The sequence below is a fragment of the Clostridium tetanomorphum genome, from assembly GCF_017873215.1.
In the GTDB taxonomy this organism is placed as follows: domain Bacteria; phylum Bacillota; class Clostridia; order Clostridiales; family Clostridiaceae; genus Clostridium_AO; species Clostridium_AO tetanomorphum.
The window spans coordinates 57672-173014 of sequence record NZ_JAGGKA010000004.1; the positions used below are offsets into that span (position 1 = coordinate 57672).

The 115343-nt window shown below is 28.9% G+C and carries 101 protein-coding genes, 1 pseudogene and 1 riboswitch (2 of these 103 cut by a window edge); of the genes and pseudogenes, 84 read left to right on the top strand and 18 right to left on the bottom strand.

What is annotated here, in order from left to right; all coding sequences use genetic code 11:
* From ilvN to aroQ, 19 genes are all read left to right on the top strand, one after another.
* A protein-coding gene (gene ilvN, locus J2Z24_RS05030; RefSeq protein ID WP_035148768.1) for an acetolactate synthase small subunit crosses the window boundary here: on the top strand, nt 1–247 show its 3' portion. The gene continues 245 nt to the left of window position 1, outside the view; only the last 247 of its 492 coding nucleotides appear in the window; its start codon lies beyond the left edge, outside the window; its stop codon occupies nt 245–247.
* Between the two features lie 76 nt (nt 248–323).
* Nucleotides 324–1316 (top strand): ketol-acid reductoisomerase, encoded by a 993-nt coding sequence (gene ilvC, locus J2Z24_RS05035; RefSeq protein ID WP_035148769.1) that lies wholly within the window; start codon nt 324–326, stop codon nt 1314–1316.
* A 132-nt stretch (nt 1317–1448) separates the two neighbouring features.
* The gene (locus J2Z24_RS05040) at nt 1449–2960 is read left to right on the top strand and encodes a 2-isopropylmalate synthase (protein ID WP_035148770.1); all 1512 of its coding nucleotides are present in this window, start codon (nt 1449–1451) and stop codon (nt 2958–2960) included.
* An 11-nt stretch (nt 2961–2971) separates the two neighbouring features.
* On the top strand, nt 2972–4252 hold the full coding sequence (gene leuC / locus J2Z24_RS05045) for a 3-isopropylmalate dehydratase large subunit (RefSeq protein WP_173680056.1): 1281 nt from the start codon (nt 2972–2974) through the stop codon (nt 4250–4252).
* A gap of 1 nt (nt 4253) precedes the next feature.
* On the top strand, nt 4254–4745 hold the full coding sequence (gene leuD, locus J2Z24_RS05050) for a 3-isopropylmalate dehydratase small subunit (protein ID WP_035148771.1): 492 nt from the start codon (nt 4254–4256) through the stop codon (nt 4743–4745).
* Between the two features lie 126 nt (nt 4746–4871).
* Nucleotides 4872–5000, top strand: coding sequence for a hypothetical protein (locus J2Z24_RS21590; protein ID WP_276512138.1), 129 nt, complete (start codon nt 4872–4874; stop codon nt 4998–5000).
* 7 nt (nt 5001–5007) lie between these two features.
* On the top strand, nt 5008–6081 hold the full coding sequence (gene leuB / locus J2Z24_RS05055; RefSeq protein WP_111947761.1) for a 3-isopropylmalate dehydrogenase: 1074 nt from the start codon (nt 5008–5010) through the stop codon (nt 6079–6081).
* A 12-nt stretch (nt 6082–6093) separates the two neighbouring features.
* Nucleotides 6094–7755, top strand: coding sequence for a dihydroxy-acid dehydratase (gene ilvD / locus J2Z24_RS05060; protein ID WP_035148773.1), 1662 nt, complete (start codon nt 6094–6096; stop codon nt 7753–7755).
* Nucleotides 7756–7760: 5 nt separating this feature from the next.
* Nucleotides 7761–9425: a biosynthetic-type acetolactate synthase large subunit gene (ilvB, locus tag J2Z24_RS05065; RefSeq protein ID WP_035148774.1), complete on the top strand. Its 1665-nt coding sequence runs from the start codon at nt 7761–7763 to the stop codon at nt 9423–9425.
* 23 nt (nt 9426–9448) lie between these two features.
* Complete coding sequence (locus tag J2Z24_RS05070; RefSeq protein WP_173680057.1) at nt 9449–9598, top strand: hypothetical protein; 150 nt, start codon at nt 9449–9451, stop codon at nt 9596–9598.
* Nucleotides 9599–9768: 170 nt separating this feature from the next.
* Complete coding sequence (gene aroF / locus J2Z24_RS05075; protein ID WP_035149595.1) at nt 9769–10782, top strand: 3-deoxy-7-phosphoheptulonate synthase; 1014 nt, start codon at nt 9769–9771, stop codon at nt 10780–10782.
* A gap of 12 nt (nt 10783–10794) precedes the next feature.
* Nucleotides 10795–11661, top strand: a complete 867-nt coding sequence (locus J2Z24_RS05080) for a prephenate dehydrogenase (RefSeq protein WP_051593354.1) — start codon at nt 10795–10797, stop codon at nt 11659–11661.
* Nucleotides 11662–12726: a 3-dehydroquinate synthase gene (aroB, locus tag J2Z24_RS05085; RefSeq protein ID WP_035149592.1), complete on the top strand. Its 1065-nt coding sequence runs from the start codon at nt 11662–11664 to the stop codon at nt 12724–12726.
* Between the two features lie 126 nt (nt 12727–12852).
* Complete coding sequence (aroA, locus tag J2Z24_RS05090) at nt 12853–14136, top strand: 3-phosphoshikimate 1-carboxyvinyltransferase (protein WP_035149590.1); 1284 nt, start codon at nt 12853–12855, stop codon at nt 14134–14136.
* Nucleotides 14114–15202, top strand: coding sequence for a chorismate synthase (gene aroC / locus J2Z24_RS05095; protein ID WP_035149588.1), 1089 nt, complete (start codon nt 14114–14116; stop codon nt 15200–15202). Before aroA ends, aroC begins: the two co-directional genes overlap by 23 nt.
* Entirely contained in the window at nt 15202–16317 is a 1116-nt protein-coding gene (pheA, locus tag J2Z24_RS05100; RefSeq protein ID WP_035149587.1) for a prephenate dehydratase, read from the top strand. Before aroC ends, pheA begins: the two co-directional genes overlap by 1 nt.
* Nucleotides 16318–16336: 19 nt before the next feature.
* Nucleotides 16337–17158, top strand: a complete 822-nt coding sequence (aroE, locus tag J2Z24_RS05105) for a shikimate dehydrogenase (RefSeq protein WP_035149585.1) — start codon at nt 16337–16339, stop codon at nt 17156–17158.
* Nucleotides 17155–17664, top strand: a complete 510-nt coding sequence (locus J2Z24_RS05110) for a shikimate kinase (RefSeq protein ID WP_241392944.1) — start codon at nt 17155–17157, stop codon at nt 17662–17664. Before aroE ends, J2Z24_RS05110 begins: the two co-directional genes overlap by 4 nt.
* Nucleotides 17661–18092, top strand: coding sequence for a type II 3-dehydroquinate dehydratase (gene aroQ, locus J2Z24_RS05115; protein ID WP_035149584.1), 432 nt, complete (start codon nt 17661–17663; stop codon nt 18090–18092). The genes J2Z24_RS05110 and aroQ overlap by 4 nt, the downstream gene beginning before the upstream one ends.
* Nucleotides 18093–18208: 116 nt before the next feature.
* Here the strand turns inward: aroQ and J2Z24_RS05120 are convergent, their stop codons facing one another.
* Together J2Z24_RS05120 and J2Z24_RS05125 are read right to left on the bottom strand one after the other, a co-directional pair.
* Nucleotides 18209–19090, bottom strand: coding sequence for a cation diffusion facilitator family transporter (locus J2Z24_RS05120; protein WP_035149582.1), 882 nt, complete (start codon nt 19088–19090; stop codon nt 18209–18211).
* 414 nt (nt 19091–19504) lie between these two features.
* Nucleotides 19505–20641, bottom strand: a complete 1137-nt coding sequence (locus tag J2Z24_RS05125) for an amidase domain-containing protein (protein ID WP_035149580.1) — start codon at nt 20639–20641, stop codon at nt 19505–19507.
* A gap of 694 nt (nt 20642–21335) precedes the next feature.
* Between J2Z24_RS05125 and J2Z24_RS05130 the strand changes: the two genes are divergently transcribed.
* From J2Z24_RS05130 to J2Z24_RS05155, 6 genes are all read left to right on the top strand, one after another.
* The gene (locus tag J2Z24_RS05130) at nt 21336–21674 is read left to right on the top strand and encodes an arsenate reductase family protein (protein ID WP_035149579.1); all 339 of its coding nucleotides are present in this window, start codon (nt 21336–21338) and stop codon (nt 21672–21674) included.
* A gap of 128 nt (nt 21675–21802) precedes the next feature.
* Nucleotides 21803–25117, top strand: a complete 3315-nt coding sequence (locus J2Z24_RS05135; protein WP_035149578.1) for a cell wall-binding repeat-containing protein — start codon at nt 21803–21805, stop codon at nt 25115–25117.
* 164 nt (nt 25118–25281) lie between these two features.
* Nucleotides 25282–25521: a heavy-metal-associated domain-containing protein gene (locus J2Z24_RS05140; RefSeq protein WP_035149619.1), complete on the top strand. Its 240-nt coding sequence runs from the start codon at nt 25282–25284 to the stop codon at nt 25519–25521.
* Nucleotides 25522–25820: 299 nt separating this feature from the next.
* Entirely contained in the window at nt 25821–26036 is a 216-nt protein-coding gene (locus tag J2Z24_RS05145) for a hypothetical protein (protein WP_035149575.1), read from the top strand.
* Nucleotides 26037–26040: 4 nt separating this feature from the next.
* A complete protein-coding gene (locus J2Z24_RS05150) occupies nt 26041–26346 on the top strand; it encodes a spore coat protein (RefSeq protein WP_035149572.1) in 306 nt (101 codons plus the stop codon).
* Between the two features lie 167 nt (nt 26347–26513).
* Nucleotides 26514–27323 (top strand): DUF2935 domain-containing protein, encoded by an 810-nt coding sequence (locus J2Z24_RS05155; protein ID WP_035149571.1) that lies wholly within the window; start codon nt 26514–26516, stop codon nt 27321–27323.
* Nucleotides 27324–27552: 229 nt separating this feature from the next.
* Here J2Z24_RS05155 and J2Z24_RS05160 read toward each other — a convergent pair whose 3' ends face one another.
* From J2Z24_RS05160 to J2Z24_RS05190, 7 genes are all read right to left on the bottom strand, one after another.
* Nucleotides 27553–28323, bottom strand: coding sequence for an ABC transporter ATP-binding protein (locus J2Z24_RS05160; protein ID WP_035149569.1), 771 nt, complete (start codon nt 28321–28323; stop codon nt 27553–27555).
* Nucleotides 28307–29248, bottom strand: a complete 942-nt coding sequence (locus J2Z24_RS05165; RefSeq protein ID WP_035149567.1) for an ABC transporter ATP-binding protein — start codon at nt 29246–29248, stop codon at nt 28307–28309. Before J2Z24_RS05165 ends, J2Z24_RS05160 begins: the two co-directional genes overlap by 17 nt.
* Before the next feature lie 14 nt (nt 29249–29262).
* Nucleotides 29263–30078 carry an ABC transporter permease gene (locus J2Z24_RS05170; RefSeq protein ID WP_035149564.1) on the bottom strand — a complete coding sequence of 272 codons (816 nt, stop codon included), beginning with the start codon at nt 30076–30078 and terminating at the stop codon, nt 29263–29265.
* 1 nt (nt 30079) lies between these two features.
* Nucleotides 30080–31030: a nickel ABC transporter permease gene (gene nikB / locus J2Z24_RS05175; protein ID WP_035149562.1), complete on the bottom strand. Its 951-nt coding sequence runs from the start codon at nt 31028–31030 to the stop codon at nt 30080–30082.
* Entirely contained in the window at nt 31030–32616 is a 1587-nt protein-coding gene (locus J2Z24_RS05180) for an ABC transporter substrate-binding protein (protein WP_051593353.1), read from the bottom strand. The genes nikB and J2Z24_RS05180 overlap by 1 nt, the downstream gene beginning before the upstream one ends.
* A gap of 125 nt (nt 32617–32741) precedes the next feature.
* A riboswitch (cobalamin riboswitch) is annotated at nt 32742–32925 on the bottom strand.
* 69 nt (nt 32926–32994) lie between these two features.
* Nucleotides 32995–33726 (bottom strand): YybI family spore inner coat protein, encoded by a 732-nt coding sequence (locus tag J2Z24_RS05185; protein WP_035149560.1) that lies wholly within the window; start codon nt 33724–33726, stop codon nt 32995–32997.
* 428 nt (nt 33727–34154) lie between these two features.
* Nucleotides 34155–35735: an N-acyl-D-amino-acid deacylase family protein gene (locus J2Z24_RS05190; protein ID WP_035149558.1), complete on the bottom strand. Its 1581-nt coding sequence runs from the start codon at nt 35733–35735 to the stop codon at nt 34155–34157.
* 241 nt (nt 35736–35976) lie between these two features.
* On the opposite strand from J2Z24_RS05190, the gene J2Z24_RS05195 reads away from it, so the two are divergent.
* The 19 genes from J2Z24_RS05195 (at nt 35977) to abc-f (ending at nt 56311) form a co-directional block, all read left to right on the top strand.
* Nucleotides 35977–37161: a M20 metallopeptidase family protein gene (locus J2Z24_RS05195; protein WP_035149555.1), complete on the top strand. Its 1185-nt coding sequence runs from the start codon at nt 35977–35979 to the stop codon at nt 37159–37161.
* A gap of 74 nt (nt 37162–37235) precedes the next feature.
* Nucleotides 37236–38540: a GntT/GntP/DsdX family permease gene (locus J2Z24_RS05200; RefSeq protein ID WP_035149553.1), complete on the top strand. Its 1305-nt coding sequence runs from the start codon at nt 37236–37238 to the stop codon at nt 38538–38540.
* Nucleotides 38541–38561: 21 nt separating this feature from the next.
* Nucleotides 38562–39371: a carbon-nitrogen family hydrolase gene (locus tag J2Z24_RS05205; RefSeq protein WP_035149551.1), complete on the top strand. Its 810-nt coding sequence runs from the start codon at nt 38562–38564 to the stop codon at nt 39369–39371.
* Between the two features lie 36 nt (nt 39372–39407).
* Complete coding sequence (locus J2Z24_RS05210; RefSeq protein WP_051593352.1) at nt 39408–40202, top strand: serine hydrolase; 795 nt, start codon at nt 39408–39410, stop codon at nt 40200–40202.
* A gap of 149 nt (nt 40203–40351) precedes the next feature.
* The gene (locus tag J2Z24_RS05215) at nt 40352–41197 is read left to right on the top strand and encodes a MurR/RpiR family transcriptional regulator (protein WP_035149548.1); all 846 of its coding nucleotides are present in this window, start codon (nt 40352–40354) and stop codon (nt 41195–41197) included.
* Between the two features lie 264 nt (nt 41198–41461).
* Nucleotides 41462–42019, top strand: coding sequence for a GTP cyclohydrolase I FolE (gene folE, locus J2Z24_RS05220; protein WP_035149546.1), 558 nt, complete (start codon nt 41462–41464; stop codon nt 42017–42019).
* Nucleotides 42020–42032: 13 nt separating this feature from the next.
* Nucleotides 42033–42518 carry an HD domain-containing protein gene (locus tag J2Z24_RS05225; protein WP_035149545.1) on the top strand — a complete coding sequence of 162 codons (486 nt, stop codon included), beginning with the start codon at nt 42033–42035 and terminating at the stop codon, nt 42516–42518.
* Between the two features lie 15 nt (nt 42519–42533).
* Nucleotides 42534–43343 carry a dihydropteroate synthase gene (gene folP, locus J2Z24_RS05230; RefSeq protein WP_035149542.1) on the top strand — a complete coding sequence of 270 codons (810 nt, stop codon included), beginning with the start codon at nt 42534–42536 and terminating at the stop codon, nt 43341–43343.
* Nucleotides 43344–43352: 9 nt separating this feature from the next.
* Nucleotides 43353–44180: a 2-amino-4-hydroxy-6-hydroxymethyldihydropteridine diphosphokinase gene (gene folK, locus J2Z24_RS05235; protein ID WP_035149610.1), complete on the top strand. Its 828-nt coding sequence runs from the start codon at nt 43353–43355 to the stop codon at nt 44178–44180.
* Nucleotides 44181–44182: 2 nt separating this feature from the next.
* The gene (locus J2Z24_RS05240; protein ID WP_035149540.1) at nt 44183–44440 is read left to right on the top strand and encodes a DUF1653 domain-containing protein; all 258 of its coding nucleotides are present in this window, start codon (nt 44183–44185) and stop codon (nt 44438–44440) included.
* A 60-nt stretch (nt 44441–44500) separates the two neighbouring features.
* Nucleotides 44501–45976, top strand: a complete 1476-nt coding sequence (locus J2Z24_RS05245; RefSeq protein ID WP_051593351.1) for a flotillin family protein — start codon at nt 44501–44503, stop codon at nt 45974–45976.
* A 239-nt stretch (nt 45977–46215) separates the two neighbouring features.
* Nucleotides 46216–46923 (top strand): response regulator transcription factor, encoded by a 708-nt coding sequence (locus J2Z24_RS05250; protein ID WP_035149537.1) that lies wholly within the window; start codon nt 46216–46218, stop codon nt 46921–46923.
* On the top strand, nt 46920–47831 hold the full coding sequence (locus tag J2Z24_RS05255; RefSeq protein ID WP_035149536.1) for a sensor histidine kinase: 912 nt from the start codon (nt 46920–46922) through the stop codon (nt 47829–47831). Before J2Z24_RS05250 ends, J2Z24_RS05255 begins: the two co-directional genes overlap by 4 nt.
* A gap of 97 nt (nt 47832–47928) precedes the next feature.
* Entirely contained in the window at nt 47929–48843 is a 915-nt protein-coding gene (locus tag J2Z24_RS05260; protein WP_035149534.1) for an ABC transporter ATP-binding protein, read from the top strand.
* The gene (locus J2Z24_RS05265; RefSeq protein WP_035149532.1) at nt 48836–49567 is read left to right on the top strand and encodes an ABC transporter permease; all 732 of its coding nucleotides are present in this window, start codon (nt 48836–48838) and stop codon (nt 49565–49567) included. Before J2Z24_RS05260 ends, J2Z24_RS05265 begins: the two co-directional genes overlap by 8 nt.
* A 41-nt stretch (nt 49568–49608) precedes the next feature.
* Entirely contained in the window at nt 49609–50856 is a 1248-nt protein-coding gene (locus J2Z24_RS05270; RefSeq protein WP_035149529.1) for a S41 family peptidase, read from the top strand.
* A 342-nt stretch (nt 50857–51198) separates the two neighbouring features.
* On the top strand, nt 51199–52884 hold the full coding sequence (locus J2Z24_RS05275) for a PD-(D/E)XK nuclease domain-containing ATP-binding protein (protein ID WP_035149527.1): 1686 nt from the start codon (nt 51199–51201) through the stop codon (nt 52882–52884).
* A gap of 279 nt (nt 52885–53163) precedes the next feature.
* Complete coding sequence (locus J2Z24_RS05280; RefSeq protein ID WP_035149525.1) at nt 53164–54258, top strand: RtcB family protein; 1095 nt, start codon at nt 53164–53166, stop codon at nt 54256–54258.
* Between the two features lie 445 nt (nt 54259–54703).
* On the top strand, nt 54704–56311 hold the full coding sequence (gene abc-f, locus J2Z24_RS05285; protein WP_035149523.1) for a ribosomal protection-like ABC-F family protein: 1608 nt from the start codon (nt 54704–54706) through the stop codon (nt 56309–56311).
* Nucleotides 56312–56486: 175 nt separating this feature from the next.
* Here abc-f and J2Z24_RS05290 read toward each other — a convergent pair whose 3' ends face one another.
* Nucleotides 56487–57368 (bottom strand): phosphatase PAP2 family protein, encoded by an 882-nt coding sequence (locus J2Z24_RS05290; protein ID WP_051593350.1) that lies wholly within the window; start codon nt 57366–57368, stop codon nt 56487–56489.
* A 310-nt stretch (nt 57369–57678) separates the two neighbouring features.
* Here J2Z24_RS05290 and J2Z24_RS05295 point away from each other — a divergent pair, with 310 nt between their 5' ends.
* From J2Z24_RS05295 to J2Z24_RS05345, 11 genes are all read left to right on the top strand, one after another.
* Entirely contained in the window at nt 57679–59007 is a 1329-nt protein-coding gene (locus tag J2Z24_RS05295) for a cell wall-binding repeat-containing protein (protein WP_051593349.1), read from the top strand.
* 12 nt (nt 59008–59019) lie between these two features.
* Nucleotides 59020–62544, top strand: coding sequence for an FMN-binding protein (locus J2Z24_RS05300; protein WP_035149522.1), 3525 nt, complete (start codon nt 59020–59022; stop codon nt 62542–62544).
* The gene (locus tag J2Z24_RS05305; protein ID WP_035149520.1) at nt 62480–63856 is read left to right on the top strand and encodes a hypothetical protein; all 1377 of its coding nucleotides are present in this window, start codon (nt 62480–62482) and stop codon (nt 63854–63856) included. The genes J2Z24_RS05300 and J2Z24_RS05305 overlap by 65 nt, the downstream gene beginning before the upstream one ends.
* Nucleotides 63857–64065: 209 nt before the next feature.
* Nucleotides 64066–64443, top strand: a complete 378-nt coding sequence (locus J2Z24_RS05310; RefSeq protein ID WP_035149518.1) for a LysM peptidoglycan-binding domain-containing protein — start codon at nt 64066–64068, stop codon at nt 64441–64443.
* Nucleotides 64444–64660: 217 nt separating this feature from the next.
* Nucleotides 64661–65362 carry a response regulator transcription factor gene (locus J2Z24_RS05315; protein WP_035149516.1) on the top strand — a complete coding sequence of 234 codons (702 nt, stop codon included), beginning with the start codon at nt 64661–64663 and terminating at the stop codon, nt 65360–65362.
* Nucleotides 65363–66304, top strand: coding sequence for a sensor histidine kinase (locus J2Z24_RS05320; RefSeq protein WP_035149515.1), 942 nt, complete (start codon nt 65363–65365; stop codon nt 66302–66304).
* Nucleotides 66305–66540: 236 nt separating this feature from the next.
* Nucleotides 66541–67443: an ABC transporter ATP-binding protein gene (locus J2Z24_RS05325; RefSeq protein ID WP_035149513.1), complete on the top strand. Its 903-nt coding sequence runs from the start codon at nt 66541–66543 to the stop codon at nt 67441–67443.
* The gene (locus J2Z24_RS05330) at nt 67436–68179 is read left to right on the top strand and encodes an ABC transporter permease (protein ID WP_035149511.1); all 744 of its coding nucleotides are present in this window, start codon (nt 67436–67438) and stop codon (nt 68177–68179) included. Before J2Z24_RS05325 ends, J2Z24_RS05330 begins: the two co-directional genes overlap by 8 nt.
* A 4-nt stretch (nt 68180–68183) precedes the next feature.
* The gene (locus J2Z24_RS05335) at nt 68184–69665 is read left to right on the top strand and encodes an ABC transporter permease (protein WP_035149509.1); all 1482 of its coding nucleotides are present in this window, start codon (nt 68184–68186) and stop codon (nt 69663–69665) included.
* Between the two features lie 36 nt (nt 69666–69701).
* The gene (locus J2Z24_RS05340; protein ID WP_035149507.1) at nt 69702–70622 is read left to right on the top strand and encodes an ABC transporter ATP-binding protein; all 921 of its coding nucleotides are present in this window, start codon (nt 69702–69704) and stop codon (nt 70620–70622) included.
* Nucleotides 70615–71361: a DUF2705 family protein gene (locus tag J2Z24_RS05345; RefSeq protein ID WP_035149505.1), complete on the top strand. Its 747-nt coding sequence runs from the start codon at nt 70615–70617 to the stop codon at nt 71359–71361. Before J2Z24_RS05340 ends, J2Z24_RS05345 begins: the two co-directional genes overlap by 8 nt.
* 141 nt (nt 71362–71502) lie before the next feature.
* Here the strand turns inward: J2Z24_RS05345 and J2Z24_RS05350 are convergent, their stop codons facing one another.
* Together J2Z24_RS05350 and J2Z24_RS05355 are read right to left on the bottom strand one after the other, a co-directional pair.
* A complete protein-coding gene (locus tag J2Z24_RS05350) occupies nt 71503–71850 on the bottom strand; it encodes a hypothetical protein (RefSeq protein ID WP_035149503.1) in 348 nt (115 codons plus the stop codon).
* 2 nt (nt 71851–71852) lie between these two features.
* Nucleotides 71853–73091, bottom strand: a complete 1239-nt coding sequence (locus J2Z24_RS05355; protein WP_035149500.1) for a DUF1576 domain-containing protein — start codon at nt 73089–73091, stop codon at nt 71853–71855.
* A 155-nt stretch (nt 73092–73246) separates the two neighbouring features.
* Between J2Z24_RS05355 and trhA the strand changes: the two genes are divergently transcribed.
* Nucleotides 73247–73885, top strand: a complete 639-nt coding sequence (trhA, locus tag J2Z24_RS05360) for a PAQR family membrane homeostasis protein TrhA (RefSeq protein WP_035149498.1) — start codon at nt 73247–73249, stop codon at nt 73883–73885.
* Nucleotides 73886–74170: 285 nt separating this feature from the next.
* Complete coding sequence (locus J2Z24_RS05365) at nt 74171–77044, top strand: HD domain-containing phosphohydrolase (RefSeq protein WP_051593348.1); 2874 nt, start codon at nt 74171–74173, stop codon at nt 77042–77044.
* Nucleotides 77045–77080: 36 nt separating this feature from the next.
* Here the strand turns inward: J2Z24_RS05365 and J2Z24_RS05370 are convergent, their stop codons facing one another.
* Complete coding sequence (locus J2Z24_RS05370) at nt 77081–79141, bottom strand: methyl-accepting chemotaxis protein (protein WP_035149497.1); 2061 nt, start codon at nt 79139–79141, stop codon at nt 77081–77083.
* 180 nt (nt 79142–79321) lie between these two features.
* Between J2Z24_RS05370 and J2Z24_RS21885 the strand changes: the two are divergent.
* Nucleotides 79322–79381: pseudogene (locus tag J2Z24_RS21885) on the top strand (hypothetical protein); the annotation flags it as partial.
* 33 nt (nt 79382–79414) lie between these two features.
* Here J2Z24_RS21885 and J2Z24_RS05375 read toward each other — a convergent pair.
* On the bottom strand, nt 79415–81475 hold the full coding sequence (locus tag J2Z24_RS05375; protein WP_035149494.1) for a methyl-accepting chemotaxis protein: 2061 nt from the start codon (nt 81473–81475) through the stop codon (nt 79415–79417).
* 335 nt (nt 81476–81810) lie between these two features.
* Here J2Z24_RS05375 and J2Z24_RS21890 point away from each other — a divergent pair, with 335 nt between their 5' ends.
* From J2Z24_RS21890 to J2Z24_RS05405, 6 genes are all read left to right on the top strand, one after another.
* Complete coding sequence (locus tag J2Z24_RS21890; protein ID WP_085059019.1) at nt 81811–81888, top strand: Spo0E family sporulation regulatory protein-aspartic acid phosphatase; 78 nt, start codon at nt 81811–81813, stop codon at nt 81886–81888.
* A gap of 28 nt (nt 81889–81916) precedes the next feature.
* Complete coding sequence (locus J2Z24_RS05385) at nt 81917–82879, top strand: YbgA family protein (RefSeq protein ID WP_035146649.1); 963 nt, start codon at nt 81917–81919, stop codon at nt 82877–82879.
* Nucleotides 82880–83275: 396 nt separating this feature from the next.
* Nucleotides 83276–85855 carry a polysaccharide deacetylase family protein gene (locus J2Z24_RS05390; protein WP_035146650.1) on the top strand — a complete coding sequence of 860 codons (2580 nt, stop codon included), beginning with the start codon at nt 83276–83278 and terminating at the stop codon, nt 85853–85855.
* Nucleotides 85856–85884: 29 nt separating this feature from the next.
* Nucleotides 85885–87771 (top strand): glycosyltransferase family 2 protein, encoded by a 1887-nt coding sequence (locus J2Z24_RS05395; protein WP_035146653.1) that lies wholly within the window; start codon nt 85885–85887, stop codon nt 87769–87771.
* The gene (locus tag J2Z24_RS05400; protein WP_035146655.1) at nt 87761–89446 is read left to right on the top strand and encodes a polysaccharide deacetylase family protein; all 1686 of its coding nucleotides are present in this window, start codon (nt 87761–87763) and stop codon (nt 89444–89446) included. The genes J2Z24_RS05395 and J2Z24_RS05400 overlap by 11 nt, the downstream gene beginning before the upstream one ends.
* A gap of 15 nt (nt 89447–89461) precedes the next feature.
* Nucleotides 89462–90526: a glycosyl hydrolase family 18 protein gene (locus tag J2Z24_RS05405; RefSeq protein ID WP_035146656.1), complete on the top strand. Its 1065-nt coding sequence runs from the start codon at nt 89462–89464 to the stop codon at nt 90524–90526.
* A 173-nt stretch (nt 90527–90699) separates the two neighbouring features.
* On the opposite strand, the gene J2Z24_RS05410 is transcribed toward J2Z24_RS05405, so the two are convergent.
* Nucleotides 90700–92043, bottom strand: a complete 1344-nt coding sequence (locus J2Z24_RS05410; RefSeq protein ID WP_035146658.1) for a M14 family zinc carboxypeptidase — start codon at nt 92041–92043, stop codon at nt 90700–90702.
* Nucleotides 92044–92485: 442 nt separating this feature from the next.
* Here J2Z24_RS05410 and sstT point away from each other — a divergent pair, with 442 nt between their 5' ends.
* The 18 genes from sstT to J2Z24_RS05500 all read left to right on the top strand — a co-directional run bounded on the left by sstT (nt 92486) and on the right by J2Z24_RS05500 (nt 110600).
* Nucleotides 92486–93718 carry a serine/threonine transporter SstT gene (gene sstT, locus J2Z24_RS05415; protein ID WP_035146661.1) on the top strand — a complete coding sequence of 411 codons (1233 nt, stop codon included), beginning with the start codon at nt 92486–92488 and terminating at the stop codon, nt 93716–93718.
* Between the two features lie 385 nt (nt 93719–94103).
* Nucleotides 94104–94403 carry a hypothetical protein gene (locus tag J2Z24_RS05420; protein ID WP_035146663.1) on the top strand — a complete coding sequence of 100 codons (300 nt, stop codon included), beginning with the start codon at nt 94104–94106 and terminating at the stop codon, nt 94401–94403.
* Between the two features lie 101 nt (nt 94404–94504).
* Complete coding sequence (locus J2Z24_RS05425; protein WP_035146665.1) at nt 94505–94819, top strand: hypothetical protein; 315 nt, start codon at nt 94505–94507, stop codon at nt 94817–94819.
* Nucleotides 94816–95115: a hypothetical protein gene (locus J2Z24_RS05430; RefSeq protein WP_051593193.1), complete on the top strand. Its 300-nt coding sequence runs from the start codon at nt 94816–94818 to the stop codon at nt 95113–95115. Before J2Z24_RS05425 ends, J2Z24_RS05430 begins: the two co-directional genes overlap by 4 nt.
* Nucleotides 95116–95276: 161 nt before the next feature.
* Nucleotides 95277–95969: a response regulator transcription factor gene (locus J2Z24_RS05435; protein ID WP_035146667.1), complete on the top strand. Its 693-nt coding sequence runs from the start codon at nt 95277–95279 to the stop codon at nt 95967–95969.
* Nucleotides 95970–96019: 50 nt separating this feature from the next.
* Nucleotides 96020–97273 carry a HAMP domain-containing sensor histidine kinase gene (locus tag J2Z24_RS05440; RefSeq protein ID WP_035146669.1) on the top strand — a complete coding sequence of 418 codons (1254 nt, stop codon included), beginning with the start codon at nt 96020–96022 and terminating at the stop codon, nt 97271–97273.
* 199 nt (nt 97274–97472) lie between these two features.
* Nucleotides 97473–97856, top strand: coding sequence for a hypothetical protein (locus J2Z24_RS05445; protein ID WP_111947734.1), 384 nt, complete (start codon nt 97473–97475; stop codon nt 97854–97856).
* A 194-nt stretch (nt 97857–98050) separates the two neighbouring features.
* A complete protein-coding gene (locus J2Z24_RS05450; protein WP_035146671.1) occupies nt 98051–98284 on the top strand; it encodes a hypothetical protein in 234 nt (77 codons plus the stop codon).
* Between the two features lie 318 nt (nt 98285–98602).
* On the top strand, nt 98603–99058 hold the full coding sequence (locus J2Z24_RS05455; protein WP_035146674.1) for a hypothetical protein: 456 nt from the start codon (nt 98603–98605) through the stop codon (nt 99056–99058).
* A gap of 440 nt (nt 99059–99498) precedes the next feature.
* A complete protein-coding gene (locus J2Z24_RS05460) occupies nt 99499–100182 on the top strand; it encodes an ABC transporter ATP-binding protein (protein ID WP_035146675.1) in 684 nt (227 codons plus the stop codon).
* The gene (locus J2Z24_RS05465) at nt 100179–102794 is read left to right on the top strand and encodes an ABC transporter permease (RefSeq protein ID WP_035146677.1); all 2616 of its coding nucleotides are present in this window, start codon (nt 100179–100181) and stop codon (nt 102792–102794) included. Before J2Z24_RS05460 ends, J2Z24_RS05465 begins: the two co-directional genes overlap by 4 nt.
* Before the next feature lie 234 nt (nt 102795–103028).
* On the top strand, nt 103029–103940 hold the full coding sequence (locus J2Z24_RS05470; RefSeq protein WP_051593195.1) for a cobalamin-dependent protein: 912 nt from the start codon (nt 103029–103031) through the stop codon (nt 103938–103940).
* 119 nt (nt 103941–104059) lie between these two features.
* The gene (locus tag J2Z24_RS05475; protein WP_035146680.1) at nt 104060–104341 is read left to right on the top strand and encodes a metal-sensing transcriptional repressor; all 282 of its coding nucleotides are present in this window, start codon (nt 104060–104062) and stop codon (nt 104339–104341) included.
* A 19-nt stretch (nt 104342–104360) separates the two neighbouring features.
* Entirely contained in the window at nt 104361–105230 is an 870-nt protein-coding gene (locus tag J2Z24_RS05480) for a DMT family transporter (protein WP_035146682.1), read from the top strand.
* Between the two features lie 246 nt (nt 105231–105476).
* Entirely contained in the window at nt 105477–106613 is a 1137-nt protein-coding gene (locus J2Z24_RS05485; RefSeq protein ID WP_035146685.1) for an aldo/keto reductase, read from the top strand.
* 97 nt (nt 106614–106710) lie between these two features.
* Complete coding sequence (gene corA, locus J2Z24_RS05490; RefSeq protein ID WP_035146688.1) at nt 106711–107775, top strand: magnesium/cobalt transporter CorA; 1065 nt, start codon at nt 106711–106713, stop codon at nt 107773–107775.
* A 41-nt stretch (nt 107776–107816) separates the two neighbouring features.
* Complete coding sequence (locus J2Z24_RS05495; protein ID WP_035146690.1) at nt 107817–108260, top strand: GNAT family N-acetyltransferase; 444 nt, start codon at nt 107817–107819, stop codon at nt 108258–108260.
* A gap of 300 nt (nt 108261–108560) precedes the next feature.
* Nucleotides 108561–110600 (top strand): methyl-accepting chemotaxis protein, encoded by a 2040-nt coding sequence (locus tag J2Z24_RS05500; protein WP_035146693.1) that lies wholly within the window; start codon nt 108561–108563, stop codon nt 110598–110600.
* A gap of 110 nt (nt 110601–110710) precedes the next feature.
* Here J2Z24_RS05500 and J2Z24_RS05505 read toward each other — a convergent pair whose 3' ends face one another.
* Together J2Z24_RS05505 and J2Z24_RS05510 are read right to left on the bottom strand one after the other, a co-directional pair.
* A complete protein-coding gene (locus J2Z24_RS05505; protein ID WP_035146694.1) occupies nt 110711–112045 on the bottom strand; it encodes a YjiH family protein in 1335 nt (444 codons plus the stop codon).
* A 123-nt stretch (nt 112046–112168) separates the two neighbouring features.
* Complete coding sequence (locus J2Z24_RS05510; protein WP_051593196.1) at nt 112169–112846, bottom strand: nuclease-related domain-containing protein; 678 nt, start codon at nt 112844–112846, stop codon at nt 112169–112171.
* A 460-nt stretch (nt 112847–113306) separates the two neighbouring features.
* Between J2Z24_RS05510 and J2Z24_RS05515 the strand changes: the two genes are divergently transcribed.
* On the top strand, nt 113307–114500 hold the full coding sequence (locus J2Z24_RS05515) for a hypothetical protein (RefSeq protein ID WP_035146697.1): 1194 nt from the start codon (nt 113307–113309) through the stop codon (nt 114498–114500).
* A 111-nt stretch (nt 114501–114611) separates the two neighbouring features.
* Here J2Z24_RS05515 and J2Z24_RS05520 read toward each other — a convergent pair whose 3' ends face one another.
* Nucleotides 114612–115028, bottom strand: coding sequence for a transposase (locus J2Z24_RS05520; protein ID WP_035146700.1), 417 nt, complete (start codon nt 115026–115028; stop codon nt 114612–114614).
* A gap of 134 nt (nt 115029–115162) precedes the next feature.
* Between J2Z24_RS05520 and J2Z24_RS21270 the strand changes: the two genes are divergently transcribed.
* Nucleotides 115163–115343: the beginning of an EndoU domain-containing protein gene (locus tag J2Z24_RS21270; protein WP_241392946.1), read on the top strand. 1325 nt of this gene lie beyond the right edge of the window; the window shows 181 of its 1506 coding nt (coding positions 1–181); the start codon lies at nt 115163–115165; the stop codon falls past the right edge of the window.

A 115343-nucleotide genomic window follows, 5' to 3' on the forward strand; every position in this document is an offset into this window, starting at 1 on the left:
TTCCATATGTAGACAAATGATGTTTATAAAGGTTAAAGCTGAAGGAGAAAAAAAGCAGGAAGTTGTTAATATAGTTAATATTTTTAGAGGCTCAATAACTGATGTTGCAGCGGATAGCTTAACCATAGAAATTACAGGTGATGAGAACAAATTAGAAGGATTTAAAAATGTGCTATTACCTTTTGGTATTTTAGAAATAGCCAGTAGTGGTTTTATTGCTATTGAAAGGGGCGTTCCAGCTTTATAAAGTATCAAAGGATAAATATATAAAGATTTAAATTTACGAATTTAAACACTAAAAATAATTAAGGGGGCTTTTAGCTATGGCAAAAGTATATTATGAAAAAGATTGTAATTTAGAAATCTTAAAAGGAAAAAAGGTTGCAGTAATTGGCTATGGAAGTCAAGGACATGCACATGCACTGAATTTAAAGGAAAGTGGAGTGGATGTTGTAGTTGGACTTTATAAGGGAAGTAAATCTTGGGGCAAGGCTGAAGAAGCTGGTTTAAAAGTTATGCTTACAGCAGAAGCTGTTAAAAATAGTGACATAATAATGATACTTGTTAATGATGAAAAACAATCTAAACTTTATAAAGAAGATATAGAACCTAATCTTACTCCAGGCAAAGCTTTAGTATTTGCTCATGGATTTGCAATACATTTTGGACAAATAGTGCCTCCAAAGGATGTAGACGTATTTTTAATAGCACCAAAGGGACCTGGACATACTGTAAGAAGTCAGTATCTAGAAGGAAGAGGGGTACCATCACTTATAGCTGTTTATCAAGATACTACAGGAAATGCGAAAGAATTAGCATTAGCTTATGCTTCTGGTATAGGGGGAGCAAGAGCTGGAGTTATTGAGACTTCATTTAAAGAAGAAACAGAAACAGATCTTTTTGGTGAACAAGCTGTATTATGTGGAGGACTAACTGCCCTTATTAAAGCAGGATTTGAAACTTTAGTAGAGGCAGGTTACCAACCAGAAATGGCATACTTTGAATGTTTGCATGAAATGAAGCTTATTGTAGATTTAATCAATGAGGGAGGATTAAATCTAATGAGATATTCTATAAGTGATACAGCAGAATTTGGAGATTATACAGCGGGACCTAAGGTGGTAACAGAAGAAACTAAAAAAGCTATGAAAAATATTCTAACAGATATTCAGCAAGGAGTGTTTGCAAAAGATTGGCTACTTGAAAATCAAGTAGGAAGACCTGGATTTAATGCTGTAAGAAGAAAGGAATCAGAACATCAAATTGAAAAAGTTGGAGATGAACTTAGAAAGATGATGAGCTGGACAAAAAAATAAACTTTCTTTTTACACATTGATTCTGCAAATTAGAAGATGAATAATTTGCAGAATCATTTTTTATACAAAAATTAGTGTGAAATTTAATAAAAACTATGAAGTTAGATTTGATTAATAGAAAGGAGGCACAAAATGAGTAGAGCTATAAAAATATTTGATACTACATTGAGGGATGGAGAACAGACTCCGGGAGTTAATTTGAATATAAAAGAAAAAGTAATGATTGCAAAGCAATTAGAAGCTTTAAATGTAGATGTTATTGAAGCTGGTTTTCCATTTTCTTCAAAAGGAGACCTCCTAGCAGTAAAAGCTATATCAAAGGAAATAAAAAAGTCTACAGTAGCAGCTTTATGTAGAGCTAATAAAAGTGATATAGACTGTGCGTGGGAGGCAATAAAAGAAGCTGTAAATCCTAGAATACATACCTTTATAGCTACTTCAGATATTCATATGAAGTATAAACTTGAAATGAGTAAAGAAGAAGTTTTAGAAAAAGCAGTACAAATGGTATCTTATGCAAAAGGTTTATGCAAAGATGTAGAATTTTCAGCAGAGGATGCTTATAGAAGTGATCCAGACTTTTTATGTAATATTTTTTCAAAGGTTATTAAAGCAGGAGCAACTGTAATTAACATACCAGATACAGTGGGCTATGCTTTGCCTGAGGATTATTATAAATTTATTAAATATATAATGGAAAATACAGAGGGAATAGAAAATGTAGAAATAAGTGTACATTGTCATGATGATCTAGGTATGGCAGTGGCAAATAGTTTATATGGTGTTATGGCAGGAGCAACCCAGATAGAATGTGCTATAAACGGTCTTGGGGAAAGAGCTGGAAATGCAGCCTTAGAAGAAATAGCTATGACTATTGATGTAAAAAAAGATTCCTTAGGAGTTCATACAAATTTAAATACTAAACAGCTATATAGAACAAGTAAGTTGGTAAGTTCACTTACAGGAATAAATGTGCAGCCTAATAAATCTATTGTAGGAGCTAATGCTTTTGCACATGAATCAGGCATACATCAAGATGGAATTTTAAAAGAAAAAAGTACTTATGAAATAATTTTACCAGAGTCAATTGGAATAAGTAATAATTCAGGAATTGTGCTTGGAAAACATTCAGGAAGACATGCTTTTAATAATTATTTAGAAGATATGGGAATAGAGCTTGAAAAGGAAGAATTAGAAGAAGCATTCAAAAAATTTAAAGAGCTAACAGATAAGAAAAAAAACATAACATCTAAGGATATAGAAGCAATTGTACATTTTAAAAAGTATTTTAATGAAACATATAAACTTAAATCCTTTCAAATTAATAGTGGAAATCATATAGTTTCTACAGCGGCAGTGGAAATATTAAAAGGAGATGAATTGTTTACTGAAGTTGCTGTAGGAGATGGATCTATAGATGCAGCCTTTAAAGCTGTAGAAAGAGCCATAGGCATGAATATAAAGCTTAAAGACTATTCTATAGCATCAGTTACAGATGGAAAAGATGCCCTAGGAGAAGTAACTGTAAAGATAATGAATGGAAAAGGAGAAATTTTTATAGGTAAGGACATTTCAGAGGATGTTATGGAAGCTAGTATTAATTCTTATATAAATGCTATAAATAAGATGATTGATGAGAGTTAGGTGATTAATAAATGAGTAATACAAAAAAATCTATGACCATGACGCAAAAGATATTGGCAGAACATGCAGGGGTTGAATATGTAGAAGCAGGACAACTTATTACAGCTAATTTAGATTTAGTTCTTGGAAATGATGTAACAACACCTGTTGCTGTTAAAGCATTTAATAATATGAATATGAATAATGTTTTTCATAAAGATAAAATAGCTATAGTTCCTGATCATTTTACACCTAATAAAGATATAAAATCAGCAGAACACTGCAAATTTGTCAGAGAATTTGTATGTGATAAGGAAATAACCAATTATTTTGAAGTAGGTGAAATGGGAATAGAGCATGCTTTGATACCGGAGAAAGGGTTAGCAGTTCCTGGAGATGTAATAATAGGAGCAGATTCACATACATGTACTTATGGAGCTTTAGGAGTTTTTTCTACAGGAGTAGGAAGTACGGATATGGCAGTAGGAATGGCAACAGGAAAGACTTGGTTTAAAGTTCCAGAGGGTATAAAGTTTGTTTTAAAGAGTAAGCTTTCCAAATGGGTATCAGGAAAGGATGTAATACTACACATTATAGGAATGATAGGGGTAGATGGAGCACTATATAAATCAATGGAGTTTACAGGAGAGGGAGTAAAAGAACTTTCTATGGATGATAGATTTACCATAGCTAATATGGCCATAGAAGCAGGAGCAAAGAATGGAATATTTCCTGTAGATGAAAAGACTTTAGAATATATGAAAGGCCGTTCTCAAAGAGAGGCTAAAATTTTTCAAGCGGATGAAGATGCAGAATATAGCGAAGTTTATGAAATAAATTTAAGCCTTATAAAGCCTACAGTGGCATTTCCACATCTTCCAGAAAACACTAGAACCATAGATGAAGTTGGAGAAGTAAAGATAGATCAAGTAGTAATTGGATCTTGTACTAATGGAAGAATGGATGATTTGAGGATTGCAGCATCTATTTTGAAAGGAAACAAGGTAAAAAAAGGAGTTAGGTTAATAGTGTTTCCAGGAACTCAAAATATTTATTTGCAGGCAATAGAGGAAGGGTTAGTAAAAATATTTGTAGAAGCAGGTGCAGTATTTAGTACACCAACTTGTGGACCGTGTCTTGGAGGACATATGGGAATTTTAGCAGCAGGAGAAAGAGCTGTAGCTACTACAAATAGAAATTTTGTAGGAAGAATGGGACATCCAGAAAGTGAAGTGTATTTAGCTAGTCCAGCAGTAGCAGCAGCATCTGCTATATTAGGTAAAATTGCATCACCAGAGGAGGTTGGTTTGTAAGATGAAGGCTTTAGGTAAGGTTTTAAAATATGGAGATAATATAGACACAGACGTTATAATACCGGCTAGATATTTAAATACATCAGTGCCAGAAGAATTAGCAAAGTATTGTATGGAAGATTTGGACAAGGAGTTTTTAAACAAATTAAATAAAGGGGACATTTTAGTTGCTGGGAAAAATTTTGGATGCGGCTCCTCTAGAGAACATGCTCCTATAGCTATAAAAGCAGCTGGAGTTTCCTGCGTAATAGCAAAAAGCTTTGCAAGAATATTTTATAGAAACTCTATAAATATAGGTTTTCCAATACTTGAATGTGAAGAAGCAGTAAATGATGTGGAAAATGGACATCAATTAGAAGTGGATTTTGAAAAAGGTTTAATAAAAAATATCACTTTAAATAAAGAATATAAAGCACAAGCTTTCCCAGAATTTATGATAAACATAATGAAAAATAATGGACTAATAAACTGTGTAAAGAATGGATTGTTTTAATTAGAATAAGAAAACTTATTGTAAAACTGTTTGGGACAGTCATTATATTATAACAGTAAAGTTATGGATTTATAGCTATTAAGAACAAGCATTGTAGAGAATTTATATGTTATATGAGGACAGTTATTGAAAAGTTCATTTAAAGTATGTGGGGACAGTCATTTAAAATTGATGAAAGTAATTGTAAAAATTATTGATGATTATTGGGGACAGTCATCAATAATAATTGAAAGAAATGTAGAAGGGGGCGACTAATATGAGTTTGAAAGAGTTTAAAATAGCGGTAGTGCCAGGAGATGGAATTGGGGTAGAAATAACAGAGCAGGCATTGAAAATTTTAAACAAAATATCAGAAAAATATAATACAAAGTTTAACTGTATAGAATTAAAAGCGGGAGGATGTGCAATAGATGCTTATGGGGAAGCACTTCCTAAAGAAACTATAGAAAAGTGCAAACAGTGTAATGCATTATTTTTAGGAGCCATAGGAGGACCTAAGTGGGATACTCTTCCAGGTGAGAGAAGACCAGAGAAAGCACTTTTAAAATTAAGATCGGAGCTAGGATTATATGCTAACTTAAGACCAGCTAAGGTTTTTGATGAACTAAAATCAGCATCTCCTCTTAAAGATTCATTAGTAGAAAAGGGCATAGATCTTTTAGTAGTAAGAGAATTAATAGGTGGAATTTACTTTGGAAAAAGAGGGACAGTCATTGAAAATGGAACAGAAAAAGCGTATGATACGGAAGCCTATACTTTAGAAGAAGTTAAAAGAATTGCCCATGTAGCATTTAGATCAGCAATGAATAGAAGAAAGAAAGTTACATCTATAGATAAAGCAAATGTATTGGATTCTTCAAGGCTTTGGAGAAAAGTTGTAACAGAAGTTTCAAAAGAATATCCAGAAGTTAAGCTAAACCATATGTATGTAGATAATGCAGCTATGCAGCTTGTAAAAGAACCTTCACAATTTGATGTAATACTTACAAATAACATATTTGGAGATATATTATCAGATGAAGCTTCAATGCTTACAGGATCCATAGGTATGCTGGCTTCATGGAGTGTTGGACAAGGTGCTTATGGCATGTATGAACCTATTCACGGTTCTGCGCCAGATATAGCAGGTAAAAACATAGCAAATCCACTAGCTCAAATACTTTCAGCTGCTATGATGTTAGATTATTCTTTTAACATGACTGAAGCGGCAAAAGACATAGAAAATGCAGTTAAAAATGTTTTAAATAAGGGTTATAGAACACCAGATATATGGACAGAGGGCATGATAAAGGTTGGAACAAAAGAAATGGGAGAATTGGTTTTACAAGAAATTTAAGGAGGAATGCACATGAAATCAGATGATTGCAGAAAAGGCTTAGAAAAAGCACCTCATCGAGCATTATTTAAAGCTTTAGGTTTTATAGATGAAGAAATGGATAGACCACTTATAGGTATTGCTAACTCCTATAGCGAAATAGTGCCAGGACATATGAACTTAGATAAAATCGCTCAAGCAGTTAAAGATGGTATAAGATTGGCAGGTGGAGTACCTGTTGAATTTAGTACTATAGCGGTATGTGATGGAATAGCTATGAATCACAAAGGAATGAGTTATTCTCTCCCATCAAGACAAATAATTGCAGATAGTGTTGAAGTAGTTGCCAATGCTCACGCCTTTGATGGATTAGTTTTACTTCCTAATTGTGATAAGGTTGTCCCAGGCATGCTTATGGCAGCTGCTAGAGTAAATATACCAGCAATACTTGTAAGCGGAGGGCCAATGCTGGCTGGAAAAACTAATGGAAAAGTAACAGATTTAAGTTCTGTGTTTGAAGCAGTGGGAGCAGTTAAAGCTGGCAAAATGACAGAAGAGGAACTTCTGGAAATGGAAAATACAGCTTGTCCTGGATGTGGTTCTTGTTCTGGAATGTTTACAGCAAATTCTATGAACTGTCTATCTGAGGTTTTAGGTATGGCACTTCCTTATAATGGAACCACACCAGCAGTTTTTGCAGAAAGACTAAGACTTGCAAAAAAAACTGGAATGAAAATTGTGGAGCTTGTTAAAAAAGGCATTAAGCCTTCAGACATATTGACAGAAGATACATTTATGAATGCTATAACTGCGGATATGGCACTTGGATGTTCTACAAATTCTTTACTTCATCTTCCAGCTATAGCAAGAGAAGTGGGAGTGGACATAAGCTTTGATAAGGTTAATGAAATAAGTGCTAAAACCCCTAATCTATGTAGACTTAGTCCAGCAGGCAAGGATCATATAGAAGATTTGCATATGGCAGGAGGAATACCTGCGTTACTTAATTTACTTGCTAGACAAAATCTTTTAAATAAAAACTGTTTAACTGTTACGGGAAAAAATATTTATGAAAATGTAAAAGAGACTGAAGTTAAAAATAAAGAAGTTATAAGAGATATAAATAATCCATATAGCAGTACCGGTGGACTTGTGGTGCTAAAAGGAAGTTTAGCACCAGAAGGAGCAGTAGTAAAAAAATCTGCTGTGGCTCCTGAAATGATGAAACATATTGGAAAAGCTAGAGTATTTGACAGCGAAGAAGAAGTGGCAGAATCCATACTAGGTGGAAAAATAAATCATGGAGATGTAGTAGTAATAAGATATGAAGGCCCAAAAGGAGGCCCAGGAATGAAAGAAATGCTCTCTCCTACAGCACTTTTAGCGGGTATGGGATATGACAAAACAGTGGCACTTATAACAGATGGAAGATTTTCTGGAGCCACAAGAGGAGCTTCTATAGGTCATGTTTCACCAGAAGCAGCAGAAGCAGGTCCTATTGCATTAGTTAAAGAAGGAGATTTAATAGAAATAGATATAGAAAATAGAACACTTAATTTATTGGTTGATAAAGAAGAATTAGATAAAAGAAAACCAGAAGTTAAGATGAAATCTGTAGAAGGATATTTAAAATTTTATAGAAAGTTAGTATCCTCAGCTTGTAAAGGAGCAGTTTTTGAAGATATAAAGGAGTGATTCAAATGAAATATACAGGTGCCAGAATTATATTAGAATGTTTGAAAGAACAGGGCGTTGATACTATTTTTGGGTATCCAGGAGGAGCAGTGCTAAATATATATGATGAATTATATTCATTTGAAGGCATAACACATATACGTACAGCTCATGAACAAGCTGCAGCACATGCGGCAGATGGTTACGCCAGAGCTACAGGAAAAGTCGGAGTCTGTATTGCTACTTCAGGACCTGGGGCAACAAATCTTGTAACAGGTATTGCTAATGCTTATATGGATTCTGTGCCTATGGTAGCTATAACAGGACAAGTTCCTACAAGCTTAATTGGAAAGGATTCTTTTCAAGAAGTTGATATAGTAGATATTACTATGCCCATAACTAAACATAATTTTATAGTAAAAAGAATAGAAGATTTAGCACCTGTAATAAGAAAGGCCTTTTATATAGCTAAGAAGGGAAGACCGGGTCCAGTTTTAGTGGATATACCTAAAGATATAACAGCGGCGGTATATGAATTTTATAATGAAGAAGTAAAGGCTATCCCTATAACCCCTATTAAGCAAGAAGAAATAGATAGGGCTTTAGGTGTAATAAATGAAAGTAAAAAGCCAGTTATTGTTGTAGGTGGAGGATGTAATATTTCCAATACTCAAGAAGAACTTTTAAAATTTCAAGATAAATTAAAATGTCCAATTTGTTCCACAATGATGGGATTAGGGTCTTTTGATGGAACCCATCCTATGTTCACAGGAATGGTTGGTATGCATGGAACTTTAGCATCTAATAAATGTATTTGTGAAAGTGATCTTATTATAGCTGTTGGAGCTAGATTTAGTGATAGAGTGATAAGCAATGCTAATACCTTTGCAAAAAACACAAAGGTAATTCATATAGATATAGATGAAGCAGAAGTTTGTAAGAATATAAAGGCTAACTCATGGATTATAGGAAATGTGTGTGATGTTTTAAAAGAATTAAGTAGTAAATTAGAAAAAAGAGAAGAAAATCCATGGACAGAATTTGCTCTTAATTTAATTAAAGAAGAGAGAGCAAGAAGTTTAAAAGTAAATCCCAAGGATTCAGTAAATCCAATTTATCTTATAAGGAAATTATATGAATTTACAAGGGGAGAAGCTATTATAACCACAGAAGTTGGACAAAATCAAATATGGGCAACTCAAGGATATACATTCAAAACCCCGAAAACCTTCATATCTTCTGGAGGATTAGGAACTATGGGTTATGGATTTGGCGCAGCAATAGGTGCTAGTATAGCTAAAAATATACAAGTATTCAATATAGCTGGGGATGGAAGTTTTAAAATGAATTGTAATGAACTAGCCACAGTAGTTGAGTACAATATACCTGTTAAGATTATTGTACTTAATAATGGGGTTTTAGGTATGGTAAGACAGTGGCAGAACCTTTTTTATAAAAAGAGATTTTCTGAAACAACATCCAAAAGAGAAATAGATTTTGCTAAAATAGGAGAAGCTTATGGAGTACTAGGAATTAGTATAAATAGAAATGAAGAAATAGAAGATGCTTTAAAAAAAGCTGTAGAACATAATGGACCAGTTGTTGTAGATTGTTTTGTAGATAAAGGTGCTATGGCTGTACCTATAGTACCGCCTGGAGCTAATATAGAAGAAATGTTGATATTGGATTAAAAATATATTAGGAGGTAAGTATTATGAAAAAGCTTGTTAGAAAAGAGTTAAATAGAGAATTTAATTATTACTTTTTTAGCCTTAGTTATTACTTTTTTAGCTATGGTTATTTTGCATACAAAAAAATAAATAATTCTTTTTCTAATGAGTTTTGGAAAGTATATAATACATGAACAATTATTGGAGTAACACATATTTAAGTGTAACTATTTTTAAAACAAGGCTCGTTAGCGAGCCTTGTTTTTTTATATATAAATATTATAAAATTTCAAATTTATAGATAAGTAAAAAGATTGCATAGCAATTTTTTATAAAAAATTTAATTAATAAGGAGGATATTATTATGATAGTTATTATGACACCAGAAGCAACAAAAGAAAGTATTGAGGCTCTAAAAGTGCAATTAGAAGGTATGGGGGTTGAAGTGCATGAGTCATGTGGACAAAATCACCATATATTAGGATTGGTAGGAGATACAACTAGAATTAGTGCTGATGAAATTGAGAGGAATAGAGATGTTAAAAAAGTAGTATATGTGCAGGAACCTTACAAAAAGGCCAATAGACTTTTTCATCCACAAAATACTGTAGTAGCTGTAAAAGATAGATTAATTGGAGGAAAGGAAATAGCAATAATTGCAGGGCCTTGTTCTGTAGAAAGCCATGAACAAATTTTAACAATAGCAGAAAGCGTTAAAGGTTCAGGAGCTGGATTTTTAAGAGGGGGAGCTTTTAAGCCAAGAACTTCACCCTATAGCTTTCAAGGATTAAAAGAAGATGGACTTGAAATATTAAAATATGCAAGAGAAAAGACAGGACTGCCTATTGTTACAGAACTTATGTCACCATATTTGATAGAAAGATTTGTGGAAGATGTAGATGTAATACAAATTGGTGCAAGGAATATGCAAAATTTTGATCTATTAAGAGAAGTAGGAAGAACTAATAAGCCTATACTTTTAAAGAGAGGACTTAGTGCTACTATAGAAGAATTCCTAATGTCTGCTGAATATATAATGGCTGAAGGGAATGAAAATGTAATACTTTGTGAAAGAGGTATAAGAACTTTTGAAACATACACAAGAAATACATTAGATTTAAGTGCTATACCTGCAATTAAAAAACTAAGCCACCTTCCAGTAATAGTGGACCCTAGTCATGCTGCAGGAATGTGGTGGATGGTAGAACCATTATCAAAAGCAGCTTTAGCTGTAGGAGCTGATGGCTTAATAATAGAAGTTCACAATGATCCAGGTAATGCTAAATGTGATGGGCAACAATCAATTAAACCAGAAAGATTTGAATCATTAATGCAGTCATTAAAACAAATAGCACAAATAGTAGATAGAGAAATATAGAGGAGGATTATAATGAAAGAAGATGATTTTAATATAAATAGATTTAACATAACTATTGTAGGATTGGGACTAGTGGGGGGTTCATATGCTATGGCTTTAGGAAAATTAAAGCCTAAAAGCATATGGGCAGTAGATATAGATAATAAAGCATTGAGAACAGCAGAAGAACTAAATATTATAGATAAAGGGTATACGGATGGGAAAATTCCTTTAAATAATTCAGATTTAGTTATAATATGTTTATATCCAGCATTAGTTAAAAAATTTATTGAAGATAATATTAACAATTTTAAAGCAGGAGCAATTATAACAGATGTAACTGGAATTAAGACTGGTGTTATAGAGGAAATAAATAATTTATTACCGAAAAATGTGGATTTTGTATTTGGACATCCTATGGCTGGAAGAGAGAAGAAAGGATTAGAATATGCATCAGCGGAAGTGTTTAAAGGAGCAAATTACATTATAACCCCTAATAGAAGAAACAAGGAAAAAAGTATTAAAATCATTGAAACTATAGCTAAGGAAGTTGGTTTTAAAAGTGTTACTAAGATTAGTCCAGAAATTCATGATAATGCTATAGCCTTTACCAGCCAGCTTCCTCATGTTATAGCAGTAGCTTTAATAAATAGCGATAATTTGGGTATAAATACAGGTCTATTTATTGGGGACAGTTATAAAGAACTTACAAGAATAGCTCAAATAAATGGCGATTTGTGGACAGAATTATTTATAGGGAATAAGGAAAATCTAGTTAAACATATTGAAATATTTGAAAAGAATATTAAAGTATTAAAAAAGGCTATAATAAATGAAGAAAGAGAAATCCTTCAAAAAGAATTTGATGAATCTAGCAGGAGAAGAAGGGAGATTTCATAGTTGAAAGAATTAAATATAAATCTTATAGATAAAAGCTACAATATATATATTGAAAATGGATTAATTAATTCTATAGGAGATAAAATAAAAAACATATATAATGGAAAAAATATAGTTATAATAACAGATGAAAATGTAGATTACTTTTATGGAGAAAAGGTGAAAAATAATCTGAAGCATAGCAATTTTAAAGTGGAAAAAATAGTAATTAAACCAGGAGAAAAAAGCAAGAGCTTTGAAGTGCTTTTGCAGGTTTATGACAAGATGCTAGACTTAGGAATAAAAAGAGGAGATTTAATAATTGCTTTAGGTGGGGGAGTAGTTGGAGATTTAGGAGGATTTGCAGCGGCTACTTTTCTAAGAGGAGTACCATTTATTCAAATTCCTACATCACTTCTAGCGCAGATAGACAGCAGCATAGGAGGAAAGGTTGCTGTAGATTTACCTAGAGGGAAAAATCTTATAGGAAATTTCTATCACCCTAAAGCTGTATTCATTGATCCACATCTTTTAAAAACTTTAGATAAAAGATTTTTATATGATGGGATGGGTGAAGTAATAAAGTATGCGTGTATAAGGAATAAAAATTTATTTTATAAGTTATTAAATATGGAACATAAAGAAGATCTTCTTTATGATATTGAAGAAATAATCTATACCTGCTGTAATATTAAAAAGCAGGTAGTAGAAAGAGATGAGAAAGATACAGGGGAAAGAATGATTTTAAACTTTGGACATACTATAGGACACAGTTTAGAGAAATATTTTAATTTTGAAAAATATACTCATGGTGAGGCTGTGGCAATAGGTATGTATACCATAACAAAACATAGTGAAGATATGGGGCTAACTGAAAAGGGAACTTCAGATTCAATAAAGAAAGTGTTAAATAAATATAATCTTCCTTATGAAGAAAACAATATTGACAAGGAAAAAATAATAGAAGCTATATCATTAGATAAAAAGGGTGAAGGAGATTTTATTAATTTAGTTTTGCTTAATAATATTGGAGAAGTGTTTATTAATAAAGTAGAGAAAAGTAACATTTATAAATATATTATATGATTTATGGAGTGATTGTTATTTTCAGGTGAAGGTTACTTAAATAAAATTAAAACCTAAAAGGACTTATTTAGGAGCGTACCTACTGGATAAAGCCAATATTCCTACTTATATAAAGGAGATGATAGAATGAATTCTGTAAGAATAGAGCCTTGTAAACTTAAGGGAAAAATAAAAATACCTGCATCAAAAAGTTTATGTCATAGGGCGGTAATTTGTGCAGCTTTGGCCCAGGGGGAAAGTAATATAGAAAATGTAATATTATCTGATGATATTCATGCCACTTGTAAAGGTATGGAAAGCTTTGGAGCAAAAATAGAAAACAAAAGTGAGCAAAGTCTAATAATCAAAGGTAACTTTCCTTTAAACTTACAAAAAGAAACAATAGATTGCATAGAGTCAGGATCCACTCTTAGGTTTTTAATTCCTATAGCATTACTTTCAAATAAAAAAGTAGTGTTTAAGGGGAGAGGTAAACTAGTGAGTCGTCCACTTAATACTTATTATGAAATATTTCAGCGTGAAAATATAAAGTATATAAATGACAATGGTAATTTACCACTACAAATTGAAGGAACATTAAAATCTGGAACTTTTAAAGTTAAGGGAAATATAAGTTCACAGTTTATAACAGGGCTTATGTTTGTCCTTCCATTATTACAGGGGGATTCAAAAATAATAATAACCACTGAACTAGAATCAAAGGGATATGTGGATTTAACTATAGATATGCTAAATAAATTTGGAATTAAAATAGAAAATAATAATTATAAAGAATTTTTAATAAAGGGTGATCAAAGATATATCAATAGAAATTATAAAGTAGAGGGGGATTTTTCACAGGCAGCTTTTTGGCTTGTAGCAGGAATATTAGGAGAAGAAATTCAGGGAGAGGATTTAAATATAAATTCTTTGCAAGGAGATAAAGTTATCATAGATTTAATAGAAAAAATGGGTGGAAATATACTAATAGATAATGATTTAGTTAAAACGAAGGCTTCAAAAACAAAAGGAGTAATAATAGATGCCTCTCAATGTCCAGATTTGGTTCCTATACTTACAGTGCTAGCAGCATTAAGTGAAGGGGAAACAAGAATTGGTAATGCAGAAAGACTTAGAATAAAAGAATCGGATAGATTAAAGGCAATATCTACAGAATTAAATAAATTAGGAGCAGATGTACAAGAATTAGAGGATGGTTTAATAATTAATGGTAAACAAAAGCTAAAAGGCGGCATTGTAGATAGTTGGAATGACCATAGAATAGCTATGGCACTGGCTATTGCTTCAATAAAATGTACAGAGACAGTTACCATAACAAATAGCAATGCAGTGAATAAATCCTATCCTCACTTTTGGGAAGATTTTAAAAAACTAGGAGGAAAACTTTATGAGTGCAGTATGGGGAAATAATATTAAGCTTTCTATATTTGGAGAATCCCATGGAAAAGCTATTGGTATAAATATAGATGGATTACCTTCTGGAGTGGAATTAGATTTGGAAAATATTAAAATGGAAATGAGTAGAAGAGCACCTGGGAAAGATAAAATATCCACTGCAAGAAATGAAAAAGATGAATTTCAAATATTAAGTGGATATTTTAATAATAGAACCACAGGTACTCCTCTATGTGTGATTATTCCTAATAGTGATCAACACTCGAAGGATTATGAAAAAATGAAGAATATAGTTAGGCCATCCCATGGGGATTTCCCGGGAAACGTAAAGTATAGTGGATATAACGATTATAGAGGGGGAGGGCATTTTTCAGGAAGAATAACAGCTCCTATAGTTTTTGCAGGAGCAATAGCTAAACAGATTTTAAAAGATAAAAATATAATAGTTGGAAGCCATATAAAAAGTATAGGCAATATAAATGATGATTTCTTTAATAAAATAGATATAAAATCTGAGATTTTAGAAGAACTGAGAAATAAAAAGTTCCCTGTTATAAAGGATGAAAAAGCTGAGGAAATGCAGGGGGTAATACTAAAAGCAAAAGAAGAGTTAGATTCTGTTGGCGGAACAATAGAAACGGCTGTAATAAATATACCTGCGGGTATTGGAGAACCTTTCTTCCATTCAGTAGAAAGTAGTATAGCTCATATGATATTTTCTATTCCTGGTGTAAAGGGAATAGAGTTTGGAGAAGGCTTTAATATAGCAAAATTCACGGCATCTCAGGCTAATGATGAATATTATATAAAGAATAATGAAGTTAAAACCTATACAAATAATAATGGAGGTATACTAGGAGGAATTACAAATGGAATGCCTATAATATTTACCACAGCTATGAAACCTACTCCATCCATCGGTAAGATACAGAACACAATAGATATAGAAAAAAAGAAAAATATACAAATTAAAATAGAAGGTCGTCACGACCCTTGCATAGTTCCTAGAGCAGTGCCTGTAATTGAGGGGGCTACAGCACTGGTAATATTAGATTTATTAATGGAAAGGAAGAGTATATAATGGGGTATTTAGAAGAACTACGAAATGAAATTGATAATGTAGATAAAGAGTTGGTGGAATTATTTGAGAAGAGAATGGAAATTGTATTAAATGTAGCTAAGTATAAAAAAGAAAATAATATTCCTATATTAAACAATTCAAGAGAACAAGAAGTAATAAAAAAGAATGTTAATTATTTAAAAAATAAAAATCTCCAAAGGTATCTTACAGATTTTTTTATTAAATTAATGGATGCGAGCAAGGAGTATCAAGGAGAACAAATAAATAATAAAGAGCAGATTTATTGTACAAAACAGTGTAAACTTAAGGTTGGATTTCAAGGAACTGTAGGCTCATTTAGTGAACAAGCACTTGTTGAGTATTTTGGAGAACAGGTAGATGTTTATCCAGTTAATCAATTTAAAGATGTATTTAATGATTTGAAAAATGGTAAAATCCATTATGGAGTATTACCTATTGAAAACTCATCTACTGGTGCCATAACAGAGGTTTATGATCTTTTACGAGAATATGGATTATATATAGTAGGAAGTACATGTGTAAAGGTTGACCATAATTTATTAGGTGTAAAAGGAACGAAAATTGAAGATATAAAAGAAGTATATTCTCATTCTCAAGCTTTTAAACAAAGTAGTGGATTTTTAAATAAAAATAACAATTGGACATTAATTCCTTATTATAATACAGCAATAAGTGCAGAATTGATCAAAAATGAAAATTGTAAATATAAGGCTGCCATAGGCAGCAAGAAGGCATCAGAAGTATATGGGTTAGATATAATAAAGGCTAACATAAATAATAGTAATAATAACTATACCAGATTTATAATAATAGGAAAAAATTTAGAAATAAAGAATGATAATGATACAATAAGTATTGTAATTTCAAGTCCACATAAGGCAGGTGCATTGTATAATAGCCTAAGAGTTTTTAAGGAAAATAATTTGAATATGATAAGAATAGAATCAAGGCCTGTTATAAAAAGACCTTGGGAATATTTTTTCTATATAGATTTTCAAGGGAATTTAGATGATAACACTGTGAAAGAAGCTATAAATTACATCCAAAGCAATAGTAGTTATTTTAAAATACTTGGAAATTATAAAAACAGTTAGAAGGTGAATAAATTTGAGTATGTTATTTGGACTTTTAGGAGAAAAATTAGGCCATAGTTTTTCTCCACAAATACATCTATCAATATTTAAAGAATTGAATATTGATGGTATTTATAAGTTGTTTGAGGTTAAAAAAGAAGATTTACAGAAAGCAATAAAAGGCTTTAAAGATTTGCAAGTTAAGGGGATTAATGTTACTATACCTTATAAAGTTCAAGTGAAAAAATATTTAGATTACATATCAGAAGAAGCAGAGAAAATAGGAGCTGTAAATACTATAACTTTTAAAGACAATAAAATAGTGGGATATAATACTGATTATTATGGATTTAAAATGATGTTAGACAAATTTAATGTAGAAGTAAAGAATAAAAAAGTTGTTATATTGGGTACAGGAGGAGCAGCAAATTCAATAATTCAATATGTTTTGGATGAAGATGCTAAAGATATTGCTTTGGTAACTAGAAATTTAAATAAAGTAAAAGATAATTTTAAGAAATTCAATTTGATAAATTATGATGAATTAAATTATTTAAAACAAGGAGATATTATTATAAATACTACTCCAGTAGGCATGTACCCAAATGTAGATAACTCTGCTGTGAAAAAAGAAGTTATTTCAAATTTTAACATTGCAATTGATTTAATATATAATCCAAGAAAGACTAAGTTTTTAAAATATGCAGAAGAGAGTGGATTAAAGATTTTAGATGGATTATATATGCTTGTAGGGCAAGCTGTTAAGGCGGAGGAGATATGGAACAATGTTAACATTAGTGATAGTTCCATAGAAAAAATTTATAAAAATATAGAAATTATGCTAAGTGGTGAGGAAAATTGAAAGGAAAAAATAATATAGTTTTAATTGGAATGCCTGGCTCTGGTAAATCCACCATAGGATTTGAGCTATCTAAAAGACTTAATAAAAATTTTTATGATGTTGATAAATATATAGAAGAAATAGAGAAAAGAAGTATAAATGAAATCTTTAAAATGGGGGAAGAGTATTTTAGAGAAATAGAAAGCAAAGCAATAGAAGAGATAAGTAAAAAAAATTTATCTGTTATAGCTACTGGAGGAGGAGCAATCAAACTTAAGCGTAATATGGATATACTAAGGGAAAATGGTATTGTTATATTTATAAATAGATCTTTAAAAAATATATTTGAAGATATAGATATAGAAGGCAGACCTCTTTTAAAAAATGACAAAGAAAGACTTTATAAATTATATGAGGAGAGATATTCTTTATATAAAAAATTTTGTGATTATGAAGTGATAAATGATGATAATTTAGAAAATGTAATAAATAACATTGTAAATATTTTAAATGAGGTGATTAGGTGAAAATTTTAATAATAAATGGCCCTAATATTAATCTTTTAGGTATAAGAGAAAAACATATATATGGTAGTGAAACCTATGAAAGTATGTGCAATTATCTATATAAAGAAAGTAAAAAACTGGGATTAAATATTAATATAGTTCAAAGCAATATAGAAGGAGAAATAATAAATTATATACAAAGGGCTTATGGAGAGTTTGATGGAATAATAATAAATCCAGGAGCATATACTCATTACAGTATTGCCATATATGATGCTTTAAAGGCTGTGGATATTCCTACAGTAGAAGTGCATATAAGTAATATCCACACTAGAGAGGAATATAGAAAGAAATCTGTTACTGCTGGGGCTTGTATTGGGCAGGTATGCGGATTTAAAAAATACGGATATGTAATGGCAATGATGGCACTACAAGAATTTATAAAATAAATCTAGCCTAGTTTAAAATAATGAAGACTAATATAGAATGGAAAAAATTAGGTGAAGGATGTGTGTTTTTATAAACTTCATCTGAAGCTAAGAATTACTTAATCCTCCACCTATGACTACAGTATAGTTTGTTCAGAATAAAAAGGTTCTACATGAACCATGCAATGCTTTATATTTTCAATTTTGTTTTCTAAATTATCATGAACGGCTGTGGCAATTCTATGACTTTCTTCCACAGTCATTTTACTGTCTACATATATTTCTATGTCTACATACACCTTACTTCCAAAAGTTCTAGTTTTTAAATTATATATATTTTCTACACCATTTATTTTTAATGTCTCTTCTTTTATTGTAGCTATAGTTTCTTTGTCAGCAGAGGTATCCACTAATTCTTTTACAGATTTTAAATAAAATTCTATAGCAACTTTTATTATAAAGAAACTTACGATTATACTAGTTAAGGGATCTAATATTTTTAAACCTGCTCTTGCACCAAATATACCTATAAAAGTTCCAATAGATGAAAGTGCATCGGATCTATGATGCCAAGCATCAGCTTCCATAGAAATACTTTTTATTTTTTTAGCGGTATATATGGTATATCTATACATAAATTCTTTAGCTATTATAGATACTACTGCTGCAATAAGTGCAATAGTTCCAGGAGTATTGTAATTCCCAGAAAGAAGTACTTTTACTCCTTCATAAGCTATAAAGATACCTGTTATAAGCAATAAAGTACTTATTATTTTAGCATATACAGGTTCGAATTTTTCATGTCCATAAGGATGTTCTTCATCTTCTTTTTTACTAGAAATTTTTAATCCTAAAATAACCATTATTGTTGTAATAACATCTGATAAAGTGTGAATGCCATCAGCAATCATAGCACTACTTTTTCCAAATATTCCTGCCATAACTTTAAATAAGCATAAAAACACATTCATTAATATAGTTAATAAAGATACTTTTTTGCCTTCTTCATAAACATTCATAAAAGCTCCTCCTATTTTCAACTGATAATTATATTATATTCTAAAAAACCTTTAATGTGAATAGTTTTTAGTAAAATTAATCTATGATATTTATTATCAATTGATAATAAAATTCTTTATCTGTCAAGGATAATATAATTTTTAATAGTGGCTTTATTATTGTATTATTGTATATAATTTTTTGTGACATTTTGATCATATAAATTTAAATACTTCTTTAATTAATGGGTAAAGAAGTATACCATCATAAAAAACGCAAAAGTCTCTGCAAGTAAATTTAGAAAACCGGTAGGTTGGTTAATAATTATTTTGAGATAACCCCAAAAAAAGCTGTCGTATTAGCGATTTTTCAAATCGTTAATACGACAGTACCTTGTTTTTTAACAATATAACTTAGCTAATTAACTCAGTTATTTAATAAGTTATATGCAATAATCTCACTTTGTCACACGAATAATTTTCTAAAATCTTTATTCTATAGCTTCCAGTTCGTACATCTCCTGAATGTGCACAATAGTATATATCTCCATTGGATATTTGATTTATAATAATAGAATGATAATATATATGCTTGTCATTATTACGTAATTGCAATACATCTCCTACTTTAGCCATTTTAATTAAACCGTCTAGATTATTCCTTGAATAAACAGTGGTGCTAGCTAATCCATTTTCGGTTAAATATTTATGCAAACCATTTACCCTAATCCAATTAACTCCGTAATTCCAACCACCTGAACTATTTTTTCTACAATACCACTCTCCAGAAGTAGAACTTGGAATATTAGCATTTGCTAAACATTGAGATACAAAGTTAGTGCAATCTCCACCCTGATTACCATCAAACTTAGGATATCTTGGATTACGTGAATGTGCATATGTTTCTGCATATCTTGCAGCTGCACTACGATCATAATGTTGAGCAGAACGTTTTTCTCTAGTAGAAATATTTTTCATAGAATTTATTGCTTTTACTCTATTATCTATGTCTTGAATGGCATCTTTTAAAGTATTAATTTCATTTTTAATATAATTAGAATCTTTAACAATGCTTTCATCCAAATTAATTAAAGGATCAAATGCATCTGATTCTATAAACCAACGATTATTAAATTTCTTTAATAACAAAATATGGTTTTGATCATCTGTATCTACTATTTTTTGTGAATTTTTTGTATATTCTTTTTTAGTATCTAAATGGAGATTAACAATACATTCATTATTATTTATGTTAATATTATTATAATCAATATTATAAACAATAGATTCTACATTTCTATTAAGTTTATTATTTAAAGTCAAAGCAAATTGAGTTCTTAAATCTACAACTTTTTTAAAATTTGAATTGTTTATTATGTCATCATAATTTACATCTTTATTTCCTTCTAATAATTTAAAATTATTGTCAAAGTATTTTCCAATTGTTTGTTTTATATTCTTAGTATTTTCTTGTGTCATATCTAGCGCCAATGCTTGTCCTGATGAAATAAAGCAACAAAATACTGTTAATAGTAACGAAATAACTATTTTTTTATTTAATATTTTTTTCATTAGATAAATCCTCCTCGTAGAATATAATTATATTATTTGTTACAAAACATATTCATAGAATGTATTTCTATAAATAATCCTATTAAAAAGCTTAATACAATACAACTATTTGTAAATCACATCACTCCTAATAATCAATTGTTTATAGATCTATTTTAAATACTAAAAACCTTCTTATATACTTTATTGCGTTATCAATAAAAGTAATTATTATTATAATTATTGGGAATTTCAACATACAAGTATAACTAATATTAAAAGATAAAAATTTTTATTAACTTTTAATATTATAGAAATATTCGAATATTTTTAATTAAACTACTTATTTTTACATGGATGTAATATATAATATAAAGCTTTATATTAATGGCAAATTGAATTTTACTACACGATATACTATTAATTCCAAAAAGTCAAATATTTGTATTTATATCAAGAATTTTAAACTTAAAAATTTTTAGGTGGATAGACTTATGTTTTATATACATACTGCTGATTGTAATTAAAATTTGCATAATAAAAGCATTTTTCTTATAATAGTTTTGTTACAAACTTAAAAGAAAAAATTGATGGAAGTGTAATATAATTGACGGACACAGAGTCATTAAAACAAGAATTTTGATATATGGAGAATCAATGCTTGTAGAATTTTGTAAGCGCCTAATTTAAAAGGAACAAGTAAGGAGAGAAATCAATGAATATACAAATTTTTGGTACTAAAAAATGTTTTGATACAAAAAAAGCAGAGAGATATTTTAAAGAAAGAAAAATTAAATATCAGTTTATAGATTTAAAGGAAAAAGGATTAAGTAAAGGAGAGCTTCAAAGTGTTAAGGCAGCAGTAGGACTTAATAATTTAATAAATGTTAATTCAAAAGAATATAAAAAGCTAAATATGGATAAGATTAGAGGAGATAGTATTAAGGAAGAAAATATTTTAAATAATCCCATACTATGTAAAACTCCTATTGTTAGAAATGGAAAGCAAGCTACAGTAGGATATGAACCGGATATTTGGAAGCAGTGGGAATAATTAATTAACATAAAGTTTCTTCAAAATAAAATTATTTTACAAAAATTACATAAAAAACAGGACTTGTTTATGGTATTTTGTAGGGGGTATAATTAATTTAAAATACTTACTACAGGAGGAAACTATTTATGCATATAAATGTTGGAAAAATTTCTATTATACTTATAGCTATAATGGTTATTTTTATTGGTCCAACAGCAAAAGCTGCACCAGCGCAAGTTACAAGAATTGGAGAAGAGGATAGATATGCAACAGCATCAAAAATTGCTACAACAAATTGGACTAGCTCAAAGGATGTAATATTAGTATCTGGAGAAGGATATGCAGATGCGGTAAGTGCATCTACATTAGCTAAGCAATTAAACGCACCAATACTCTTAACTAAAGCTAAAGAGCTTAATTCAAACACTCAGGAAGCATTAAACATATTAAAGCCTAAAAATATATACATAATAGGTGGCGAAGCTTCTGTATCCACACAGGTAAGAAAAGATTTAAGAAACAATTATAATTTAATAGAACTTAAAGGAAGAAATAGATATGAGACTAATATAGCTGTTGCTAGACAGTTATTAGATTTAGAGGTAAAGTCTGATAATGTTTTATTAGTTGGAGGAAATGGCTTTTCAGATGCTCTGTCTGTAGCTCCAATAGCTGCAGCTAAAGGACAAATACTTTTATTAGGAAACAATGATATGGATATAATGGAGCCAATTTTTCAGTTTATAAAGGAAAAAAATTGTCAAGTTATAGTAATTGGAACAGAGTATGTTATAAATAGCAATATGTATGAAGCGCTACAGGCTGTTTATAGAATACAAGGTGGAAAAGATAGATTTGAAACAAATTTAAATATATTACACCAGTTTAAAGATGATTTAAAAAGCGATAAATTATTTATTGCTAATGCCAGTGGACAAGGGTATGCGGATGCCTTAGTTGGAGGAGCTTTAGCAGGAAATACATCATCGCCACTGGTACTAGTCCATGATGATGATTCTTTGTCTACTGAAAAAGCTATAGATTATATTAAAGATACAGCAATTATAACAACAGATTTAAGTGCTATAGGGGGAAAAGGTGTTATTTCAGATAATACTATTTCACAAATAAATAATATTATGGCAAGTTCAAAAAATGGTACTCCTACAGTTAAGTCTATAGAAACTAATGGACTTAATCAAATAAAAATTGTATTCAATACAGAAATTAACAAAGATATGGCAGAACGTATAGAGAATTATCAAATTAATGGTGTGAATTTGGGAGAAAATGATAGTTTTAAAGCTTCAGCTAATCTTCAGGAAGATAATAAAACAGTACTTATTAATTTAACTAATCCATTTTCTCAACATAGAGATGTGATTGTCACGGTAAAGAGCAGCATATTGGACAAAGAATTAAATAGTAATATATCAAAGTTTGAAAAAAAAGTTATATTTGAAGATACTAATGAACCTAATTTAAAATCTATAATAGCAATTGGAAATAAAAAGTTAATAATTAAGTTTTCACAACCTATAAGAATGAAAATGAATGACTTGGATAAGATGAAAATCAATGGAGAAAGTATAACTGAGCTATCTTTAAATACTACATTAACTAATTTTAATAATAGTTCTGACAATTGGACTGATACATTAGAACTTTATTTTCATAATGAAATTAAAGCAGGAGTAAATATTTTTGAAATTCCGAAAGGTATTTCAGGAGTGCAATTTGATAATGCAGCAGGATTTCCTATACAAAAAACAGAGGCTAGTTTTAATGTAAAAGAAATAGATAAAAACATTAGGATAATAGATATAAAAGGGGATACTACTACAGGAACTATTTATGTAACTTATAACAGAGCAATGGATAGAGAAACAGCCCTTAATGGAAGTAATTATAATATAAATGGTGCTGTATGTAACTTAGGAGAAATAAGTTTTAAAGAAGGATCAAAGGATAGAGTAATTAAAATAGAGGAAGTGGGTTCTTTACTTTTAAATGGTGGAGATGAGATATTAATAATAAATAATATTAAAGATGCTTATGGTAATAAGGTGGAGGAAAATATGGGTACAACCTTCACTATTCCAAAGGATAGAACTAAACCTAAAATTATAGCTACAAAAATGATAGATAGTAGAACCATGCGTATTAAATTTAATAAAAATGTTTTAAGTACATATGCAACTAATAAATCTAATTATACATTAATTGATAGTGATGGTATCGACATTACGTATAAAATTCATGAAATTAAAGAAGCTAATGGTGTAGCTTTAGATAATATAAGTACATATGATATTAAGTTTACAAAGGATAATGCTTTAACAGAACCTGAATATATATTAAGGGTTAAGGATATTATTGATATTAATTCAATGCCAAATGTAATGGAAGAGTATAATGGAATAGTATATGGGGTAGATGATATAGCACCAATGATTACAGCAATAGTTAAAAAATTGGATAACCCTCAAAAAGTAGTTGTGTTTTTTAGTGAAAACATGGATAAAGAGTCTATTTCAAATGCATCAAATTATTATTATGTAAATGGTGTTGGGGATACAAAGGTTCTACCTAATAATGCAGAAATTTTTATCACTGAAGATTGTAAGAGCGTAGTTATTTGTTTTCCATCAAATTATATATTGGACAAAGGAAAATATGAAAATTATATTATAAAAATAGGTGTTGCTAATGTTAAAGATAGAAGTGGAAATAGTTTACCAGATATAGCTCATTTTGATAATATAAGTACAATTTACACTGGTGGTCCAAGTATTGTACAAAATACACTAAAAGTTTATTATGATGGAGATGATATAAAAGCTGAAATATTATTAAAGGATGCTTTAAATACATTAAACATAAATGATTTTAAGATAGCAGGACAAAGGCCAGATAAGGGAAGCATATTAGGTAGAAATATAATTTTAACCTTTGCCGATGGAAAAGAAGAAAATGTAAAAATCAATGCTATAAAAAAAGCTGGGGTAAATGTTACTTTAGAAATAGTTAATCCTAATTCTGCAGATATAGCAGGACGTAAATTAGAAGAAGCATGTGAGCAAGCATATAATGTACAACTTGAACCAAAAACTATTTTCCACTTATGGACAGTAGATAGTTCTTTTGAAAATAATTCTGTAACAGTAGTTTTTGATAAAAACATAGATAGCAGTATACAGAGTTTGTATGAGGATGACTTTATATTTACTAATGAAAGAACTGGGGGTAAATTAAAGGTACAAGCTGTAACAGTTAAGGAAAACAAGATCATATATAAATTTGAAGATGCTTCAATAAATTCGGGAGATATTATTAATGTTTATGCTAATTCAAATAATTTTAATGTGAATATAAGAAGTGAGAAAGATCTATCAGGAAATTTTTCCAAATATAGTCCATCATTAGATGATTTAAAGGTTAGAAAATTGATTGTAAAATAGATAAACTAGAGAGGACGGTTATTAACTTTTTGATTAAAGTTAATAACCGTCCCCATATTCTCATAGGATTTTAGAAAGTTATTCATAAAATGAAGAATCAATGTTATAATGTTATTGATAATGAATTTTATTATCAATAACATTATTAAGGAAGTGTAGCAATGTTGTTTTTTAATAAAAAGTCTAAAGGAAAAGAAATAGAATTAAAAGTAGATGGAATGATGTGCACTCATTGTGAGCTTGCAGTTAAACAAGCTCTTCAAAAAGTAGATGGAGTAAAGAAAGCTAAGGTAAGTCATTTTAAGAAAAGAGCCTTTATTACATTAGAAGAAGGAAAAGATGTACCAATTTTTGAACTAATACATGCTGTAAAGACTACAGGATATGATGCTTGTGAAGTTTAAAATATTTAACCCTAAGTGTTTACATTCACTCAGGGTTTATTTTTAACTTAAAGTATTCCAATATATATATGCAACCTTTAATTTAGTCTTAAAGGTTATACTGTATAATAGTAGTATAAAAATAATAAGAATATCTTACAGATCAAATAAAAATTGAAAGTATTTATATAGGTGCTTTTATTTATGAATGTTTGTCTATGCTGAGATATTTATTATCTGGATGAATTTAACATGGTTATTATCAATGTAAAATCAAATAATATAATTATATAAAAATTATATTAAATGGAGGTAACAGTATGAGAAAGCTTTCAGAAGTAGAAGTACTATCTTTAACGTCATTATTGAAGATGGAAAAGGATGGATTAATTGTACAAAAAGCAGTGAATACATTAATAACAGATGATAACTTAAAGAGACAAGGAGAAGCTAGCGTATTGGCATCAGAGGGCAGAATAAAAGGATTGCAACAATTTATTAATGAAAATGAAATAACAATTCCAAGAGAGGTGTAATAGAATGGCAAAGATAATTGAAAATATGATTAAAAATAATGTTAATATTAATGATAAAGTTATATCCGCAAATATGCTTTCTGCTGGAAAAGCTGCGGCTGATGCATATCTTAATGCTACGCTAACAAGTAGTACTCCAGAATTAAGATCTATATATTCTGCTAGTTTAAATCAAATAGTTGGAGGACATAGTGCTCTTACAGAATTAGCTGTAAATGAAGGTTGGGATAAACCTTATGATTCACCTAAGCAACAATTAACTGATACTTATAATGAATTAAAAACTGTAATCAATAAAGTTGAACAATAGTGTAAAGTAAAATCTATTGTAAGTATAAAAAATATACCTCCAAATGTTAGTTTCTTATAAAACATATATAACATATGTTCTACTATTGTAATTTGATAGTAACATAATTTTGTTTATAAACATATTATATTAAGTGATATAAGTTAGCAATATTTTGGAGGATATCTTTGAAGATTAGCAATATTAAAGAAATGACATTGTTTGAGCATCATTTTTGGTTACAGATTTTGGGGGATCATTCCAGATTTCTTTTAAACTCACTTTCACCAAAAGAAGTACCTTTTATTGAACAAGCAAATAAATTTAAAAACTTATTTGATAATTTATTAAAAAAATCGAGGCAATCACTTTTAGAAGAAGAGTTGTTTACCTTAAATAATCATGCTTATGATGCAGCTATGAGAATTAGAGAGTTTAAGCTAGATATAATTGATAGGCAGATTACTGATCAAATTACCATTTCATTACCACCTACATTTATTAATCATATGGTTAACGAAGTTAATGAATATATATTTATATTAACTGAATTAATGAGGAACAATATACCACCCATAAGAGATATTCATCTTCATCTTCTATGGCTTCCTGATGGATCAGGTCATGCATCTAATATAGCTAGTAGTCTTGATGTGACAGAAAAAGAATTGATTAAAAAGAGTAAGCAATATTCTAAGGAATTCGATAACTTATACTTGAGAACTATAGAGTACAATGGTTATACGAGAACAGGTATTTGTCATTTTCCTGCACTTGATAGTCTTAATAATAATGCTGACAAGACAATGAATTGCTTTAAAGAATTTTTAAATGAATTAAAAAAAGGTATTATAGAAAAGAAAATACTTGGAACTCTTGTACCATTGATACCTGATCATATGTTTAGAGAAGAATGCTATTATCTAACCAAACTTTCAATGGTTTCGAACATAAAAAAACCTGAATGTGATCCTACAAAACCAAGAGTAGAGAGCTAAGTTTAGCGTATAAGAAAATCCTAGTTTTATTATCTAGGGATCTTTTAATGTATAAATGTATTTTTATTCATATTTAACACCACCTATATTGTGGGACAGTTATTAAGTTTTTCAATAAATTTAATAACTGTTCCACAATATTGTAAAAGAATAACACAAATATTAAATTACTGTCCCCACGATTTTAACAAGTTTTAAATTTTAATAACCGTCCCCATTATTCATTATTTTAATCCCTGAATTTTTTAAAGGTATGAATTAATTTTTTAGTGTAGTTATGTTGAGGATTGTTGTAGATATCGTAGTTTTTACCTACTTCTATGATTTTTCCTTTGTTCATTACTGCTATTTCATGGCAAAAGGCTGTAACTAAATCTAAATCATGAGATATAAATAAATAGGTTATACCAAATTCCTTTTGAACCTTTTTCAATAGCTGTATAATCTGGGCTTGTACGGAAACATCTAGCATGGAAGTTGCTTCATCTAAAACTATAAATTTGGGTTTTAATAGTAAAGCTCTAGCAAGGGCAACTCTTTGAATTTGTCCTCCACTTATTTGATGAGGATATCTACTTAAAATTTCCTCTTTTAAATGAACATAATTTAAAAATTCTTTAATCTTTTCTATTGCCTCATTTTTACTCATTAAATTGTGAATCAAAATAGGTTCTAGTAAGCTAAACAATATAGTTTTGCTAGTATTTAAGGAGGTATCAGGATGTTGAAATATTATTTGCATATCTTTTCTTAAATTTATCATGTGTTTTGGGGAATATTTTGTTATGTCATAGCCATTAAAATATATTTCTCCGCTATCACAGGGAATAAGTTTAAGAATTGCTCTGCCTAAAGTAGATTTACCGCAACCACTTTCACCTATAAGTCCAAGAGTAATTCCTTTTTTTATATGTAAAGATACATTATCTAAAGCTACGGATTTGGTTTTTATGAAACCATTTCCCTTAAAAGTTTTAGTTAAGTTATTTACTTTTATCAAACAAAAAGCACCTCACTTTAGAGCCATTTCCCATTGTATAAAAATCAGGTTTTACTAATGAACATATAGACATTTTATTAGGACATCTTGGTGAAAATTTGCATCCTGTGGGAGGATTAATAAGGCTAGGAGAAGAACCTTCCATAGGTTTTAATCCTTTATGGGGCTGAGAAAATACAAGCCCCTTTGTATAAGGATGATTAGAATTTTCTAAAACATTATAAGCCTTTCCCATTTCAACTATATCACCGGCGTACATAACAGCTATATCGTCACATAAATTTTTAGAAAGAATTAAATCGTGGGTAATTAAAAGCATACCGCAATTATGAGCATTAGTTATTTTATTTAAGGTTTCATAGACTTGTTCACGAACTATAGCATCAAGTCCTTTGGTAGGTTCATCTGCAATAATCCAATTTGGATTGCAATATATACCCATGGAGGCTAAAACTCTTTGCTTCATACCACCACTAAGTTCAAAAGGATAGGACTGTGAAACCTTATAAGGATTAGGAAGAAATAATTCTTTTAATAAGTTAAGTACTTTAAGTTTACGAGTTTTTTTATTATCATCTGTTCCTTCACTTATTTGTTTTCCTACCTTCATTATTGGATTTAAAGCAGTACCAGGATTTTGAGGGATTAAAGCTATATCTTTTCCTCTTAAATTTCTCATGCTATTTATATCTAATGATAATAAATTAGTGTCCTTATAGAATATTTCCCCAGAAATAACAGCATTGCTAGATAATAAACCTAATATGGATAGGCCTAATACAGATTTACCACTGCCTGTTTCACCTATAAGACCTAATACTTTTCCCATAGGAATTTCTAGAGAAACATGGTCTACAGCTCGAACATTTCCTTCTTTAGTTGGGAACTCTACTTTTAAATTTTTTATACATATATCCATATTCATGAAAATTACCTCATTTATATATATTGATTGTAAATATTTTTTCCTTTGTCCAAATAATCTCTTATATAATCGCCAATTATATTAATGCTTAAACTTAGAAGCATAATAGCAACGCCAGGAGCTATTATTAATGTAGGATGACTAAGATAATAGGTTTTAGCATCACTTATCATTATTCCCCAATCAGCAGTAGGAGGTTGTAATCCTAATCCTAAAAAGCTAAGACTTGCTATAGATAATATGACTTTGCCTATTCTCACTGTAAATAAAACTACAAAAGGACCTAGTATATTTGGAATTATATGATGAATTATTATATAGAAATCCATAGCACCAATAGATTTAGCACCTTCAATGTAGTCTTCTTCACGTATACTTAAAACTTCACTTCTAACTATTCTAGAAAAACCAGCCCAAGATGTAATAACAACAGATAATAGTATACTTTTTATACCAGGACCCATTATACCTATTATGGCAATCATAAAACTCATTGAAGGTATGGATTGTAATATATTTACTATTATCTGTATAAAGGAATCTAATTTTCCTCCATAGTAACCGGATAATATTCCAATTATAAAGCCCAAAAACATAGTTATTATTGAAGCTATAACAGATAAAAAGATGGAACTTCGTCCACCATAAAGTAATCTACTAAGTACATCTCTTCCTAAAGCATCTGTCCCCAGTAAATGTTTCTTACAAGCAGGGGATAGAGTATTTGTCATATCAACTTCTATAGGATCATAAGGAGAAATTAATGGAGCAAATATACTTAGAAGTAGAATTATAGCTAAGGTAATAACAGCAAATTTATATATTTTCATATTAAGATTCACCTCCAAGTCTTATTTTAGGATTTAAAATAAGATAGGATAGATCTATAAGTAAATTAAAAACTATATAAACAATACCTGCAAATAGAACATAACCTTGAATTACAGGATAATCTCTATTAAATATTCCTTCTATGGCAAAGCTGCCCATGCCAGGAATAGCAAATATACTTTCAATTACAGCAGTTCCTCCTAATATGCCTGCAAAATAGTTACCTATAAGTGTTATTATTGGCAATAGAGAATTTAAAAAGGCATGTTTTACAACTATAATTTTATAAGAAAGACCCTTTGATTCTGCAGTTATAATATAGTTTTTATTAAGCTCCTTTAAAACATTAGCTCTTGTAAGTCGCATTATTACCCCAATGGTTCCAGAAGCTAATATAAAAGAAGGCATAATAAGACTTTTAAAACTTTCTATACCGTTGGTTGGAAGTAGTTTAAGTTTCTCTGAAAATATAGTTATTAAAACAAATGCAAACCAAAATCCTGGAATTGAAATAAAGATCAAAGCTATAATTCTTCCTACATTATCAATATAACTATTATTTTTTACTGCCATAATAACTCCTAATGGTATACCAAGTAATATAGCAATAATTACTGCAAATATAGATATGGAAAAGGTTATAGGGATTCTTTTAACTAATTCATCAAATACAGGCTGGTCTGTTATGTAAGATTTTCCTAGATCGCATTTTATAGCTTTTTTAACCCATCGTACATATTGAGTTAATATTGGATCATTTAATCCCATATCCTCTCTCATAGCGTAGACTTCTTCTTTAGTAGGTTGACTTATACCATCTCTAGTGAGAATTTCACGCGCCGGATCTCCCGGCGCTAGTATCCCTAACATAAAAGATATAAGTGAAATTCCTATAAGTATTGGTATAGTACACAATATTCTTTTAAATAAATATTTAAATATTTGTGCCATTATTTACTCCATTGAAGCTCTGGAAGAGTAGTTCCATATATAAATGCATTGTGTCCAGTAACTTTTTTATTAGATACAACTAAATTCATTTCACTAAAAAGAGGTATTGTAGGAAGATCCTTAGATGATATAGATTGAATTTCATCATATATAGCAGCTCTTTCATCTATATTTAAAGTTTTATCTAACTTATTCATAAGATTATCAACCTTATCATTTTTATATCCAAAATGATAACTTTTATTTGTAGAACCAGTACTTCTCATATAATTATCAAACATAGTGTATGGCTCCATGTTTGGTAAACCTTGAATATGCATTTGTAAATTAAAGTTTCCCTTATCTCTTATTTGGTTGAAAGTAGCAAAATCATATATACTTATGTTTACATTTAAACCTAATTCTTTTAATACAGACTGTATGTATTGAGCTTCTTCTTTATAAGGATATTTTTTTGTAAATTCAGAAGGAATAATCATAGTAACATCTGCTGTTTTACCTTTTAATACTTCGGAAGCTAGTTTCTTTGCTTTTTCTAAATCATGTTCAGGCTTTATTTCTTTATAAAATGGTGAAACATGGTTTAAAAGATTTTGTGTAGGGTTACCAAAACCTTTATAGAATTTATCAACTATTAGTTTTCTATCTATAGCTAAGCTCACAGCTTCTTTCATCTTTGGATCATTGAAAGGAAATTTAGTTCCGTTAAGAGAAAGAAAATGATTAATACTAGATTTTTCAACGGAGCTTTCAAAGTTAGAATCTTTTAATAGTTCTTCAGCTAAGTTTGGAGTTATTGCACCTAAGTCTAAAACTCCCATAATTTCTTCGGCTTTTAATGCAGAATATCTTGTCTGCCCTTCTGGAATAGTTTTAATTCTTACTTTGTTAGCCTTTGCTTTTTCACCCCAATAATTATCATTAGCTTCTAATACACAATAAGAATTCTTTTTAGATTCTACCAATTTAAAAGGACCTGTTGCATTAGGCTTATCCACTATGAAGTTTCCATCTTTACCAAAGTCATTTGGATGGAATATAGGGCTTCCGAAGTTAACCATATTGTATGGTAGTGTAGGTACTGGGTTTTTAAAGTTTAATCTTACTGTAAAGTCATCTACCTTAACACAATCAATTAACCCTGGATATATTTTATCTACTTTAAAAGTATAGAAGTTAGATTTACCATTTTTAAGCTTTTTATATCTATCAAAGTTAGCAACTACTGCGTCTGCATTAAGTTTTTCTCCATTATGGAAAGTTACTCCTTGTTGGAGCTTAAAGGTCCATTGTTTTGCATCCTTTGACATTTCCCAAGACTTAGCTAATTTAGGAGCAGGTTTGCCGTTTTTATCCATAGTTACAAGTGGTTCCCACACATAGGATATAACATTGGCGAAATGTACATTTTCTTTTCCTGGAGCTATATCTCTAGGAGCAGCTAGTACGATTTCTTTATTATTATCAACTTTAGTATTTACTTTTTCAGCTTTATTGCCACAACCTGATAGGGCAATGGATGATACCATTACAAGAGCTAATAGTTTACTGAATATAGTTTTTTTACTAGATAGTGATTTAAACATAATCAATCCTCCAATTTAATCTTTAAAATAAAAAAATCTTCTCTACAAAGAGAAGACAGCTATAAATTAATAAATATTAATATTTACTAATAAAAAAACAAACACCTCCTCATCCGCGTGAGCAAATCTTATAAGTTTTCATGGCAGGTCTCCTGACTTGAGATCATAGCACTATCATTACCTTCCCATTGATAAACAACAGTGGTATACAATGATATGCTCACTCTTACAGTGGCGGGACCGTGTTGGATTTACACCAAGCTTCCCTTTTAAGCAATTCAATATTGCACCATAAAAATTCATATTATTACATTATTCTAGGTAATTATAGCACAATGTGAAAAATAAGACAATTTTTTAATAGTAATATTTTATTTATTACATATTTACAACAAGTCGTGTTACCACAGGAGTAAATTTATCTTTATCCCATTGCAAAATAGATTCCACAGCACCTAAAATATCAGAATTGTAAAGTCCTATAATTCTTTGATTTGTGAGAAGACTAAAGATTTCAGAACCATTTAAACTCAAAGGGGATAAATATGATAGAGAGAGTACTCCTCCAATTTCAGGTTTCTTTAGCTTTCCATTTGAATCATAAATATTAGATAAATATTCTTTATCTCTTATAGCTGTAAGATCTATTAAACCTTCTAGTTTTCCATTAATTGATTTAACTCGTACTTTATAATAATTTTCATATATTGCACTATATTCATTTTCATCATTGAATTTATCAAAGTCAAAAATAAGTTTTGATATATTATTTTTAAAAGAATAAATATAATTAAAATAGTAGTTAGCGCTACCACCTGAGGCTATGGATAAGAATACTTGAGGGGTTGTATTTTTTTGAAATCGGCCTACAAATAGATTTGGGTCAAATCCGGAATTTTCTTTTGGTTTAACAATTATATTAACTCCTGTTTTTTTATTTTCTATAGTAAGAGTTAAATCCTCAACAAAACCATTTTCGCCATAGGGTTTTTTCCCTGTAAGTATTAAAGTTTCATCAACGCCATCACCATTTACATCTGCAACTTTAGTTTGGAGAATATATACTTTATCTGAAGTGTTAACTAATCCATCTGGTATTCTAAAAAACATATACACACCTTAAATTATTATTATCACATTATTATATTAAAGAAAATTAAAAAAGGTACATAATATAAAGGGACATTATCAATTTTTAAGTTTTTAGCAAGCAATACTTAAAGAATTTAATAGTATCAGTGATTATTATGATATTTTTATTCTAGCCATGAAAAAATTAATTACATCATACTTAAAATATTATAAGAAGCTTCAAATTGCAAATAAAAAGTTATTGCTACAATATCCGGAAATTGAAAATTTAAACAAATAAAGCTAATAAGCGTGAACTTTAGTATATACTATTCTAAAGGTATGTAATTCATTTTTCATAAAACATGAATTAAGGGAAGTAAATGGACTTCCCTTAAATATTTATATAATTTTAACACTACTTTAAAACATAACCTTAATTAGAGTTTTCTTTGAAAAGAAAGGTTCTACTTTGTTAATATCTTTCCATTATAAATTTTATGTTGAATGCCATTTTCCAAGGCTATTTTTCCAGATACTACAACGTATTCTATACCTTTTGGCTTAGCAAATGGTTCAGTGAAGGCGGACATATCTTGTATATTATCTAAATCAAATATAACTAAATCCGCAATTTTACCAACTTCTATAACTCCTCTATCTTTAAGTCCTAAAAGCTTAGCAGGAAGACCTGTGGCTTTACAAATTACTTTTTCCAAGGGAAGGAGTTTTTTATCTAAGCATGTCCTAATAAACTTTGGAAAAGTTCCAAAATTTCTTGGGTGAGGGGTACCAAATTCAAAGTCATGAAATCCTAAGGCAGCACCATCGCTTCCAACAGCAATTCTTTCATGTTTCATAATGTATTCCACATCTTCTTCATTCATACTATAGTAGATTACTGAGGCAGCACCCTCAGTTTGAAGGAGTAATAATTTAACTACTTCAGCTAAGGATATATTAAGTTTGTTTGAAATTTGAAGCAAACTTAAGCCTTGATAATTTTCTTTGGTACCTTCAGAAGAAGATATTACTATTTTATCTCCACCACCTCTAGCATAAATGTTTTTTTTAATAATTTTTGAAATATCCTGCCACTGATAGCTATTAAATCTATTTCTTATTGATTCTATGCCACCTTCTTGAGCATCTTTAGGAATAAGAGGATAAAGTGAAGTACAAGAAGCTATATATGGATACTGATCACAGGATATATTAAGCCCTTTAGAAATAGCATCATTTATAAGATTAAGTAGTTCTTTTCCACGTCCCCATTGATTTCTTCCCATAAGTTTTAAATGAGATATATGACAATGAACGCCGCTTTTTCTAGTAATATCTATCATTTCTTTTACAGCCTTAAATACCATATCTCCCTCATTACGCATATGAACAGTTAATATGGCATCATATTTTTTCAATACTTTAGCTAATTCTACTAATTCCTCTTTTTCTGTGAAGCTTCCTGGTGGGTAAACCAAACCTAAGGACATACCCCATGCTCCTGCTTTAAGTTCTCTTTCTAATAAATATTTCATTTTATCTAATTCTTTAATAGTAGGTTTTCTATTTTCAAAACCCATAACTGTCATTCTTAGAGTACCGTGACCTATTTGAGGAAGACCGTTTATAGCAGGAGGATTTTTGTTAACTCTTTCTACATATTCTTTTAAAGTTGAAAAATTTAAATCTATTTTATGTGTATTATAGCAAAGGGTTTTACAATAATTTAATATGTTGTTTTTTATAGCTTTATTGTTAGGAACTAAAGATATACCACAGCTACCTATTAATTCTGTAGTTATTCCCTGAAATATTTTACTTTCCAAATCTTTATAAACTAGAAAAGAACTATCTGAATGAGAATGTATATCTATAAATCCTGGAGATAATATATGTGCTTTACCGTCTATGATTTTTAATCCATTTAACATATTATTTTTACTAACAGCTTCTATTTTATCCTTTATTATTCCTATAGAACCTTTGAAAGGTTTGCCACCTTTACCATCTATTATTAGTACATTATTTATAACTAAATCAAACATAGGCATTCTCCTTTTTTTAAAATATTATGGAAGTTATGATGAGAAATTAATTACATTTCATTGATTAAATTATATCACAAATCTTTCAAAAATGAAAAAATATTTTCAAATATATTTCAAAATGAAAATTTTTTTATTATTTTATTGCAAAAATAAAAAATACATGTTAAAATTATATATAAATAATAATAAATTTTCAATTGTATATAAAATTTTAAAAAATTGATAGGAGGTGATTGTTTTGAATTTAGATAATGTAGATAAATTAATTGAGAAAAATTTGAAAGAGATAATTGACATAAGAAAAGATATTCATGCACATCCAGAGCTTGGAATGAACGAGCATAGAACTTCTAGGATTATATATGAAAATCTTCAAGGACTAGGATTAAAGATACAACAAGGGATAGGAAATACTGGTGTTGTTGCTCTTTTAGAAGGAACGCAACAGGGAAAAACTATTTTATTAAGAGCAGATATGGATGCTCTTCCTATAAATGAGTTAACTAACCTACCATTTAAATCACAAAATGAAAATATAATGCATGCTTGTGGTCATGACGTACATACTTCAATACTATTAGGAGTAGCAAAGGTATTATCAAATTTTAAAGATGAAATTAAAGGCAATGTAAAGTTTGTATTTCAACCTGCGGAGGAATGTAATCCAACAGGTGGTGCAAATTATATGATTCAGCAAGGAGTTTTAGAAAATCCTAAGGTGGATGCTGCTGTAGCTCTGCATGTATGGGACATGCCGCTAGGGAAAATAGGAATAAAAAAGGGAGCTATGATGGCTCAATCCGATAGAATATATATTAAAGTAAAAGGTAAAAGTGCACATGGTTCAGAGCCTCATGAAGGAGCAGATGCTATTGTAGCAGCAGCTTATGTTACAACAGCATTGCAAACTATAGTAAGTAGAAACATTGATCCTTTAGATAGTGCAGTTGTTACTTTAGGAGTTATAAACGGTGGATATAGATACAATGTAATAGCAGATGAAGTTAAGCTAGAAGGTACTGTAAGAAGTTTTTCACCTGATATAGCCAATTTAATGCCAAGGAAAATTGAAGCTATAATAAAAAATATATGTGCAGCTTTAGATTGTCATTATGAATTTAAATATATAAAGGGATATCCACTTACTTATAATGATGAAAACTTAACTGAAAACGTTATAGAAATTTTAAAACATTCATTAGGAGAAAAAAATATTATTATACCAAGAAAGCCTGCTACTATTGGAGAAGATTTTTCTTTCTTTAATAAATATGTACCCTGTACTTTTATGTGGTTAGGATGCAGAACAGAAATAAATAAAGATTGTTGTATACTTCATAGTCCAAATTTTATATGTGACGAAAAAGCTATTCCTATAGGAATAAAAGCATTATGTAATGTAGCGTTAGAAATTTTAATATAGTAATAGATAACAATTTAAAGAGCAATATTAAAAAAATAAAATATTATAAAAAATATTTAAAGGGGGCAGTTAAAATGATATTAGGTTTACCAGCTATTTTCGGATTTCTACCATTATTAATTTACATTATTATCTCCTTTAAGGGTGCAGATATGCTATGGGTTGTGTTGCTATGTGTTATTATTGGGGCAGTATTGACAGGGCAAACTCCTATAACTTTTGGTAATGCAATAGCTTCAGGAATTGGCTCTTTCTTAGGATTAATTGGATTTATAATCCTTTTAGGAGCAGGACTTGGAGAATTGCTAACTCAAACAGGAGTAGCTCAGAATATAGTTTATCTTGTAATGAAAAAAACTGGAGTTAAAAGCAAAAAACAAGTTATGTTAGCTACTATGTTTGCTTCTACATTGTTGGTAAGTTTATTAGGATCTATGGCAGGAGGTAATGCAATACTTGCACCAATAATTATTCCTATAGTTGCTAGCTTTGGAATAACACCTAGTGCTTTAGGAGTACTTCTACATGGTGCTGGTGCTTCAGGGCTATATATAGGACCATTTGTACCAACGGTTGTAACAACTTTAGGATTAACTGGACTAAGCTATGGACAGTATATGAAATACGCAGGAATACCTGTTTCTTTAATAGTTTTAGTCTCTACTTATTTTGTTGCATTAAAGGTTCAAAAGAATACAGAAGGCAAAGAATCATATGGTAAGGAAGATATGGTTGATACAAGTAATTTTGAACCAGATGCTAGAACTAAAAAAGCCACATTTACATTTGCTGCAATAATGATTTTATCAATTGTATATGGTATTTATGCAAAGGCAGGAGCATCATTTGTTATAACTGTTATGGGAATAACTTCTTTAGCAGTAGGATATATAGCTGGACTAAAACCAGATGAAACTTTAAAAGCTATTGTTAAAGGAAGTTCTAGAATGTACTGGCTGTTTATATTATTTGTTTTATATGATCCGTTCTTAAACTTTGTAACACAATCAGGAGCTTTTGATGCTATAGCTTCATATATAAAGCCGTTAATAAATGCTGGTGGAAAACCTATTTTCATGATACTTACTACATTAATAGGTATATTTGGTGTTTCAGGAGCAGCTGTTGCTCAAGAAAAAGTTGTGCATACAATGTTTTTTCCACTAGTTCAACAACTTAATTTTCCAATGACATTATGGGCTATTGTTTTACTTGTTGGTTCTCAAATCACTTTCTTTGCTTATCCAACTGGAGATATGGTAGGACAGATGGGACTTGCCAGGTCAAAGGACTTAAAGTCTATGGTTAAGAATGGATTGGTAATAACTGTACTTAATCTTTTGTATGTGGCCATAGTAGCATTTCTTTATAGATGGTAACTAGATATAAGGAGGATTGTCATGGATATAAATATATCAATATTACAATTTGATTTAGCTTATGCAAATAAAGAAAAAAACATTGAAATTGTGGAAAGGATATTTAATGAACAACTAAGTGGAAATGAAGATATAGTTGTACTACCAGAAACATGGAATACAGCTTACTCTACAGAAATATTTCATAATATAAATAAATTTGCCGAAGAAAAAGATGGTCACACTATAACAAAAATGAAGGAATGGGCAAAAAAACACAATATTTGGTTAGTAGGTGGATCTATACCAGTAAAACACGGAGAAAAGATATATAATAAATCATTGCTTATAAATAGAGCTAGTGAAATAGTTGGAGAATATGACAAAATGCATTTATATAGTGCTATGGATGAAGATATAGCTTTTCACAATGGTGAAAATATGCCTGTTTTCAATACGGAATTTGGGAATATATCTACCATAACCTGTTATGACATAAGGTATCCGGAGCTTATAAGAACTATATCTTTAAGAGGGGCTAAGGTAATATTTGTTGTAGCTAATTTTCCAAATCCAAAATTAAATCATTGGAGAATATTATTACAGGCTAGAGCTATAGAAAACCAATGCTATATTGTGGCATGTAATAGAGTAGGGTGTGCAAAAGAGAGTTCATATTTTGGTCACTCTATGATAATTAGTCCTTGGGGAGAAGTGGTTTCAGAAGGAGATGACAAAGAAGGTTTTGTAAAAGGAGTCATCAACTTTGAAGAGGTAGACAAGGTTAGAAAAATAATACCTGTTTATAGTGATAGAATACCAAAATATTATCCAGATGATATGTTAAGATAAATATTTTAATAATCGTTATTTAAAGGGGCGAGGGCAATGAGTGATTTTAATAAAATGATAGATAAAATAAAAGAAGAAATAGATAAATTTAAAGGGGTCTGTGGAGTTGTTATTAAAAATGAAAACACAAAAGAATACTATGCATACAATGAAGAAATAGTTTTTCCATCTGCCAGCATTATAAAACTGTCCATACTACTAGAGTTGTTTAAAAGAATTGAAAAGGGAGAATTTAATCTTGAAGATAGTGTGACTATAAGAGAAGAGGACAAAACTGGTGGATTTGGAGTATTAAAAGAGTTAGATTGTAATGTTAATCTAACAATAAAAGATATAGCTACTCTTATGATAATATTAAGTGATAATGTAGCTACAAATAAATTAATAAACATTTTAAACATGGAGTCAATAAATAGTACGGCAAAAGAGTTAGGAATGAAGAGTACTATACTTGGAAGAAAAATGATGGATGGAGATGCTAAAAAAAGAGGATTAGATAATTATACATCCCCTAAAGATACTTTAACAATATTAGAAGCTTATTTAAATCCATCAAAGGTGATAGAGTTATCTCCTGAAAATAGAGAAACTATATTAGATATATTGAAAAAACAACAATGTAACAATAAGCTTCCATTTTTAATGCCAAAGAATGTTTCTTTTGCACATAAAACTGGAGATCTTCCTGGAGTGGAACATGATGCTGGAATACTCTTTTCGCAAGCTGGAACTATTGTCATTGTAGTTTTAACTAAGGATCTAGAGGATAATGCCCATGGAGTACAATTTAATAATAGTATAGGGAAGATAGTTACAAAATATTGCTGTTAATCATGTGGTAAAACAATTATTGCTAGTACATAATATATTATGAATTGGCAATAATTGTTTTGCTATATTATGCAATTTAACATGAATTTAGATATTTTATGGTAACAGCATTTATGATAAAATATATAGAAAGAAAGAGAGGATATTCCATGGAAAATAATATTTTTAATATAATAGAAGAAAAATATTCTTCATTTACAAAGACCTTTAAGTTAATAAGTGATTATATTAAGAAAAATTATTCTAATATTGTATTTTTGTCTATTCAAGAATTAGCAGAAAGTATGGGGGTAAGTACTTCAAGTATAACAAGATATTGTAAAGAATTGGGATATGAAGGTTATTCAGAATTTCAAAAAGCTATCCAACTATTAGTTCAAAAGGACATTACCCCTATGAGAGAAATAAAAAAATCCATTACTGATTTGAGAGACGAAGAAGATATACTAAAAAAGACAATAGAGTTAAACATAGTTGGACTTCAAAATATGTATTCAGAAAACTTAAAAATAGCTTTTCAAAAAGCAGTGGAATTAGTAAGCCAGGGAAAAAGAATATATATAGTAGGAACTAGGTCAACTTTTACAGTTGCATATTATCTTGATTTTATGCTAAGTAGATTTATGGATAATATTATATTGTTGTCACCAGGACAGATGGATGTATATGATAGGATATATGACATAGATGAAAAAGATGTTCTTATCTCTATTAGTTTTTCAAGATATACTAAATTTACTGCAGAAGTAACGGACTTTTTCAAAGATAAAGGATGTCAAATAATTGCTGTAACGGATAGCCATAGTTCACCTGTGGCAGTTAAGGGGAATTGTGTACTGATTTTACAAAATAGTTCAAGCACTTATTCATACGCAGCAGCTATGACTGCTTTGAATGCTTTAGTTACAGCGGTAGGAGCTAAGAATAAAGAAAAAACTCTTATTAAAATGAATGAAAAAGAAAAAAATTGTTTTGAAAATGGCATATATGTTTAAATTAATTAATAGGGACGGTTATCAACTTTTTAGTTTTTATGCAAATGTTTTAAGGGAAAGTTGAACCGTCCTTTGTGTTACCTAATATTATTTTATAATTAGTATTAAGTGATGTATAATAGACGGTAGTAGTATATAATATAAAAGAATATTGTGAGTAATATAAAAATTTTAATTAATTATATAAAATAGCTGTCTTATGCAGATATTATGATTGTAGGGGAAAATTATATGTTTTTATTTAAGGTGTAGGAGGAGATATTAATGGTAGATGAGGGAAAAGTAAAAGAAGCAGTAAGGATGATTTTAGAAGCTATAGGGGAAGATCCAAGTAGAGAGGGACTTTTAGAAACCCCTGACAGAATAGCTAGGATGTATAGTGAAATATTTTCAGGCATAGGGAAAGACGCATCAGAGCATTTAAAAAAGAATTTTACAATAGAGAGAGATGATTTAGTAATAGAAAAGGATATAATATTTTATTCTATGTGTGAGCACCATCTTGTACCTTTCTATGGTAAGGTTAATATAGCATATGTTCCAAATGGGAAAGTAGCAGGACTTTCAAAACTAGCGAGATGCGTTGAAGTGTATGCAAGAAAGCCTCAATTACAAGAAAGATTAACTAGTGAAATAGCGGATGCTCTTTATGAACACTTAGGAGCACAGGGAGTTATGGTAGTTATAGAAGCAGAACATATGTGTATGACTATGAGAGGAGTTAGAAAGCCAGGCACAAAAACAGTAACTTCAACCTATAGAGGAATTTTTAAAGAAGATAATGACTTAAGAGATGAGGTATTAAGATTCATAGGTAAGTGATAAGGAGCAAAGTATGGAAAGTAATTTATATAAGGTAAATAAAATACTTAATAACAAAAAATATAAAGAATATATTAAAAAGAATAATGAATATGAAAAAAATAGAGAGTTTTGCAAACATAATTTAGATCATTTTTTAGATGTAGCTAGAATTGCTTATATAATTTGTTTAGAAAAGGGATTAAATTATTCTAAGGAGGTTATATATGCTATAGCCATTTTACATGACATAGGAAGATGGATGCAGTATGAAAAAGACATTCCTCATGAGCAGGCTAGTGAAATTTTAGCCAAGGAACTTTTATGTGAAGCAGAATTTTCAGAGCATGAAAAAAGTCTTATACTTCAAGCTATACTTTCTCATAGAAAAAATGGAGAAGAAGAATTAAATTCTATAATATATAAAAGTGACAAGCTTTCAAGAAAATGTTTTGCTTGTAGTGCAGAGCCAAAATGTAACTGGAACAAAGATAAGAAAAATTTTAATATAGTATATTAGTTAGGAGGCAGCAAAATGAAAATAGGAAATAAAGAATTTAATATAGGCAAAAGAACTTATATAATGGGTATATTAAATGTAACTCCAGATTCTTTTTCAGATGGAGGAAAATTTAATGATCTAAAAAGAGCAGTGCAGCATGTAGAAGAGATGATAAATGAAGGAGCAGACATAATTGATATTGGTGGGGAATCCACAAGACCAAAGCATACTCCAGTAGAGGAGGAAGAAGAAATAAATAGGGTAATCCCTATAATAAAAGAAATTAGAAAGCATTTTGATATACCTATTTCTATAGATACATATAAAGGCAAGGTTGCAGAACTTGCCATAGATGCTGGAGCGAACCTTATAAATGATGTTTGGGGTTTTAAAAAAGATCCTTATATTGCTGAAGTTGCTGCAAAATATGATGTGCCTTGTTGTTTAATGCACAATAGAAATAATACTGAATATAAAGATATAATGGAAGATATGCTTAAAGATTTACAGAAATCTATAGATATAGCGCAAAAATCAGGAGTTAAAAAAGAAAACATAATTTTAGATCCAGGTATAGGCTTTGCCAAAACTTATGAGCAAAATCTTTATGTTATGAATAATTTAGAAAGATTAGGGGAATTGGGTTACCCAGTTCTTTTAGGAACTTCAAGAAAATCAACTATAGGAACTACTTTAAATTTACCTCCAAATGAAAGAGTAGAAGGAACTGTAGCAACTACTGTTATAGGAATTATGAAAAATTGTGATTTTGTAAGAGTACATGATGTATTAGAAAATAAAAGAGCAGCAATTATGACTGATGCTATAATAAGAAGAAAATAGGTGATACTTTTGGATAAAATAATAGTAAAAGACTTTGAAATATTTGCCAATCATGGAGTTTTTGGAGAAGAGAAAGTTTTAGGACAAAAATTTATAGTTTCTTTGGAGCTACAGGTATCCACTAGAGAAGCAGCTTTAACAGGAGACTTAACTAAATCTGTACACTATGGAGAGCTATGTCATAAAATAGAAAAAGAAATACAAAAGGAAAGCTATGATTTAATAGAAACTGTGGCAGAAAAAATTGCAGAGTTTGTGTTAATAGAATATCCATTAGTTAAAGGGGTTAAGGTAAATTTAAAGAAACCTTGGGCACCTATTTTAAGACATTTAGAATATGTAGCTGTAGAAATATATAGAAAGAGAAGCAGAGCTTTTATAGCCTTAGGATCTAACATGGGAGATAAAGAAAAAAATCTTTTAGATGCTATAGAAAAAATAAAGGATTCTAATCATACACAGGTGAAGAAGGTGTCATCTTTCATAACTACTGAGCCTTGGGGATATCTTGACCAAGAGGAATTTTTAAATGGAGCTATTGAAGTAGATACTATATTACAGCCTAAGGAACTTGTAAGATTTTTATTGAATATAGAAGAAGAGCTAAAAAGAAAAAGAGTAATAAAATGGGGCCCTAGAACCATAGATTTAGATGTGGTTTTGTATGATGATTTAATAACAGAAGATGAAGAGATTTTACTTCCACATCCAAGAATGCAGGATAGAATGTTTGTACTAGAGCCTTTAGCAGAAATAGCTCCCTATATAGTGCATCCACTGTTACATAAAAGAGTAATTCAGCTTAAGGAAGAACTGCAAAATAGGGAGGAAGCATAATAATGGAAAGAAACTTAGAAGAATATAAAGGAAAGATATTTAGACATTTTAAAGGGGATTTATATTTATTAATTGATATTGTAATTCATTCTGAGACAAGGGAAAAATTAGTTATATACAAAGCACTTTATGACTCTTGTGGTGTTTTTGCAAGACCTTATAATATGTTTAATGAAGAAGTGCCCAAGAAAAAAGAAAATCCAACAGGTCAAAAATATAGATTTGAGTATGTGGAAATCGAAAGTGTAAAAAATAAATAATAGTACTAACAATGCAGAAACTACATATGCTATTATGATATTAAATAATGGAGGATTGTAATGAGTGAAGTAGTAAATGCATTAGGAAAAGGAGGACACTTTATTATTCCTATAGTTATCTTGATTATAATCATTTTAACTTGTTGGAAAAAGGTACCCGCAGATAAGGCTATGGTAATCACTGGAATAAAAAAGAGAGTTTTATCTGGTAAAGGTGGCATAATGATACCTTTTTTAGAAACAGGCTGTTCTATTTCTTTAGAGAATATTTCTATGACAACAGATGTTAATGAAGCACCTTCGAAACAAGGTATTTTTGTTAATATTGTAGGTACTGCAGTGGTGAAGGTTGAAAATGAAGAGGAGAGCATATTAAAAGCTGTGGAACAGTTCTGTACTGGAAATGAGGAGAATACTGTTAGAGTTATTAGTGGTATTGTAGAACAAATACTAGAAGGAAAGTTAAGAGGCATTATCTCTACTTTAACTGTTGAACAAATTAACGAAGATAGGGCTACCTTTGAGGAAAGAATTGAAGCAGATATACGAAAAGAATTAAATTCCATGGGATTATTACTTGTATCTTATAGTATTTTAAAGATTTCAACTCAGGGGGGATACTTAGAAAGTCGTGCCACCCCTCAAATCGCTCAAGCTAAATCAGATGCTGATATAGCTACAGCGGAAAGAAAAAGAGATACAGATATAAAGACAGCTAATGCAAATAGGGAAGGACAAAAAGCTAAATTAAATGCTGATGCAGAAATTGCTGCCAGTGAAAGAGATAAAGAAATAAAGTTACAGGGCTATCGTGCAGAACAGGATAAAGCAAAGGCTAATGCAGACGTTGCTTATAAGTTACAGGAGATAGAAAATAACGGTAAAATAGCAGATCAAAATGCTGAACTGGCTGAAAAAAATGCCTTAGTGGTTGAAAAAGAATTAATTGCAAAGATTAAGAAACCAGCAGATGCAAAGAAGTATGAGACAGAGGTAAATGCGGAGGCTGCTAAAATTAAATATATTAAAGAAGCAGAAGCACAAGCTGAATCAATTAAAATTAAGGCAATGGCAGAGGCTGAGGCTAAGAGGATTGAAGCAAAAGCGGATGCAGAAGCTATAAGATTAAAGGGTATGGCAGAAGCGGATACCATAAAAGCAAAAGGTATAGCAGAGGCTGAGGCAAAGGATAAACTTGCAGAGGCCATGTCCAAGTATGGTGAGGCTGCAGTAGTAGAACTAATTGTAAGCAGATTACCAGAAGTTATGAGGGAAGTTTCTAGACCTATTGAGCAGGTAGACAAGATTACTGTCATAGATAATGGCGGTTCACAAGGTGCTTCAAGGGTTTCGAAAATAGTAACTGATGTAGCTGCTAATGGGTTTCAAGTAGTAAAAGATATAACGGGCTTAGATATATCGGAAATGATAACGAGTATTGGTAATAAGGATACTGCTAAAAAGGAAGAGGATGAGCTCATAAAGCCTGTAGAAGATACAGATGTTTTAGAAAAAGAGGAAGATGTTAAAATTTAACATAAAAGGTAAGATAAAATTTGCGTTGCAAGATTTGAGAATAAAATTGTAACGCAATTTTATTTATATATTATTAGAGACAGTTAATAAGTTTTGTGCTTTTAGACAATCAATTTAATAAAAAGTTGATAACCGTCCCTACGTATACTTAGATTATAACTATCTCTAAAGAAATGAATTGCAAAATTATTGATAACTTTCTTTATATACATATAATATAAATGAGGACGTGATTATATATGGAAGAGTTAAATAATATAAACATATTAATAGTAGAAGATGACAAAGAGATAAATAATTTAATAAAAACAGCATTAACTAAAGATGGATTTAATATAGTACAAGCTTTTGATGGAATGGATGGATTTGCAAAATATAAATCCATAGATTTTAGTATTATAATTTTAGATATAATGCTTCCTTATGTGGATGGCATGGAAATTATGAAAAAGATAAGAGAAGAAAGCGTAATACCAATTATTATATTGTCTGCTAAGGTGGAAGAGTCTGACAGAATAATAGGACTTGGGTTGGGGGCTGATGATTATATAGTAAAGCCTTTTTTTGTAGGAGAGTTAGTAGCTAGGGTAAAATCACAGCTTAGAAGATATATTAGTTTTCATAAGAATGAGAAAATAGTAAGTATCATTAAAAAAGGAAATATAACTTTAGATTTAGACAATTATTGTGCTTACAAAAAAGAAGAAAAGATAATTTTAACAGCAAAAGAGTTTGAATTACTAAAATTGTTTTTTACAAATCCTAATAGGGTATTTACAAAGATGCAGATATTTGAAAATGTATGGAATGAAGAATATATGGGGGATGACAATACTGTAATGGTTCATATAAGAAGGCTTAGAAATAAAATAGAAAATAACCCTAATAAACCCGAGTATATACTAACTGTATGGGGGATTGGATATAAATTAGGAGATATAGAATGAGTGAGAACATATTAATAGGTATAATAATAATTTTAGTTCTGATTATTATAAATTTAAATAGAAATATATATATTATTTCTCAGGTAATAAAAAATATTGGACAAGGAAATTATAATGAAAGAATAAGAATTCAAAATAATAACAAATATTTAAATAGTTTAATAGAAAATTTAAATTACTTAGTAGATAAGTTTCAAAATGTAATGAAATTAAATAAAGAATATGAAGAGGAAAGAAAAAAGATGATATCAAATATATCCCATGATTTAAGAACGCCACTTACATCTTTATTGGGATATATAGAGTTCATGAAGGATAATAAAAACTTAAGTGAAGAAGAAAGAGAAGAGTATATAGATATAATCCAAAACAAAGGAGAAAATTTAAGAAGTTTAATGAATGAATTTTTTCAGTTATCCAAGTTGGACTCAAATGATATTAAATTGGATATTAAAGAAATTAATTTATCAGAAATTATAAGGCAAAATATAATTTTATTTTATAATGACTTCAATAAAAAGGAAATAGAGCCGGTAATAGATTTACCTGATGAGGATATATACGCTATGGGAGATAAGAAAGCAGTAGAAAGAATCCTTAATAACCTTATATCTAATGCTATTAAATATGGATATGAAGGGAAAAGCATAGGAGTTAATCTAAAGTGTAATGAAGAAAATGTACAAATAATTGTATGGGATAAAGGTAAAGGAATACCAAAGGAAAATTTATCGTCAATATTTGAGAGATTACATACATTAGAAAAATCCAGAAATAAAACTCTTCAAGGAAGCGGATTAGGACTTACTATAGTTAAAAAGCTTGTAGAAATGCAAAACGGAACTATAACTGCAAAAAGTACTTCTTATAAAAAAACTGAATTTATATTTACTTTGCCTAGCATTTAAGAAATATGTAAGAAATGTGTAAAGGTTATGTAAGGACTATGTTCTATACTTACAGCATAGTTCTTTTTCTTTTGAAAATTTTGGGAGAGGTGATTTTATGGAGCAGGTACTTAGAACTTATAATTTAACTAAAACTTATAAAAATGTAAATGCAGTGGATAATTTAAATATAAATGTAGGCAAGGGAGATATTTATGGATTTCTTGGAAAAAATGGAGCAGGAAAAACTACTACTATAAAAATGATTATGGGACTTTTAAAGGTTAGCAGTGGGGAAATAGAACTATTTGGGAATAAAATTTTAGATAACAAATGTTATGGAAGAATAGGATCTTTAATAGATTATCCAGGTTTTTATTTAAATCTTACTGGAGAAGAAAATTTAGAGATACATAGAAGAATGATAGGGTTTCCAGGAAAGGATAGTATACATAATGCTTTAGAAATGGTAGGACTTAAAAATATAGAGAGAAAAAAGGTTAAGAATTTCTCTTTAGGAATGAAACAGAGACTGGGAATTGCAAGAGCACTGTTACATCATCCAGAATTTTTAATATTAGATGAACCAACTAATGGATTAGATCCTATTGGTATAAAGGAAATAAGGGATCTTATACTTAATTTAAATAAAAAGTATGAAATAACAGTTCTTATTTCCAGCCATATTTTAAGCGAAGTACAGCTTTTAGCTACCAAAATAGGAATAATACATAAAGGAAGACTTCTTGAAGAAATAAGCTACGATGAGTTACAGAAGAGAAATAGGCATTATATACAATTGAAGGTGGACAACGATAAAAAAGCTTCATTTTTACTTGAAAAAAATCTAGAGATAAATGATTATGTAATATGGGAAGATGGGATAATAAGAGTATATGAGAAGTTAAATGAAGGGGGAAATATAAACAAAACGTTAGTATCAAATGATGTAAGAGTGGAGGAGATATATGTAACAGTGGATAATTTAGAGGACTATTTTATAAGATTAACAGGAGGGGAAAGTTATGTATAATGCTATTTATTGTGAATTTCTAAAAATAAAAAGATCACCTATTTTTTTAGTGCTAATAATAGGAGCATTAGCTGAACCCTTACTTATGCTTTGGGGACAAATATTTAGACGAGATATTGTAGAGTGGGACAGCTATATGGGAAATATAGAGGCTATGACATTTTTAGTTGTGGGCTTATTACTATTTACTTTAGTAGCTTCTTATATTTACACTAGGGAGTTTACAGAAAGAGTTGCATATACTACATATGCATATCCATTAAGTAAGACTAAAGTTTTTATATGCAAGTTAATAACTGTATTTGCTTGTATAGCTTTTGTGTATATATTTCAATTCGTAGCAATACTTATTACAGGAAGTATTATAGATCATGAACCTTTAGCAAAAGATTTCTTAATATTAAATATAAAAATATATTGTTATTCAATGTTATTTCAATTTACAATAGCACCATTAGGAATACTTATGGGTAGTATAAGTAGAAATTTAATAGTGCCAATGGCTTATAGTGTTATAGGAACTATAGTGACTATATCTATAGCAGAGTTTAATGAGGGTAATATATATTTTCCTTTGTATTATCCAGCTATGCCCGTAATGTCAGCTGCGAAGAATAATATGAGGATAGTTATAAATAATCAATCTATAGTTATTGCTGTAGTGTTTTTTATAATAACTTTTACTATTTGTATAATTTATTATGAAAGAAGTGATATTTACTAGAAAGGATAAATATGGTAGCATAAATTTGAGGAGATGATAAAATGAAAAAAAGACATATTTTACTTATAACTATATTATTTATTATAGGTATTGTAATTACAGGGTGTAAAAGTAAATATGCAGCGGCTCCAGGAAATAGAGAAGAGAAATGGACAAAGGATATAGACTATTTATCGAAACAGCTACCCAAAAAGCATAAAAATTTATTCTTTAGTTTAACTAAGGAAAAGTTTAATAAAGAAATAGAAGAACTTAAAGAAGCAGTACCAAAAATGAATGATGATGAAGTAAAAATAGGTATATATAAAATAGTTGCTTCTGTGAAGGATGGACATACCTCAGCTTATTTACATTACAATAAACTGTATCCAATAAGTTTGTATTGGTTTAAAGAAGGAATATATGTGACAAGTACTATACCAGAGTATAAACATATAATGAATTGCAAATTAGTTAAAATTAACGGAAAAAATATAGAAAAAGTGGCAGAAGAAGTTGCCAAAGTTATATCACATGAAAATGATGCACAGCCTAAAAGTATGATTCCTAGATTTGTAACTATGCCAGATATACTTCATGGATTAAAAATTATAAATAATAGAGAAAAAGCTACATTTACATTTCAGAACTCAGAGAACAAAATCATTAATGTGGATATAAAAGAAATGGAATTTGATGAGGAAAGTAAGAAGTTATTTATAAATAATTATAATGACAAAAATATTCCATTATATATGAAAAATAGAAATAAAAACTATTGGTTTGAATATTTAAAGGATAAAAACACACTATATTTTAAATATAACGCATGTATGGAGATGAAAGAAAAACCATTTAAACAGTTCTCAAAAGAATTATTAGAAGTATTGGATAAAAATAATGTAGACAAGTTAATTGTAGATATGAGAGATAATGGTGGAGGAAATTCATCAATACTAACCCCATTTATAGAAGAAGTTAAAAAGCTTAATATAAATGATAAAGATAAATTATTTGTTATTGTTGGAAGAAGAACATTTTCATCAGCTGTATTGAATTCAATAGATTTTAGAAACGAGACTAAGGCAACTTTTGTTGGGGAACCTACAGGAGGTAAGCCAAATCATTATGGTGAAGTGAAGAATTTTCAACTACCAAATACAAAGATGAAAGTTAGTTACTCTACAAAATATTTTACAACTTCAAAAGAGGATACTCCATCTTTTATGCCAGATAAAATAATAGAACCTTCAATTCTAGATTTTATAGATAAAGAGGACTCAGTACTTCAAAGCATAATAGGAAAATAATTAAAAGTTAAATTTTAAATCTTAAATAAGAAAGGAAGATAAAATGATGAATTATCAAATTGAAGATTTCAAAGAATTCGTCATCACCAGAAAAATATGATCAGCTATTGCTGATTATATAAAGTATTGCAAAAATAAAGTTAGGAAATTAAGGAATTAGGGACGGTTAACAATTTTTAAGCTTTTAGACAAGGCTTTTAGAGAAATGTTGATAACCGTCCCTAGCTTTCTAGCTTTTTAATAAATTATAAATAGGGTATAATTATTATATAATGTTAATTTAAATGAAATAATAAAATTTTAATTTTTATATCAAATAGGAACCAGGAGAGGTGAACTCTAGTGAAAAGAATCCCTTATGGAATTTCTAACTTTGAAGTTCTAAGAGAAAAAAATTATATTTATGTGGATAAAACATCATATATAGAAATATTAGATATATATGCTCCTTATCAATTTTTTATAAGACCAAGAAGATTTGGTAAAAGCTTATTTTTGTCTATGATGGAAAGCTATTATGATATAAATAGTAAAGATAAGTTTGCAAAATTGTTTGGTGAACTTTATATAGGAAAGAATCCTACGGAAGAAAGAAATAAATATGTGGTTTGGAAAATCAGTTTTGCTGGAGTAGATTCAGGGCATGGAGAAGAGAAGCTGAGAAAGAGTTTTAATCAAAAAGTAAGATTGTCAGCACAAGATTTTGTAAATAGATATTGTAATTTATTAAAAGAAATTAATATACCGGAAGAAATAAATTCAGCAGAAATAATAGTAGAATATATAAAAATGATTACGAAAACAAATAATTTAAAAGTATTTGTTCTAATAGATGAATACGATAATTTCGCTAATGAATTAATTACAGGTGGAAATCAAAATACTTATCATGGTATATTGCATGGTGAGGGATTTGTAAAGTCTTTTTATAAAGCATTAAAGGATGCCACAGCAGATAATTTTGAAAGAATATTTATGACAGGTGTAAGTCCAATAATGCTAGATGATTTAACCAGCGGATTTAATATAACAAGAAACTATACATTAGACAGAAGAGTTAATTCAATGCTTGGATTTACTGAAGAAGAACTATTAAACATTATGAAGGAGCTAGGAATAAATGATGAAAAAAATAAAAATACTCTATTTAAAGATATGAGGGATTACTATAATGGTTATAGATTTAATGAAAAGTCAGAAACTGTTTTTAACCCAGATATGACTATGTATTTTCTCGATGAGTATTTAGCTTACAATGAATATCCAAAAGAAATGATAGATAATAATGTAAGAACGGATTATGGTAGAATAAATAGAATAGCTATGAATTTTAAAGATGAAACTATAATAGATGATATAATGAGCAAAGGCGAGGTAAAGACTAGATTAGTAGAGAAATTTAATTTAAGCACTATGTATGATAATAAGGAAAATTTTAAATCTCTGTTATTTTATCTTGGAATGCTTACAATAAAATCAGTAGAGGCAAGTTATATTACATTGGGTATTCCTAACTATGTTATAAAGAACATATATTGGGAAGAATTTTATGAAATTATAAATAAAAACGTAAGTATTGATAATAGTAAAATTTTTTATAGTATATCTGAAATGAGAAATGGAAATATTGCAAGTCTAATTGTAGAACTTAAAACCATTTTAAGAGAGTTATCTAATAGAGATTTAATGAAATTCGATGAAAAGTATATAAAGATGATTTTACTTACTCTTTTTGCAATAGATGATACCTATATAATACAGAGTGAATATGAAAATAATAATGGATATGCAGATATATATCTAAGAACTAAAATTCAGTTTAAGCAGTGTACAAAATATGAATGGCTTATAGAATTGAAATATATAAAAGAAGGAGAAAAAAGTTCTTTAGAAAAGGTAAAAGAGCAGGGATTAAAACAAATAGAAAGATATAAAACCAGCAAGATAGTTTCTCAAAATGTAAATAAAAATAGAATAAAAACTGCTCTTATTATAGTTGTTGGAAAAAATGAGGTATATGTTTTTTAAATATGGAAATCTAAAATAACCATGTACTTAAAACAATTAGGTATAGGGTTATTTTTTGTATAGAAGTAGTAGGGTAAGGGTAATAAGAGAGGAGTAGAGGAGGGACGGTTAACAATTTTTAAGCTTTTAGACAAGGCTTTTAGAGAAAAGTTGATAACCGTCCCCGAATTTTTAAAGAGTTGATAAGAGTATTTCCTATATTTATAATGAATATAGTAGTATGAAAAGTTAAAATAAGAATGATGTGGACTATAGAAAGTATGATATAGAGGTGTAATAATGATTGAGATAAACGGTAAATATAACAAGGCCATTGTTTATACAGATAATATTCAAGATGATGCAATTAAACAGATTGAAATCTTATGCAATGAACAATTTACAAAAGGAAGCAAAATTAGAATAATGCCAGATGTACATTGTGGAGTTGGGTGCACTATAGGGACAACTATGACAATTTTTGATAAGGTTGTTCCCAATCTTGTAGGGGTTGATATAGGTTGTGGAATGGAGGTTATAAAGCTTGAAAATAATCATATTGAACTTCAAAAGCTTGATAAGCTAATTTATGAAAAAATTCCACATGGTTTTAAAATAAGAGATAAGGAACATAAATTTATTGATGATATTGATTTAAATGAACTTAAGTGCAAGGATAAAATAAATATTGCTAGGGCTAGAAAAAGTATTGGAACTTTAGGTGGAGGAAATCATTTTATTGAAGCTAATAAAGACAGTGAAGGAAAAATATATATTGTTATTCATTCAGGCAGTCGTAATTTAGGACATGAAGTTGCTAATCTTTATCAAAAAGAAGCCTGTAAATCAGTTAATAGTAATAATAAAAATTTAGCTTATGTATCTAATACGCTTTTTAAAGACTATATTCATGATATGAAAATTGTTCAACATTTTGCTCAGCTTAATCGTAAGGCCATGCTTCATGAAATAATTAAGGGAATGAAGTTTAAAGTGGAGGAGGAATTTACAACCATCCACAATTACATTGATACAGAAAATATGATTTTAAGAAAAGGTGCAGTTTCAGCTAAGGCAGGAGAGAAGCTTTTAATTCCTATAAATATGCGAGATGGCAGTCTTATTTGTATGGGAAAGGGAAATGAGGATTGGAATTTCTCAGCTCCTCATGGTGCAGGTAGAATTATGAGTAGGTCTGAAGCTAAAAATTCATTTACATTTAATCAATATAAAAAGACTATGCAGGGGATTTTTACAACATCAGTGAAGAAAGAAACCCTTGATGAATGTCCTCTTGCTTATAAACCAATGGAAGAAATAATAGGTAACATTAAAGACACTGTAGAAATAGTTGAAAAAATAACGCCAATATATAATTTTAAGGCGGCGGAATAAAAAATCAAAGAATAAATAATAGATAGGAAAACATTAATTTGTAATGAATATAAGGATAAATTACTTTATTGACTAAGGTTAAATGTAATGGTATAATTTCCATGTTATTATTAAATATCAAATATTAAATATGAAAGGGTAAGGTACTAGAATAATGAGAATGTAATCCTTTTTTAGAACGAATTTTGTAACAAAACAACCCAAAATATACAAATTACTAAGGTTTTTTTGTTATGCTTTTTAATAGTTCTGGAGAGGATTAATGATAGTGTATACCCTTATTTTTTATGTTCATATATAATAAAACACTACATTTTTGTATAAGGTATGAAAACTTATGCTTACTTTGTAATGAATTTTCCATATAAATATAGGTGTATTATATTTTATGAACATGGTTATACAAGCTTATTAGCCTCTCCACGTAAAATGGAGGGGATTTTTTATGTTGTTGTTAGAAATAGATAAAGTAAAAAAATATTATGGAGATAGATTAATTTTAGAAATTGATAATTTATTGGTTTATAGCCAAGATAAGATAGGTATAGTAGGAATAAATGGTGCTGGTAAAAGTACATTATTGAATATGCTTTGCAGTAAAAGCTCTTGTGATGAGGGGTGGATAAAAATGTATGGAAGATATTCATATATAACTCAAATAGATGAGCCTGAAAATATTTCAGAAAATGAAAAAAATACCTTAAGCGGCGGTGAAAAAACAAAGCTTAAAATTCAAAGTGCATTTAATAAAAACAGCAGTATACTTTTAGCTGATGAACCTACATCTAACCTTGATATAGCTGGAATTCAAATGCTTGAAAAGAAATTGAAGAATTATAAAGGTGCTATTTTTATTGTGTCCCATGACAGGCAGCTATTAGACAATGTTTGTAATAAAATTCTTGAATTAAACAATGGGAAAATAAAATTATATAATGGGAACTATAGTCAATATATTAAACAAAAGCAGTTAGAAAAAGCAACTTTACAAGGTGAATATGATGAGTATATTAGAGAAAAAAAGAAGCTTGAAATATGCATAGATAAAACTAAGGGAAAATCTAATTCTATTAGAAAAGCACCTAAAAGAATGGGCAACTCTGAAGCTAGACTTCATAAAATGGGAAATCAGAAAGCAAAGAAAAATTTAGATAGAGCAGCCAAAGCTCTAGAATCAAGATTAAACAGACTAGGAGTAAAAGAAAAACCAAAAGATTTAGAAAAGACCAAATTAGACATTAAAGCTTCTGAGGGAGTTTACAGTAAAATTTTAATAGAAGGTAAAAATATAAACAAAGTTTTCAATAAAAAATGTATATTTAAAAATGGATTTTTTCAAATATATAATGGCAGTAAAGTAGCCTTAATTGGACCTAATGGATGTGGAAAAACTACCCTTATAAAAATGATTTTAAATGGTGAAGAAGGGATAGTAACTTCAAATGTATTAAGAATAGGTTATTTTAGTCAAACTCTTGATATACTAGACCAAACTAAAACTATACTTGAAAATGTTATGGATAGCAGTATTTATGATGAAAGTTTTGCAAGAATTATGTTAAGTAGATTGCTTTTTAAAAGAGATGATGTTTATAAAAAGGTATGCGTTTTAAGTGGTGGAGAAAAAGTTAAAGTAGCATTTGCAAAAATTATTTTAAGTGATGTAAATATATTAATATTAGATGAGCCTACAAACTATCTTGACATTTATTCTGTTGAAGCTTTAGAAAAAATGCTTTCTGAATATAATGGAACAGTTTTATTTATTTCTCATGATAGAAGATTTATAAATAATGTGGCAAATAAGACAATGGTTATAGAAAATTATAAAATTTCAATGTATGATGGCAATTATGATGAATTTCTTGAAACCTTAAATAAGAAAAAAAACATAGACAAAAATGAATTGAAAATGAAAAAAATGATTCTCCAAAATCGACTATCTGAAGTACTAGGAAGGCTTTCTATGCCGTGTAAAAATGATGATGTAGAAAAATTAGATAGGGAATATAATGAAATTTTAAAGATGTTAATGGAATTAAAAAATATGTAGGTAGAATTTTAAAAGGACTATGTTTAGAATCATTAAAAATAGTTTGTGAAGAAGAAAAAATTTTTGAAAGCTAAGAGTAATAACTAAATAAACATTTCATAGAAATTAAAATCCCCCTGTATTTAAAATAAATTAAGTGCAAGGGGATTTTTGTATTAGTTTTTATTATTATAAATTAGCATATACATTTTTGAGTATATTTTACTGGATATATTGGCGCATTTTTATAATCAGTATATTTAGAATCTATAACAGCACCATAAATATCTTTTGAGTTTTTGATTTGCTCTAGAGCTTTATAAGCTATATCTCTTCCAAGTTTTAAACCTTCTGTGCCATCTATTGGATAATGAACACCTGCATAAACCCTAGAAATAGAAGATTCTTCTGCTAATAAATTAAGCTTTTGCGCCTCGCATGGAAAGAAATAAGATAATATTGCCTCCATACAACCAGCACTAACGGAATGTCCAGCTGGATAACTAGGATGATATGGTGTTTTTAAATAAGGAGTAAAACATGATGCATATTGGAAAGGTCTAGGAATTTGATATAAATATTTAAAATGCCAACAAATGATCATGGCATCATTTAAAGCTTCAGAAAACAATTTATAAATTCTAGTTGCTAAAATTACTGGTACAGAATAGGTGTTTAAAAGACACTGCAATATTGGAATAATTTGATTTTGAACTATTCCATATCCCCAATATCGTGCAATCTTTTTTTCATCATTTGTTAAGTTTTCACCTACATCAAGTACAGTATCTAATTCTTTTCCACAAAAATCATCAAATACATCTGGAGTTTTTATATTAAAAGCTATTATATTTCCTTCTAAATCTGTAAAATTATTATTTTCTATTTTGAAAAAAGTTAAAGGCCAACTTCCACCAGCAGGCGTTTCCCCCATTGGAGTGAAACTACCACAGATATTGTGAATATTACAGTTACTATTAGGATAGGGAATCTCATTCCATTTATTTTTTATAAAGTTACAATTTTTTTCACAAGTATTTAAATTATAATTATCCTTAGAAATATCTGAATTATCCATAAAAAATCCTCCTTAGACTATAAACATCAAGTGATTGTTAGCTATAAACTATAATATGTTTTATAGAGTTTAAGAGTTAATAACTTTTTTAAAATATGGACTAAAAGTGGTTGGCTTATTGAAAACTATACAAATATCATATATAAATTGGGTGGTAATTTATTAATATACATAAAAAACATATATTGACTAGTAAAGAAATATGTGATATTTTATTAAATGAAAATGATAATCGTTATCAAATTAAATTTACTTGAATTTATAATTACTTGATGTTCATATTAATAAAAACAAGAAGGAGGAAGATAAAGTGAACTTAAAGAAAATAATGACCTTAACAGTTTTAGGAGCAATTATTTCTAGTACAACCCAAGTTTTTGCAGCGTCTAACAGTAAGGTAAATACTAAAAGAATTTATGGAAGTAATAGATATGAAACTTCTATAAAGATAAGTAAAGAAGGATGGGACAAATCAACTTATGCTGTAATTTGTAGAGGAGATAATTTTGTAGATGCTATTTGTGCAGTACCTTTAGCTAAGAAGTATAATGCACCTATTTTGTTAATTGATGAAGAAAAAGTAGGTAAAGAAACAAAGGATGAATTGAAAAGGTTAAATGCAGAAAAGATATTTATCGTAGGTGGAGAAGGAGTAATTAGTAAATCCATTGAAAAAGAAGTGAAAAGTATAGGAAATATAAAAGAAATAAATAGACTTGGCGGAAAAGACAGACAGGAAACTTCTAGAATTGTTGCTAAGAATGTTGGAGGCAATGGACAAATAGTATTAACATCAGGAATCTCCCCTACAGATGCGCTATCAATAAGCCCTATAGCAGCTAATAGAAACATGCCAATAATATTAGCTTCAAAAGATAAAAAGCCAATACAACAATACATAAAAGATAATAAAGTTACAAAGTCATTCATAATAGGCGGAGAAGCATGTGTTTCTAAAGAGATAGAAAGTATACTTCCAAATGCAGAAAGAATATATGGAAAAGATGGTTTTGAAACTAATAAGAAAATAATAGAAAGATTTTCAGATACACTAAATTTTAAGCATGTATATATGGCATTAGGACAAAGTGATAGAGGAAGAGAATTTGCAGATGCTTTAACAGCTTCAGCATTAGCAGCAAAAGATAATAGTCCTATAGTATTAATTCATAAAGGCATTTATGGACAAACAGAAAGCTTAATAAAATCCAAATTATCTAAGGATAGTACTATAGTGGTCTTTGGTGGAGAAAAACTTATATCTGAAAATATAGTTGACAAGCTAGCTAGTTTAGAAACATCAAATAATCAAGAAAATATTAATAAAACTAATGATAAAAAAAGTGGTAGCAATTCTGGATCTGGTTCATCAAAATCAGATGAAGTTAAATATACCATATCCATACAACCATCTTTCCCAGGATCATTTACATATGATTTAAAAGTTACTGGACATAAAGATTCAAAAAATATTATAGGATATAAATTGTTATATGATGGAAAAGTAATAGCAGAAGATACTGATAAAGATGGAATAGTAAGACCGCTTACTATATTCTTTGGAGATGATGTAGACAAATTAAAGTTTAAAATATTAAAAGATGGTAAAGAAATTAAATTTAATAGGTTGAATAAATAGGAGGTATAGCAAATGAATAATAAAAAATGTAAAAATAATATAGAAAAGAAAATATGCTCGCTTACATTATCCACAGCAATGATTTTTGGAACATGTAGTCCTGCCTTTGGAGCTCCCCTTGCTAAATTACCAAAAATAGAAGATAACTCTTTAGTTATAGGAAGACATTTATTTGAATTAGATAAAGTAAATAGTTCACAGTATAATTTAAATACTTTTATAGACGCTTCAAAATCTGTTGATGAAAATAATGGGGTTTACTATAAATACAATGGAAAGTGGTATACAGGAAAAGATATTGAAACTTTTAATAATTTAAAAAATGCTAAAGGGTTAGATACTATACCTAATGATATAATTAAAATTAATGGACAAGATCCAACAGTTAAAAGTGATTTTGTTTTGGATTGGTATCAGGATGGAGACTATGATCATGATGAAGATGGAGAAAATGAATCCGTAGAGCAGTTTGTGGTAACATTTAATAAACCAGTTAAACAAGGTAAAGGAAAATTAAGAATAATAGTACCTAATAATAAAGGAAATGATCCTTATGGCAAGGATAGACTTGGAGCAATAGAATGCTCTTTAGATGAATCATTAAAAAGTCAGCCACTTGAAAAAGTGGAAGATGGATCACCAGTAGGATTGTTTGTAGTAAAAGATAAAGGAAAAGGTAAATCTATAAAAGAAGGATATACAGATAGATATGTAATTGAAATAACAGAAGATTGGACAAGAATATTAAATACAGAAAAAACAGGTATAAACTATTATGATGATATAGTTAAAGGTTTAAGACTTGAGGCAGAGGATTTTGAAGGCGAAGACGGAAATAAGGTAGGAAGTACAGTAGGTGAAAATAAGATTATAGCTAAAAGAGATGTTAAATTAGTAAAGGATGATCAAAAACCATATGTTATAGTTCACAAACCTATATATACTAAAATTGGAGAAAACGGAAACCAAGCTGCAGGCAAAACAAGAATAATATTTAACGAGCCAATACAATTATTGACTAAAGAAAATGTTCAGGATTTAGAAAAGTTAAATGTTAGTCAGCCTTATGTTGTGGGAAGTTTCTCTAAGGGAAAATACGTACAGTATAATCCAATAACACCAAGCCAAAAACAATTAAAGTCTCAAGATAAAGGAGTACCTGTCTTTGATGCAGAGTATAGAATGGTTGATGAAAAGGGACAACAGGTACTAGACAAAGAAGGAAAAGCAGTAGTAATAAAGGGTAAATATGGACTAAGAGGAGATATATTTGAGCAAGATGATGCTATAGAAGAAAATGGTGACAAACTAAAAATAAGGCTAAATGAAATAGATTTTAAATTTAATTTTGATCCTAACAATTCTGGTATAACAAGATTTAGAGATTACGGAACAATATTTGTAGATCCAGAAAAACCACTTCCAGAAGGAAACTGGCAGCTAGTAGTTAAAAATGTAACAGATGATGCTGGCAATAAAATGGATGATTACATATCAGAAACATTCAATGTAGAAAAATATTTCCAAGTAGTAAGCCTTACTAAAGATAAGGTAAAGATTAAGTTTACTAAACCATATAGTAAAAATAGCTTATGGGGAAATAAAATACCTCTTGTTGTCAATGATAGTAATGGAAAGCCATTAACAGTTACTTGGATTGAAAATATCAAAGAAGGACAAATAGATGCTGAAGTAACACTTCCAAAGCCAATACCAGAAACAGAAAAAACTGTGTATATAAATACTATGAAATGTGAAGTAAATACAGAATCACAAAATCCAGAAGAAAAACCACAAGAAAAAATATATAAAGATGGAATATATGAAGGTGAAGGAGAGGGGGTTAAATCTACAATAAAGGTTAAAGTTACTGTTAAAGATGGAAAAATGAATAATGTAGATATAGTTGAAGCAAAAGATACAGCATCTTTCTTCAATAAAGCAAAAGCTATAATAGGAAAGATATTAAATAAACAATCTGCAGAGGTTGATAATGTATCAGGAGCTACATATAGTTCAATGGGTATTAAAGAAGCTGTAAGAAATGCCTTGGAAAAAGCAAAGGTAACTGGAAATGACAGTGGAAAAGATGAAAATAATAATGGAAATACAAATAATGGTGAAAGCCAAAAGGTTAACATAGATTGGTATCAAGACGGAGATTATAGTCATGATAAGGATGGAAAAGATGAATCCGTAGAACAATTTGTAATAACATTTGATAAACCTATAAAATCAGACAAAGGTACTTTTAAGATTATAGTACCGGATAAAACAAAGAAAGATCCTTATGGAGCAGATAAGCTTGGAGAAATAGAATTTAAAATGGATGGAACAAATAATTCTAAAGCTTTGGCTAACATTGAAGGTGGAAAAGAAGTAACTTGCTTTGCCATAAAGAATAGAGGAATGATAGATAGAGTAGTTATTGAATTAACAGAAGATTGGACAAGAATATTTAATACAGAAAAAACAGGTATAAACTATTATGATGATAGAGTTAAGGGTTTAAGATTAGTTGGAGAAGGATTAGAGGATGAAAAGGGAAATATCCTTAAGGATGGTAAAGGTTCAAAACAAATAACAGCAGCAAGAGATATTGAATTTGTAAAAGATACTGAAAAGCCTTATATAGTTACAAATAAAATAATATATAACAAAATTGGCGAAAATGGATTCCAAAATGTTGGAAATACAAGAATAGTATTTAATGTTTACTATGAAAAAGTAGATGAAAACAATAATGCTATGAAAGATGAAAGCGGAAATCCTATAAGAATAAAAGGAAAGTATGGCTTAATGGGCGATGTTTTAAAAACTGGTGAAGAAGGAGAATCAAAAGGTGATAAAATTGCTTTAAGAATGAATGATATAAATTTTAAATTTGATTTTGATGGTAAAAATGAAGGAATAAGTAGATTTAGAGATTTTGGTAGTTATTTAATCAATCCAGAGAAATGCTTAACAGAAGGTAAATGGAGACTAGTGGTTAAAGGGTTTTCAGATGATGCAGGAAATGAAATGGATGAGTATGTATCAGAAGTATTTAATATAACTCCTTATTTTAGTATAACAGAATTAACTAAGGAAGGTATTAAAGTAAAGTTTACAGAGCCATTTAAAGGTGACAAGATTTATGGAGACAAGGTTATAATTGTAGTGGCAAAAGATAAAAAAATGAATTTTGCATGGATTGAAAACTTAAAAGAAGGACAAATTGAAGCAGAAGGAAAATTTAATAAACCATTAGAAAATCTTGAAGGAACATTCCTTATAAATACTATGGAATACACTGTAAAGGATGCACCAAGTGCTGGAAATGGTGAAAGTAGTAATGAAAATAATAACCCAAATGGTAAAGAGAATAGTGATGTAAACAATAATGATGGTAATAAAGAGAACGGTAATGTGAATAACAACGAAGATGGTAATAAGAATGATAATGTAAATAACGGTGGAAATAACAACCCAAATGGTAAAGAAAATAATAACGAAAACAATAATGGAAATACAGATGATAAAAAAAACAGATTATAGAGTAGATTGGTATCAAGACGGAGATTACAGCCATGATAAAGATGGAAAAAATGAATCTGTAGAACAATTTGTGGTAACCTTTAATAAAGATATAAATCCTAATAAAGGTAGTTTAAAAATTATAGTACCAGATAAAATAAAGAAAGATCCTTATGGAGTTGATAAACTTGGAGAAATAGAAGTTAAAATGGATGGTGCTAGTCAAGAGAAAGCTCTAGCTAATGTTAAGGGTGGAGAAAAAGTAACTTGTTTTATAAGACCTGATGATGCAGTTGAATCCAAAAATAGATTTGTATTAGAACTTACTCAAGACTGGGATTTAATTTTAAACACAGAAAAAACAGGTATACATTATTATGATGATAAAGTTAAAGGATTAAGACTTATAGGTGAAGGCTTAGAGGATGAAAAGGGAAATATTATTGAGGATAATGAGGGAACTGGAAAAATAACAGCAGATAGAGACATAGAGTTATATAAAGATGACAGTAAGCCTTATGTAGTAGGACAAAAATTAATCTATGATAAAATAGGATCTAATGGAGTTCAAAAGGCTGGAAGTTTAGGGGTTGTTTTCAATGAACCTATTCAATTATACACAAAGGAAATGGCTGATGATGGTGTTATACCACCAGTTATATATAAAGATCACAACCCTTTAACCCCAAGTCCATCACAGATTGGAACATATGACAATTTCCTTCCAGAACTTAAAGTTCAGTTTCAAAAGGTGGACGAAAAGGGAAATATATTAAAAGATGAAGATGGTAATGACATAGTGGTAGGCGGAAGTTATGATTTAATAGCAGATATTTTACCAGCTGATACAAAAGCCAATGAACTTCAGAAGGCTCTATCAATAAAGATGGATGAAATTTCATTTGATTTTGACCTAGATAAGAACACTTCAGGAATAAATAGATTTAGAGATTACGGTCTATTTTATATAACTCCTGAAACTAGTTTAACAGAAGGTAACTGGAGGGTATTATTAGGTGGAGTTTTAGATGATGCTGGAAATGAAATGGATGAATATATATCAAGGCCATTTCAAATAAAGCCTTTATTCTCTATAGAATCCTTAACTAAAGAAGGAATTAAAATTAAATTTACAGAACCTTTTACTAAAAATGATATAACAGGAGATGGAATAACTTTAGTAGTTACTAAATATGGAGAAATAGTAAACTCAGTATATTTACCAAGTTTAAAAGAAGGACAAACTGAGGCAGAAGGTAAGTTCCTACAACCTATGGAAGAGTTAGAAGGAGAATATTTTATAAATAATATAAGATATACAGTAAGTAAATAAATATATTAATTAGCCCCAAATAATTTAATAACAGATAGATAATAAATCCTGTAAATGGTGAATATAAATAACTATTTACAGGGTTTATTAATTTCTGGGAGTTACTTAATAATATAACGAAAAAATATTAAAATTTAGGAAGGAATTTTTATTTTATTATAGAATATTCCTTTTATTTGAAAATATTTAAATAATAGGGAGATGAAATTGTGAAAAATAAAAAAACAAATTTTATAGTATCAGCAGCCGTAGGGGTTTCATTGATATTTTCATCCACAATGGTTTTTGCAGCAGAGAAGTATACTGTTAAGAAAGGAGATAATTTATGCACAATAGGAGCTAAAACAAAAGTTGACTGGAAGTATATAGCTAAAATTAACAATATAAAGAGTCCTTATGTAATTCGAAGTGGACAAGTATTGAAGTTAAAAGCAGATGGAACAAAGAAATTAGCAAAAACAAATGTAAAAATACAATCCAAAGGGAAGACTGATTTAAAATCTAAAACTAAAGTAAAGGCTAAAACTGGAACTAAGCCTCAAGTAAAGTCTCAAGTTAAGCTACAAACTAATTCTAAATTTAAGTGATAGTTTAAGATGAAGTAATAAAAAGTAAACAAGTATTTCAAAATAAGTCGGGATTAAAAAACTATCCTGGCTTATTTTTTGCACATTATGATACAATGATAGCGTGTAGGTCTAAGATAATAAGAATATAGAATTATATTAAAAAATATATAGACGAGCTATGAATATCTCTGTGTAAAGGAAAATGTACATAAAACTAACTAAAGGAGTGCTGTTTATGGATACACCAAATATTCTTTTAGTTGAAGACGATTTAAAAGTAAATGAATTAATTAAGGAAGCTTTAACTAAAGAAAATTATAATATAGATTCTGCATTTAATGGAGAAGAGGCATTGGTAAAATTCTCGCAAAATAATTATGAACTAATAATATTGGATTTAATGCTTCCTATTATTAATGGAGAAGAAGTATTAAGACAAGTTAGAGAAAAAAGCAAAATTCCTGTACTTATTTTATCGGCTAAAAGTGATCCTATTGATAAAATACTAGGGCTTGGAATAGGTGCAGATGATTATATGACAAAACCATTTATAGTTGCAGAGCTGGTAGCACGAGTAAAGTCACAGCTTAGAAGATATTTGATCTTTAGTAAGCCAGATATCTGGGAGGATAATTTATTAGAACGGGGAAATCTTCAATTAAACATGGATAATTATCAAGTAACGAAAAAAGGAAAAGTTATTAATCTTACATTAAAGGAATTTGAAATATTAAAACTCTTAATGTTTAATCCAAACAAAGTTTTTACAAAATCTCAAATTTACAGATCAGTATGGGAAGATAGTTATTTATCTGATGAAAGCACAATAATAGTTCATATAAGAAGGCTTAGAGAAAAAATAGAGGACAACCCTTCATCTCCTATATATGTAAAAACCATATGGGGAATTGGATATAAGTTTGGGGGAGAAGAATAAATGAATCAGGTACTTGTGTTAGTTCTATCTCTAGCATTTATTATTGTATTATCCCTTTACATAAATATGTGTACTAATCTTAAGAAAATACATAATACTTTAGATGGTATTAAAAATAATAATTTAAATGGAAGAATTCGTATACAAACAACTAATAAACATCTAAAAAATGTATCAAATGATTTTAATCATATTTTGGACAATTTTCAGTCCATACAAGAAAAAAATTACTATCTCCAGATGTCTAGAAAAAAACTTATTTCAAATATTTCTCATGATCTAAGAACTCCGTTGACCTCTATATTAGGATTTACTGAGTTACTTCAAACTGATAAGAATTTAACTGATGAAAAGAAGCAAAGCTATATAGATACAATATCATTAAAGAGTAATTATTTATATTCTTTATTAGAAGATTTTTTTGAACTTTCTAAGATTGATTCAGAGGACATGTCTTTGAATCTCCAAAAAATTGATATAAATGAAAATATAACAGAAGTATTGGCAAATTTCTATAATGATTTTATGGAGAGAAATATTACCCCGGAAATAAGATTAGATAAGGGTCCACTGTTTGTAATGGGAGATAATATTAAAGTAAACAGGATAATATCTAACTTACTCTCAAATACATTAAGATATGCAAAAGATTTTGTAGCTGTTAGGACTAAAAAAGATGGGGATAAGGTATGGGTGATTATTGAAAATACAGGTAAAACCATTCCTGAGGAAGATATTCCTTATATATTTGACAGGTTATACACATCAGAACCATCCCGTAATTTAAAATATAGGGGAAGTGGATTGGGATTGTGTATTGCTAAAACTCTAGTAGAAAAGCATAGTGGTGAAATTTATGTAAATAGTGAAAATAATAAAACTATAGTTTCATTTTATTTACATGTATATAATACATCTAATAAAAATATAGAAAAAGAGTGATGAAATTGATGTGCTCCCGTCGTGGTAAACAGTTAAAATAATAGAACTGTTTACTTCAAGGGAGCAGTTTGAATTTTTAGCGCTCTTTTTGTTTTGTGAGAAATTATTATATTTAATAATTTTGTAATAATTGAGTAAGGGTTATGTTATTTTAAGTTGATATAATCTTAGGTGTTCCAGGGGAACAGTTAAGATTTTTAAGTGGTCTGAAAAATTAATACAGGGAGGTAAAGCAAATGAAACCTATGGTTACTTTTGAAAATGTATCTAAAATATATAATAAGAATTTTTATGCATTAAAAGGTGTTAATTTAGAAATTGGTGAGGGGATGTTTGGTCTTTTAGGGCCTAATGGTGCAGGAAAAAGCACCCTTATGAAAAGTCTTATCACATTAATTAATCCTGACAAAGGAAATATTACAGTAGAAGGATATGACACTAAAACCCATTCATTAGAAGTTAGAAATATAGTTGGGTATCTTCCACAGGAATTTTCTATATATCCTAATTTAACTGCTGTTGAATTTTTAGATTATATGGCTCAGTTAAATAAGTTAGGTGATAAAAATATGAGAAGAAAAAAGATAGAGGAAGTATTAGAAAAAGTTAATCTTTTGAATTGGAAAAACAAAAAAGTTGGAGGATTTTCAGGAGGAATGAAAAGAAGACTTGGTATTGCCCATGCCATAATGAAAGATCCTAAAATTTTAATTGTAGATGAGCCAACAGCAGGGCTTGACCCAGAAGAGAGAATTCATTTTAGAATGCTTCTTGTGGAATTGAGCAGACAAAAATGTGTCATATTATCTACTCATATTGTAGAGGACATATCTAGTTCTTGTGAAAATATAGGACTTTTAAATAGAGGAAGTATACAGTATATTGGCTCACCTTTAGAATTTATATCAAAGGCTAAAGATAAAGTTAGAGAATTTCAGGTTTTCAGTCAAGAGGATATATTGGATTTAAAAGATAAGTATGAAATTATTTCTATAAGAAGAACATCAAAAGGAACTTTTTTAAGAGCAGTAGGAGAAAATTTTTTGAGAGAAAAGGGAGGAAGAGATGTAGAGCCTAGTCTTGAAGATGCCTATATGTACTTTATGAAATATGGGGAAGGGGAAAAGAAATATGTTTAAAACTATTTTTGCAGTGGTAAAACATGAATTCAAAAGCCTTCTGAAAAATTGGATTACAATTATTGCTGTTATTTCATTTATAATAGCGCCAATTTTAGTATACAGCCCTATTACTGATGGGAGGGTATGGAATAAAGTATATGCTGCCTATTATTGTAATAATGGATTGGTATCAATTGCAATAATGATAATGTCTTTTATAACTATAAGCATTTATTATAAGGATGAAGTAACAGAGATGCCTATATTAATATTTTCCCAACCTATTAAAGGAAAAACATATGCTATAGGTAAGTTTTTAGGTGGATATGTGTATTGTTTATTATTTGCATTGTTAGGAAATATAGCTTGGATGTTTAGTCCTATATATTTTAAAGAAATCCCCTATCCATTACTTTCATTTTTTAAATATTTTATGATTTATTCTATACCTTCTTTCTTTGCAATACTTTCATTAAATTATTTTTTTCAAGTTTTATTTAACTTAAAACCATTAACTATATTTTTGCCTATGTTTATATTTATGTTCACATCTGGACCTCCAATCCCAATTAGCTATTTTGGAATAATGATAGATTCTAGATATACTACTAATTTATATTCAGGTATGCCATTACCGGCAGAAGCTATAAAATATATTATGATTAATAGAACGATTATAGTAGCTTTGGCAGTATTACTTCTTATAATATCTATATTAAAATTTTCTCCCAAAAAATTAATGGATAGAAGGTGAGCTTATGTTTTTTAAATATCATTTTAAACAACAATCAAAAGTTATGAAAGGAATTGCAGCTACCTTTGTGGTATTAGTTATAATTTTTAACTTGTTAAATCACAGTAGAGAGTGGTACATGTTAAGTATTATGATAACTTTACTGCCATTATTTTTTACTTCTAATATTTTTTCAAGTGAAGTTGAAAAGAAAACGGATTTCTTAATTTTTACATCTAGAACACCTAGATATAAAGTATTAATAGAAAAGTATTTATCAGCATGGATTATTAGTGAAGGGATAATTTTTATTGCATATGTTTCCGCAGTAGTTAGTGGATTTGAAAAGTCTTTATTTGCATTTATGATTATAGTAATATATTCTACAGTGCTTAGTTTGATAGGACTTTTGGTTAGCAATATTAGTAATAATACACTATTAGGATATGGTGTATCTTTAGGTATATGGATATCAGAAATGATGTTAGGAGCTAGATGGCATGAAAGACACACCTTTTTATCTACTAATGTAAATTTAATTAATAGATCAGTGAAAATATGGTCTAATATATTGTTTATGATTATTTTAGTAATTGTATTAATTCTTTTAAATTTATTTATAGTAAGTAGAGGAGAGAATTTAAGAAGAAAACTTACTTATAAAGGTACAGCAGCGGTAATTGCAGTTTCTCTAATCTGTTTATTTTTATATAATTCCTTCTTTCTAAAATTAGAATTTTGGAAGGACAATAAATGGACTTTGATAAAGGGAGAAAATATTAATTTACAATATAAAAATTTAGATTATGATCGTGCAAAAGAAATATTTAAAATATGTAATGAGCAGAGTAAGGCTTTACAAGAGTTGTTTGGGGAAAGTATAGGGTATAATAAAGTATATGTATGGCATGGAGTAGAGAGTGATTTTATAGAAGAGGAAAACAATGCATATTTAATACCTTTTAGAAGCTTAATGAAACTTAATCCTACAGAATATGGTGGGAAGTATTGGTATGATGATGCATATACAGTGTTAATGGAGCCAATATTTAAGCAACTAGAAGAAAATAATGAAAATGAAATATTGAAAGGAGCATGGAAAAACTATATATATTATTCATATATATCTCCTAATACAAAAAATAAACTTAGAGAAAATAAAATATTTAAGATGCCGGAGTATTATAATAATAGTAAAGAGGAATATATGGAGAATTTAGAAGATAACCTGAAAAGTGGTAAACCTGAAAAGAATAATATACATGCTCTTGGATCTATATCAAGCGCTTTTTTATACAAATTAGACCAAAGTAATCATGAAAATACTATAAAGCTTTTAAAATATATAAATAATAGTGAAAAAAGGATTTCATATAGGGATATAGAAGAATTTATAAAAAAGAATTATAAAGATAAGACATTAGAAGAAACTCTTAATTTATATAATGAAATAAGAGAATACCATGAAAAACATTATAGTGATAGAGGGCTTGTAACAGAGGATTAAGTTAGTTAATTATTAAAATGGTTAGGGGGAGCTAATATGGAATACATACTTAAGACCATAAATTTAACTAAGCAGTATGGAGATGTTAAAGTTGTTGATAATGTAAATATAAATATTGAAAAAGGGGACATATACGGATTTATTGGACAAAATGGAGCAGGGAAGACAACTACACTTAGAATGATAACAAATCTAATAAAGCCTTCAAGTGGTTCTGTGGAGTTGTTTGGAGAAACTTTGACTCCTAAAAGCTATAATTTATATGAAAAAATAGGTTCAATAATAGAGTTTCCAACATTTTATCCAAATCTTACAATAGCAGAAAATCTTGAAATACATAGAAGAATGATGGGAATAAATGATAGAAAAAGAGTAGAGGAAAGTTTAGATTTAGTAGATCTTTTAGATGTTCGTAATAAAAAAGCTAAAGACCTTTCTTTAGGAATGAAGCAAAGATTGGGAATAGCTCAAGTACTTTTGCATTATCCTGAATTACTTATTTTAGATGAACCTACTAATGGACTTGACCCTATAGGTATAAAAAAGATAAGGGAACTACTTATTAATTTATCACAAACTAAAAAAGTAACCATATTAATATCTAGCCACGTTTTAAATGAAATTCAAAATATGGCTACTAAAATAGGAATAATTGCTAAAGGTAAGCTTATAGAAGAGATAGACTATGAAACCATCAGAGAGAGAAATAGAAATCATTTGAGAATAGTTGTGGATAATGATAAAAAGGTATGTACATTACTAGAAGAAAAGCTAGATATTACAGATTATGTTGTAGCTGATAAGAATACAATTAAAGTTTACGCTTGTTTAGATAATAGTGATTTAATCAATAAAGTTTTAGTAGAGAACAATATAAGGGTTAAGGAATTAACTTTTTCAAGGGAAAATCTTGAGGATTACTTTATTAAAATGACGGGAGCGGATATAAATGTTTAATGCAGTATATTGTGAATTCTTGAAATTAAAGGGACTAAAGCTTCCACTAATGATTTTAATATGTACTATTATCCCTATTGTAATTGGACATAGTATTAGTTATTATGATAATTTAATTGTGTTAAATACTTATTTTCAGACAATAGTTTGGACTAATTGGGTAGTTTTTATTGTATTATTTTCTTTGATTATAGATATGATATTTGCTAATGAATATAAGAACAATACCATAAAAAATATGTTTTCTTACCCAATGTCAAGGCGAAAGTTATTTGGGGCTAAAATAATTACTTCCATGTGTATTATAGCTATAGTATATATGTTATCCTTAGTTGTATCATTGATTTCAGTGATAATAGTGAAACATAGGCCTTTTTCAGTGGAATTCCTATTTCATGTTTTAGGGGCTTATATAACTTCTGTAATTGGATTTATCTGCTTTGTATCTTTAATTGTTACAGTATGTATTTTAACAAAAAGAATTATAGCACCTTTAATCTTTAGCATGTTTAGTGTTATTTGTATAATATATTTTTATGTTTTTTCCTCAGAATCAGGAAATTTTAAATGGATATATTTTTTGCCAGCAACTAGCCCCTTGCAATTAAGTTTAGAGATATTAGGAGAAGAAAAAATTCCTATGGAAATGATATATTTAGCATGTGTTGGATTAATAATTAGTTTAATTGCAGGATGTATGGTTAGTATATTAATATTTAATAAAAGAGATGTGAAGTAAAGTTATCTACGGTAAAGATTTTAAAATTATGTATTTAAGGATAACTAGGTAAGAGTATTGTTGTTTTGATACATAGTTATTCTTACATTTTTATTCAAATCTTTTTACATCCGCTAACGTAGTTTCTTATGCTATTGCTATTTAATCTATTCTTATTAATTTTATAAATAAAATATGATTTTCTAAGTCATATTTTACCACTGCTTCATCTGTCATCATACCAACTAAACTTAATTCTGTATTGGTCATGTCGTTGCCGGATAAAGTCCAGTAATATTCTTCTAATTCATGAAGCCTTGGAGAAGATAAAAGTTTTTTTGTGGTGGTAAAAGTTTTTTCATCTATATGAGCATTATATATTTTAAAATCTATAATAGTTTTATCATTTAAAGATTCTACATTTATATTGAATTTAGTTGAATTTATTTTATAGGAAAAACTCATTAATTCACTTGCTATTCTTACTATTCTTTCATTATACTTCTTCAATATTATCTTTCCTTTCTTAGGTTTGTTATAAGTGGCAATAGTATAATAGCTACCAAACCACCGGAGAAACCATTATTATACAGATTAATTCCTCCATGTAAATATCCAATGTTCATTACCAAAGAAGCATGAAGAAATCCTGCAAGTATTCCATAAAAAACACCATAAAATCCGCATATTGGAGCTAAAGTTGTGCTAAATAGTGTGGCTAAAAGCATTCCAGGTGAATTAATAGACCATATGTTTACTATAGATGCAATTATAGTACCTAATACTATAGGAATTGTATTTCTTAAATGTTTACCAAAAGCACCAAAACCAACTATAGTGAATATACCTGCCATAGTAGGACCGTTTAATGCGCCCTTTATAAGTATAACATACATTGTAAAAAACAAACCTAGTATACCCATATTTATGAGAGATATACCTTCACCAAATAAGATTTGATAATCAGATACAGCTTTTCCCGATTGTTTATATAATTCTTTTAAATGGATTAATTTCTTTCCATTTAAAAAGTACCCTAATATTATCATTGAAATAAATATAAAGCATAGAAACACTAAAACAGTAGAAGTATATTTAGTAGACCATAAAGTTCTTTGAGGAAAATTTATTCCAAAGGATCTAAGTATAGACATAAACATTGTTCCAATTAATCCGCCTGCAAAGCCTGCATTATATAGATTGAAGCCATCATGCAATTTCATACAATAAGAAGCCATTGGAGAAATTATAAAACCTAAAAGTATACCAGAGCCTACTCCTATTAAAATTCCTTGCCACAAAATAAAATGGCCTGAAAAAGAAAGCTGACTTACTGTGGGAGACAATGTACTTCCAAATAGTGCTATTAATATATAGTTTGAAAAAGGTTCTTGTTGATATTTAGAGTAAAGCCAGGTGCCAAAGAAGATTGGCCACACATTTAAAAGATTTTTTCCAAAGAATGCAAAGCCAGTTACAGTAAATAATGCAGCAGTTATAGCACCATTAGGCTTTAATTTTAATTTTATAAGTATAGCTATAAATATGAGGCTTAATAAACCTGAATTTATAAATGGGGCACCTATACCTGATATTTCAAAGTAATCAGTTATAAGTATATCAGGTTGAAATATTAAATGTTCAAGTCCTAAAAGAATATTTCTAGGACCGTCCATCAAAAAACCAAAAATAATAAAGGAAGAAAAGTAAAATATTAATATTTTATAACTATAAATTAAATTTTTTTTCATATTACCTCCTATGGAATATATTTTAAAATATTGTAAATTATAATGGAAAAATTGTCTATAAAATTTAGTAATATTTATTTTAAAAATTTTTAAATTGCAATTCTTAATTAGAAAAAGTAAAATAATATAAAGAATATATAAAGAATGGTGATTGTATGGAAAATAATTTTTATACCAAAAGAGAAGATATAGTAAATGCTATAACTCATGGAATTGGTGCCCTATTAGCTATAGCAGCATTAGTTATTTTAATAGTATATGCAGCATTAAAAGGAACAGCATGGCATGTAGTGAGTTTTTCTATATATGGAGCTACTTTAGTGATACTTTATTTAGAATCTACACTATATCATAGTCTTAGGGGCGAAAATGTAAAAAAGCTATTTAGAAAATTTGATCATATGTCTATTTTTATACTAATTGCAGGAACATATACTCCTTATTGTTTAACTGTACTTAGAGGGAAATTAGGATGGACAATATTTGGTATAGTGTGGGGATGTACAATATTGGGGATAGTTTTGAAAGCATTTTATACTGGGAAAAAAGAATCTATTTCTACCATGCTATATATAATAATGGGGTGGCTTATAATTATAGCTATAAAGCCTTTATATTTGTTAATGACATTTAAGGGATTTATGTTTTTAGTAATTGGAGGAATATTGTATACAGCAGGAACCTATTTCTTTGGTAAGGATAATATGCCTTATAATCATGGTATATGGCACTTATTTGTAATAGCAGGAAGTATACTACACTTTTTTTCAGTAATGAGTTTACTGAATATATGAAGGTAAGGTGAAAATGTAGAGGGATTATTAGCGTAGAATGATAATAAGTTAGAAGAAAAAGCACTACTTTTTGTAAAGAAAGTGCTTTTTCTTTTGACTACTTTAAAATAAGTATATCAATTTTGTGTATTAACAGAGTCATTTTTATATTTATATGGAATTTGATTGAAAATATAAAAAACAATATGAAGGAAATTAGTGTTTTTTGTAGAATAAGAGTAGTTATTAATTTAATTTAGTAATATGATATAAAATTGCATAAACATATGTGTGAGGAGAATTCAGATGATTAGAGTAAAATATAAAACTTTTAGTGTAGTACTTGTTGTAATACTAGTTTTCTTATCAGGTAATGATTATAAAAAAATAGTTTTAGCTAATAAAAAGGAAACTGTAAATTCCAATAAAGAGTTCAATTATAATCCTAGAATTAGTAATAAAAAAAGCTCCGCTAGAACTATAATAATAGGTGATGATTTGAATTATCCACCCTATAGTTTTATGGACAAAGATGGCAATCTAACTGGATTTAATATAGAGATTGCTAAGGCAGCAGCAGAAGCCATGGGGCTTGACGTAGAAATTAAGCTAGGTGATTGGAGAGAGATTAGGGATGACCTTGAAAATGGTAAGATAGATATTATAGCAGGTATGTTCTATTCTAAAGATAGGGAGAAAAATTATTCCTTTACAACAAAGTATGCAATAGCTAGTGGAGATGTATTTACTAGAAATGATATAAACATAAAGGATATAGGTGAACTTGAAGGAAAAACTGTAGTAGTTCAAGCTCATGATATAATTAGTGAATATTTAAAAAAACAAAATCTTAATATTAAAATTATTGAAGTACCTACAGTTGAAGAAGCCTTGAAGCTTGTATCCACAAAGAAATATGATTATGCAGTAGTTTTAAAAAATATAGGTCATTATTTAATAAAAGAAAAAAAGTATTCAAATTTAAAAGATAATGGAATTGTTGTTAATCCTACCTATTATTGTTTAGCTACAAAAAAAGGAAATGATGATTTAATATTTACTATTAATGGGGGATTACAAGTACTTAAAGCTACAGGAAAGTTTGATGAAATATATAATAAATGGTTAGGAGTTTATGACGAAGAGAATTTCTATGATATGTTAGTAGGTCATGCTGGCATAATAATAGTGTTTATAGGAAGTATAATTATATTAGCATTATGGAGTATTACTCTTAAGATAAAGGTTAATGAACGTACAAAGGAGCTATTAAAAGCAAATGAAGATTTAAAGGAGAGTAGAAAGGCATTAATACAATCTAATGATGAACTGGAGGCCTCCTTTAATCAGTTAACTGCAATAGAGGAAGAACTTAGAAGTCAATATGAACAACTAATAAAAAGTGAAAATAATTTAAAGAAAAGTGAGGAAAGAAATAGAGCCATAGTAGCTGCTATTCCAGATATTATTTTTATTGTGGATGAAAATGGAGTTTTTAAAGATTGTCAAACAAGGGATGATTCTGTATTAATTATGCCAAAGAGCAAGTTTATAGGAAAAACTCTTTGGGAAATACTTCCGATGAAAACAGCTAAAGCTGCTTTTGAAAAAATTCAGGCATCACTTAAAAAAAATTCTTTAGAAAGCTTTGAATATGAGATTAATACTCAAAAGGGTATTGCACATTATGAGCTTAGAATAGTTAAGGTTAGAGAAAATGAAATTCTTGCACTAAGTAGGGATATAACTCATAGGTATATTTCTCAAAAGGCATTAAAGCAAGAAAAGGAACTATTAAAGACAACACTATTATCTGTTGGAGATGGAGTTATAGTTACAGATATAAGTGGAAATATTACAATGTTTAACAAAGCTGCAGAAGTAATAACAGGATGGAAAGAAGAAGAAACAAAATTATTAAAATTTGGGGATGTATTCAATATTATAGATGAAGATACAAAGGAAAAGTGTGATGATCCTGTAAAGAAAGCACTAGAAAGTATGAGATCTTTAGATTTAGTTGAATATAAAATATTAATTACAAAGGAAGATAAGAGAAAAATTATTTCCTATAATATTTCACTTATAAGAGATAATAATGGCAATAGTTTAGGAGCGGTTTTAGTATTTAGAGACGTTACAGAGGAAAGAAAAAATCAAAAGGAAATTGAATTTTTAAGCTATAGAGACCAGCTTACAGGATTATATAATAGAAGATTTTTTGAAGAAGAACTTAAGAGGCTAAATAAAGAAGAAAATCTACCTATTACTATATTTATGGCTGATGTTAATGGATTAAAATTAATAAATGATTCTTTTGGACATGCTATGGGTGATAAATTATTAAAAAAGATTACAGAAGTAATGTTAAAGGCTTGTGATGATAATTGTGTAATATCCCGCATAGGAGGGGATGAGTTTGTAATATTATTGCCAAAGACAGATATTATAAAAGCTAATAAAGTTTTTAACCGTATTTTAAGCTTAGCTTCAAAAGAACAGGTAGCCTCAATAAATATTTCTATTTCTCTTGGATTTGCTACCAAATATTATGAAGAAGAAGACATATTTGAAGTACTGAAAAAAGCTGAGGACTTTATGTACAAAAAGAAACTTTTTGAGAGTCCAAGCATGAGAGGAAAAACAATTAATGCTATTATAAATACACTACATGAAAAAAATAAAAGGGAAGAAAAACATTCTTATAGAGTATCTGAATATTGCAATGAATTAGGAAAGGCTATGAATTTACCAGATGGAGAAATACAAGAATTGAAAACTGCAGGGCTGTTACATGATATAGGCAAAGTTGCTATAAATGAGAATATTTTAAATAAGCCAGGTACTCTTACAGAAGAAGAAATGGAAGAGCTTAAACGCCATCCTGAAATAGGGTATCGCATTTTGAGTTCTGTTAACGACATGGCAGAAATGGCGGAATATGTATTAGCTCATCATGAAAGATGGGATGGAACTGGTTATCCAAAGAGGCTTAAAGGAAATGAAATCCCATTAAAATCAAGAATAATTGCAATTGCAGATGCCTATGATGCCATGACCAGTGATAGAAGTTATAGAAATGCTTTGTCAAAAGAAGAAGCTATAGAAGAACTTATTAAAAATGCAGGTACTCAATTTGATCCTGAAATTGTGAAGATATTTATTGAAAAGGTAATATAAATGTTAAGGTGCCAGGAACTTGTTGCCTGGCACCTTTTAGTACTTAAATTTTGAAATATTTATCTGCATATCTTCTGCTAGCTTAGCTAGGGACTCACTAGCATTAGCTAATTCTGAAATAGAAGAGGTTTGTTCTTCTACTGATGCTACTGTTTCTTCAGTCCCAGCAGCATTTTCTTGTGAAATAGCAGACAGGTTTTCAAGTACTGAAATAATTTCATTCTTTTTAAGTTCCATTTCTTTTCCAGAGTCATTTAGATTTTGTACTACTTTCTTCATCTCATCAATAGCTAGTGCAATACCTTCAAATTTTTTATTTGTGTTTTCTACACTTTTAGTTTGAGCTTCTGTATTATTACTTACTGTTTCCATACTTTCAACTGCTTTTTCTGTCTGGAGTGCCAATTCATTAATTACTAAAGCAATTTCATCAGTGAAAGTATTAGATTGCTCAGCTAGTTTTCTAATTTCATCTGCCACCACAGCAAATCCCTTTCCTGATTCTCCAGCTCTAGCTGCTTCAATGGCTGCATTTAAAGCAAGTAGGTTGGTTTGAGATGAAATATTTTTTATCATTTCACTAGCCTTTTCAATTTTTTCTGCACTTTTATTGCTGTCAATGATTACCTTATATACTTCCTTTGATATTTGTTCGCTATTCATAGTTTTTTCTGTTAATTGTTTTAAAGTAGTTACCCCTTCATTTTTCAAAAGGTCTACTTTTTCTATGGCTTTATTTAGATTATCCATCATTTGTTGATTATCTGAAATTTTTTCTCCAAGTATATTTACATTCATGGCACCACTTTGGGTTTGTTTTGCTTGACTATCTGTAGAGCTAGCCATTTCCTCTATAGTTTTGGCAATTTCATTTGCTGCTTCAGCAGTTTGCTGACTTGTAGAAGTAAGTTCCTCTGAGGCGGCTGCTACATGTTCTGCATTTTCAGAAGTTTTTTTAACGAAGTCTCTTAAATTTACAGTAATACTTTCAAAAGCTTTTGCTAATAGTCCAACTTCATCCTCTTTTTCTACTAGTTCTTTTGATATATCCTCTGTAAAATCTAAAGCTGACATTTTGTGTGCATGTTTTTCTAGGCTTTTAATAGGTTTTACTATAGTTTTTCCTACTATGAAAATTAGTACTGCAATAATAATTCCTCCCAATATATAGGAGATAATCAATAAGTTTCTTATCATAGAAAGTTTCTCAGTAAATTCATTTTGGTCTATTACTGCTGCTACGGACCATCCATTAGTGGATACAGGAGAATAGCCTACATATTTATTTATACCACTATAAGAATAGGTTCCTGTACCTTGTTTTTGTGTAACCATGTTTTTACCGATTTCACCCATTTTGCCTTGTTCTTTTGTTATATTATTTTTTAAAACCATCTCTTTAACAGGATGATATACTAAATCTCCTTTTTTACTTACTAGAAATACAAGTCCACTTTTACCGATCTTATAATTCCCCATAATAGCAGGTAATTCATCAAGGAGTAAATCAATGCCTACTGCTCCTAAACTAGTTTTATTTTCATCATATACTACCTGTACAATACTAATTACCATTTTTCCTGTTACAGAGTCTACATAAGGCTCTGTATAGAGTACTTCTCCAGGTTTTAATGCTAAAGCCTCTTTATACCAAGGTTTTTCTTTAATAATCCAAGTTAGTGGAGAATTCCATTGATTGTGAGTAACTAAATAGCTAGCATCATGTAAACCAATCCATACTAAAGCAAGATTTTTGTCTGTTTGTTGTATTTGATGTAATGAGGTTATTACATCCTTGTAATCTGGATGATTTCGAATCTTATCTCTAGTTCTTGATGCTTTCATCAATTTTATAATATCTTGATTTGTAGCCATTTCTCTTACTACAACTTCATTTTTACTAAAAAATTCATTACATTGATTAGAGGCTGCCTTAGCTTCTGCTAAAAGATTATCATAACTCATTTTAACTACAATATCTTTTGTTTTTAACTCTAAAAAAATACCAGAAGCTAAAAATACAATAAATACTGATGTAAGAATATACACCATCATTTTCACGAAAATACTCTTTTTTATAATATTTTTATTATCCATACATTACCTCCCTCTTCTTATTGACAAAATTCTTGTTTTTATTTTTGTATTAGTTTTTTTATTCCATTATTTTTACTTTATATCCATTATATATCATAAAATATAAACTTTAAATATTTTTCTGAAAGAAAATGTAATTTTTTCTATTTAAATTATAAGTTGAAAAAATCTATTGAATAATTCAAGGTAATGAAGAAGGTAAAGAATTCATTAAGTAAAATAATTAAGAGAATAAAATAAGATGCCAGGCAGCAAATGCCTGACATCTTAATATTAGTACTTAAATTTTGAAATATTTATCTGCATATCTTCTGCTAGTTTAGCTAGGGACTCGCTAGCATTAGCTAACTCTGCAATAGAAGAGGTTTGTTCTTCTACTGATGCTACTGTTTCTTCAGTTCCAGCAGCGTTTTCTTGTGAAATAGCAGACAGATTTTCAAGTACTGCAATAAATTCATTCTTTTTAATCTCCATTTCTCTCGCAGAAGCATTTAGATTTTGTACTACTTTTTTCATCTCATCAATGGCTGTTGCAATACCTTCAAATTTTATGTTTGTATTTTCTACACTTTTAGTTTGAGCTTCTGTATTATTATTTACTGTCTCCATACTTTCAACAGCTTTTTCTGTTTGAAGTGCTAATTCATTAATTACCAAAGCAATTTCGTCAGTGAAAGCATTGGATTGCTCTGCTAGTTTTCTAATTTCATCTGCCACTACAGCAAATCCCTTTCCTGATTCTCCAGCTCTAGCTGCTTCAATGGCTGCATTTAAAGCAAGTAGATTGGTTTGAGATGAAATATTTTTTATCATTTCACTAGCTTTTTCAATTTTTTCTGCACTTTTATTGCTGTCAATAATTATTTTATATATTTCGTCTGCTAGTTGTTTGCTGTTAATGGTTTTTTCCGTTAGTTCTTTTAAAGTAGTTATTCCTTCATTTTTGAAAACATCTACTTTTTCTATGGCTTTATTTAGATTGTCCATCATTTTTTGATTATCTGAGATTTTTTCTCCAAGTATATTTACACTGGTAGCACCACTTTGAGTTTGTTTTGCTTGACTATCTGCAGAATTAGCCATTTCCTCTATAGTTTTAGCAATTTCATTTGCTGCCTGAGCAGTTTGCTGACTTGTGGAAGTAAGTTCTTCTGATGCGGCTGCTACATGCTCTGCACTTTCAGAGGTCTTTTTAACAAAATCTTTTAAATTTAAAGTAATATTTTCAAAAGCCTTTGATAACATTCCAATTTCATCTTCTTTTTCTACTAATTCTTTTGATATATCCTCTGTAAAATCCAAAGTTGCTAGTTTATTACCGTATTTTTCTAGAGATTTAATAGGTTTTACTATAGCTTTTCCTATTAAAAGGATCAATAGGGCAATGATAATTCCACCTAATACATAAGATATAATCAAGAAGTTTCTTATTATAGAAACTTTCTCAGTAAACTCACTTTGATCTATTACTGCAGCTACAGACCATCCATTAGCGGATACAGGATAATATCCTACGTATTTATCTATTCCCTTATAAGAATAAACTCCTGTACTTGTTTTTTGAGCAACCATATTTTTACCAATGTTGCCTAGTCCACCAGATTCTTGTGTTATGTTAGTTTTTAAGATCATTTCTTTAACAGGATGATATACTAAATTTCCTTTTTTACTTACTAGAAATACAAATCCACTTTTGCCAATCTTATATTTTTCCATAATACTAGGTAATTCATCAAGGAGCAAATCAATTCCTACTACTCCTAAAAAGGTTTTCTTTTCATCGTATATTGACTGAATAATGCTAATTACCATCTTTCCTGTTACAGCATCAATATAAGGTTCTGTATAAAGAACTTGTTCAGGATTTAATTCTAAAGCTTCTTTATACCAAGGTCTATTTTTAATAATCCAAGTTGTAGGAGAATTCCATTGATCATGAGTAACTAAATAGCTAGCATCATTTAAGCCAATCCATACTAAAGCAAGATTTTTATCCGTTTTTTGTATTTGCTGTAGAGAGGTTATTACATTTTTGTATTCTGGATGGTTTTTAATCTTGTCCCTAGTTCGTGCTCCTTTCATGAATTTTATAATATCTCCATTTGTGGGCATTTGCTTTACTAAGACTTCATTTTTTTTAAAAAATTCACTATTTTGATTAGAAGCAGCTTTAGCTTCGGTTAAAAGATTAGAATAATTCATTTCTGTAACAATATCATGGGTTTTTAACTCTAGAAAAATACCGGAAGCTAAAAATACAACAAACACTGATGCAAGAATATACACCATCATTTTAATGAAAATACTTTTTTGAATTACATTTTTAATATTCATATATTTCCCTCCCTTATATCGGCAAAAAATTGTTTTTTATAGTGTGGATTGAAAATTTTGCCATAGTATTTTATTATATACATTATATATCAGAAAATAGAAACTTTAAATATTTTTTTGAAAATAAATACAAAATCATGGGAGTAATTTAAAATTTAATGTATAAATATAGGATTAAAAATGATACAAATAGAGAACACACAATAAATACTATGGAATAAATAAATAATTTAACAAATACCTTTGAATTTAAATGTAATGAAATAAGTATTAAAATATCCTTAAGTACTAGAATACAATGTGTTAGAGAAGGGTATATTAATGCTGAAAAAGAAATGGATTATTTAAAAACATTGGAAATAAGTCAATATTTAGATGAACTTATTGTAGAATATATGTTAAAAAGTTTATAACATAATATTTAAAGTGAGGGAAAATATAATGAGTTTTGAAAAGCCACGAATTTGTGTAAGTAGATGCCTAGGTTTTGAAGCTTGTAGATATAATGGACAGATGAGTCCTCAGGATTTTATAGAAAAGCTAAAGGATAAAGTGGAAATTATTACGGTTTGTCCTGAAGTTCAAATTGGGTTGCCTATACCTAGAGAATCTTTAAGGATAGTTAAAGAAAAGGAAGAATTATATTTAATTCAGCCTAAAACAGAGAAGGATTTTACAAGGGAAATGGTGGAATTCTCTAAAGAGTTTATAGAAAATCTAGAAAATATCGATGGTTTTATATTAAAGAGTCGTTCTCCTTCTTGTGGTATAAAAGATGTGAAAGTATATATTGGAAGAGGGAAATCTTCAGCTAGTGAAAAAGGAAGAGGATTTTTTGCTGAAAAGGTTATAAATAAATTTCCTAATTATCCCATAGAGGATGAAGGAAGGCTTACTAATTATAAAATTAGGGAGCGGTTTTTAACTAGAATCTATATAAATGCTGCCTTTAGGGAAATAAAGTATGGTAATAGCATGGGGGAATTAGTTGAATTTCATAGCAAAAATAAAATGCTTCTTATGGCATACAATCAAAAGATACAAAAGGAGCTAGGTAAAATTGTGGCAAACCACGAGAAACATAAAATAGAGCAGGTATTAAATGATTATGAAAGGTATTTAAAAATAGCTTTTATTAAAAATGCTAGATATACATCTAATATAAACGTTTTGAACAAAGCTGTGTCTTTATTTTCAAAATATATAACTTTAGAGGAAAAGGAATTTATAAGAGATACTATAGAAAAATATAGAGAGGATAAGGTACCTTTCAGTACTTGTTTATATATAATAAAATCCTATGCTATTAGATTTGGAATAACAGAGATGTTACAGCAAAGTTTCTTTCAACCATATCCTGAAGAATTAGTAGAATTAAAAGATTCTGGCAAAGGAAGAATATAAGAATTTACATTTATAACATAATTAATACCTAAAATGTGTCTACTTTTATAAGTTATAAAAGTATGAAAATAATTAAATAAATACAACTAATGTAGGGTCTTTATAGGTGGCAATATATCAGAAAAAGCACTATTTTGCGAAAAAAAGTGCTTTTTATTATTTATTAAAATAAAAAATTTAAGTTTTTAGACAAATATTTTAAAAAAAGTTGATAATTTTCCTTTAAATTTGATAAAATTAACATCAGGTAATTTTTTTTATTAGCTTTTTTCATTGATTTTTATTTTCTTTTTAGAGGTAATGTCTTTGTGGTAAAACTATTATATTTTAAGATGTTGAGGAAAATAAATGTTCATATAACTTGATAGAATGAGAGTAACGATTGTGAGGTAAAATATGAAAAAAAAGTATATTATCTTTCCTATAATTTTATTAGTAGGCATTTTTATAGGGATGTTTATATATAAAAATTATAATGTAGATACTAGCCAGGGAAAAATAATTATAAATAAAAAAAGTGACTATGATGCATCAAAGGAAATTAAAGAGGCATTAAAGTTATTAGATAGTAGTAAAAAGGCAGACATTATAACAAATATTAATACATCATCAAATGTAGTATCATTATCATTTGAAGGACTTAGTAATAAAGATACTATGAAAAAAATAATAGATGCTTTAGATAAATATAAAATTAAAGCAACATTTTTTATTCCAGGAATTAAAGGAGCCGAGGATTCTAGTATAGTGAAAATGATACAAAAAGGGGGACATAATATAGGAAGTGGAACCCTTTCTGGAAAGAAGAACATGGAAAAGTTATCTAATGAAGAGTTAGTTACTGATTTTTGTAGTAGTAATAAGATTTTAAAATCTATAAGTGGACAAGATCCTATTTTACTAAAATGCAATTCTACAGTTTACAATGACAATATATTAGCATCAGCTTATGCATCAGGAAATAAATATGTTGTGAACAGTAATCATTATTTAAGTTATCAAAGTTTTAAAAATTATAAGGAAGCTTATGGATATATGAATAACTTAGAAAAAGGAGCCATAGTATCCATAAAATTAGAGGGCGTTCTTGATAGTTTTGAATATGGGGAAAAAATAACAGAAGAAAAACCGGCAATAGATAAGCAGGCAGGTATAAAAGAAACGAAGGATAAAGAAGAAGAAAAAGTTACTATTATGCAAATAGTGGAATGGATTTTAAAATCCATAGATGATCAAAATAAAACTGTTGTTAAAGTATGTGAATTACCACGTGTAAAAAAATATAAGGTGATACAAAGAATAGATAATGGAATAAAACATGGATATATTAACAATGATACATATGTGAAAAACAATATATATAACAAAAATAATATATTTGGAAAGATTGAGGCTGAAAAGCCTATATATTTAATAAACTTTAAAGAATTAATAGAAAAGAATAATAAAAGACTCTCTCCCGTTGTTTCAGAGTTTTATACTACTCAAAAGGCTTTAGCCTATACATTTAGAGGGCTAAGCAATGAAAAAAGTTTAGACAAAACATTAAAAATTCTTCAAAAGCTTAATGCTAAGGGAACATTCTTTGTAACAAAGGAAGAAATATTAAATTATAGAGATAGAATAAATAAAATATTAAGTAAGGGCCATGAAATTGGAAATGGGGGTGTAACAACTAATTCTACATTATTAAATAAATCTACAGAAGAAATTTGTAAAGAAATATATGAAGTGGACAAGTTATTAAAAGAAAGAGGAATAACTACAAATGCATATATGCCAGGATATGGATATGCAAATGATAAAGTTCAAGAAGCTTTATCAGCAATGACTAATATGCCTTCTTTAAAAGATTATGAATTATTTACTTATTCAAAGGCACCTATTCTTGGTAAATATAGAAACATGGATGCTACAGAAATTGTGCCTAGTTATTTTAATATAAATTCATATGTATCTCTTAAAAAAGGAGAAATAGTTTATTTTAGATTAGATTCGGATTTATTTAAAAATGATGATGTTGTTGCCAATATAATTGAACTGTTAACTAAAAATTATGTTCAAAATGGCTATGCTCACAAATATAATAAGGAATTACAATCCTATAATTTAGGGCAAAAACCATTAGAATATTCAGTAGTAACATTAAGTAATCTACAAAATACTATAGAAGCTCCAGCTAAGTCAGGAAGATATAATATTAAAACAAATATAATTCCTATGAAAAAAAGAACATATGAAGATGCATTGAGAATTATGAAAACTAATTATATAGGTAATGAAGATGTAGATTTAGCAGATTTTACTGAAGATGAAAAATTATCTATTGATAAAACTGGAACCATTGATACCAATGGTGAAAGTGTTATATTCTTTAGCTTTGATGATTGGGGAGGAGATCCAATAGTTAATGAAATACTGGATATATTAAATAAACACAAAGTAAAGGCAAGTTTTTTTGTAATATCAAAATATACAGATATGAACAGCGGTGTATCAAATAGCAACCCAAATTTACTTAGAACTATTGCTTTAAACGGGCATGACATAGGAAGTCACAATTACAACCATGAAGTTTTAGAAGCCAGTAGAGAAGAGCTTGAAGGGCCATTGATTAAATCTTATAATGTCATGGCTAAGGTAATAGGAGATTTAGATTCATTAAGACCTTATTTTAGACCACCTACTCTACATTTAAGAAAAGAAGGGTTAGCAACTGTATTTGAAAGTGGGTATAAATATTGTATCAGTGGAAATATTTCAACCCATGACTATGAAGCTACTTCTGCACAGGAACTTGTTAGTTATTTAGAACAAGAATTAGTTAAGGGCAGAGGAAATGTAATAGTAATGCATATGAATAATCAAAGTTATTATACAGCGAAAGCTTTAGACATATTTTTAACTAATAATGAAAAAGGATTGTACAAAGAGAAATATAAGATTAAAAAGTTAAGTGATTATTTAGAGAAATAATGTTAGGTAGTAAATTAGGAGTTTAAAGTATGAAATTTAAATACAAAAGATTAAAAAAAGATGAAGGCAAATTTAAAGATATTCTTTTAAATCCACGTAGAGACAGAAGACTACTTGCAAATGTTCCTGATAAAGAAGCCATAAGGAATAATATTGATCGTAGAGGAAAAAAGGTATTACAGGATTATGAGGGTGATCCTAATGCCTTTATAAAAAGTAAAAAAGCTGGAATAAGATATGTAATGGAAACTGATGTTAAAATAATATGCAAAAGTGGAAAAGCAAATAGTACATTTACAGTTAAATCCTTAGATATTTCTACTACGGGAATTTTATTAGAGTTAAAAGATGAAGAACAATTAGAGGTAATCTCTAATGCTAATAATGTTAAATTAGAATTTAAAATACCACCTGGTTCTATGCCAGAAGGTTATGAAATGAATGTTAAAATTGAGGGACACAAGGTTCGAGAGGCTATTTTAAAAGACCAAATAGTAACATGTGGTATAGAATTTAATGAAAGTTTATCAGAATATGCCACTAGAAAAAAGGACAGGTATGTACTAGCTACATCTAGTTTATTATTATTATTTATAAGTATATTTATTATGCTAATGCGTGCAGAAAGTATTATATATTTTAAATTTAATAAGTGGATATATTTATATAGTATTATTGCAGCGGTATTTTTATTAAGTAGATATTTATTTGGTGTCTTGTACAAGTCCATGCCAATAGATATGGACTATACACCTGGGGTAACAATTATTATTCCTTGTTTTAATGAAGAACAGTGGATAGAAAGAACAATTTTAAGCTGCATTAATCAGGATTATCCTACTGATAATTTGGAAGTTATAGTTGTAGATGATTGTTCTAATGATAACTCTGTAGAAAAAATAAAGGAAACTATAAATAGATTAAATAATGAAGCAGAAAGATTTGATACTCAAAATAGAGTGAAGTATTTTGTTCAAAAAAAGAACTTAGGAAAAAGAGAAGCTCTTTGTAGAGGGGTTTTAAACGCAAAGCATGATTTAGTTGTATTTGTTGATTCAGATAGCTTTTTGGACCCTTTTGCCATAAGAAATTTGGTACAACCCTTTAAAGATCCTAAAATGGGTGGGGTATCAGGTAGAACAGATGTGGCTAATACTTTTACAAATACTTTAACTAAAATGCAGTCTGTTAGATATTATATCGCTTTTAGAATTATGAAAGCAGCGGAAGCTTACTTTGATGCAGTTACATGTTTATCAGGACCTCTATCCTGCTATAGAAGGCAAATAGTTATGGATAATATGAATAATTGGATAAATCAAAGATTCTTAGGACAAAAGGCAACCTTTGGAGATGATAGAGCTATGACTAATTTTGTGTTAAATGGACATAGAACTAGTTATCAAGATACAGCAATTTGTTCTACTATTGTTCCTAATAGGTATAAGGTATTTCTTAAACAGCAAATGAGATGGAAAAGGTCCTGGTTAAGAGAATCAATTATTGCAGGAAAGTTTATGTGGAAAAAGGAGCCCTTTATGGCGGCTTTCTTTTACATGGGAGTATTTGTTCCTATTGCTGCACCTGTAATAGTTGTGTATAACCTAATTTATGTACCAATTGTTCATAATATATTTCCCACTACCTTTCTTGTTGGATTATTAATGATGTCATTGATGATGAGTTTTGCACAAATGTTTTTTAGAAAAAGTACAACTTGGGTTTTTGGAATGCTATTTTGTATTTATTATGAGGCAGTATTACTTTGGCAAATGCCTGTAGCATGGGTAACCTTTTGGAAATCAACTTGGGGAACAAGAATGACTCCAAGTGATATAGAAGCCCAGAGAAGAAAAGAAGAAAGAAAGACTTCTGGCACATTAAGAAAAAAGGAGGAAAATATATATGAAAAATAAAAGTTTTTCTCCTGAAAAAAAAGATAGAATTAAGAAAATAAGAGGTACATTTCAAGGAATAATTTTATTTGTACTATTAGTAGTTATTATAAAAGCTCTATTTACCTTTTTAGTATATAAACCTTATAGTTCAGATATTGTGTCTAAAGATAAAAAGAGTGGATTTATTGCAATATCCTATTTTGGTGTGGATAGAACTGGAGATGATACACTAATAAGTACTGAAGCTTTGGAAAAACAAATAAAAGCATTAAAAGATAATGGATATGTAACAATAACTCAAGAAGATATACTAGATTACTATAAAAAGGGAAAGAGCTTACCACCAAAATCCTTATTTTTATTATTTGAGGATGGAAGAAGAGACACAGCAATATTTTCTCAAAAAATTCTAGAAAAATATAACTATAAAGCTACAATGCTTACCTATGCAGATAAATTTGAAAAGAGAGACCCAAAGTTTTTAATGCCTAAAGATTTATTAAAATTAAAGGATAGTTCTTATTGGGAATTAGGTACTAATGGGTATAGATTAGAATATACAAATGTTTTTGATAAAGACTTAAATTATTTAGGAAAATTAAATTCAATTGAGTTTTCAAAACTATCTTCTAAAATTGATAGAAAGTATAATCATTATTTGATGGATTACATTAGAGATGAGCAGGGCATTCCTATGGAAAACTATGAAGAAATGAAAGGGCGTATTAATAAGGATTATGAAAGTTTATCCAATATATACAATAAAGAAATAGGATGTATACCAACTTTATATGCCCTAATGCATTCAAATACAGGACAGTTTGGAACAAATGATAAAGCTAGTGAAGTAAATGGTAAATGGATTAAAGAATTATTTAGCATGAATTTTAATAGAGAGGGATATTCACTAAATTTACCTGATAGCTCTATTTATGATTTAACTAGGGTTCAACCACAAGCATATTGGAGTACTAATCATCTATTAATGAGAATTTGGGATGATACTAAAAAAAATATTGAATTTGTTGTAGGAGATAAAGAAAAGGCCAGCAAATTTCAAAGAATAAAAGGGCAAGCTGAGTTTGCAGATGATAAAATTATATTGACATCATTGCCAAGGGAAGAAGGACTTATTAAACTGTTAAATAGTGAAAGGTATAAGGATATTAATATATACACAACATTAAAGGGCAACATTATAGGTTCCCAGTGTATATACTTAAGAGCGGATGAAGATAGAAAAAACAGCATATGTGTTCAGCTTATTAATAATACAGTTAATGTTATTGAAATTTCAAAGGGAAATAAAAAAGTCATATATTCCATAGATTTAAATCCTAAGAATAAGAATGAAAAAATTGATATAAAGGAAACTGGAAATAAAAAGCTTAATATAAAATTAATTGGGAAAAAGCTTACTTTAACTATGAATGGAAAGAAAATGATAGAAGACTTAAAAGTAAATAATGAAAATGAAGGAAGTATTTTTTTGGAGTCTGCATGGGGTGAATATGGATATAGCCAAAGAAACATTGCAGATGATGTGTATGATGGAGTGTTTGTGAGTTTTAAAGTAACTGATAAAAATGATAAAGAGTTATATGATTCTTCTTTAAAAGGAATGGAAGTTATAAAGTATAATATTAGAAATTCTTTTAATAAAATTGTGAATTGGTTTATTAAAAATCTATAATTTAAGAGGTATTAAATGAGTAATAATGGGAGAAAAAACTTGATTTTTACTGGGCTAACACTGTTGATATTATTAATAGTGTCAGTTATATATATAGGCGTTTTTTCAAAAGAAAATAATTCTAATAATAAAGATAGTAATGTAGAGATAAATAAAGAGGAAAAAATATTTGCAGAGAATATAAATAATCTATCCGCTTGGGTTGTATATTGGGATTTAGAATCTCATAAAGAAATTAAAGTTTTAGATAGACAGTTGAAGAATGTTTGTTATTTTGCAGCTAGCTTTAATTCTAATAATGAATTGGTCATGCCAGAAAAACTGATTAATCATTATAAGGAAACAAAGGAGTATGCTTACAATAAATATATAACTATTGTTAATGATAAAATAAATAGTGATGGAAGTTCTTTATTAAAAGATACAAATTTATTAAAAGCTTTATTAAGTGATTCAGATTCAAGAAGTAAGCATATTAAAGAAGTTATAAATTTAGCAGTTAAATATGGTTTTTATGGTATAGAAATTGATTATGAAAGAATAAAAAATGATATGAAGTTATGGGATGATTACATATTATTTATAAATGAACTATATAAGGAAGCTAAAGAGAAAGGTTTAGAACTGAGAGTTGTATTAGAGCCTAACACACCTATTGATAAGCTAAAGTTTAATGAAGGACCAACCTATGTAATGATGTGTTACAATTTGCATGGGGGTTTTAGTAAACCAGGAGAAAAAGCAAATCCTGAGTTTATTAATAGATTAATAGAAAAAATGAGCAAAGTTCCCGGAAAGAAGAATTTTGCAATTGCCACAGGAGGATTTGATTGGGCATCTAATGGGAAAACTATGGCGGTTTCAGAAGCTGAAGTCAAAAGCATATTAAAAAAATATAATACTAAAGTACAGCGGCATAATGAAAGTCAGTGTTTGTTTTTCAATTATAAAGATGAAGATAATATAGAGCATGAAGTATGGTATGGAGATATTACTACCTTAAATTTTTGGATGAAGGGTATAGCAGAAAAGGGATATGATATTAGTATTTGGAGACTAGGTGGTAATTTGTTTCAGTAGAATAATTGATAAAGGTAAGAGTATTTAAAATAACTAAAGAGGCTGTCACATCAAGGAATTTACATACAATATACTGTTTTACAAATTTAAAGTTAACACAATATATTGTAGGATTTATTCTTAGTGTCACAGCCTATTTTTACAAAATAACATATAAACTTTTTAATTAATTTTTACCAACCATTTCCCCACAATAGATAGTCTGGAACCTGAGAACCTGGGCCATGTGGTTCGCTGTGTATCATAGTAAGTATAGAATCCTTTGCTCCTTCTACCATTTTACTTTGTTCTGGTGGAGCAATTCCTACCATTTGCGCTCTTGTGGTGTTTTTAAACCATACGTCCTTAACTCCATTCCATTCACCCTTATATATCCATTGATCTTTTGGAAGTTCATTTCCCCAGGTACATTGTTCATCAATTGAGCCATTTGGGTTTGGTTTTCCACCACTATAAACCTCAATGGTATAGGAGTGTATACCAAGTCTACCGTATGTCCAATCTATCATTTCTGCAGAAGTAGGATAATCATCATAAGATTGTTTTGAATAAAATTTTCTACCAGTAGTATTTTCTAGTGTCTTTGCCATATCAAGTGCTACTTTTTCCATGAACTCAGCATCCTTTGGCTTTTCAGAAGTATTGCACCAAGGTGTTAATACACATTGTATACCTGTGTGAAGTGTTGCTAAAGCATGAATTTTTTTAGTTAATAAGAAATTTTGAAGAGCTTTTATTTCAGGTTCTGTAGCAGGATTAGCCCCTGCTCTTGTATAGGCATTCCCACCTAGCATCGGTTTTGTATCTACATCTAGATAATTCCATAAATAATCAAAGGTTCTATTTAAGTCAATGTTGCTTTTTTTAGGGTCATCTCCAAATATTCCGTTTTTATCCCAGTCAGGACTTTCCATACCGATTTTCTTTCTATCTTTTATAGCTGAATCTTTAGCGCCTACATATATTTCAGCTATTACTCCATCTTTGTCTGTATCTGTATATGGATCGCTAAATACTACATTATTACAATTGTGATCTGTTGGTCTTAAATTTTCTCTGGTAGGATATATAAATGATTGGGCATATCCATCAGGATTTAGAACAGGTACAATATATATTATATAATTATCTAAAATATCCTTTACTTTTTTATCAACATTATAATTAGTAGCTAGCCACCAAGCTGTGTAAGATGCACTTTCACCAGCTTCCTGCTCATTGCCATGGATATTTCCAATTACAGCAATGCCAGTTTTGTTTTTTTCATTTTTTACATTACTAGTTAATTCTATAGCATTTATCTTTCTCTCTCTCCATGTATGACCTATTGGATAAGTTTTTGCTATATCATCATATTGCTCTGATAAATTTTTTAATAAATTATCATGAAATTCTATATTGTGTCTTTCATCCCAATTAATATTTTGCAAGTTACATTCTGTATTTTTAGCAAAAGCTTCACCGCAGGATGTAATTAATAATGCAATAGTCAAAAATAATAAACTAAGCTTTTTCATAAAAATCCCCCTTTAAAATAATTTGCATATTATTTTGTTATAACATAAGTTGTTTTAGTTTCTGTTATTTTATGATTAGATTAAAATTTTCTTTAAATAAATTTTATTCCAAAATATACCACATGTCAAGGGTAAATATGTAATATAAAAGCATTGATTCACAGGGTAACACATATGTGTAAACGCATTCAATGTAACTTTCGCATTTGTGGTTAAAAATTATAATTATGGTAAGTAACAAAGGGGAGAACTGTTGTGAAATATAAAATTTTAAATAAATAAAAAAATACCATAAAGAAATTTAGACAATATTCGAAATTTTTCTTCCCATGTATGAAAATTTGTGATAAACTAATTATCATCATAGTCACCAGTCTGATAATAATACGTCCAAAGTGGATATGCATTTTGTATTTATATCTTATCCAAGGGAGGAAAATTTATGAAAAGCTTAATAAATAAATGGAATGGATTAAGCCTGGTAAAACGAATAATTATAGGTTTGGCTATAGGCATTATTTTGGCTGTAACAATTTCAGAAAAAGTAAAACCAATAGTAATTTTAGGTTCTTTATTTGTAGGTGCTTTAAAAGCTATTGCGCCTATATTGGTATTTTTCTTAGTTATGTCTGCAATTGCTCAACATAAGACTGGTCATAAAACTAACATGAAATCTATTATCGGTCTTTATTTATTAGGTACATTTTTAGCTGGATTTTTTGCAGTTATTGCAAGTTTTATGTTCCCGGTAACATTGACACTTAAAGCAAGTGCTGAGAATGTAATGGCTCCAGGAGGAGTATCAGAGGTTTTAAAAACATTACTAATGAACATTGTTGATAACCCAGTAAAAGCAATTTATAATGCCAACTATATAGGTATATTGTCATGGGCGGTACTTTTAGGATTTGCTTTAAGAACTGCTCCAGATTCTACGAAAACAATGCTTTCTAATTTTTCAGATGCAGTATCCCAAATAGTTAGATGGATTATAAATTTTGCACCATTAGGAATTATGGGGCTTGTATTTGATGCCATTGCTACAGATGGAATCAAGTCTTTACTTAGTTATGGACAATTGCTTGCAGTTTTAGTTGGTTCTATGCTATTTGTAGCTTTGGTTGTAAATCCAATAATTGTGTTTGCATACATTCGTAAAAACCCATACCCACTTGTATTTAAGTGCTTAAGGGAAAGTGGAATTACAGCATTTTTCACACGAAGTTCAGCTGCTAATATTCCAGTAAATATGAGTTTATGTGAAAAATTAGGTTTGGATAAGGATAACTATTCTGTATCCATTCCACTAGGTGCTACTATTAACATGGCAGGTGCAGCAGTTACCATTGCAGTGTTAACCCTTGCAGCGGTTAATACCCTTGGTATAAAAGTGGACATTGCTACGGCAATAATTTTAAGTGTACTTTCAGCTGTAAGTGCTTGTGGTGCTTCAGGGGTTGCTGGTGGTTCCCTGTTACTGATTCCTCTAGCATGTAGTTTATTTGGTATACCAAATGATATTGCTATGAAGGTAGTTGGAGTAGGTTTTATAGTAGGTGTGCTACAAGATTCTTGTGAAACAGCACTTAACTCATCCACAGATGTACTTTTTACAGCAACAGCGGAATTTGCACAGTGGCGTAAAAAAGGAAAAGAAATAGTAATAAATAAGTAGAACTTAGCTTAATAGATATTGAATTGTAAATTGTGTAAATTGTAAATTGGGGACAGTTAACAACTTTTAATCTTTTAAATAAGTGATTTGTCAGGTGTCAGGCACTTTCTTTTGGAGGTGCTTGGCACCTGATTTTTGTAGCATATTTTTTTCATTTTGCATAAGATATATTAAGAATAATAAGTTTATTTCATAATTATTATATAAAATATTTTATCTAGGAATCGAGTAATTTAGTTCATAAATTTAAAATACATAAGAAAGATGCTCGTGCCAATATATTGTACATAGATACGAGCATTTTTTTTATTATTAAAAATAATTTGCAATTATAGTAAGAACATAGAAACCATAGAACATAACCATATAAAGGAGGGATGATAAAATGAGTGAACAGTTAAGAGGATATTATTCAGATGGAAGTAAAAATAGATTAGATCCTAGCGCATCAGCTTTTGCTTATAATAAAAATTGTAATATATTAGTTGTACCTTGTAATAACGAATCTGTAATTGATAGTTTAGAAAATAAGGCTAATGAAGGGGCAACTCAAAAAACATCTAAAGATACTTTAGATGATATTATGAAGAAATTTTCAGGTGATGATGAAGTTGCAACAGAATCTAAAGCTTGTGGTAAAGTTGATATAGAAAATATAAATTTAAATTTAATAATAGTAATATAATACCATAAATAGTTTGTATAGAGATTACTATAGGAGAACAATCCTATAGTAATTTCTACACAATTGTAAATTATGAATAAAGAAAAAAGAAGGTAATAAAATTGGAAAGTGATTCTAGATGCGAATTTTTAGATCAAGAGAATATAAATTTTGTAATTATAAAGAATTCTCAAATGAGTTTAACTAGTGAGGAATATATTGAAGATGCAATGAAATTATGTGATGGATTTGATAAATATTCTAACTTGAACATGAACATTATTTTTATTCATAATATAATTGATGATGGAGAAAGTTCTGAAATGCAAGAGAAAGAAAATGAAAAAAATACAACTGAAGAAATTGAACTTGAAAATAACAATGTAAATATATTGATTTTAAAAAACATAATCAATATAAGGAGGGATAATAAATGAATGAACAATCAGTAAGATGTTGTGAAAGTGAGTCACACCCTACAGCAGCAGTTTGTGCATATAATAAAAACTGTAATATATTAATTGTACCTGATGATGTTTTTGGAGGCTTTGGCTCAGCTTCAAAAGGCGAAGATGGTGATGACAACAAAGAAGCATCAAATTTAAACAAAGAAGAACTTTTAAAATCAATAAAAGGACTCATTGACGGAGATGGAAACATGGAAGTAGAGTCAAAAGCTGTAGGTGAAGCTAGAATCAGAAATGTCAATTTGAATCTTATAATAACTTTATAATAAATGATAATAACAAAGGAATTAAAGTATTTTAAGGGACAGTTAACAATTTTTAATTTTTTAAATAAGTGATTTATCAAGTGTCAGGTGCTTTCTTTTAGGGGGATCTGGCACCTGATTTTTTTTATGGTAAAATTAACATTAAGCAAGGAGGAGATTTTATGAACAACATATTGTTAGTTGAAGATGATAGCATATTATCATATAGTGTTGAATACACACTAAACGGTGAAGGATTTAATGTAGAGTGTGCAGATAGTATAAAGAAAGCTAGGGAGATTTTTAAGGAAAATAATTTCCATTTAATAATTTTAGATGTAATGCTTCCAGATGGAAATGGATATGATTTTTGCAAAGAAATAAGAAAGGAATCAGAGATACCTATAATCTTTTTAACTGCATGTGATGAAGAGGCTAATGTGGTTATAGGATTAGATATAGGGGGAGACGATTATATTACTAAACCTTTTAGAATAAAAGAGCTGATATCAAGAATTAGGGCCATACTTAGACGTAGCAAAACAATTTCAAAGGATGTAGATGTATTAATTTCTGGAGACATAAAGGTGGAAACTTTACAAGGAAAAGTTGAAAAGAATGCTAAGGAAATAATACTTACAGCATTAGAGTATAGATTACTTCTAATTTTTATAAATCATCCTAAGCAGATATTAAGTAGAAATGTTATATTAGAAGGATTGTGGGATGCTGAAGGGGAATTTGTAGACGATAATACCCTTTCTGTATATATAAGAAGACTTAGAGAAAAAATTGAGGATAATGTAAGAGAACCTAAATATATTACTACTCATAGAGGATTAGGTTATAGGTGGGGATATGAAGTTAGTAAATAAGGAAAATCTATTTTTAAAATTTTCTTAGGCATATATAGGGAGGAATTGTTATGGATTCAATTTTGAAAAATCCTGAGACGAAAAGTATAATTATAAAGCTTTTAGTAGTTCAAAGTATATTTGCAGCAATTATATATCTTTTTTTCAGTTATCAGTTCCATAAATTAAATGAAAATATAGTGAATCAAAATTCTATGATAATTGGAGAAATATTATATACTCATCCTGAGTTAGAAAATAGCATTATAAGATATGTAACAAAAGGAGCTACAAAGGAACAGATAATTAAGGGAAAGGAAATATTGAAACAGTATGGGTATTATGAAACCATGAAAGTAACTTCTCAACCCCTACTTAAAAATTTTTATACAAGCTTTCAAATAAATTCTATTTTGGCATTTATATTAGGTTTTATACCTTTAATAGGTGTAGTTTTATTAGAGTATAAAAACATATTTAAAAAGGTAGAAGAGTTATCCTATGCTTCAGAAAAAGTTATAGAAGGGGATCATAGTTTAGTACTACGGGAGGACAGAGAAGGAGATTTTGCAATTTTAGCACATAATTTTAATTTAATGTCCAATAGATTAAAGTTAAGTCTACATAAATTAAAAGAAGATAAAGTCTTCCTTAAAAATATAATTTCAGATATATCTCATCAATTAAAAACTCCACTAACATCTTTATTTACAATTAATGAACTTCTACTAACTCGTAAGGAAATGAAAGAAGATGTAAGAATAGACTTTCTAGAAAAAAGCAGCTCTCAATTAAATAGAATGGAATGGTTAATTATAAATTTATTAAAAATAGCAAGGTTAGAAGCACAAGCTATAAATTTTGAAAAGAGAAATGTTCTTGGAGTAAATTGTATTGAAAAAGCTTTAGGAAGTCTAAAGTTTAAAAGTGATGAGAAACATCAAAACATAATAATAACTGGTGATTTAGATGATGTATATTTTTATGTGGATGAACAATGGACAGTTGAAGCAATATTAAATATTATAAAAAACTGTATTGAGCACACACAAGAAAGAGGAGAAATAAAAATACATATTTCAGAAACCCCTTTATTTAGCAGAATTTTAATTGAGGACAATGGAGAAGGTATAGACAAAAAAGATATGCCACATATATTTGAAAGATTTTATAAGGGAAGTAATTCTGTTAAGGCAGAAAGTATAGGAATTGGACTTGCTTTGGCTAAAGTTATTATAGAAAGTCAAGGGGGAACAATATTAGTAAGGAGTGAAAAGGGAAAAGGAAGTAAGTTTGACATCATCTTTTTAAAAGGAGTAATATAGAAAACTTACCATGAGGATTAATTATGGAAACGGTGAAGAATAAGGAGAATAGTCTTATATAGTTAGTAAGGCAAAGGAATACCACATGGATTGAATCTTTTGAATAAATTTACTTATAAGTTGAAATATAGGTTAAATTACCATATAATATATTATGTGTAATAATTGTAAAGTATGTCTAAATGCGGGGAGGGGTTTCATGAAAGTTAGGCGTTCTAAAGTTTTATTAATTTCAGCAATCTTAGGAACATTATATTCTTTATATCTTATATCATATTTTGGTGGTGGAATATTTGGAAGTAAAGATGGGGCAGAACTTGCAGGGGCTGCTATAGCAACAGCATTAGTTACACCTCATATGATTTTAGTTGTATTAGCAACAATCTTTAATTGGGTAGGATATTTTTCAAATAAAAGAGGTTTTGCACTTACAGGTGGTATCTTATATTCTGTAGGTGGTGTTATTTTCATTATGTATATTGTATTTGTTATTCCATCTATAGTATTAAGTTTTGTAGGATATGCAAAATTAAAAAATATAATAAAAATAAATGATGCTAGTCAGACTAGTAGTCAAGAATAATAAAATTAAATACTTTACAATTATAACAAAAATTAATATTATGTTGGATAATAAAAGCACTTATAAAATAGGTGCTTTTATTTTGATTATTGTACTGTAGAAGAAGTGATAAATAGATTATGTATTTTATTGGATGTAGTATAATATAATGTAATTATAATTTTATATTAACGTTAATAAGGGGGAAAAGTATATTGAATATAAGTCTTATGAAAGTAGTTACATATTTATTATTTGGTATTATGCTGTATTTTAGCACCAAAGATTTTGAAAAGTTTTATAAAAAAGAATATGATTTAGATTCAGGTAAAAAAGAAATAATTAAATATATTCATAGATGTGAAGTTAGAATAGAAATTATATTATTTTTTATTATTATAAATATAATTACTATTGCAGCATATTTCACTAGATATAATAATAAGTAATTAAATTAGATAAGTATTGGATATGACTTAGAAAAGTATTTATATTTAATGGAAAGTAAATAAAAAATATCACCAATTCATTTTTAAATAGTCGATATTTTAATCTTGTTATTAATAACCCGTCGTTATAATACATTTATTTAGCTGATAAACTTGAAATTTATCCAAACAAGAGTACTACGCTTTAAAATAGAATAAAAGTAATTTATTCGTATAATTTACAAACTTGGAAGGAAAATTACATTTTATGCAGAATACTATATTATAGGTTACTATAAATAAAATATTTACAAAAGGTGGTAGTGCTATGAACAAAAAATGAAATTTTTATCAACTATTACATGTGGACTTATATTAAGTTCTAGTTTAATTTTCACAAACGTACAAGCTACAAGCAATGAAAAAAGTCTACAAGCTAAGTATTCAAATTCCTGTAAGCAAGAACTGTCAGAATTTGGGGCTGTACTTGCAGAGGATTTTCGTTCAGATGGAACTGTCAAGAATGCACATATTAATTTTAGAGCAATACCTGGCGCTGTAAGATATGTTTGTGAATATGATCATAGAACAAGCACATCAAGCTCACATTCATATTCTTATAATATTAAACCTACAGACAGAAGAGTACTTGTTCCAATACCTAAATATAATGGAGATTATTTCTTTACTTTTACTGCATATGATTCAAATGATAATGTTATAAGACGTGAACTGTATGGATATAACTATGATAATGGACACATTACGCTATACCTCTTTGAGGTAGTAAAATAAAGCTTTTTTAGATCATATTTTTAAAGAGCATTGTAATGTGTGTAATAAGTTATAATTATTATGTACTTAATGCAAAGGATTATAAAAATACACATATAACTAAGTTTTAATGGTTTAATTTATATGATGACTATAACTTTAAACCATAAAATAAGCCCTGATTAATTCTAGGGCTTATTTTATTTACCGTCAAAAGCTTCTCAAAAATATATTTCTATTGTATTCTTGTTTTTTCTATGTTTAAATTAATTAAAGATAGCGTTAGTTTAGATATATCAAGCTTTGTTATAACAAATGTATTTTGGTTCTTATACACATATCTTACTAAATAGTAAGATAAAAATCACCTTCCTGTAAGTTTCAAATTTTATAATAATTATAGAAACATTTAACAGATAAGGAATATGAAATAATAGTTGAAGATAGGGAGGAAAAGCATAATGGAAGTTTTAAAGACCGTTAATTTGTGTAAAAGTTATGGTTCGGGAGATACAAAGGTGGATGCACTAAAGAATATAAATATTTCTATAAATGAAGGGGAGTTCGTGGCTGTAGTAGGGGCTAGTGGATCTGGAAAGAGTACTTTATTGCATCTTTTAGGGGGAGTGGATAAGCCTACATCAGGAAAAGTTATAATTGATGGAGCGGATATATATACCTTAAATGAAAAAGAACTTGCTGTATTTAGAAGGAGAAAGGTAGGATTTATATTTCAATTTTATAATTTAATACCTGTACTAACAGCGGAGGAAAATATAACTCTTCCAATACTTTTAGATAATAAAAAGGTTGATAAAAAATATGAAGAGGAATTAATTAATATTTTAGGGTTAAAAAATAGAAGAAATCATCTTCCATCAGAGCTTTCAGGGGGACAACAACAAAGGGTGTCTATAGGAAGGGCATTAGCTTATAAACCATCTATAATATTAGCAGATGAACCTACAGGAAATTTAGATAGTAAAAATAGTAAGGAAATAATAGAGCTACTTAGATTTTCAGTGCAAAAATATCATCAAACATTGATAATTATAACCCATGATTTAAATATTGCATCCCAGGCAGACAGAGTAATAACTATAGAAGATGGGGGTGTAGTTAAAGATGAGGTGATGAAAGCATGAAAAAGTATGGTCATTTAACATATAGATATTTAAAAGGCCAAAAGAAAAGAACTATACTTACAATATTAGGTATAGTACTTTCTGTTGCACTTGTAACTGCTATAGGAACAATGCTTATGAGCATAAAAACAAAATTTATAGATGATTGTATAAAAGATAAAGGACATTATCATGCAAAGTTTATTAGAGTGGATAAGGAGCATATTAATAAAATAAATAATAATGTGGATGTAGAAAATATAGCGGTTACTAATGATGTTACTACAGCAATATTATCAAATATAAGCAAGGAAGAAAGAGCTAGTGATCCTTCATCTTTTTTGTATAGATATTTGGAGATAAAAGCTTATGATAGTAGAGCACTAAGTATGTTTCCTATTAACATAAAAGAAGGAAGACTTCCACAAAAGGAAAATGAAATAATAGTAGAATATTGGGTACCTGATTATTTACCTGGAAAACCTGAGATTGGAGATAAAATTAAATTAGATATTGGAGAAAGAATAGTTAAAGAAAATAATAATAAAAATGGAAAAGATGAGCCTAAGGAAACTTTTAATAAAAAAGGGCAGAAGGAATATATAATAGTTGGTACTGTAGAGCCAAAGTTTTCATGGCCAGGCAGTTATATTACTAATGGTATAACCTTTTTAGATAAGAATAAACTATCAGAAGATAATAAATATAATGTATTTGTAAAATTAAATTCTACAAAAGATGTCCATGAAAAATGTAAAAATATAGCTAAAAGTATAGGCCTTAAAAAAGAAAAAACACCAGAAAAGTCCTATGAAATTAAGTATAATGAGGAACTTTTAAGGTTATATGCTGAAAGCTTAAATGAGTCTTTAAACAAAGGGTTAACAGCTGTAGTAGCATTTATAGTAGGATTAATTATTATAAGCACCATAGCGGTTATATATAACATATTTAACATATCAGTTTTAGAGAGAGTTTCACAATTTGGAATACTTAGATGCACAGGAGCGGCACCAAATCAGATAAAAAAGCTGGTGTTAAATGAAGCATTAATATTAAGTGTTATAGGTATACCATTAGGACTTGCTAGTGGAATACTAGCTATGGAAATAGTAATTCATGTGGTTGAAATGTTATTAAAAAATGAAATACAGGTAGTTATATCACCTATTGTAATTATAATAAGCACTATAATAGGATTAATTACAATTTATTTATCTGCAATAGGTCCAGCAATAAAGGCTTCTAAGATTTCTCCATTGGAGGCAGTAAGAAATACTGGAAGTCTAAAGAAGGAGAAATTAAAAAAGAGGAAAAGATCTAAGATAATTAATAAGATTTTAGGAATAGAAGGAGAAATTGCTTATAAAAATCTTAAAAGAAATAGAAAAAAATTTAGAATTACTGTATTTTCATTGACTATAAGTATAGTACTTTATATAGTCTTTGGAAGCTTTGCAAGTTTTGTATTTAAGATGGGAGCAGTAAAAGAAAATGATATGAAGGATTTTATGCTGTGGAGAAATGGAACTTCAAATACAGCAATAAGTCTTTCCCTTTGTAATGAAATTTCAAACTTTAAAGATGTAGAAAAAGTATACAAAGTTATGAAGGAGAATAGAGCTGCTTTAATTCCAGAAGAAAGAGTAAATCCTAAATTATTTGAGGGAAAGCCATATTTTAAAGAAAATATAAAAGATGGACAGTTAAGCCTTGATAATAATTTAGTTTGCTATGGAGATAATGTACTACCTGAACTTAAAAAATATCTTAGAGATGGTAGTTTGGATAAGGAAAAATTAAATAATGAAAATGGAGTAATACTTATAAAGACAAATAATTTATATAATGAAGACACCAAGAAATCTGCTATGGTAGATATAGTAGATTATAAAGTTGGAGATATAATCAGTATTGAGGATAGAGGAAGCTTTAAAAATGGTAAGACAAAGGATAAAAATATTAAAAAGGTTAAGGTTATAGGGGTTTTAGATAAAGGAATTTTAGACAGTGAGTATAGCAATTATGGATCATTAACTTTAATAACTTCAGAAAATGTATATAAAAGTCTTACTGGAAATAGTGATATTGAAAGAATGTTTATTCAGCTAAAAGAAGGTAGTGATAAAGATAATTTAGCCCAGTATTTAAAGGGTTTAAATGAAAAAGATCCTAGATATCAATATGTTGATTATCGAGAGCAGTCAAAACAAAACAGAGATAAGGCTATAGCAATTAATATATTTTTATATGGATTTGTAGCGGTAATAAGTTTAATAGGATGTTTAAATATTGTAAATACCATAAGTACAAACTTAATACTTAGAAAAAGAGAATTAGCTATGATTAGGGCAGTAGGTATGGACAAAGCTAAAATGAGAAAAATGGTTTGTATTGAAGGAATGTACTACGGTGTAATAGCATCCATATATGGAGCAATTATTGGAACAGCACTATCCTATAAATTATTCACAATAATGTCTATATTAAGGGATTTTCCATGGGAAGTTCCTACAAAGGAAATTATAACAGCTATAGTTGGAGCTATAATTATTTCGCTTATGGCTACTTATATACCATTAAAAAAGATAAATAGGGAAAATATAATTGAGAATATTAGAGGAGAAGAATAATGGAGGCTTTTATTTTATTGCTACTACAGAAAAGTTCAGATATTATATGTATAAGTTAATTGTATTTGATATTAAAGATATAGAAAGATTTTTTTAATATAATAAGTTAAACTCCCTTGCACTTTAAGTATTAGATGCAGGGGAGTTTTTAAATGATAGGTGATAGGCAATTTTTATAGAGTAAATACACATATTGTGATAAAATATAATTAATATAGCTTGGGAGGAATAAGTTTGAATAAGTTTTCACATAGAATTAAAGAATTAAGAAAAGAGAAGGGACTGCGGCAAAAAGATATAGCAATGAGTTTAAATTTAGCTCAAACTACTATTGCAAACTATGAACAGGGTACTAGATTCCCAGATGAGGAGATGCTTAAAAAGATTTCAAACTATTTTCAAGTATCTGCAGATTATTTGCTTGGAATTACAGATGTTAAAAGTAGTTTTGCATATAAATATGAAGAAAAATCTAAAGGATTTTTTCATGATAAAGTAGATGAACTAATAGACATGATTAAAAGAACATATATAAATTTAATATTAGATGGAAATAAGCATATGGCTAGTGAACTGATTATTGAGGCAATATCTAAAGGAGCAAGTTTAAAAAAGATTTATAAAGATGTGTTTGAATACAATTTTAAAGTAATAGGACATATGTGGGAGAAGGGGCAGATAGATATAGCTGAAGAACATTATTTTACCATGTGTACACAGCAAATTATGGCTCAGTTATATGAAAATATTTATTCTAAAAGTAAAAGAGGACACTCTATTGTATTACTAACTGTTGGTGGGGAAATACACAATATGGGAATAAGAATTGTAACTGATTTTTTGGAAATGGAGGGTTATAGTACATACTTTTTAGGTTCTAATGTGCCAACACATAGTGTGATAAATTCCATTAAGTTATATAAAGCGGAGATTTTAGCCCTATCTGTTACAATGGATTATAATATTGATTCATTGATTAATTTAATTCATGCAGTAAAGAATGAAAAGTCTGTAAAAGATACTAAGATAATTGCAGGAGGGCAACCTTTTAATTTAAACAAAAATTTGTGGAAAGAGGTTGGAGCAGACGGATATAGTGAAAATGCAGAACAAGCAGTTACCATTGTAAATAGTTTCTTTAAATAAAAAATGTCAGGTGATAGTGCCTGACATTTTTTATTAATTTTAAAATTGAAGTTTTTAGGTAAAAGTGTTATACTTTCAATATCCCCCTATGGGGGATGTTGAAATAAGGAGGGAATATTATGAGTAAGCTACATAAACATGAGCATGAAAACAGAAAGGCAGTTATAAACAGGTTGTCAAGAGCCATAGGACATTTGGAGTCTGTTAAAAAGATGGTGGAGGATGATAGAGATTGCAGTGATATACTTATTCAAATTGCTGCTGTAAAATCTGCTGTTAATAATATTGGTAAAATTATTCTACAAGATCACATTAACCATTGTGTAATTGATGCCGCTGCAACAGGTGATCAAAAGGTTTTAGATGATTTAAATAATGCAATAGACAAGTTTATGAAGTAATATAAGGAGAAAGTAGAAGATGAAATCAAAAGAATATTCAGCAATCCTTTTTGCAATATTAGCAGCTGCACTATATGCAATAAGTTCTCCTGTATCTAAAATATTATTAAAGGAAATACCACCAACCTTAATGGCTGGACTATTATACCTAGGAGCAGGACTGGGAATGCTTGTTGTAGCTTTTATTAAAAGAAAAAATTCAAATGAGCAAAAAGAAGCAAGGCTTACAAAAAAACAACTTCCATTCATTGTTAGTATGGTGGTACTAGATATTATTGCACCAATATTTTTGATGATTGGATTGACCACAGCGACAGCTGCTAATGTTTCATTGCTAAATAATTTTGAAATTGTTGCCACATCTTTAATTGCTTTATTTATTTTTAAGGAGACCATAAGTAAAAGGTTATGGGTTGCAATAATTTTAATAACTCTAGCAAGTATCATATTGTCTGTGGAGGATTTTAGCAGTTTTTCTTTCTCTATGGGATCTGTGTTTGTTTTATTTGCATGTATTTCTTGGGGATTTGAAAATAATTGTACAAGAATGTTGTCATCCAAGGATCCTTTAGAAATTGTAATCATTAAAGGTTTTGGCTCAGGGTTAGGATCTTTATTAGTTGCCTTTATATTAAAAGAACAATCAAATAATATAGCATATATTTTGGGGGCTCTTGTATTAGGAGTTTTTGCTTATGGTTTTAGTATTTTCTTTTATGTATATGCACAACGAGAACTTGGCGCAGCTAAAACCAGTGCTTATTATGCCATAGCACCTTTTATAGGTACTGCATTATCCATAATTATTTTTAGAGAAAAGATAACAATTTCTTTTGTTATTGCACTATTTATTATGATTGCAGGTGCATATTTGGCATCTAAAACTTAAATATTAGATATATTATTTTAGAATATTGGCTTAAATCAAATTCTGGATTTAAATTAAATGAACTTAATTAACAAAAAAGTACTAATTTTGTAAGGATTAAGCAATTTTTGTGTGAATTCTAAAATCAAAATCCTTAATACTAAATTTTTCCTAAATAGTATATTATAATTTCAAAATGAAGTATAGTATTAATAAGGGAAAATAAAGTAAAGTGCCAGGCAGCTGATATTTAAAAGAGGTGATATTATGTTATACAGAAAATTTGGTAAAACTAATGAGAAAGTATCCATATTAGGATTTGGATGCATGAGATTTCCTGTGATAGATAATGATATTACTAAAATAAATGAAGAAGAGGCCATAAAGCAGATAAGGTATAGTATTGATAATGGAGTTAACTATATTGATACTGCATATCCATACCATGGGGGAATGAGTGAGCCTTTAGTTGCAAAAGCTCTTAAAGATAGCTATAGAGAAAAGGTGAAATTAGCAGCAAAACTTCCTTCTTGGCTGATAATCAGCAGAGAAGATATGGATAAATATTTAAATGAACAGGTTCAGAAATTACAAACAGATTATATAGATTTTTATCTTTTACATGCTTTAAATAAATCATATTGGGAGAAGTTAAAAAAACATAATGTATTTGATTTTTTAGATAAGGCTTTAGCTGATGGAAGAATAAAATATGCAGGTTTTTCTTTTCATGATGATTTGAGTTTGTTTAAAGAAATAGTAGATGCTTATCCTTGGAGTTTTTGTCAAATTCAATATAACTTTATGGATGAAAATTATCAAGCTGGTAAAGAAGGATTAAAATATGCAGCTGAAAAAGGTCTTGGAATTGTAATAATGGAGCCATTGAGAGGTGGAAGCCTTGTAAGAAATATTCCACAGGATGTTAAGGTTATATGGGACAAAGCTGAAATTAAAAGAAGTCCTGCTGAGTGGGGATTTAGATTTCTATGGAATCATCCAGAAGTTCATGTGGTTTTAAGTGGAATGAATGAAATTTGTCATATAGAGGAAAATATAAAATCTACACAAGAGGCATATGCAAATTTATTAACAAAAAAAGAAATTACATTAATAGATAAAGTTAAACAAATATATAAATCTAGAATAAAAATTAACTGTACAGGTTGTAAATATTGTATGCCTTGCCCCTTTGGTGTTAATATACCAGCATGTTTTGAACATTTAAATGATGCTTCAATATATGGAGATAGTAACAGTGCGAAAAGAGTATATAATATGTCCGTAGAAAACAATGCAAAAGCTTCAAATTGTAAAGAATGTGGGAAGTGTGAAAAGGCGTGTCCACAACATATTGAAATAAGAAAAATGTTAAAAGAAGTTGTAAATACTTTTGAAAAATAAATAGTATTAATATAAATTTAAGCAAATAATCAATGAAATTATATATAGTATATTATTTAAGGATTGAGTGAGTATGAAGATTTAGAAAGGAAGAATTATGCCAAAGCGAATTAAAAGCCGAAAAAGTAAAATAGGTGCTGCTCCAGGCAGCCTAATACATGTAGGTGACCATGTAGATAATGATGTGAAAATTGAGCTTATAAGTTATAATGAGGAAAAGTTTAATAAGGCTATATATGAGGATATAGAAAAATGTCTTTCTTCATGTAATAGTGACTCTATAAATTGGATAAATATTGATGGATTGAATCAGGTAGACGTAATTAGCCATATAGGAAAGAGGTTTAATGTTCATCCTCTTATATTAGAAGATATTTTAAATACAACGCAGCGCCCTAAAATAGATATAGATAATAATTATATATACATTGTTCTAAAAATGCTTTACTATCATGAAGATGTAAAAGAAATTAAATGGGAACAAATAAGCCTTGTAATTTTTAAAAACTATGTTTTATCCTTTCAAGAATTTGAAGGAGATGTGTTTGATGATCTTAGAAAAAGACTTGAATACAACAAATCCAATATAAGGACTAAAGGAACAGATTATCTTGCTTATTCTTTAATAGATGCTATAGTTGATAGTTATTTTAACATTGTAGAAGATATTGGTAATTCAATAGATAGAATCGAAGACATTCTTATGATGAATCCTAGTAAAGAAATACTTAATAATATTTATAAATTGAAAAGGGAATTGATATTTTTAAGAAATTCTATCTGGCCTTTTAGAGAGGTGCTTGGAAAACTTGTAAAATCTGAATATGAGCTTATAGAAGAGAAAACTGTAATGTATTTAAGGGATGTACATGATCACAGCATTGAAATTGTAGATATAATAGAAACCTATAGAGATATTTTATCCGGTATGCTTGACACATATTTATCTAGTATTGGTAATAAAACAAATGAAGTAATGAAAGTACTTACCATATTTTCAACCATATTTATTCCTCTTTCATTTTTAACAGGTATATATGGAATGAATTTTGAGTATATGCCTGAACTTAAATTTAAATATGGATATTTGATTTTCTGGGTAATCACTATTTTATGTATAGTAGCTATGATTGATTATTTTAGAAAGAAAAAGTGGTTTTAGATAAAAAATAAGAATAATGACATAGATGATGAGGTATGTAAATGGAAGTTAAAAAGATTTTGGAAAACAAAAAACAATTTCTTGAGTTATTGCTATTAGCTGATGAACAGGAAGACATGATTGATAAGTATCTAGAGCGGGGAGACATGTTTGCTTTATATGATGGTGATTTAAAAAGTATATGTGTGGTAACCCAAGAAGAGGATACAACCTATGAATTAAAGAATCTAGCCACATATGAAAAATATCAAGGACAAGGCTATGGCAGGGCACTTGTGAAATATATTTTTGAATATTATAAAGGCAAATGTAAGACCATGTTTGTTGGCACAGGTGACAGCCCACTTACTATTCCTTTTTATGAAGGCTTGGGATTTAGGATTTCTCATAGGGTAAAAAACTTTTTTATTGATAACTATGACCATCCTATTTTTGAAAATGATGTACAACTTAAGGATATGGTTTATTTGAGGATAGATCTATAGTGAAAAGTGACTTATAATACTAAGCAATCCTAGAAGGTTTTTAGTTTTAGGACTATTGGATTTTAGTTAAATAAATTTAATTAAGAAATAAGTGCTAATCTTGTGAGTATGGAGCACTTTTTTCTTTTGTTTCAACTTTGAAATTGAAGTATAGTGTTAACAAATGAAGTGGTTTTAAACTTTTTAGGCTGGATTTAATTTAAAAATGCTTTAAATTGTCAGTTTTAAATGAAACTTGAATTAAGTGGTAAAATAATGTAAAATTCAATATGATATTATGAAATATTGGAGGAACATTATATGAGGAAGAAAAACGCAGAGACAAAAGAATCATCATTAAGAGTGAAAATAAGCCTAAGTGCTTTAATGGTATTATTAGTATCAATAGTATTATTAGCTACAATTGCCTATAATGTAGTAAGTAAAAAGATGAAAGAGCAAGTTAAACAAGAGGGAGTAAGCTTAATAGAACAAATTGAATCAGAAGTACAGGACAAAGATAAGATAATGAAAGGATTAAATTCTTTATTAGAAGATAAAATCATAAATGTGGCTTATGTAGTTGGACAACATCCAAAGCTATCAAATGATTACTTAAGCAAAATTGCAAAAGAAACTGAAATTCAGGAAATAAATATAGCTGATAAGTCTGGAAAAATAATTTATTCTAATTTACCTGCAAATATAAATTTTCAATATAAAAAGGATCATTCAGTACAATCTATTCTTAAAAATAAAAGCAAAAAAGTAGTAGAACAAATAAGGAAAAGTTCAAATGAGGTAGATAAAAATTATTATAAATATGGTGCTATTGCTCTAGAAAATGAAGGCTTAGTTCAGGTTGGAATAATAGCTAATGAGGTGGAAAAATTAAACAATAGTGTAAGTCATCAAAATATTATAGATAGGATTAGTAAAAAAGATAATGTGGTATATGCACTAACAGTAGGAAAAGATTTTAAGGTTATAGCCCATAGTGATAAGAGCAGAATAGGAATAGATCTTAAAGATGATACTGCCAGTAACATTGCAATAAAAGAAGGAAAGATGTATTCAAGCACATATAAATATACAAAAGATAATGTTAATGTGTATGATGTAATACTTCCTATAGAAGATGGAGGAGTAGTTACAGGGGCTATAGATGTAGGACTTTCACTTGAAAATTTAGAGCAAACATTAAAGCAGATTATATATAGCTTTATATTGGTAGGAATTTTAGCATTTGTAGTGGGAGGAATTATATTAAGAAGTATAATAAGCTCAAATTTATCTCCTTTAAATAATTTGGAAAAATTGGCACAAGGTGTATCAAAAGGAGATCTTACAAAAAATATAGATATAAAAAGAAAAGATGAAGTAGGAAAGCTTTCTATAAGTTTTAATAATATGATAGATAACTTAAGAAATATTAATTTAAGTATAACTAAAATAAGTAACAGTTTAAAAAATTCATCAGAAAGTTTATTAAAATCAGCACAAGACTCAGCATCAGCATCAGAGGAAATAGCAGGATCTACTCAAGAAATAGCTTCAGGAGCTGAAAATCAGTTACAGGTTGCAGAAACTATAGTAGCAGATATGAAAGATATTGTGGAGAATATAGGAGAAACAAATAGTGAAATTAAAAAAGTAGTAAATCTTTCAGAAAAGACAAGCAACCTTGCAGCTAATGGAAGAGAAAAGATGATAGACATGGTAAAGCAGATGGAAACTATAAAGGAAAGTGTTCTATTCTCTGCAAATACAATATCAGAACTTGAAAATACATCACAAGAAATAGGAAATATAGTAAATATAATAAATTCCATAGCAGATCAAACTAATTTATTAGCATTAAATGCCTCTATTGAAGCAGCTAGAGCAGGGGAGGCTGGAAAGGGATTTGCAGTAGTAGCAGAAGAAGTAAAAAGCTTAGCAGAAGAATCTATTAGTTCATCAAATAGTATTAAACAATTAATAGTACTAACCCAAGATAAAATAAATAAAGCTTTAAAGTCTATTGAACATGGAAATATGGAATCAGATAAAGGACAAATTATTGTAAAAGAAGTTCGTGAGTCTTTAGATGAAATATTAGAATCCTTTGATTTAACAAAGGGAAATTTAGAAAATGTAAATATAAAGATTTCAAATTCAAAGGATAAAATAGATAATATTATGGGTAGAGTATATGAAATTAAAGATATATCATCTAGTGCTTCTACAAATACAGAAGAAGTTGTAGCCTTAACCGAGGAACAATCATCCTTATTAATTCAAATTACAGAAAATGTAGAAGACCTTGCAGATATGGCAGTTAAACTAGAAGAAACCATAAAAATATTTAAGATGGAATAAAATTAAGGGACAGCTAACAACTTTTAAGATTTTGAGAAGCGGTTTTGGTAAAAAGTTGCTAACTGTCCTATTGTTTTAGTGAAATGAAAAATAATAATTAGTTCTATTTACTATACTAGAAATAAGTAAACAAATGGTGTTGCTAAAAGCAATGATAAAATAATTCTCTCCACCCATACAATTATAATATCTTTAATGTTAATATTGATGTCTGTTGATAAAATACAAGGAATGGAAGCGGAGAAAAAAAGTATTTCAGAAACACAAACTATAGCTACAACTCCTTTAACAGCTGCAGAAGCAGAAGAAACTATGCTGGCTGGAAGAAACATTTCCGCAAGGCTTATTGCCAAGCCCTTGGCTAATAAGGTAGATTCACTACCAAATCCTAAAAGCTTTGTAAATGGAAGAAAGATATATCCCATAATATCAAATACAGGAGTAAATTCAGCTAGTACAAGACCAAAAAATCCAATGGACATAAGTGTAGGGCCTATAGAAAGAGCAAGACCTATGCCATCTTTGAAGTTTTTTATAATTCCTTCCATTACACCAGGAGCCATGTCACAAGCTTTAAGACCTTCTTCTAAAGCAGTAGAAAATAATTTTCCTTTTTCAGCTTTAGGCTCAGGTATAACTGTCATATCATTGTAACCCTTATCTGATTTTTTTGATAAAGGATAAATTCTAGTAGTTAATGCTGTTACAATAAAAGTTATGATAAGAGTACCCCAAAAATATAAATTCCATTTTCCAAGTAAGCCTAATGTCTTAGCTACAACAACCATGAAAGTTGCAGAAACTGTGGAAAATCCAGTTGCTATAATACACGCTTCTTTGGTGGAATAATAGCCTTCCTTATATACTCTATTGGTAATAAGTAGTCCTACGGAATAACTACCTACAAAAGATGCTACTGCATCTACAGCGGAACGACCAGGAGTCTTCCATATAGGACGCATAACAGGCTGCATAAAAACACCAATAAACTCCATAAGACCATAATTTATTAAAAAGGCTAAAAATACTGCTCCCACAGGAACAAGCATTGTTACAGGAATAACTACTTTATTAAAAACAAAAGGTAGCATTCCTGGAGTTTGTATTCTTGCAGGACCTAGTTTAAACACTGCTATAAAATATACAAAGATACCTAAAACTTTAAAAATTGAAAAGACTGTAGTCACACCATCTTTATTCCAGGTTTTTTTAATAAATGGCAATATTGCGCCAAGAATAATTATTAGTCCTGCATAAACTATACCGAAATTAGGGATTTGACGAATAAATGTAACGATGTGGTCAATTGGTATGGATTTTGATTTACCAATTGTTATTGGTATAAAGAACATAAAGATTCCTAAAAGGTTTAAGAAAATAAATTTAGGTACAGTATAAGGTTTTCTTGTGTTCTTGTTCATAGATAATCTTGTGTTACTGTTCATGGATAACCCCCCCTAAATTAATTTATTTTTTGTGAATATTATGAACATTGACAATAAGAATTGAATAGTAAAATGTACCCTAATTTAATTTTATAGCAATGGGTTTTTTTTGTCTATTAGTTTTCAGAAAAATGAAACTATTATGTTTGCTGTATAATCTATTTTTATAGGCCTATTATGTTCTACTAGAAAATCCGCTAATTCATATATGTATTTTTCTAATATATTCTTTTCATTATTTTTATTATTCAATTCTTTATCTAATAAGTTTCTTATTTGATCATACTTAAAAATATTATTTTGAATATATTTAGGAGCTCTATATTTATTAATTATGGTTTTAGGATTTGCAATTATAACTGCTGATTTTATAGGAAGGGTTTTTATTAATCTACCACGACTATTTTTTATAATTCTAATAAAATCACCATCACCTGTAATTTCTATATCTCCATTTAATTTTTTAGTTTCGAGTATATAAATAAACTTACTAGATATTATAATAAAATCAAATTGAGCAGAATAGTTATCATATTCTAATCTAATATAATGCAGGCAAACAATAGGTAGAAAAGAGTTTTTAAGTTCATAATAAACATTTTCTTCTCCTTTTAATCCTTGTCTTAAGAAAGCTATATCTCTGTCTATAATATTCTTTTTATTTGAAGTAACTTTACTTGAAAGCTCTAATAAATCTTTTAATTGGTCATTTTCTTTTTGAAAGCTTTTTAGGAAAATAGGACTTGTAAGAGTTCTTTTACCATTAACCAATCTATAAATGGCGTTTTCTAAAAATGGCATTACAAATCTCCTTTCATTATAAAAAGTAGTGCATATATTCTTATTATAAACTAAAATGGATAAAAAAATTGTAAACATTGTATTTTAGGTAAAATGAAGGGATTACATATAAGCAGTTTTATGGTGTAATGCAAAGGAATAGGAATTTGCCAAAATGATAAAATCCTTCTGTTATATAAATAATCATAATAATGTAACTAAAAGAAGGATTTCTAATATATTACAAGAATTAATGAATTGTAACAAATTTTAAAATAAGGCTAAGAAAGATTTAATAAGATATTTATGGAATAGGATTGGCAGGTGTAAATAGCAAAATATGAATAATACGATTAAGACTCTAAATAGTGATATATGTTCTAAAGGAATAGAAACTGAAATACTACCTGTTAGTAATGAAGTTGATTCAAAAAAATAACAACTTTATTAACTTATTTGAACACAAGCGGGGGGAACATCTATGGTAAAGATTATGAATATAGGTAAAGAAGTTAAGGGAGAAATAGGCGTACTAAATTTATTCGGTGATGATAATATATTATTTTTAGAAGAAGATGAGCCTTATGAGCTACATTTTCACAGTGAGAATATAGGTATTGTTAAATTTAATTATAAAACCAAAAAAACAGATAGGTTTAAATTTGACAAACCTATTAACTTATTTTCATGTATTAATTCAACTGAAGTAATGTATTATTCAAATATCGATAAATTCAACTCTAAATATGGTGTTAACATATACAAAATGGATTGTAATAATTTAAAAAGTTGTTGCATTAGCCAATTTAATACTGAATTTGAATCTGACAACGAAGCTCATTTTGATAACTTATCATTAAATAGCAGATTAATTGGTCTTAATGATAGATATGTTATGTTTTTACTTCCACGCATTCAATTTGGTGAACCATTCTTCCATAAAGCCTTGTTAATTGATTCAGTTGAAAAGAGGGTTTATAAAATACCTGATTCAATTGGATGTATAGATACTATTTTGAGAGACAATCAGGTATTTGCTTCCTCAAAAGGTGAATATATTATAGTTAAAACAGGAAGAATTGGAGATTTTGAAAAAAGACAAATTTGGAAGCAACAGAAACAAAAAGACGAGTTTACGGAATATCATGATAGCTTAGAAGGCTTGGTTATATGTAAAGTAAGTGAATTTGCTGATAATGTAAAACATGGCATACCAATAGACAAAGATAAGATTGTTCAGACCTGTGATTTGCATGAAGGGTTAAGAATTATTGGAAATTATGAAGATAAAATTATTTACTCAATCCAATCATTTGGCAAGGGTACAACAGATATAAAGATTTATGATGTTGAATCTCATAGCATAAAAACCATTACAGTAGAAGGTTTTTATGATGATATAAAGTATTCAAATGGAAAGCTTTATGGGTTTATGAGAAACAATGAAGTTGCTGATATATATGACATTATTACCAAGGATAAACTATTCAGTTCCAAAGAATGGATTGTTCATATTGATGAGGAAAAGTGTATTACATCTAATGAGGAATTTATAGACCATAAATTTAAGCGCATAGTAAAAATTTATAACCTTAATGATAAAAATAAGATAGATAGGTACGAATTTAATTCCTGTTATTTTGATTATGAGAGAAATACATTGATAGTTCTTTAGTAGCAAATATAAGTTTCTAAGTTGTTGACTTATCTAAGGTTGAGGATAAATGGTTTTGTGAATAAGCCAATATATTTTAATAAGAATTTGATATGTATAGGTATAAGAAAATTATTTTTGATAGCCTAGAAAAACATCATCAGTATTTTCTAAAATGTTAGATTTTATTATTTTCGTGATTTTAAGCATTGAAGTTTTTACTTTAAGTACTTCTTTTAAAATATAGATAAGCATATAGATTATAAGTGCTGTATATATTTGAATTTTAATGCTATTCTTATTGTAATCTATACATTGCTTAATCCTTAGGTTTTGCCTTATCCATTTGAAAAATGTTTCTATCTTCCATCTAACTCGGTACAATAAAAATATATCTTCAGGTGTCATATCAAATATATTTGTTAAAACTCTAAATTCTTCTTCATTTTCATCGATAACTGTGAAACACTTGGAATATTTAAAAGAATCATCTTTGTATTGGAATAACATCCAATATGAGGATACATTTGTTCTCTGGGAAAAATACATCAAACTTGACACTAATATACAAAATTATTAAAATAAAGGAATAATATTAATATTAATGTAAAAAATACATATATATTGTCAATTGTATTAATATTGACATGCAATAAAGCAAATGAGTATATAGGAGAATATGGATGGATTTTCAGTTAGACATTGGTGAATTAACTAATACAATAAATGAATATGAAAATTTCATAAAGATACTATCAGAGCAAAAAGAAAATATTAATAAAGCAGTTAAAGAACTTACTGATTTAGGATGGTCAGGTGAAGCAAAAGATAAATTTTTAGAAAATCATATTAAAAAGCAGGAAT

Bases quoted from the DNA above. Each gene is read 5' to 3' on its own strand.
- ilvC (WP_035148769.1), top strand. From the start codon at position 324: ATGGCAAAAGTATATTATGAAAAAGATTGTAATTTAGAAATCTTAAAA.
- J2Z24_RS05040 (WP_035148770.1), top strand. From the start codon at position 1,449: ATGAGTAGAGCTATAAAAATATTTGATACTACATTGAGGGATGGAGAA.
- leuC (WP_173680056.1), top strand. From the start codon at position 2,972: ATGAGTAATACAAAAAAATCTATGACCATGACGCAAAAGATATTGGCA.
- leuD (WP_035148771.1), top strand. From the start codon at position 4,254: ATGAAGGCTTTAGGTAAGGTTTTAAAATATGGAGATAATATAGACACA.
- ilvD (WP_035148773.1), top strand. From the start codon at position 6,094: ATGAAATCAGATGATTGCAGAAAAGGCTTAGAAAAAGCACCTCATCGA.
- ilvB (WP_035148774.1), top strand. From the start codon at position 7,761: ATGAAATATACAGGTGCCAGAATTATATTAGAATGTTTGAAAGAACAG.
- J2Z24_RS05070 (WP_173680057.1), top strand. From the start codon at position 9,449: ATGAAAAAGCTTGTTAGAAAAGAGTTAAATAGAGAATTTAATTATTAC.
- aroF (WP_035149595.1), top strand. From the start codon at position 9,769: ATGATAGTTATTATGACACCAGAAGCAACAAAAGAAAGTATTGAGGCT.
- J2Z24_RS05080 (WP_051593354.1), top strand. From the start codon at position 10,795: ATGAAAGAAGATGATTTTAATATAAATAGATTTAACATAACTATTGTA.
- aroA (WP_035149590.1), top strand. From the start codon at position 12,853: ATGAATTCTGTAAGAATAGAGCCTTGTAAACTTAAGGGAAAAATAAAA.
- aroC (WP_035149588.1), top strand. From the start codon at position 14,114: ATGAGTGCAGTATGGGGAAATAATATTAAGCTTTCTATATTTGGAGAA.
- pheA (WP_035149587.1), top strand. From the start codon at position 15,202: ATGGGGTATTTAGAAGAACTACGAAATGAAATTGATAATGTAGATAAA.
- aroE (WP_035149585.1), top strand. From the start codon at position 16,337: ATGTTATTTGGACTTTTAGGAGAAAAATTAGGCCATAGTTTTTCTCCA.
- J2Z24_RS05120 (WP_035149582.1), bottom strand. From the start codon at position 19,090: ATGAATGTTTATGAAGAAGGCAAAAAAGTATCTTTATTAACTATATTA.
- J2Z24_RS05125 (WP_035149580.1), bottom strand. From the start codon at position 20,641: ATGAAAAAAATATTAAATAAAAAAATAGTTATTTCGTTACTATTAACA.
- J2Z24_RS05130 (WP_035149579.1), top strand. From the start codon at position 21,336: ATGAATATACAAATTTTTGGTACTAAAAAATGTTTTGATACAAAAAAA.
- J2Z24_RS05135 (WP_035149578.1), top strand. From the start codon at position 21,803: ATGCATATAAATGTTGGAAAAATTTCTATTATACTTATAGCTATAATG.
- J2Z24_RS05145 (WP_035149575.1), top strand. From the start codon at position 25,821: ATGAGAAAGCTTTCAGAAGTAGAAGTACTATCTTTAACGTCATTATTG.
- J2Z24_RS05150 (WP_035149572.1), top strand. From the start codon at position 26,041: ATGGCAAAGATAATTGAAAATATGATTAAAAATAATGTTAATATTAAT.
- J2Z24_RS05165 (WP_035149567.1), bottom strand. From the start codon at position 29,248: ATGAATATGGATATATGTATAAAAAATTTAAAAGTAGAGTTCCCAACT.
- J2Z24_RS05170 (WP_035149564.1), bottom strand. From the start codon at position 30,078: ATGAAAATATATAAATTTGCTGTTATTACCTTAGCTATAATTCTACTT.
- nikB (WP_035149562.1), bottom strand. From the start codon at position 31,030: ATGGCACAAATATTTAAATATTTATTTAAAAGAATATTGTGTACTATA.
- J2Z24_RS05180 (WP_051593353.1), bottom strand. From the start codon at position 32,616: ATGTTTAAATCACTATCTAGTAAAAAAACTATATTCAGTAAACTATTA.
- J2Z24_RS05185 (WP_035149560.1), bottom strand. From the start codon at position 33,726: ATGTTTTTTAGAATACCAGATGGATTAGTTAACACTTCAGATAAAGTA.
- J2Z24_RS05190 (WP_035149558.1), bottom strand. From the start codon at position 35,735: ATGTTTGATTTAGTTATAAATAATGTACTAATAATAGATGGTAAAGGT.
- J2Z24_RS05200 (WP_035149553.1), top strand. From the start codon at position 37,236: ATGATATTAGGTTTACCAGCTATTTTCGGATTTCTACCATTATTAATT.
- J2Z24_RS05205 (WP_035149551.1), top strand. From the start codon at position 38,562: ATGGATATAAATATATCAATATTACAATTTGATTTAGCTTATGCAAAT.
- J2Z24_RS05210 (WP_051593352.1), top strand. From the start codon at position 39,408: ATGAGTGATTTTAATAAAATGATAGATAAAATAAAAGAAGAAATAGAT.
- J2Z24_RS05215 (WP_035149548.1), top strand. From the start codon at position 40,352: ATGGAAAATAATATTTTTAATATAATAGAAGAAAAATATTCTTCATTT.
- folE (WP_035149546.1), top strand. From the start codon at position 41,462: ATGGTAGATGAGGGAAAAGTAAAAGAAGCAGTAAGGATGATTTTAGAA.
- J2Z24_RS05225 (WP_035149545.1), top strand. From the start codon at position 42,033: ATGGAAAGTAATTTATATAAGGTAAATAAAATACTTAATAACAAAAAA.
- folP (WP_035149542.1), top strand. From the start codon at position 42,534: ATGAAAATAGGAAATAAAGAATTTAATATAGGCAAAAGAACTTATATA.
- J2Z24_RS05240 (WP_035149540.1), top strand. From the start codon at position 44,183: ATGGAAAGAAACTTAGAAGAATATAAAGGAAAGATATTTAGACATTTT.
- J2Z24_RS05245 (WP_051593351.1), top strand. From the start codon at position 44,501: ATGAGTGAAGTAGTAAATGCATTAGGAAAAGGAGGACACTTTATTATT.
- J2Z24_RS05250 (WP_035149537.1), top strand. From the start codon at position 46,216: ATGGAAGAGTTAAATAATATAAACATATTAATAGTAGAAGATGACAAA.
- J2Z24_RS05255 (WP_035149536.1), top strand. From the start codon at position 46,920: ATGAGTGAGAACATATTAATAGGTATAATAATAATTTTAGTTCTGATT.
- J2Z24_RS05260 (WP_035149534.1), top strand. From the start codon at position 47,929: ATGGAGCAGGTACTTAGAACTTATAATTTAACTAAAACTTATAAAAAT.
- J2Z24_RS05265 (WP_035149532.1), top strand. From the start codon at position 48,836: ATGTATAATGCTATTTATTGTGAATTTCTAAAAATAAAAAGATCACCT.
- J2Z24_RS05270 (WP_035149529.1), top strand. From the start codon at position 49,609: ATGAAAAAAAGACATATTTTACTTATAACTATATTATTTATTATAGGT.
- J2Z24_RS05280 (WP_035149525.1), top strand. From the start codon at position 53,164: ATGATTGAGATAAACGGTAAATATAACAAGGCCATTGTTTATACAGAT.
- abc-f (WP_035149523.1), top strand. From the start codon at position 54,704: ATGTTGTTGTTAGAAATAGATAAAGTAAAAAAATATTATGGAGATAGA.
- J2Z24_RS05290 (WP_051593350.1), bottom strand. From the start codon at position 57,368: ATGGATAATTCAGATATTTCTAAGGATAATTATAATTTAAATACTTGT.
- J2Z24_RS05300 (WP_035149522.1), top strand. From the start codon at position 59,020: ATGAATAATAAAAAATGTAAAAATAATATAGAAAAGAAAATATGCTCG.
- J2Z24_RS05305 (WP_035149520.1), top strand. From the start codon at position 62,480: ATGGTAAAGAAAATAATAACGAAAACAATAATGGAAATACAGATGATA.
- J2Z24_RS05315 (WP_035149516.1), top strand. From the start codon at position 64,661: ATGGATACACCAAATATTCTTTTAGTTGAAGACGATTTAAAAGTAAAT.
- J2Z24_RS05320 (WP_035149515.1), top strand. From the start codon at position 65,363: ATGAATCAGGTACTTGTGTTAGTTCTATCTCTAGCATTTATTATTGTA.
- J2Z24_RS05325 (WP_035149513.1), top strand. From the start codon at position 66,541: ATGAAACCTATGGTTACTTTTGAAAATGTATCTAAAATATATAATAAG.
- J2Z24_RS05330 (WP_035149511.1), top strand. From the start codon at position 67,436: ATGTTTAAAACTATTTTTGCAGTGGTAAAACATGAATTCAAAAGCCTT.
- J2Z24_RS05335 (WP_035149509.1), top strand. From the start codon at position 68,184: ATGTTTTTTAAATATCATTTTAAACAACAATCAAAAGTTATGAAAGGA.
- J2Z24_RS05340 (WP_035149507.1), top strand. From the start codon at position 69,702: ATGGAATACATACTTAAGACCATAAATTTAACTAAGCAGTATGGAGAT.
- J2Z24_RS05345 (WP_035149505.1), top strand. From the start codon at position 70,615: ATGTTTAATGCAGTATATTGTGAATTCTTGAAATTAAAGGGACTAAAG.
- J2Z24_RS05355 (WP_035149500.1), bottom strand. From the start codon at position 73,091: ATGAAAAAAAATTTAATTTATAGTTATAAAATATTAATATTTTACTTT.
- trhA (WP_035149498.1), top strand. From the start codon at position 73,247: ATGGAAAATAATTTTTATACCAAAAGAGAAGATATAGTAAATGCTATA.
- J2Z24_RS05365 (WP_051593348.1), top strand. From the start codon at position 74,171: ATGATTAGAGTAAAATATAAAACTTTTAGTGTAGTACTTGTTGTAATA.
- J2Z24_RS05370 (WP_035149497.1), bottom strand. From the start codon at position 79,141: ATGGATAATAAAAATATTATAAAAAAGAGTATTTTCGTGAAAATGATG.
- J2Z24_RS05375 (WP_035149494.1), bottom strand. From the start codon at position 81,475: ATGAATATTAAAAATGTAATTCAAAAAAGTATTTTCATTAAAATGATG.
- J2Z24_RS21890 (WP_085059019.1), top strand. From the start codon at position 81,811: ATGGATTATTTAAAAACATTGGAAATAAGTCAATATTTAGATGAACTT.
- J2Z24_RS05385 (WP_035146649.1), top strand. From the start codon at position 81,917: ATGAGTTTTGAAAAGCCACGAATTTGTGTAAGTAGATGCCTAGGTTTT.
- J2Z24_RS05390 (WP_035146650.1), top strand. From the start codon at position 83,276: ATGAAAAAAAAGTATATTATCTTTCCTATAATTTTATTAGTAGGCATT.
- J2Z24_RS05395 (WP_035146653.1), top strand. From the start codon at position 85,885: ATGAAATTTAAATACAAAAGATTAAAAAAAGATGAAGGCAAATTTAAA.
- J2Z24_RS05400 (WP_035146655.1), top strand. From the start codon at position 87,761: ATGAAAAATAAAAGTTTTTCTCCTGAAAAAAAAGATAGAATTAAGAAA.
- J2Z24_RS05405 (WP_035146656.1), top strand. From the start codon at position 89,462: ATGAGTAATAATGGGAGAAAAAACTTGATTTTTACTGGGCTAACACTG.
- J2Z24_RS05410 (WP_035146658.1), bottom strand. From the start codon at position 92,043: ATGAAAAAGCTTAGTTTATTATTTTTGACTATTGCATTATTAATTACA.
- sstT (WP_035146661.1), top strand. From the start codon at position 92,486: ATGAAAAGCTTAATAAATAAATGGAATGGATTAAGCCTGGTAAAACGA.
- J2Z24_RS05420 (WP_035146663.1), top strand. From the start codon at position 94,104: ATGAGTGAACAGTTAAGAGGATATTATTCAGATGGAAGTAAAAATAGA.
- J2Z24_RS05430 (WP_051593193.1), top strand. From the start codon at position 94,816: ATGAATGAACAATCAGTAAGATGTTGTGAAAGTGAGTCACACCCTACA.
- J2Z24_RS05435 (WP_035146667.1), top strand. From the start codon at position 95,277: ATGAACAACATATTGTTAGTTGAAGATGATAGCATATTATCATATAGT.
- J2Z24_RS05440 (WP_035146669.1), top strand. From the start codon at position 96,020: ATGGATTCAATTTTGAAAAATCCTGAGACGAAAAGTATAATTATAAAG.
- J2Z24_RS05445 (WP_111947734.1), top strand. From the start codon at position 97,473: ATGAAAGTTAGGCGTTCTAAAGTTTTATTAATTTCAGCAATCTTAGGA.
- J2Z24_RS05455 (WP_035146674.1), top strand. From the start codon at position 98,603: ATGAAATTTTTATCAACTATTACATGTGGACTTATATTAAGTTCTAGT.
- J2Z24_RS05460 (WP_035146675.1), top strand. From the start codon at position 99,499: ATGGAAGTTTTAAAGACCGTTAATTTGTGTAAAAGTTATGGTTCGGGA.
- J2Z24_RS05465 (WP_035146677.1), top strand. From the start codon at position 100,179: ATGAAAAAGTATGGTCATTTAACATATAGATATTTAAAAGGCCAAAAG.
- J2Z24_RS05475 (WP_035146680.1), top strand. From the start codon at position 104,060: ATGAGTAAGCTACATAAACATGAGCATGAAAACAGAAAGGCAGTTATA.
- J2Z24_RS05480 (WP_035146682.1), top strand. From the start codon at position 104,361: ATGAAATCAAAAGAATATTCAGCAATCCTTTTTGCAATATTAGCAGCT.
- J2Z24_RS05485 (WP_035146685.1), top strand. From the start codon at position 105,477: ATGTTATACAGAAAATTTGGTAAAACTAATGAGAAAGTATCCATATTA.
- corA (WP_035146688.1), top strand. From the start codon at position 106,711: ATGCCAAAGCGAATTAAAAGCCGAAAAAGTAAAATAGGTGCTGCTCCA.
- J2Z24_RS05495 (WP_035146690.1), top strand. From the start codon at position 107,817: ATGGAAGTTAAAAAGATTTTGGAAAACAAAAAACAATTTCTTGAGTTA.
- J2Z24_RS05500 (WP_035146693.1), top strand. From the start codon at position 108,561: ATGAGGAAGAAAAACGCAGAGACAAAAGAATCATCATTAAGAGTGAAA.
- J2Z24_RS05505 (WP_035146694.1), bottom strand. From the start codon at position 112,045: ATGAACAGTAACACAAGATTATCTATGAACAAGAACACAAGAAAACCT.
- J2Z24_RS05510 (WP_051593196.1), bottom strand. From the start codon at position 112,846: ATGCCATTTTTAGAAAACGCCATTTATAGATTGGTTAATGGTAAAAGA.
- J2Z24_RS05515 (WP_035146697.1), top strand. From the start codon at position 113,307: ATGGTAAAGATTATGAATATAGGTAAAGAAGTTAAGGGAGAAATAGGC.
- J2Z24_RS05520 (WP_035146700.1), bottom strand. From the start codon at position 115,028: ATGTATTTTTCCCAGAGAACAAATGTATCCTCATATTGGATGTTATTC.